Source organism: Streptomyces sp. NPDC020742 (genome assembly GCF_040641675.1).
Taxonomy (GTDB): Bacteria; Actinomycetota; Actinomycetes; order Streptomycetales; family Streptomycetaceae; genus Streptomyces.
Genome location: NZ_JBFAEA010000004.1, coordinates 356,482 through 446,886, shown reverse-complemented (window position 1 = coordinate 446,886; position 90,405 = coordinate 356,482). Strand labels below are relative to the sequence as shown.

The following is a 90,405-nucleotide window of genomic DNA, read 5'->3' as shown; positions in this document are numbered from 1 at the left end:
GCGACGCCGGCTTCCGCCCGGTGGAGCGCAACACCCGCTACGAGGCGATCCGCGAGTACCCCGGCCCCGACCCCGAGCGCCGCGAGTCCCCCCAGGCGATGCGCCTCTGAGTGCGTCCGCGCGGGCCGAGTAGGCCTACGGGCGGCGGCGGGGATCCGGGGGGAAGCGTGCGCTTCGACCTGGATCCCGCCGTCACGCCCGAACTCCACGACGGACTCTGCACGTTGTGGGCGGACGTCTCCCACGCGGGCGGCGCGGTCGGCTTCGTCCCGCCGGTGACCCGCGAGGACATTCGCCCCTTCCTGCTCGGCAAGCTGACGGCGCTGGTCGAGGGCCGCGAGCGGCTGCTGGTCGGCCGCGACGACGGTGGCCGGGTCCTGGCCACGGCCTACCTAGCACCCAGCACCCACCCCCTGATGCGGCACTGGATCTGGGTCTACACCGTGATGGTCCACCCCTCGCTCCAGGGCCGGGGCGTCGGCCGCCGGCTGATGGCCGCGGTCGACGCCGCCGCCCGCACTCTGGACGGCATCACCGCCCTCCGCCTGACCTGCCGCGGCGGCAGCGGCGCCCGCCGGTTCTACGAGGCCTGCGGCTACCAGGAGGTCGGCCGGGTGCCCGGCGCGATCAAGGTGGCCGAGGGCGACTTCCGCGACGAGATCATGATGTGGCGGCAGCTGGGCTGAGGCGCGGGCCGGCGCCGGCGGCCGGGGGCCCGGAAGATCGCCCCTGTCGCTGTGCTTGACTGGAAGGCGACCCTTTCGGCTGCCGTTGAGAAGAAGGTCCCGTCCGTGAGTAGCCACAAGTTCGCCACGCTCCGCTACACCGCCCTGCGCATCGGGCTGTTCGCCGCCTGCTTCGCGGTGGTGTGGGCGCTGGCCTACTTCCGCATCATCCCGCTCGCGGTGGGCGCGTCCAACACGGTCTGGATGCTGCTGCTCGCCATCGTGATCTCCGCGCCGCTCAGCTTTGTGCTGCTGCGCAAGCAGCGGGACGCGATGTCCGAGCAGATCGTCGCCAAGGTCGACCGGCAGCGCGAGCGGCTGGCGGCCAACGCCAGTCAGGAGGACGGCTCGCTCTGAGGCCGTCCGGGGAGGCCGGTGCGCGGCGGGCGTCGGCCCGCACACCGGCCCCGTAAGGGTGCAGACCCCCGTCCCGTAAGGGTGCAGACCTCTCTGTCCGACGCCTCACAGTCGCCGCAGGTGCCACAGGCGCCCGTTTTTGGAGTTGTGCTCCAAAGACGGGCGCCTTTCGCGTTGTCGGCGGCCACATCGTCCGCTCCGCGCCCACAGATCCCAAAGATTTTCTTTGGGTTCCTCAAAGTTCAAGTGTTAATGTGCTCGCCATGAAGACCGCAGCCGCGCCTCCGTCCCCCATGAGCGTTCCGCTCGTGGCGCGCCTGCACGTCGATCTTTGCCGCTGTCTGTCCGCGGCCTGTCGCTGCCGCTGACCGATCTCATCCAGCGGCCGGAGATCCTGTCGGAAAGCACGGACCTCCTGGCGCTCGTTCACGCCGACTTCATGTCTCATCTGTCCCCGGAGTGTGTCCGTTGTCCACGTCTGCCGAGACCCCCGAGTCCGCACAGACCCCCCAGGCCACCAAGGCCTCCCGTATACCCAAGGTCCCGTTCTGGGCCCAGATTCTCGCCGGCCTCGCCCTGGGCGTCCTGCTCGGCGGGATCGCCAAGAACGGCGACGTCGGCTGGCTGACCGCCACCCTCCAGCACCTCGGCGACCTCTTCGTCCAGCTGCTGAAGCTGGCCGTTGCCCCGCTGGTGTTCTTCGCGATCCTGGTGTCGATCACCAACCTGCGGCAGGTCAACAACGCCGCCCGGCTCGCCACCCGCACCCTGCTGTGGTTCATGGTCACCTCGCTGATCGCGGTCGCGATCGGCCTGGCCATCGGCCTGCTCACCCACCCCGGCGCGGGTACCGGCCTGACCCCCAAGGACGGCAAGCTCCCCGACCACGCGGGCTCCTGGATCGACTTCCTGACCGGCATCGTCCCCACCGACATCATCACGCCGTTCACCGAGCTCAACGTCCTGCAGATCGTCTTCATGGCGGCCGTCGCCGGTATCGCCGCCCTCCAGCTCGGCGAGAAGGCCGAACCGGTCCTGGCCCTCAGCCGCTCCGTGCTGGAGCTGCTGCAGAAGGCGCTGTGGTGGGTCATCCGGCTCGCCCCGATCGGCACTGTCGGCCTGATCGGCAACGCCATCGCCACCTACGGCTGGAACCTCATCGGCAAGTACGCGACCTTCACCGTCGACATCTACGTCGGCTGCGCGCTGGTCCTGTTCGGTGTCTACCCGCTGCTGCTGTCGACCGTCGCCAAGGTCAACCCGCTGCAGTTCTTCCGCGGCGCCTGGCCCGCCATCCAGCTGGCCTTCGTCTCCCGCTCGTCGGTCGGCACCATGCCGGTCACCCAGAAGGTCACCGAGCGGCTCGGTGTGCCGCGGGAGTACGCCTCCTTCGCGGTGCCGTTCGGCTCGACGACCAAGATGGACGGCTGCGCCTCGATCTACCCGGCGATCGCCGCGATCTTCATCGCCCAGATCTTCGACGTGCACCTCAGCGTCGCCGACTACGTCCTGATCGCCTTCGTCTCGGTGATCGGTTCGGCCGCCACGGCAGGTCTGACCGGCGCGACGGTCATGCTGACCCTGACCCTCTCCACGCTGGGCCTCCCGCTGGAGGGCGTGGGTCTGCTGATGGCCATCGACCCGATCCTGGACATGATGCGTACGGCCACCAACGTGGCGGGCCAGTCGGTCATCCCGATCCTGGTCTCCGCCAAGGAGCAGATCCTGGACCGCGAGGCCTACGCCAGCGCGAAGAGCATCAGCCTGGCAACGGCTGCTGACGACGCGGAGGAGGCGGAGGAGAAGGTGCTGGCAGCTGCCGCTGCCTGACGTCATACGCCGCGCGCGGCTGTGCCCCGGCCTTTCCGAGGGTGGGGCGCAGGTGCGCGGGCCGGGAAGCGGGAAGCAGGACCGCTTCCTCGGGCTCCCACGGGGCCCTTCTGCGCGCACCGGAAGCATTTGACGCTGAGCCCGCGAGGGAATCTGATAGACGGTAGGGCTCATCTGCGTTAGAGGTCTTTCCTGCTCGGCCTGGCCTCGTGGCTGTCTGGATCCTTCAGGACACGCTCCGAGTGAGAAAGCCGCTGATCATGACTGGACAAGCTCCTGAACAGGCCCTGGGCGCCCTTGCACACGGCGAGCACCCGGTCTTCGAGCAACTCGCGAGGATGACCATCGAAACGCTGCCGAATTCCGGCCTCGATGAGCGCACCTACCACCTCGTACGGCTGGCCGCGCTCATCGCGATGGACGCCGCGCCTGCCTCGTACCTGACCAACCTCACCGTGGCGAAAGAGGCCGGCCTGACCGTCGAAGACGCAAAGGCCGTCTGTGTGGCGATCGCGCCGATCGTCGGCAGCGCCCGGGTGGTCGACGCGGCCGGCAGCGTTCTCCGTGCGCTCGGCTTCGCCGAACTCGTCACCGAGATGGACGCGTGACGGCGCTGGTGGCCGGGGTCCTGGACCGCGAGGCCGCCGCCCGCGCCACCAGCATCCGCACCGGCAAGACCGAGGCCGTCGGCGGCACGGCCGCCGCACCGGAGACCGGACCGGAGACCGCATTGGAGACCGCACTGGTCCCGGCCGCGGCCGACGGCTGACCCGCGCACCCTGCCGCCCCGCGGCTGCGCCCCCTTCGCGGCCACGACGCGCGGCCACCGCAGGCGTCCCCGCCGCCGGGGCGTACCCCGGGCACGCCCCGGTCGGTACCGCACGGCTGGCGGGGCGCCGTGTTGGGGCCCGTGCCCCTTGCTGGTCAGCCCGCCGCGATCGCCCCCGTGTGGGCGAGGACCGCGTGGGCGAGTGGCTTCAGGACCGCCGGTGGCAGGGCGTGGCCCATGCCGGGGATCTCGACCACCCGGGCGCCGTTGACGCACTGGGCGAGGTGCTGGGGGTGCGGCGGCGGGAACACCGGCTCGGCGGGTGCGGAGATCACCAGCGTCGGTACCTCGTTCCGGGCGAGCTGCTCGGTGCGCAGTAGGCCGCTGTGGTCCGCCCGGCCGTGTGCGGTGCTCACGCGGTAGTGCCCGGTGTGCTCGATGACCCGCTCTTCGAGGGCGCGGAAGTGGTCCGCGTCGAAGGGGAGTTGGTCACCGGCGAGTACCCGCCAGTGTTCGATCCGGCGCTCCACCTCCGCCGCCCGGCCGTGATCCTCGATCGGGCGGGCCCACATCTCCAGGACCTCGGGCGCGATACCAGGGAGTTCGTCGACCGGGACGGTGCCGCCGTCGGGCCTGGTGTAGGGGGTGATGCTGAGGGCGCAGGTGCCCATGAGAGTGGCGCTGAGTGCGCGGTCGGGGTGGTCGGCGAGCACCAACTGGGACAGCATGCCGCCCAATGACAAGCCCACGATATGCGCCTGCCCTATGCCAAGCCCGTCCAGGACGGCGATCGCGTCCTCGGCGAGATCCGCGATCCGGTACGGCCGTTCCTCGAACGGCCAGGTGGAACGGCCGGTGTCGCGGTGGTCGTAGCGGATGACCCGGTGGTGCGCGGCCAGCATGTCGACGAACGGGTCGGGCCAGCCGACGCCGGTGGCCTGGGCGCCCATGATCAGCAGCAAGGGGGGTGCCGAGGCGGCACCGCGCTGCTCGGTCCACAGGCGGATGCCGGGGGCGGCGTCGATGTACTGCTGCACGGTCTGTCCTCCGGGGGCCGATGACGTGACGAGACGGTTCGTCTCGTCTGATGATGAGACGCATCGTCTCGTTTACGTAGGAGGGCTGTCAAGGAGTGACGGGGCGCGGGGGGCGAAGATCGTAAACTTACTTTGCAGTAAAGGGGCGGGATGGAGGGGTATTCAGGGTGGGAGCTGTGAAGAGCAAGCGGGTGCCACGCGCGGTCCGGGAGCAGCAGATGCTCGATGCCGCGGTGCTGACATTCGCGCGGCGCGGCTATCGGGCGGCCTCGATGGACGAGATCGCCGAGGCGGCCGGGGTCTCCAAGCCGCTGGTCTATCTGTATCTGCACTCGAAGGAAGAGCTGTTCAGCACGGTGATCCGGCGGGAGCGGGCGGCGCTGGTGGCGGCCGTGACGGCGGCCGTCGAGCCGGGGGAGGCGGCCGACCGGCAGCTGTGGAACGGCCTGACCGGCTTCTTCGCGCACACCGCGGAGAACCCGGAGGGCTGGGCCGTACTCCACCAGCAGGCCCGGACCCACGGCGAGCCCTTCGCCCTCGAAGTCGCCGCGATGCGGGCGGAGATCGTCGCCTTCGTCACCGAGCTGATCGGTATGGCCGCCAAGGAGGCCGGCTGTGCCGGGGAGTTGGCCGAGCGGGAGGTGGCGGGCCTGGCGCACGCCCTGGTCGGCGCGGCCGAGTCGCTCGCCGAATGGGCCAACATCCGTACCGACGAAGGGCCTTCGGGGCGGCCGGAGCACCCGGCGGCGAAGGACGCCGCGGCCACCATGATGAACTTCGCCTGGGCCGGGCTCGGCCGCCTGATGGACGGCGAACGCTGGACCCCCGGGGGGCTCACCGGCCGCCTTGCGCAGCGACGTGCCGAGCGGTTCGCGCACTGACGGACGGACCGGCTCGCGGATTGAGGGGCGGGCCGGCTCGCGGGTTGACGGGCGGGCCGGCGTGCGGGCTGAGGGGCCGCCGGTCCGTGCTTCGGTGCGCGGGGTGGCGTACCGGTCGACGTGCCAGCCCGCGCACCGGCCGGCGCACCGGCCCACGTACTGGCTGACCCGCAGGCCGGCTCGCCGACCCTCGGGGCCGGGGCTCCACGGCCCCAGCCCCGAGCGCGTCGCGGACCGCTGGTGCCCCGAAGCCCCGCCCCGGAATTGCCGTGATGAAGGGTGTGCGCGGGCATTGGCCGGCTGCCGGCCCTCGCGTACATTGACCCGGCAGTAAGGTTACTGCCGGGTCAATGTGCGGGGTCGACTCCGCGGCCGCGGCAGCCAGTTGGACCGCACGGACGCGGTGCCCCGCGGCGGCCGGCGGTCGTGACCGCACTCCACAGGAGAGCGAGGAGCCGCTCGTGTCCCAGCAGGAAAGTGCACCCACCGCCGCGCCCGACGGCAGCCCCGCCCCCACCCTCGTGGCGCCGCGGACGACCATCATCGACGGCGAGGTCCGAGAGGTCCGCGTCCCCCCGCTCGCCCCGCCCGTCGGCCACGGCTCCCTCGGCGACCTGCCGTTCACCAACGCCGCCGAAGCCCCCGCCGACGTCGTCCTCGCCCGCAAACAGCCCAGCGGTACCTGGCGCGACCTGACCACCGCCGAGTTCGCCGCCGAGGTGCGGGCCGTCGCCAAGGGGCTGATCGCGCACGGCCTCCGTCCCGGCGACCGGCTGGCGATCATGGCCCGTACGACCTACGAGTGGACCCTCGTCGACTTCGCCGCCTGGGCCGCCGGCCTGGTCACCGTCCCCCTCTACCCGACCTCCTCCGCCCACCAGGCACAGGCGATCCTGCACGACTCCGGCGCCCGCGCCTGCGTCGTCGAGAACGTCGAGGAGACCCGCCTGATCACCGGGGTGCGCGGTGCACTGCCCGCCCTGGACCACCTCTGGCAGTTCAACACCGGCGCGGTCTCCCAGCTCATCGCCGCCGGCCGTGGCCTCCCCGACGGGACGGTGGACGAACGCCGCGCCGCCGTCAGCCCGTACGACCTCGCCACCCTCATCTACACCTCGGGCACCACCGGCCACCCCAAGGGCTGCGCCCTCACCCACGCCAACTTCTTCGCCGAGGTCGACAACGCTGTCGCCCTGCTGCACCCCGTCTTCCGTTCGGTGAGCCAGGAACCCGCCTCCACCCTGCTGTTCCTGCCGCTCTCCCACGTCTTCGGCCGGATGGTCGCCGTCGGCTGCCTGCGCGCCCGGGTCCGCCTCGGCCACGCCCCCAGCATCCAGACCGACGACCTCCTCGCCGACCTCGCCGGCTTCCGGCCGACGTTCCTCCTGGCCATCCCCTATGTGCTGGAGAAGGTCTACAACACCGGCCGCGCCACCGCCGAGAAGATGGGCCGGGTCGCCTCCTTCGACCGCGCCGCCCGGATCGCCCGCTCCTACGGCGAGGCCGTCGAGGCGCAGGACCACGGCACCGGACCCGGCCCCGGCGTCACCCTCAAGGCCGCCCGCAAGCTCTACGACCCCCTGGTCTACCGCCGCATACGGGCCGCCCTCGGCGGCAAGGTCCGCCATGCGATCTGCGGCGGCTCCCCGCTCGGCCACCGCCTCGCCGCCTTCTACTCCGGCGCCGGCATCGAGATCTTCGAGGGCTACGGCCTGACCGAGAGCACCGCCGCCGCCACCCTCACCCCGCCGCTCCGCCCCCGCCTCGGCACCGTCGGCTGGCCGCTGCCCGGCACCGCCGTACGCATCGCCGACGACGGCGAGATCCTGCTCCGCGGCGGCCATGTCTTCGCCGGCTACTGGGACGCGACCCTGGGCGCCGCCCGCCCCGCCACCGACGCCCACGGCTGGCTGGCCACCGGCGACCTGGGCTCCCTCGACGACGACGGCTACCTGACGATCACCGGCCGCAAGAAGGAGATCATCGTGACGACGGGCGGCAAGAACGTCGCCCCGGCTCCCCTGGAGGACCGCCTCCGCTCCCACCCGCTCATCGGCCAGTGCATGGTCATCGGCGACAACCGCCCGTACATCACGGCACTGATCACCCTCGAACCCGACGGCCTCGCCCACTGGCGCCAGACGCACAAGAAGCAGGACCTGCCGCTGGCCGAGCTCGTCCACGACGAACGGCTCCGCGCCGATCTCCAGCGCGCCGTCGACGACGCCAACGCCCTGGTCTCCCGGGCCGAATCCATTCGCCGCTTCACGGTGCTCCCGGTGGACTTCACCGATCAAACCGGGCATCTCACGCCCTCTCTCAAGCTGCGACGGGCCGCCATCGCCAGAGATTTCGCCAAAGACATAGCAGCCCTTTACGAAAGGACGTGACATCCTCTGGAGCGACGGCCCCCGGCGCGTCACACTGGAACCCCGTGTCACCTCTGTGGGGGAGGTGGCACGGGGTTTGACGTGCGCGCTTCCACCGCCCGGTGGTCGCCCGCGTCGCCCCGGCCGCATGCGCCACCGGCCGCTTACGCTCCTGCGGCCTCCTGGGCCCCCGTGGTCCGCCGTGTCTCCGTGGGCTCCTGCGCCCCCGCGTTCTCCGGTGTCCCCGGGGGCGCATACGCCCCCGCGACCTCGCAGCAGACGGTCTTGCGCCCGGGCCCCCGCCGTACGCCCCGCCGCAGCGACACGGCGGCCAGCAGCGCCAGACCGCGCCCGCACTCCTCGCCCTCGGCCGCGCACACCCGTACCGGCAGTGCACCCGGTGCGGGATCGGTGACCTCCACCCGGGTGCGGCCCTCCCCGGTGCCCCGCACGCGGACGACGACCGGCGTGCCCTCCCCGAGGTGCCGGATCACATTGCCCACTATCTCGCTGACGCAGAGCTGGACGTCCGGACACGGCCCGCCGCCCAGGTACTCCCGCACCGCGCGCCGCAGCACCGGCACCTCCTTGGGCAGGGCCAGCAGCTCCGCTCTGAACAACACTCATCCCCGGGCTGCTGCAGACCGAGGCGTATGCGCGGGCGGTCATCCACGCCACGCATCCGCTCGACCTCCCCGAGGAGGTCGATGCCAAGGTCCGGGCCCGGATGCAGCGGGCGAAGCTCTTCGACGACCCGAAGAAGCCGGAGTGCTGGACCATCCTGCACGAGTCGCTCCTTCGCGGCCCGGACCCGCTGCTGCCACCTGTGCAGATGGCCGAACAGCTGGGCCGGATCGTGGCGTTGGCGCGCAGCCGCCGGGTCTGGCCACAGGTCCTGCCGTGGAACGCGCCGACCCGGCCCTTCATGGCTCTGGCCTTCAAATTCCTGGAGTTCGAGGCCGAGCCGTCGCTGATGTACACGGAGGGGCCGTACCACAGGCAGACGATCGACGATCCGGCCCTCGTGAAGCAGCACCGTAAGGCATACGATCGGCTTCCCGGCCGGTGCGTGGGGCCGCTTCCTCACCGCCGTGCAGGGCGACTCGCTCCGCTGAGCCCCGGCTAACGCGCCTCAGACCGGCAGCTTGCGCCGTCCAACTGCCGCGGGGGCCCGGCGCGTCAGCTGCGGGACGTTCTGCAGGGCGTGCTGGAACTGCTCGTGCTCAGCCTCCCGTTCCAGCCAGTCCTCCAGCGTCTGCCAGGCCGCCGCGTACCCCGCGGACAGTCGGCGGATCGCGGTCCTGGTCAGCCGTTCTACCCCGTCTGCGGCGCGCTCACGGAGGAGCTTTTGGTCCCCATCGATGGTTGAGGAGGCATGTGTCGTTGCCATGTCGTTGATCAAGGACGCCAGAGCCTGCTCGATTTTTTCGGGATCTGACTCGCCGTTCGTCGCGCTGGCGTCGTTCGGTACCAATGGGGGTGGGAACCCGGGGGAGGAGGCGGACGCCGGCTGGTAGTTGGCCTCGATGTGGCGAATGAGACCCACCCGGTCCTGCCATCTGTGCCTCTTCTCCTTACCGGATATTCCTTCAATGAACTTCCAGATCTTGCGCTCGATGCGAAGCCAGTTCGCCGCGCAATTGATATCGACGTCCGTCATCACCCTCCGCTGATTCCAAACCTGTTGCATCACTTTGGCGGTTTCTTCGAGGAGTCGGTAGTCGTACTCTCTCAGCTGCACGTTAGCCTGGAGTTCCACAGGGGCCTGCTCGGATGATTCAGCCCTCGGGTAGGCGGTCCGCACGAAATCTTTGAAGAGTTCCGCTGCCGGTGTCTCCCCTCGCTCTTCCGAAGTGGTGCCAGGTCGGGGTCTTCATGGACCAGCCATGTCTGCTCCACCACGGTGGCATTCTTGCGGGGAGTCAGCACTGCCTTCTCGAGATGATGAATGACGTGCTCGGCAAGGTCTCGTTGGTAGTTTTCATTATCCGGGCTGGCTTGCATTGCAACGGCGTAGGCGCATGCCATGTTGTAGTTGGTGAGCCAGTGACCACGCGACATCCACGTCGCGAACCGAAGCTTGCTCTCGAGCCGTTTGATGTTCAGCGCCTCCCAAGAGATCATGCGCCATGTTCCCCAGGTGGCTTTGGCGTGCCGTTCCCCCGGCAAGCGGCTTCGATTGAAATCGAAACTGGCCTGTGCCAGGCGCAACGGTGCCCACACGGCGCTGTTGACTCGGAAGGCTCCTCGGGCGACTGGGAGCCGCGGACCAAGCTCACTTTGATGGTAGGCGGCGGGCCAGAAGAGCCGTAGCAGACTCCACGGCCACATGAGCAAGTTGAGCCAGAAGCGGGCGCATGCATCATCCCGGGCAAGAAGTTTCGTCTCCTCCCAAGAAGCTCGTTGGAGAACTAGGCGAACCTTGGCCGGGTCTGTGCAGTCCCGCAACAGTTTCGTCAGCAAGTCCTTGCACACTTGTTTGTGCTGCCCGGTGCCAGTCAAGCGTGGGATGGTGGGCCAGTATCGCTCCACGAGGAGGAGCCTCAGGTCATCTCGTGTGTGTTCGGCGTGTGTCCCCTCGCCCTTGCACCACTGCTCCGCTGTCACTTCGGCGATGCCAAGAATGATCGAATTGCGGTATCGGATGCCCAGCAAATCGCGGAATCGGCGCGGACGCCAGAAATACCGAAGCAGGTGACTGTCTGTCCACAGGCGACCCGCATAGCTACGGACATCCTGTCCGTCCAGCGCGAGTGCCCTCTGGCAGGTATCGAGTGCATCGATGTGTAGCCCCATCTTCTCCTGTGTCTCCGCCAGTTCGGCGCGTAGATGGGGATTCTTGGGATCGAGCCGTACCGCGGTGAAGTACATTTCCAGCGCCTCGTGATGCCGTCCGGCGCGGCTCAGCTCGTTCGCCTGCTGGTACGCCTCGTAGAGCGCGGGGTCGAGCTCCCGCCCCCACCAGCGGCGCCAGGGCGGCAGCCTGCCTGCCCGAGTGACGGGCAGCAGCGTGCTGACCACCCAGCTGCCTGCTTTGCGGATGACGTCATCCCAATCGCTTGCCCACAGGGTGGTCGCGCGGGAGCCACCGAATAGGAAAGCGGTAACGGTGACCGTCAACCCGTACTGGTCGGACTCCGCATCGCGGAACTGGAGGACTCCGCCGACCCGATAGGCCAGCTTCGGGCGCAGTCGGCTGAGTATCCGCGGCAGCGCGCTACCCAGCTTCTTCGGATCTATCTCGACATCACCGAGCAGTTCCAGGAACGACTCGGGCGGCGCCTGGGCGGGGAGCGTCGTCGGTGGATACATGCTGCTGTCGGAGAGCCGCTGGCGCAGCTTGGCCGTGAGGTCGACAGCGGACGGCTTGGGCGTACCCGCCGATGTGGCGTCCTCCAACTGCTGCACGTCCACCGCTCCCGGCTTGTAAGCCAGCCAGGCCCGTGTCGCCCTCCACAACACGTACAGGAGCAGTCCCACCACCATGACGAGCACGCTTTGTGCCCTTGTCCAGCCCTTGTTGCTCGGTGAGGCCACTGCCCACCAGAGCGCGGCCCCCAAGCCGAGAAAGCCCACACCGCTCCACACCCACCAGGCCACAAAGCGGGGGGCCGGCAGGGGAGCCGTCAGGTTGCGGTCGTTTTCGGCTTGGCCATGGAACATGGCGGACCACCACGGGTGAGTGCGGGGAGCCCGGCCAGCCGGACTCGTGCCGCACCATCCACACTACTCAGGAAGGCAGTTGTAGACACGGCAACCAAATCGCCCTGCCGAACGCTGCGGGCCTCACCGCGGGGGCAGCGCCACCGTCGTCTGCATCTCGCACGCGTTGCACCAGAACGCCCAGCCGTTGGCGTCCACGGACCGCGAGCCGCACGCCAGACACGGATCGCCCACAAAGCTCGCGGCGACCCACGCACCGGCCGTCGCCGCCCGCCGCCCGGCGGCCGTGCACTCGTCCGCGTAGCAGGGGATGCACACCCCGCCCTGCCGGCCGGGCAGCTTCATCGACCGTATGCCGCAGGTGGAGCACGGCAGCCTGCCGACGTACTGCGCCTCCAGACCGACCGGCTTCCCGTTCCCGCTCAACGCCGCCACCTCGCCGCTGCCTCCTTCAGGCCAGGACCGTTCCGGTGCCGGCGCATCCGGAGCACTGCGTGGTCACCTTGTCGCCGGCCGGTGTCTCCCAGTCCACGGTCCCCCTGCCGCCGCAATCGGGGCAGGGCTTCTGCGGGGGCAAGTGCTCGCTCATTCTGCCCACGGTAGGGCGCCACATGTCGCGATGTGACCACTTTCCGTGATCGCTTCGATACGCACTCCGCACGCATGCTCGAAACCCGGATCCCTGCCTCCGCGCGGCCGGGCGCACGACGGCTCAGACCGCGACCTGGCCGAGCACCACCATGGCGACCAACAGCACGATCAGCACGCCCAGCCCGATGCCGCCCGCCCGCGCGCCACCCCGCGGCAGGAAGATGCCGGCCACCGTCGCCAGTGCCACGAGCGGAACCCCGTACTCCGCGAAGTCGAGCAGTGCATCTCCGAAGCGCATCGGGCCGCGCACACCGTCCTGACAGGAGGCGCAGGCGATGGCGAGCAGCGGTCCGACCACCCGCACGAAGGCGCCGGTAGCCAGCACCACCACGGCCAGGACTGTCAGCCCGGCCCGCTCTCCGGCAGTGCGCCGTCGGCGTCGCCGGGTGCGGTGGCGGTCGTGCGGCGCGGCGTCGGAGCCGGCAGCGGGGGCCGCAGCGGTGGTGGGGGCGGAAGTGGTCGTGGCGTCGGTGGCGGCGGTGGGGTTCTCCATGCCATGGACGCTAGGGAGCCCGCATCGCGGCCGGCATCCGCTTCCGTACTCAGGTCGGCACTCGGCCGGCACTCGGTCGGGCCCTGAGGGCGTACTTCCGGTGCCGGCTCTCGGCGCGCGCCGGCATGCGTGCATGCCGGGGTGAGTGCCTGCGGGCGGGCCGCGGAAGGTGGCGCTTTCCGGGTAAGCGTCGGGGATGGCTGCCGGCACATTGTCCGGAACCGGGCGACCAAGCGTCCGGCGGCAGCGCAGTCGTCGCAAGTCGTCCGTTCGCCGCCCGCGGAATTCCTCGCTCCGCTCCACGGTTCCTTGGTGGGCAATGCGGGCGGCGCCAAGAATTCACCCGATTGCCATTCCATTCGTGTCGCGCACATGCCGCGCGCAAAAGGCAGGAGCCCCGCTTCGCCATCGAGTGGCGGAGCAGGGCTCCTTGGGTACTGCAAAGAGTGACCAGGAATTATTCCGGGCCGGGCAACTTAGCTCGGGGTCACGTTCTCCGCCTGCGGACCCTTCGGGCCCTGCGTGACGTCGAAGGTCACCTGCTGGTTCTCCTCGAGGGAGCGGAAACCAGAGGCGTTGATCGCCGAGTAGTGGACGAAGACATCCGGGCCGCCGCCGTCCTGGGCGATGAAGCCGAAGCCCTTTTCAGCGTTGAACCACTTGACGGTTCCGGTAGCCATAAGCCCTCCTTGGGCCAAAGGGTTGCCCTGCTCCAGAACCTGCAAACAAGTCTGAAAACTACAAAAGCCTGCGGGTCACATGCTCCGCAGGCTCTGTACTGCAAGGGAAACCAAACTGCAACTTGCGCTGAGCCTAGCATGGTGGGCTCGTGACGGGGAAGAGCCAAAGATCACGTTTAACCGTCAGCACTAACGTCCGTACGCCGCCCCCGCCGCGCCGCCCCAAGAGCGGCAGGTCTAGCCTCCGCATGTGGACAATTCAACCTTCGGAGACGCACCCGCAGGAGCCGACGCTGACCACCGTCGCAGCCGGCCGCGAGTGGGCCACATCCAGTTCCTGAACTGCCTGCCCCTTTACTGGGGCCTGGCCCGGACGGGCACCCTGCTCGATCTTGACCTCAGCAAGGACACGCCCGAGAAGCTCAGCGAACAGCTGATCCGCGGCGAGCTCGACATCGCACCCGTCACCCTCGTGGAATTCCTCCGCGCCGCGGACGATCTGGTCGCCTTCCCCGACCTCGCGGTCGGCTGCGACGGGCCGGTGATGTCCTGCGTGATCGTCTCGCAGAAGCCGCTGGACCAACTGGACGGCGCCCGGGTCGCCCTCGGCTCGACGTCCCGGACGTCCGTACGGCTGGCGCAGCTGCTGCTCGCCGAGAAGATCGGAGTGCGGCCCGACTACTACACCTGCCCGCCGGACCTCGGTCTGATGATGCAGGAGGCCGAGGCGGCGGTGCTGATCGGCGACGCCGCGCTGCGCGCCAACCTGCACGACGGGCCGCGGCTGGGCCTGGAGGTGCACGACCTCGGGCAGATGTGGAAGGACTGGACGGGGCTGCCGTTCGTCTTCGCCGTATGGGCGGCCCGGCGTGACTATCTGGAGCGGGAGCCGCTCGTGGTGGAGAAGGTGCACGAGGCGTTCCTCGCCTCCCGCGACCTGTCGCTGGAGGAGGTCGCCAAGGTGGCCGAGCAGGCGGCGCGTTGGGAGACCTTCGACGAGCCGCTGCTGGAGCGCTACTTCACCACGCTGGACTTCCGCTTCGGCGCCGACCAGCTGCGCGGGGTCGCCGAGTTCGCCCGGCGGGTCGGGCCGACGACCGGCTTCCCGGCCGATGTGAAGGTGAGGCTGCTGGAGCCGTCCGCCCGCTAGGGCGCGGGCACCGGCACCGGCGCAGCCACGGCCACTGGCACCGGCGCAGACACGGCCACGGGCACCGGCACGGCGGCAGATACCGGCTCGGGGGTGGGCACGTGCGCGGGCAGGGGCGCGGGCAGGGGCACGGACATGGGCACGGGCATGGGGCTCTCCGGGCAGGGCGTGTGGTGCGGAATGCCGTGTGGTGCGGGTGGTCGTGTGGTGCAGGTGGCCGGGTAGTGCGGATGGTCGCGTTGCTCCCTGTTTGATGGGGAGAGCGGGGGGCGGGGGTTTCGGGGGCCCCGCATGACCTGGGCCCCCGCCGGGGCCGGGTCCTAAGCTGGGTGCGCCGTATCGAGGGGGAGGCGCCATGGAGCCGCTGGCTGCGGACGACCCACGCGTGCTGGGTGGATACCGGTTGCTGGGGCGGCTCGGCTCGGGTGGCATGGGCCGGGTCTACCTGGGGCGCAGCGCCGGCGGCCGGACCGTCGCCGTCAAGGCCGTCCATGCGCACTTCGCCGTCGACGACCAGTTCCGGGCCCGCTTCCGGCGTGAGATCGACTCGGCGCGGCGGGTGGGTGGCGCCTGGACCGCGCCGGTCCTGGACGCCGACCCGGACGCCGCCGTCCCGTGGGTCGCCACCGGCTATGTCGCCGGCCCCTCACTCGCCCAGGCCGTCGCCGCCACCGGGCCGCTGGCCGAGCACGCCGTGCGGGTACTGGGCGCCGGGCTGGCCGAGGCGCTGGCCGTGGTGCATGCGCGGGGGCTGGTGCACCGGGACGTCAAGCCCTCCAATGTGATGCTGACGCTCGACGGGCCGCTGCTGATCGACTTCGGCATCGCACGGGCCACGGACGGCACCGCCTCGCTCACCTCCACCGGCGTATCGGTGGGCTCGCCCGGCTACATGGCGCCCGAACAGATTCTGGGCAAGGGGGCCGAGGGCCCCGCCGATGTGTTCTCGCTCGGCGCGGTACTGGCCTTCGCGGCGACCGGCACCAGCCCGTTCCCCGGCGACTCGTCCGCCGCCCTGCTCTACAAGGTCGTGCACGAGGAGCCCGAACTGGACCCCCGGCTCGCCGGCGACCTGCGGGAGCTGGTGACGGCCTGCCTCGCCAAGAGCCCCGCGGACCGGCCCGCTCCGGAGACGCTGGCAGCCCGGCTCGCGGGGGAGGGGAGCGGGGGCGCCGCGGGGTTGGTACGGGCCGGCTGGCTACCCGGTCCGCTGGTCGAGCAGGTCAGCCGGCAGGCGGTGGAACTTCTCAACCTCGATGCGGCGGAGGGCGGGATCGGCTCCGGTTCTGAGTCCGTCTCCGACTCCGGCTCCGGCTCCGAGCCCGACTCTGGCTCCGAGCCCGACTCCGGCTCCGAGCCCGACTCCGAATCTGAGCCCGGGAGCGGCGTTGGGGCGGGGAGCGCGAGGGGGAACGGGGGCGGGGCTGGGGCCGGGGTTGCGGCTCCGGCTGCGGCCGCTGCGGGGGAGTGGCGCCGCGGCGGGGTGTTCGGGCCGCCGGATCCTTCGTACGGCGCTCCCGGTGGGGTGGCCTCCAGTGGGGCTTCCGGGGGAACCTCCGGGGGAGCGGCTTCCGTTGGGGCGGCGCCCGGTGAAGCGATGTCAGGGCTGGTGCCGTTCGACGCCCAGGTGCAGGGCCCGGTGACGGCAACGGGACGGTCGTCGGATACCAGTACGGGCCTGCCGGGGGCCATGGCGGGGCAGGGCTCGGCGACGGCCGGGCAGGGCCATGAGGCGGCGGGGCAGGGCCATGAGGCGGCGAGGCAGGGCCATGCGGCGGCGAGGCCGGGCGGGACGCCGCGGGCCACGTCCTGGCCGGTGGCCGGCGCGGCCGGGGGCGGTGCGGCCGGGGCCGGCACGACTGGGAGCGCCGGAACCGGAGGCGCCGGGTTCGAGGAGGGCGGGACCGGAGGCGGTGCGATCGGGAGTGGCGGTCTCGGGGGTGGCGGTCCCAGGGGCGGCGGTCCCGTGGGTGGTGATCCCGGGGGTGGTGGCGCCCATCCGCCGACCGCCACCGGGATCGCCGAGTTGCCCACCGGTGCGGCACCGCTGGCCGCCCCGTCGTCCGCTGCCCCCTCATCCGCCGCCACGTCTTCTGCCGACCCGTCCTCCGCCGCCCGGTCCTCCGCCGTCCCCGCGGAGCGGCGGATCGCGCTGACCGGTGCGGTCGGGGGCGGCAGCGGGGACCGGCCCCGACGGGTGAGCTGCAGCCTGGTGCTGTCGGTGGCCGGTGCGCTGGCCGCCGCGACCACCGCCGCGTTCGTCTTCCGCGTGCTGCCGGGCACGGGCGACGGCTTCGGCAGGGGAAAGGCCGACGCCCAGCCGCCGGCCGACCGTACGCCGTCGTCCCAGCCCTCCGACTCCGGCGGCCACGACGGCGCACCCACCGTCGCCAAGCCCTTCCTCGGCACCTGGACCGGCAGCATCACCACCTCCCACGGCATCCCCAACGGCACGATGACCAGCACCATTACCGCCGGCGGCAAGGGCGACTACGTCATCCACACCACCTACGACGCGGTGTTGGTCCAATGCGAGGCCAAGGCGAAGCTGGAGTCGGCCACGGAGCGTCGGCTGGTGCTCATGGAGCGCCCGGACGGAAAACAGGGGCCGGGCTGCACGGGCAACAAGTCCAGGGTGACCTTCACGCTCGACAAGGGCGGCCGGACCATCGCCTTCGCCTCGGACGACCCGGCGGGTGGCTCACCGAAGGCGACGCTGTCGAAGCGCTGAACGGAGCGCTGAACGGAGCGCTGAACGGAGCGCTGAACGAAGCGCTGATCGAAGCGCCGGAAGAAGCGCTGAACGGAGCGCCGGAAGAAGCGGCGGCGAGCCGGGCGGACGGCCGGAAGCAGCCGGGGCGGGGCAGCAGCCGGGGGGCGGCGGCCCGGCCGGCAGCGAGGCTGTCGGAGGGCTGACGTAGGCTGGTTCGGTCGTGATGCCCGCCTGCGAAAGGGACGCCCCGGTGACCGAGAACGCCGACCTCCAGTCCGTACTCGACCGCGCCGCGCAGGGCGGCCGCATCACGCCGGAGGAAGCGCTCGACCTGTACCGTTCCGCGCCGCTGCACGCGCTGGGCAGGGCCGCCGACGCCGTACGCCGCCGCCGCTACGCCGGCACCGAGCACATCGCGACGTACATCATCGAGCGCAACATCAACTACACCAATGTGTGCGTGACGGCCTGCAAGTTCTGCGCCTTCTACGCACCGCCGAAGGACACCGCCAAGGGCTGGACGCGTGACCTCGACGACATCCTGCGCCGCTGCGCGGAGACCGTCGAACTGGGCGGCACCCAGATCATGTTCCAGGGCGGTCACCACCCCGACTACGGCGTGGAGTACTACGAGAAGCACTTCGCGGCCATCAAGAAGGAATTCCCGCAGCTGGTCATCCACTCCCTCGGCGCGTCCGAGGTCGAGCACATGGCCCGGATCTCCCAGGTGTCGGTCGAGGAAGCGATCCAGCGGATCCACGCCGCCGGCCTCGACTCCTTCGCAGGCGCCGGCGCCGAACTCCTCCCGGAGCGGCCCCGTAAGGCCATCGCGCCGCTGAAGGAGTCCGGCGAGCGCTGGCTGGAGATCATGGAGATCGCCCACCGGCTGGGCGTGGAGTCGACCTCCACCATGCTGATGGGCACCGGCGAGACCAACGCCGAACGGATCGAGCACCTCCGCATGATCCGCGACGCCCAGGACCGCACGGGCGGCTTCCGCGCCTTCATCCCGTACACCTACCAGCCGGAGAACAACCACCTGAAGGGCCGGACGCAGGCCACGCTCTTCGAGTACCTCCGGATGATCGCCCTCGCCCGGATCTTCTTCGACAACATCGCCCACATCCAGGGCTCCTGGCTGACCACGGGCAAGGAGATCGGCCAGCTGTCGCTGCACTACGGCGCGGACGACCTCGGTTCGATCATGCTGGAGGAGAACGTGGTCTCCTCGGCCGGCGCCAAGCACCGCTCCAACCGCATGGAGATCATCGACCTGATCCGCAAGGCGGGCCGGGTCCCGGCGCAGCGCGCCACCACGTACGAGCACCTGGTCGTGCACGACGACCCGGCCAACGACCCGGTCGACGACAAGGTCGTCTCGCACTTCTCCTCGACGGCCATCGAGGGCGGCACGGCGCACCCGGAACTGAAGCTCATCGAGGCCAAGTAGGCCCCGGGTGCTGACCCTTCACCGCGCGCGGGGCGTCCGGCGGGAGCCCGGCGGGCCGCTGGACGCCGGTCATGCGGTGGTCGTCGATGGCGCCCGGCTCGCCGCCATCGGCCCGTACGAGGAACTGGCGGCGGAGTACGGTGCCCGGGCCCGGGTCCGGGAGTGGGACGGCGTGCTCACGCCCGGCCGCCATGAACCGGACGGCGCGGCGCTGTTGGAGGCCAGCTACCACCCCGACCCGCGCGAGGCCGACGAGCTCGGCAGCGAGCCGCTCACCGGCGAGGCGCTGGCCGGCATCGACATGACCGAGATCCGCTGGGGTGCCAGCGCGCGCCGCGGTCTGCAACGCCTGCTGGCTGCCGGGACGACCTCGCTGACCGGCCCTTTCAGCCGACCTGCGGTCCGTACGGCGGTGCGGCGCTCCGGGCTCGACGAGCTGCCGGCTCCGGGACCGGGGCTGGGCTCGGGGTCGGGGTCGGGGTCGGGGTCGGAGCCTGGGTCAGGGCAGGGGCCGGGGCAGGGGCCGGGGGCGGGGCCTGGGCCGGAGGCGGAGCCTGGGCCGGGTGCGCGTGCGCTGACCGTCGGCGGTACGGCCACCTTCGCCGTCTTCGCGGACGACGGCAGCGCGCTCGTGACCGTCCTTGCCGGCCGCCTCGTCCACCGGCGCCGTAACCCCTCCTCCGACTCCCTCGACTCCCTTGCCTCCCCCGACTCCTCGGATTCCTCCCCTCACGGAAAGTGATGGCGCGGGAACTGATTACTCTCCGTAATCGTTGCCGGAATGGAAGGAGGCGGGAAGAGGCGCGAGGAGGCGCGAGGAGGGGGACTCGCGGGAGGTGGCGAACTCGCGGAAAGCGGTGGTGGCCACCCTGGAACAGGAAAGCGGACTTTGGCGTCGCCGGAGGGGACGCGACGAGGCGCGAGCAGACGCGAGGCGGCGCGGGGAGGGGAGACGCGAGGAGGGGAGACTGCTCGAACGGCGGGCGGCGGGCGGCGGGCGGCGGGCGGCCGACGGCTGACGGTGGGTGGCGGGCGGCGGGTGTGCCCGGTGCGGGTGGTGACGGGGCACGGTGGACAATGGCCGGGTGACCCGAGCATCCCTGGACAAGCAGCCGCACGAAGTCGCCGCGATGTTCGACGACGTGGCGGCGCGGTACGACCTCACCAACGACGTGCTCTCCCTGGGGCAGGCACGACTGTGGCGCAAGGAAGTGGAACGCGCGGTGGCGGCCCGGCCCGCCGAGCGGGTGCTGGACCTCGCGGCCGGCACCGGGACGTCCTCCTTGCCGTTCGCCCGGACCGGTGCCCACGTCGTACCGTGCGACTTCTCCGTCGGCATGCTGCGGGAGGGGAAGAAGCGGCACCCGTGGCTGCCGTTCACCGCCGGTGACGGGACCCGGCTGCCGTTCGCGGACGGGGTCTTCGATGCCGTCACCATCTCCTTCGGGCTGCGCAACATCCAGGACACTGACGTCGCGTTGGCGGAGCTGTACCGGGTCACCAAGCCCGGTGGCCGGGTGGTGATCTGTGAGTTCAGTGAGCCGACTTGGGCGCCGTTCCGGACCGTCTACACCGAGTACCTGATGCGCGCGCTGCCGCCGGTCGCCCGCGCGGTCAGCAGCAACCCGGACGCCTACGTCTACCTCGCCGAGTCCATCCGCACCTGGCCCAACCAGCCTGAGCTTGCAGCCCGGTTGCAGGGCGTGGGCTGGACCAAGGTCGCCTGGCGCAATCTGACGGGCGGGATCGTGGCGCTGCACCGGGGGACGAAGCCGGTCGGTGGGTGAGCTCGCTGAGGCGTGAGCCGGTCGGTGGGTGAGCTCGCTGAGGCGCGAGCCGGCCGGGTGGGAGAGCTCCCTGAGACGTGAGCCGGCCGGTGGGTGAGCGAGTCGCTGCGTGGGTTGGCCGGTGGGTGCGTCGGCGGGTGCGTGAGCGAGCCAGTCGGTGACGGGAGCGTGAGCGAGCCAGTCGGTGACGGGTGCGTGAGCGAGTCAGTCGGTGAGCCGGCCGGTGGGTGAGCCAGCCAGTGGGTGAGTCGGCCGGTGGGTGTGTCCCCCCGGCCTTCCCCCGGCCAGGCCCGCAGCCCCACCTCCCCGGCCCACGACCGACCTCTCCCCCCCCCGGCCCACGGCCGATCTCCCCCGGCCCGCCCCCTTAGAGGCCCAGCCGGAAGAGCGGTTCAGAGGTCCCGTCAGAGATCCAGCCGGTAGCAGTGCCCCGTCCGTTGCCACATCGGGTTCGTCAGGGTCTCCACGTGCCGCATCCCCAGCCGCCGGGTCACCGCGATCGACCGCTCGTTACGGGCATCCACCAGCGACACGACCCGGCGGACCCCGGCCGCCCGTACCGCCTCCAGCGCCGCCGTCGCCGCGGCCGTGGCGTACCCCTTGCCCCAGTACGCCCGGCCCAGCCGCCAGCCGATCTCGATCTCGCCCGCCGGGCCCCAGTCCCAGGGCCACGGCTGGGCGCCGGTGAAGCCGATGACCGCGCCGTCCGCCGGGGCGAGCAGGGTGAACAGGCAGAAGCCGCGTTCCGCGTGGTGTTTGCGCTGCCGGGCGGTGAGCTCCTCGTACACCGAGAGTTCGGCGGGGGCGCCGCCGTGGAACTCCATCACGTCGGGGTCGTTGAAGACCCGGTGCCAGTGCACCGCGTCCTCGTCGGTGGGCACCCGCAGCTCGACTGCGGGCAACGAGGGGTGGGTGGGCGGCGTGTTCACAGACGTCATGGGACAACCCTTCAGGTTCTGATCACTGAGGCCCCCATAGACTGCACATGCCCAGTGCCGGTCGGCACCCAGATAGCCAGATATCGACTTCCGGGAGACCACGCCGTGACCGAGTCCGAGTCCGCGTCCGTGACCGCGTCCGTGACCACCGCCCCCTCGGAGTACCACGCGGATGTGATCGTCGTCGGCGCCGGGCCGGCGGGTTCGACCACCGCCTACCACCTCGCCAAGTCCGGTCTGGACGTGCTCCTTCTGGAGAAGACCGCGTTCCCGCGCGAGAAGGTCTGCGGGGACGGTCTGACGCCGCGCGCGGTCAAGCAGCTGGTGGCGATGGGCATCGACATCTCCGAAGAGGCGGGCTGGCTGCGCAACAAGGGCCTGCGGATCATCGGCGGCGGTTCCCGGCTCCAGTTGGATTGGCCGGATCTGGCCTCGTTCCCCGACTACGGACTGGTCCGCAAGCGCGACGACTTCGACGAGCAGCTGGCTCGGCAGGCGCAGAAGGCCGGCGCCCGGCTCTACGAGCGCTGCAACGTCGGCGCGCCGATCGTCAACGAACTGACCGGTCACATCACCGGCGTGCACGCCAAGCTCGGTGAGGAGAAGGCCCCGGTCACCTTCCACGCCCCGCTGGTGGTCGCCGCCGACGGCAACTCCACGCGGCTGTCGGTGGCGATGGGCCTGCACCGCCGTGAGGACCGCCCGATGGGCGTTGCGGTCCGTACGTACTTCACCTCGCCCCGGCACGACGACGACTACCTGGAGTCGTGGCTGGAGCTGTGGGACCGGCGCGGCGCCCAGGACCGGCTGCTGCCCGGCTACGGCTGGATCTTCGGCATGGGGGACGGGACCAGCAACGTCGGTCTGGGCGTGCTGAACACGTCCGCCTCCTTCAAGGAGCTGGACTGGCGGGAGATCCTCAAGGCGTGGTGCGCGTCGATGCCGGAGGACTGGGGCTACACGCCGGAGAACATGACCGGCCCGATCCGCGGTGCCGCGCTGCCGATGGCCTTCAACCGTCAGCCGCACTACACCAGGGGCCTGCTGCTGGTTGGTGACGCGGGCGGCCTGGTCAACCCGTTCAACGGTGAGGGCATCGCCTACGCCATGGAGTCCGGCGCGATCGCCGCCGAGGTCGTCGTGCAGGCGCATGCGCGTGCCACGTATGCCCAGCGTGAGCTGGCGCTGCGGCGCTACCCGAAGATCCTCAAGGACACCTACGGCGGCTACTACTCGATGGGCCGCGCCTTTGTGAAGCTGATCGGCAACCCCAAGGTCATGCAGATCGCCACCCAGCGGGGCCTGACGCATCCGCTGCTGATGCGTTTCACCCTCAAGATGCTCGCCAACCTCACCGACCCCACGGGCGGTGACGCCATGGACCGGATCATCAACGGGCTGAGCAAGGTCGCGCCGAAGGCGTGACGCCGCTGGCGGCGGTCCCGGCGGTCTCGCCATTTCCGGCAGTTCCGGCAGTGCCGGCGGTTCCAGTGGCTCGGGCGGTCCCGGCGACAGCGTCGGGACCGTTGCCGTACGACCGCCGTACGACCGGATCGCCAGACACGCTGGACCGTCATACACGCCGGAACGTCATACGCGCCGGACCGCCGGGCGGCGCATCTGCCGGTCTGCCCTGCTGCCGCTCCGCCCCTCTGCTCGTGCGTCTCCGCCCCTCTGCTCGTGCGGCGGAAAGAATGTCCGGCAGCCCCGTCACATTCTCCGGCCGGGATCCGTCAGTGCAGTGACGACGCGATGTCCTCACCAGAGCGCTCCCGGAGCGCTGGGACGAGATCCCCAAGGAGAGCAGTGATGGAAGCACGTATGAAGAACCCCGCCATGGTCCTGCCCGAGGCCATGCAGCCCCTTCTCGACGTGGTCAAGGCGACGCGGAAGGGCGGGGTTCCGGAGGAGACGCTGGAGCTGGTGCACCTGCGTGCCAGCCAGATCAACGGCTGCAGCTTCTGTGTCGACGGAGGCGTGAAGAACGCCCGCAAGACGGGTGTCAGCGACGACAAGCTGTTCGCTGTCGCGGCCTGGCGGGAGGCACCGTACTTCTCGGACGCCGAGCGTGCCGCGCTGGCCCTCACCGAGGCGGCCACCCGGCTCGCTGACAGCTCCGACCCGGTGCCGGACGCCGTCTGGGACGCCGCTGCCGACCACTTCGACGAGCAGCAGCTGGCGGCGCTCATCCTGACCATAGGCGTCACCAACCTGTTCAACCGGCTCAATGCGACCACCAAGCAGCCGGCGGGAGCGGGCTGGTAGCGGCCGGCGGCCGTGCGGCGCCTGCCCCGTCCCTCGTCGACGTCGCGGGCGCCGCATGACCTGAGGGGTAATTGAGGCATCGGCCGCCCGCGGCGAGTCTGGATCCCGTCACGCACACCCCGTGCCGGGCAGGACGTAACGGGAGGGATCGGGATGTTCTTCGAGACGCACGATGGAACGCGGCTGTTCTACGAGGACTACGGCCACGAGGGCTACGGTCACGAGGGCTACGGCCATGAGGACAACGGCCGCGAGGACAACGGCCACGAGGGCCACGGCCACGGCGAGACGCTGGTGTTCGTGGCGAGCGCGATGCTCAGCACCGACATGTGGGAGTACCAACTGCCGTTCTTCCTGGAGCGCGGCTACCGCTGTGTGGCCTTCGACCGGCGCGGCCACGGCCGCTCGGACCGTCCCTCGGACGGGTACGGCATCGACTCCACCGCCGATGACCTGGCCGTGCTGCTGGAGCACCTCGATCTGCGGGACGTCACGCTGATCGGACACTCGCTCGGCGGTGCGGAGATCGCGCGCTATCTGGTGCGGCACGGTGCGCGGCGGGTGGCCCGGGTCGCGTTCGTCGCGGCGATGTTGCCGTTCCTGACGCGCACGGACGACAACCCGCACGGCCTGCCGGCGGAGGCAGTGGCGGCGTCGGTCGCGCGGTTGCGGGCGGACCGGCCCCGGTGGCTGGCCGACCAGGCGCAGGCGTTCTTCGCCACGCACCTGGGAAACGACGTCTCGCCGGCGCTGGTCGCGCACACCATGGCGCAGTGCCTGGCGGCCGCACCGTGGGCGACGCTGCAGGCGCAGCGGGCGGCGCTGGAGACCGACCACCGGGCGGGGCTGCCGGAGATCACCGTTCCGGTGCTGGTGGTGCACGGCGCCGCCGACTTCTCCGCTCCGGTGGAGCTCACCGGCCGCCGCACCGCGGCGATGGTCCCCGGCGCGACGTACCGGGAGTATCCGACCGCCGGGCACGGCCTCTATGCCAGCCACCACGCCGAGCTGAACGCGGACCTGCTGGCTTTCATCAAGGGGTGAGCGTGGTGGCCGGGCGGTCGGGCGGGCTCAGTGCGCGGGCGTGGCGGGGAGCCGGCGGGCGGGGTCGGGGGCCGGGCGGTGGGCCGGTGCGGTCAGCCGGTCGGCGCCCGGCGGGACCGGTACGGCCGCGAAGATCGCGTTCTGCTGGGCCTGCAGCTCCTGTACCCGCTCGGGCGGGGTGCCGGGCAGCCGCTGCTCTTCGTAGAGCTTGTGGGTCTCCAGCTGGGCGGCCTTGCTGTGGGGGGTGTGGAACTGGATCTCGAAGAGCTGGTGCGAGCGGGGCGCGCGCCAGGCGGAGTTGATCGCCTTGTAGCCGGTGGTACGGCTCCAGGTGTTGGCCCAGCGGGTGGAGTCGTTGCCCCAGGAGGAGAGCAGCCCGGCAGCGGTGGTCACGCCCTGCGCGTACCGGTCGTCGGGCCACTGGAGGGTGAAGCGGACCGCGTCGTTGATCTGGCTCAGCGACTCCTCCACCGTCTGCCCCGGGGTCTGACGCATCCAGGTGGCGACCTTCCGCTTCAGTGAGTCGGGGGACTTCAGCCGCTGGTCGAAGCCGATGAGTTCGGCGTGGCTGATCAGGGCGGCGGTGCGTACCTGGGGGCTGATGGAGCGTTCCGCTCGGCGGGCGCGGGTGACGAAGGCGTCCACCTTCTTGTTGTCGGTGGCGTTCAGCGACAGCCCGTCGTGGTGCCAGCCGCCGTCGTGGCCGGTGCGGTCGGCGGCCGGGGCGGGCAGCGGTCCGGCCGCGGTCGCGGTGTGGACCGCGCCCATGCCGAGGGCGGTGGCCAGTGCGGCGGCCATGGCGGCGCGGCTGACCACGCCGTGGGTGGTGTGCTGGGTCTTCATCGGAGCGCTCGGTCCCTCTCTCAGCGGCTGCCGCACCGGCGCCTCGGGGGCGGCGGTACGGGACTTGGCGAGAGATCAACGGTGCATACCGGTCATCGGTCGCTCCCCGGACGGCGCCGGATCCGCCACCTGGCCGGATTACGACGCGGGACGGCGCGAATCGGGCGGCCCCGCGGGGACCCCATGCCGCAGAGGCACACTCGCGACACAAGCCACTCCACGGCACGACCCACTCCACCGCACAAGCCGCTCCGCCCCGCACAAGCCCGCTCCGCCCCGCGCCCCGCCCTACCGCACAGGCCGTGACACGGCACAAGGCCGTTCCTCCCGGGCGGCGGGAGGAACGGCCTTGTGGTGGCACACGAGGTGCGGCGGTCCTACAGGACGCGCACCGCACCGGTCGGCATGTCGTAGCTGAGCGGACGCTCGACGATGCCGGTGCTGGGGTTCTGGGCGCCGATGAACTTGCCGTCACCCACGTAGACGGCGACGTGGTAGGCGCTGCCCGCGCTGCCCCAGTAGAGGATGTCGCCGACCTGGAGGTTGTCCAGACCGACCTGGGTGCCGGTGGTGGACTGGTCCTGCGACACCCGCGGCAGGTCGATGCCGATCTGGTTGAAGGCGGCCTGGGTCAGACCGGAGCAGTCGTAGGAGGAGGGGCCGCTGGAGCCCATCACGTACGCCTTGCCGAGCTGCGCCTTGAGGAAGGAGATCAGGGTGGCGGTGGAGCCGGTGGCGGAGGAGGGCGCGGACAGCGTGCTGCGCTCGGAGGAGCGCGACGCCCGGGCCTGCGCGGCGTCCTTGGCCTTACGGGCCTCCTCGGCCTTCTTCTTGGCCTCGGCCTTGGCCTTCTTCACGGCCTCGGCCTTGTGCTTCTCGGCGGCCTTGGCGGCCTGGGAGAAGGCGTTGTCCTGCAGCGCCTGCCGCTCGTAGTTGAACGCGGCCTGCTCGGCGGCGTCGGCGCTCTGGGCAGCGCTGGTCGCCAGCGCCGTGGTGATGGTCGGCATCTCCTGGGTCTCGGAGACGGCCTTGTCCGCGGCGTTGGCCGGCACGGTCGCGCCAGTTACCGCGAGGGTGAGGAAGCCACCGGTCACACCCGCGCGCAGCGCCCGCGTCGAGGCGGAAGGGCGGCGGGGCTTCCGGTGGCTGGGTATGAGTGCGTTCGGGGACATGGCCCAACGGCTATCAGGAGCCACAGGTTGCTGCCAACAAAGGTGCAGTCCGCCACACTTGACGCGTACGCGACGAACAAAAGGGACTTTTGGCTTCGCGTCGCGACCGCGGAGCGCCGTCCGGATTTCGTGATCATGTTCCTGTGCACGGCTTTTACCGTCCAAGGGAGCCTCACGCGGCGCTTACCACTTCTCCACGCGCCACGCCAAGGCTTCCCGGGCGTCAAGGACTTAGTGCATGAAATCGCGTGGGATAGGTCACTCTTGAGTGTCCGTTATGTTCCCGTGATCTGACGCGGGTGACGCGCTCGTGAACGGAAGCACGTACCGATGATCACGGCCGGGTCACGGGAAGGTCACGCCGACTGCTGCCGCGCGTATAGCAGTTGAGGGTGCCAGGCGCCAATTTGCGCCGGACGTCTACCACTTGATATTGGCCAAACGACACTGACCAGCGGTAACACCGGTGAATGTCACGCCTGGTGATCACTCGCGCGCTTCGCGTATGAAGATCACCGCCCATCCGACTTCATGATCCTTCGCCAGGTGGTGAAGATCACAAAGGCGGGGTTGACTCCCGTGTCGCAGATCACAGACCAGCGGGCATAAGATGCAGGCGGCTCGGGCTTGTGAACTGCCTCACATGTGCACGATCTCCATGGGGCGATCAGAGGGCCGAGCGGACCGCCATCCAGTCATCGTCGACTGAAGGGAGCGGGGACGGTGAACGCTTATGCGCCCATCCTCGTACTGGGAGCCCTCGGGGCAGGCTTTGCGATCTTCTCCGTGGTCATGGCCGCCCTCGTCGGGCCCAAGCGCTACAACCGCGCCAAGCTCGAGGCGTACGAGTGCGGAATCGAGCCGACGCCAACGCCGTCCGGAGGCGGTCGCTTCCCGATCAAGTACTACCTGACGGCGATGCTCTTCATCGTCTTCGACATCGAGATCGTCTTCCTCTATCCCTGGGCGGTCACCTTCGACGCCCTGGGGCTTTTCGGGCTCGTCGAGATGCTCCTCTTCGCGCTCACCGTCTTCGTCGCCTACGCCTATGTCTGGCGTCGCGGCGGCCTGGAATGGGACTAGGGGCCACACATGGGACTTGAAGAGAAGCTGCCCAGCGGCTTTCTGCTGACCACTGTCGAGCAGGCCGCGGGATGGGTGCGCAAGTCATCGGTCTTCCCCGCGACCTTCGGGCTGGCCTGCTGCGCCATCGAGATGATGACGACCGGCGCCGGGCGCTACGACCTGGCCCGCTTCGGCATGGAGGTCTTCCGCGGCTCCCCGCGGCAGGCGGACCTGATGATCGTGGCCGGCCGGGTGAGCCAGAAGATGGCCCCCGTCCTGCGGCAGGTCTACGACCAGATGCCGAACCCGAAGTGGGTGATTTCCATGGGGGTTTGCGCCTCATCGGGCGGAATGTTCAATAACTATGCGATTGTCCAGGGCGTCGACCACATCGTCCCCGTCGACATCTACCTGCCGGGCTGTCCGCCGCGTCCCGAGATGCTGATGGACGCCATCCTCAAGCTCCACGACAAGATCCAGCACACCAAGCTCGGGGTCAATCAGCAGCAGGCCGCCCGCGAGGCCGAGGAAGCGGCGCTCAAGGCGCTCCCGCTGATCGAGATGAAGGGGCTGCTGCGGTGAGTGAGCAGAAGAACCCCGAGCGTTCCGGCGAGCCCGGCCCCGACGAGGCCGTCCCGGCGCAGCGCGACGACACCGGCGAGGTGATCGCCACCCGCCGCGGGATGTTCGGCGCCAACAACGGCGGCGACACCACCGGCTACGGCGGCCTGGTCCGGACCATCCGGCTGCCCGGTGCGTCCCAGCGGCCCTACGGGGGGCCGGGCGCCGAGGGGGGAGGCTTCGGCGACTTCGACGAGATCGCCGACGAGTTGGAGGGCGCCCTCGACGAACAGGGGCTGGTCCCCGAGCGGGTGATCGGCAAGACCGTCGTCGACCGCGGCGAGCTGACCTTCCACATCGAGCGGGAGTACCTGCCGGCCGTCGCCCGGATCCTGCGCGACGACCCGGCGCTGCGCTTCGAGCTGTGCACCGGCGTCAGCGGGGTGCACTTCCCCGGGGACAAGGGGCGCGAGCTGCACGCCGTCTACCACCTGCGCTCGATCACCCACAACCGGCTGATCCGGCTGGAGGTCTCCGCCCCGGACGCCGACCCGCACATCCCCTCGCTCGTGGGGGTCTACCCGACCAACGACTGGCACGAGCGCGAGACCTACGACTTCTTCGGTCTGGTCTTCGACGGCCACCCCGCACTGACCCGGATCATGATGCCCGACGACTGGCAGGGCTTCCCGCAGCGCAAGGACTACCCGCTCGGCGGCATCCCCGTCGAGTACAAGGGCGCCCAGATCCCGGCTCCCGACCAGCGGAGGTCGTACAGCTGATGACTACTGCACCGCACTCCCACTCGTCGAACGGGCACCGCACGTCGAGCGACTTCGACACGCAGGAGTCGCTGGCCCGCGACACCACCGAGGGGACGGTCTACAACGTCTCCGGCGGGGACTGGGACGAGATCGCCGCGGCCGCCGTCACCTCCGACGACGAGCGGATCATCGTCAACATGGGTCCGCAGCACCCCTCCACGCACGGTGTGCTGAGGCTGATCCTGGAGATCGACGGCGAGACCGTCACCGAGGCCCGCTGCGGCATCGGCTACCTCCACACCGGCATCGAGAAGAACCTCGAATACCGGACCTGGACGCAGGGGACCACCTTCGTCACGAGGATGGATTACCTCACCCCCTTCTTCAACGAAACGGCCTACTGCCTGGCCGTGGAGCAGCTGCTCGGCATCACCGACGACATCCCCGACCGGGCCTCGGTGATCCGCGTGATGCTGATGGAGCTCAACCGGCTCTCCTCGCACCTGGTGTGCATCGCCACCGGCGGGATGGAGCTGGGCGCCACCACGATCATGATCTACGGCTTCCGGGACCGTGAGCTGATCCTCGACCTCTACGAGCTGATCACCGGCCTGCGGATGAACCACGCCTACATCCGGCCCGGTGGTCTGGCCCAGGACCTGCCGCCGGGCGCCGTCGACCAGGTCCGCGCCTTCGTCAGGAAGATGCGTAAGAACCTCCCCGAGTACGACAAGCTCGCCACCGGCAACCCCGTCTTCAAGGGCCGCATGGAGGGCATCGGCTACCTGGACCTGGCCGGCTGTATGGCCACCGGCGCCACCGGCCCCATCCTCCGGGCCGCCGGGCTCCCGCACGACCTGCGCAAGACCCGGCCGTACTGCGGGTACCAGGACTACGAGTTCGACGTCCCGACCGCCGACACCTGCGACGCCTACGGCCGGTTCCTGATCCGGCTGGAGGAGATGCGGCAGTCGCTGCGGATCATCGACCAGTGCCTGGACCGGCTGGAGCCCGGCCCCGTGATGGTCGCGGACAAGAAGATCGCCTGGCCCGCGCAACTGGCCCTGGGCCCGGACGGTCTGGGCAACTCCCTCGACCACATCAAGAAGATCATGGGCACCTCGATGGAGGCCCTGATCCACCACTTCAAGCTGGTGACCGAGGGCTTCCGGGTGCCGCCCGGCCAGGCCTACGCGGCCGTCGAGTCCCCCAAGGGCGAACTCGGCGTGCATGTGGTCAGCGACGGCGGCACCCGCCCCTACCGGGTGCACTTCCGCGACCCGTCCTTCACCAACCTGCAGGCCATGGCGGCGATGTGCGAGGGCGGCCAGGTCGCCGACGTCATCGTCGCCGTCGCGTCCATCGACCCCGTGATGGGAGGCGTCGACCGGTGACCACTGTGTCTTCCCGGGGAGGAACCCCCGAACCCCCCACCGACCTGGGGATGCCCGCGCTGCCCGCCCCCGACTACCCGGCGGACGTACGCGCCCGGCTGGAGGCGGACGCCCGGGAGGTGATCGGCCGCTACCCGGGGGCCCGCTCGGCGCTGCTGCCGCTGCTGCATCTGGTCCAGGCCGAGGAGGGGCACATCACCCGTACCGGCATCCGCTTCTGCGCCGACCTGCTCGACCTCACCACCGCCGAGGTCACCGCCGTCTCGACCTTCTACTCCATGTACCGCCGCCGGCCCAGCGGCGACTACCAGGTCGGGGTGTGCACCAACACCCTGTGCGCGGTGATGGGCGGCGACGCGATCTTCGAGGAGCTCAAGGAGCACCTCGGCGTCGACAACGGGCAGACCACCGACGACGGCAAGGTCACCCTCGAACACATCGAGTGCAACGCGGCCTGCGACTTCGCCCCGGTCGTGATGGTCAACTGGGAGTTCTTCGACAACCAGACGCCCGCCTCGGCCCGGCGGCTCGTCGACGACCTGCGGGCCGGCCGCACCGTCGAACCCACCCGCGGCGCCCCGCTGTGCACGTTCAAGGAGACCGCGCGGATGCTCGCCGGCTTCCCCGACGAGCGGCCCGGCGCCGTCGAGGCCACCGGAGGCGCCGGCCCCGCCTCCCTGGTCGGGCTGCGCCTGGCCAAGGGGGAGGCCGTCCCCGGACGCGGCGCCGACCACGTCGTCGCCCCACGCAGCACCGCCGACGGCCCGGCCCCCGGACCGGCCGCCGAGCAGTCCCCGTCCGGGCGCCCCACCGGCCAGGCGCCCGAAGGACATCCGAGTTCGCACGACGCCCCGCAGCAGACCTCGGCCTCCGACGACCACCATCCGGCCGGGCCCACCGCAGAGGAGGGGGAGTGATGACCGTGGCAGCCGATTACGGGGGCGCCTCCCGGCCGCAGACCGGGGGAGAGGCGAGCCCCGAAAAGCTCCTCACCCCCGTCCTGTCCGCCTTCTGGGACCAGCCCGAATCCTGGACGCTGGAGACCTACCGCCGGCACGAGGGCTACGAGGGCCTGCGCAAGGCGCTCGCCATGCCCCCCGACGACGTGATCGCCTACGTCAAGGACTCCGGGCTGCGCGGCCGCGGCGGCGCGGGCTTCCCCACCGGAATGAAGTGGCAGTTCATCCCCCAGGGCGACGGCAAACCGCACTACCTCGTCGTCAACGCCGACGAATCGGAGCCCGGGACCTGCAAGGACATCCCGCTGCTCTTCGCCAACCCGCACTCGCTCATCGAGGGCATCGTGATCGCCTGCCATGCGATCCGGTCGAACCACGCCTTCATCTACCTGCGTGGTGAGGTCGTCCCCGTCCTGCGCCGGCTGCACGAGGCCGTGCGCGAGGCCTACGCGGCGGGCTTCCTCGGGAAGAACATCCTCGGGTCCGGACTCGACCTGGACGTGATCGTGCACGCCGGCGCCGGCGCGTACATCTGCGGTGAGGAAACCGCGCTGCTGGACTCCCTGGAGGGCCGTCGCGGACAGCCCCGGCTGCGTCCTCCCTTCCCCGCGGTGGCCGGCCTCTACGCCTGCCCCACTGTCGTCAACAACGTCGAATCCATCGCGTCGGTTCCCGCCCTCATCAACCGGGGCAAGGACTGGTTCCGGTCGATGGGCAGCGAGAAGTCCCCGGGCTTCACGCTGTACTCGCTCAGCGGCCACGTCGCCAACCCCGGCCAGTACGAGGCCCCGTTGGGCATCACCCTGCGCCAGCTGCTCGACATGAGCGGCGGGATGCGCCCCGGCCACCGGCTGAAGTTCTGGACCCCGGGCGGCTCCTCGACACCGATGTTCACCGACGAACACCTCGACGTCCCCCTCGACTACGAGGGCGTCGGCGCGGCCGGCTCGATGCTCGGCACCAAGGCGCTGCAGTGCTTCGACGAGACCACCTGCGTGGTGCGGGCGGTCACCCGCTGGACCGAGTTCTACGCCCACGAGTCGTGCGGCAAGTGCACGCCCTGCCGCGAAGGGACGTACTGGCTGGTGCAGTTGCTGCGGGACATCGAAGCAGGCCGCGGCCGGCCCGGCGACCTCGACAAGATCGACGACATCGCCGACAACATCAACGGCAAGTCCTTCTGCGCCCTCGGCGACGGCGCCGCCTCGCCGATCTTCTCCTCGCTGAAGTACTTCCGCGAGGAGTACGAGCAACACCTCTCCGGCCGGGGCTGCCCCTTCGACCCCGCCCGGTCGACCCTCTGGGCCGACAACGACGCCCACCTGGGGGTGCACGCATGACCGTCACGACCACGGGGCAGAACAACGGCTCCGCCGCGGTCCCCCCGGAGGACCTCGTCACCCTGACGATCGACGGCATCGAGATCTCCGTCCCCAAGGGAACGCTGGTCATCCGCGCCGCCGAGATGCTCGGCATCGAGATCCCGCGCTTCTGCGACCACCCGCTGCTGGACCCGGCGGGCGCCTGCCGGCAGTGCATCGTCGAGGTCGAGGGCCAGCGCAAGCCGATGGCCTCCTGCACCATCACCTGCACCGACGGCATGGTCGTCCGGTCGCAGCTCACCTCCCCGGTGGCCGAGAAGGCCCAGCGCGGGGTGATGGAGCTGCTGCTGATCAACCACCCGCTGGACTGCCCGGTCTGCGACAAGGGCGGCGAGTGCCCGCTGCAGAACCAGGCCATGCAGGTCGGCGACCCCGAGTCGCGCTTCGAGGGCAGGAAACGCACCTTCACCAAGCCGGTGCCGATCTCCACCCAGGTGCTGCTGGACCGCGAACGCTGCGTGCTGTGCGCCCGCTGCACCCGCTTCAGCAACCAGATCGCCGGCGACCCCATGATCGAGCTGGTCGAGCGGGGCGCCCTGCAGCAGGTCGGCACCGGCGAGGGCGACCCCTTCGAGTCGTACTTCTCCGGCAACACCATCCAGATCTGCCCGGTCGGCGCGCTCACCTCCGCCGCCTACCGCTTCCGCTCCCGCCCCTTCGACCTGGTCTCCTCGCCGTCGGTGTGCGAGCACTGCGCGGGCGGCTGCGCGACCCGCACCGACCACCGGCGCGGCAAGGTCATGCGCCGGCTCGCCGCCAACGACCCCGAGGTCAACGAGGAGTGGATCTGCGACAAGGGACGGTTCGCGTTCCGCTACGCCCAGCAGCGCGACCGGCTGGAGCACCCGCTGGTCCGCGACCGCGAGTCCGGTGAACTGGAGCCGGCGAGCTGGCCGGAGGCGCTGGCGGCAGCGGCCCGGGGGCTGGCCGCGGCGCACGGCCGCACCGGGGTGCTGACCGGCGGCCGGCTCACCGTCGAGGACGCCTACGCCTACGCCAAGTTCGCCCGGGTCGCGCTGGGCACCCACGACATCGACTGCCGGGCCCGGGTGCACAGCGCCGAGGAGGCCGAGTTCCTGGCCGCCCGGGTCGCCGGCCGCGGCGTGGACCTGGACGCCACGGGCGTCAGCTACACCACCCTGGAGCAGGCGCCGGCCGTCCTGTTGGCCGGCATCGAGGCCGAGGAGGAGGCACCGGGGATCTTCCTGCGGCTCCGCAAGGCGCACCGCAAGCACGGGCAGCGCACCTACGGGCTGGCCTCGCACGCCTCCCGCGGCCTGATCAAGGCCGGCGGGACGCTGCTGGCGGCGGCCCCCGGCACCGAGACCGAATGGCTGGACGCGCTGGCCGGCGGCGTCGGCCTACAGGGCGAGGGGCACACCGCGGCCGAGGCGCTGCGCGCGGACGGCGCGGTGATCGTCGTCGGTGAGCGGCTGGCGGCCGTGCCCGGGGCGCTGACCGCCGCGGTCCGCGCCGCCACCGCCACCGGGGCCCGCCTGGTGTGGATCCCGCGGCGGGCCGGCGAACGCGGCGCCGTCGAGGCGGGCGCGCTGCCAGGTCTGCTGCCCGGCGGCCGGCCGGTCACCGACCCCCGGGCCCGCGACGAGGTCGCCGCGGCCTGGGGCGTGGCCGCGCTGCCGCAACGCCACGGCCGGGACACCAGCGGGATCATCGAGGCCGCGGCGACCGGCGAACTCGGCGCGCTCCTGGTGGCCGGCGTCGAGGTCGCCGACCTCCCCGACCCGGCCCGGGCGCTGGCGGCCCTGGACGAGGTCGGGTTCCTGGTCAGCCTGGAGCTGCGGCCCTCGCAGGTCACCGACCGGGCCGATGTGGTGCTCCCGGTGGCGGCCGTCGTGGAGAAGTCCGGCACGTTCCTCAACTGGGAGGGCCGGGCCCGGCTGTTCGAGGCGGCGCTCAAACCGGACCAGATGACCCGCCGGCAGCTCCAGCCCGACTCCCGGGTGCTGAACATGCTCGCGGACGCCATGGACGTCCACCTGGGCCTGCCGGACATCCCCTCGGTACGCCGCGAGGTGGACCGGCTCGGCGGCTGGGACGGCCCGCGCGCCGGCGACCCCCTGGAGACGGGGCGCGGGCTGCCCCGCCCGGACACCGGGGAGGCCGTGCTCGCCGGGCACCGGCTCCTCCTGGACCAGGGTGCGCTCCAGGAAGGCGACGAGGCACTGGCCGGCACCCGGCACGCCGCCGTCGCCCGGGTGTCGCCGGCCACCGCCGAGGAGACCGGCGTCAAGGACGGCGACCTGCTGGCGGTCACCGGGCCGGCCGGCTCGGTCCGGCTGCCGCTGCAGGTCACGCCGATGCCCGACCGGGTGGTGTGGCTGCCGCTCAACTCGCGCGGCGGTGGTGTCGCCGCCGACACCGGGGCGCGCCCCGGTGAACTGGTGAAGATCTCCGCCGTTCCGGGCGCGCCGGAGCCGGCCGAGGAGGTGGACGCATGATGCAGCTCGGTCAACTGGCCACCGCGCACACCGCGCTGGCCCAGGAGGACCTGTCGATGTTCGGCCGCGACCCGTGGTGGCTGGTCCTCATCAAGGCGGTCTTCTGCTTCGCGTTCCTGATGCTGACGGTGCTGTTCTCCATCGTCTGGGAGCGCAAGGTCGTCGCGTGGATGCAGCTGCGCATCGGCCCCAACCGGCACGGGCCCTGGGGGATGCTCCAGTCGCTGGCCGACGGCATCAAGCTGATGCTGAAGGAGGACCTGATCGTCAAGCGGGCCGACAAGGCGGTCTACGTCCTCGCGCCGGTCGTCGCGGCCATCCCGGCCTTCATGGCGATCGCGGTGATCCCCTTCGGGCCGGCCGACAACGAGGTCTCCATCTTCGGCGTCCGCACCCCGATGCAGCTGACCGACCTGCCGATCGGCATCCTCTACGTCCTGGCCACCGCCTCCGTCGGCATCTACGGCATCGTGCTGGCGGGCTGGTCGTCCGGCTCGACCTACCCGCTGCTCGGCGGGCTCCGCTCGTGCGCGCAGATGATCTCGTACGAGATCGCGATGGGCGCCGCGTTCGCCTCGGTCTTCCTCTACTCCGGGTCGATGTCGACGTCGACGATCGTGGAGTCCCAGCAGAACCGCTGGTACGTGCTGCTGCTGCCGGTGTCCTTCCTGATCTACATCGCGACGATGGTCGGGGAGACCAACCGGGCGCCGTTCGACATGCCGGAGTCCGAGGGCGACCTGGTCGGCGGCTTCAACACCGAGTACTCCTCCATCAAGTTCGCGATGTTCATGCTCGCCGAGTACGTGAACATGGTGACGGTCTCGGCGGTCGCCACCACGCTCTTCCTGGGCGGCTGGCGGGCCCCGTACCCGATCTCCTCGTTCTGGGAGGGCGCCAACCACGGCTGGTGGCCGATGCTGTGGTTCACGATCAAGGTGCAGCTGCTGCTGTTCTTCTTCATCTGGCTGCGCGGCACCCTCCCGCGGGTGCGCTACGACCAGCTGATGAAGCTGGGCTGGAAGGTCCTCATCCCGGTCTCGCTGGTCTGGCTGCTGCTCGTCGCCACCGTCCGGGCGCTGAAGAACGAGGGCTACGACTTCTCGCAGATCGTGCTGTACGTCGCCGGTGGTGCGGTCGTGCTGCTCCTGCTCTCCCTCCTCGTGGACTTCTTCCGGCGCGGTGAGGCCGAGGAGGAGACCGACGGCGACGGGGCGGCCTTCGACCCCATGGCCGGCGGATTCCCCGTGCCGCCGCTGCCCGGGCAGAGCCTGCCGCCGGTGCCGCGCCGACGGCCGCGCCGGGACCGGGAGTTGATTGTCAGTGGCCGGGTGGACACTGTCAGTGACGGAAATGAGACCGACGGAAAGGGGGGCGACGGTGCCTGAGTTCCAGAACCCCGTGGCCGGCTTCGGCGTGACCTTCAAGGCCATGTTCAAGAAGCGGCTGACCGAGCAGTACCCGGAGGAGAAGAAGCCGACGGCGCCGCGCTTCCACGGCCGGCACCAGCTCAACCGCCATCCGGACGGGCTGGAGAAGTGCATCGGCTGCGAGCTGTGCGCCTGGGCCTGCCCCGCGGACGCCATCTACGTCGAGGGCGCGGACAACACCGACGAGGAGCGCTACTCCCCGGGCGAGCGGTACGGCCGCGTCTACCAGATCAACTATCTGCGCTGCATCCTGTGCGGCCTGTGCGTCGAGGCCTGCCCGACCCGCGCGCTCACCATGACCAACGAGTACGAACTCGCCGACCGGTCCCGCACCTCGCTCATCTACACCAAGGAGGAGCTGCTCGCGGGCCTGGAGGACCGGATGGTCGACACCCCGCACGCGATCTTCCCCGGGATGACGGAGAAGGACTACTACAACGGGCTGGTGACCGAGGCCGCGCCCGGCACGGTCCGCCAGGTCGCCGACTCCAAGGGCGAACACCCCAACGACGAGGGGGTGGGGGCGTGATGAGCCTCGCCGCAGCGGCCTCCACCGGCGAGGCCGTGCAGTTCTGGATCCTGGGCACCGTCGCCGTGCTCGGGGCGCTGTGCACCATCCTGATGAAGCGGGCCGTGCACAGCGCCCTCTCCCTCGCCGGCACCATGATCGTCCTGGCGGTGTTCTACCTCGCCAACGGCGCGTACTTCCTCGGCGTGGTGCAGATCGTGGTCTACACCGGCGCGATCATGATGCTGTTCCTCTTCGTCGTCATGCTGGTCGGCGTCACGGCCGCGGACTCCCTGAAGGAGACGCTCAAGGGGCAGCGCTGGCTGGCCGCCGGAATGGGCCTCGGCTTCGGCATCCTGCTGATCGCCGGCATCGCCAACGCCTCGCTCAAGGAGTTCAACGGCCTGGGCGAAGCCAACGCCGGCGGCAACGTCCAGGGCCTGGCCGCCCTCATCTTCACCAAGTACGTCTTCGCCTTCGAGATCACCGGCGCACTGCTGATCACCGCGGCGGTCGGCGCGATGGTGCTCACCCACCGGGAGCGCACCGCGCGCGCCCGGTCCCAGCGTGAGCAGTCCGAGGCGCGGATCCGCGAGGGCAAGCAGGTGCCGCCGCTGCCGGCGCCCGGCGTCTACGCCCGGCACAACGCCGTCGACATCCCCGGCCTGCTGCCCGACGGCACCCCGTCCGAGCTGACCGTCAGCCCCACCCTGCGGGAGCGCGGCCAGATCCGCGATGTCTCGGGCGAGTCGCTCGCCGAACTGAAGGCCCTGGAACGGCGGACCGAGGACTGGCTGGGGCGGGAGACCGCCGAGGAGCCCCGGCCGTCGTCGTCCGGCGGCCCGGCGCCGACCGAGCACAAGGAGGAGGCGAAGAAGTGAACCCGGTCAACTACCTCTATCTCGCCGCCCTGTTGTTCACCATCGGCGCGGCCGGCGTCCTGATCAGGCGGAACGCCATCGTGGTGTTCATGTGCATCGAGCTGATGCTCAACGCCTGCAATCTCGCCTTCGTCACCTTCTCGCGGATGCACGGCAATCTCGACGGCCAGATCATCGCCTTCTTCACGATGGTCGTCGCCGCGGCCGAGGTCGTGGTCGGCCTGGCGATCATCGTGTCGATCTTCCGCACCCGTCATACGGCCTCGGTCGACGACGCCAGCCTGATGAAGCTGTAAGGGGTCGCACAAAGTGGAGAACTTGATCGCGCTGCTCATCGCGGCACCGCTGGTCGGTGCGGCCCTGCTGTTGTGCGGCGGAAAACGCTTCGACCGCACCGGCCACTGGATCGGCACCCTCTTCGCGGTGGCGTCCTTCGCCCTCGGAGTGGTGCTCTTCGTCGACATGCTCGGCAAGAGCCCCGAACACCGCGCCCTGCACCAGTACCTGTACAGCTGGATCCCGGTGGGCGGCTTCCGCGCCGACGTCGCCTTCCAGCTCGACCAGCTGTCGATGACCTTCGTCCTGCTGATCACGGGTGTCGGGTCGCTGATCCACATCTACTCCATCGGCTACATGGAGCACGACGAGCGGCGCCGCCGCTTCTTCGGCTACCTCAACCTCTTCCTCGCGGCGATGCTGCTCCTCGTCCTCGCCGACAACTACCTGCTGCTGTACGTCGGCTGGGAGGGCGTCGGCCTCGCCTCGTACCTCCTGATCGGGTTCTGGCAGCACAAGCCCAGCGCGGCCACCGCCGCCAAGAAGGCGTTCCTGGTCAACCGCGTCGGCGACATGGGCCTGTCCATCGCGGTCATGCTGATGTTCACCACCTTCGGGACGTTCGCCTTCGGCCCGGTGCTCACCTCCACCGGCGACGCCTCCGAGGGCAGGCTGACCTTCCTCGGGCTGATGCTGCTGCTGGCCGCGTGCGGCAAGTCGGCCCAGGTGCCGCTGCAGTCCTGGCTCGGTGACGCCATGGAGGGCCCGACCCCGGTCTCCGCCCTGATCCACGCCGCCACCATGGTCACCGCCGGCGTCTACCTCATCACCCGCTCCGGAGCGATCTTCAACGCCGCACCGGACGCCCAACTGGCGGTCGTCGTGGTCGGCGCGGTCACCCTCCTCTTCGGTGCGATCGTCGGTTGCGCCAAGGACGACATCAAGAAGGCGCTGGCCGGCTCGACCATGTCGCAGATCGGCTACATGGTGCTGGCCGCCGGCCTCGGCCCGATCGGCTACGCCTTCGCGATCATGCACCTGGTCACCCACGGCTTCTTCAAGGCGGGCCTCTTCCTCGGCGCCGGCTCCGTGATGCACGGGATGAACGACGAGGTGGACATGCGCCGCTACGGCGGCCTGCGGAAGTACATGCCGGTCACCTTCCTCACCTTCGGCCTCGGCTACCTCGCCATCATCGGCTTCCCCGGCCTGTCCGGCTTCTTCTCCAAGGACAAGATCATCGAAGCGGCGTTCGCCAAGGGCGGCACCGAGGGCTGGATCCTCGGCGGCGCCGCCCTGCTCGGCGCCGCGATCACCGCGTTCTACATGACCCGCGTGATGCTGATGACCTTCTTCGGCGAGAAGCGCTGGGACCCGGAGACGACCCACCCGCACGAGTCGCCGAAGATCATGACGCTCCCGATGGTCGTGCTGGCCTTCGGATCGGTCTTCGCCGGCGGGCTGTTCAGCTTCAACGAATCCTTTGTGACCTGGCTGGAGCCGGTCACCTCGTTCGCCCACGGCCACTCCCCGGTCAGCGCCACCACCGTCACCGCCGCCACCCTCGTCGTCCTGCTCCTCGGCGTCGGCGTCGCCTGGGCGATGTACGGCCGCAAACCCGTCCCGGCACTCGCCCCGCGCGGCTCGCTGCTCACCCGCGCCGCCCGCCGCGACCTGCTGCAGGACGACTTCAACCACGTCGTCTTCGTCCGCGGCGGCGAACAGCTCACCACCACGCTCGTCCAACTCGACCGCTCCCTGGTGGACGGCGCGGTCAACGGCACAGCGGCCTCCATGGGCGGACTCTCCGGCCTGCTGCGCCAGTTGCAGAGCGGGTTCGTCCGCTCCTATGCGGTCCAGATGCTGGGCGGGGCCGCCGTTCTCGTCGCCGCGACCCTGCTGATGAGGGGTGTCTGAGCCATGTCGTTTCCCCTGTTGACGGCAACGGCCGTGGCCCCGGCGATCGGCGCGATCGCCACCGCCGCGCTGCCCGCCGCCAAGCGCACCGCGGCCAAATGGCTCGCGCTGCTCTTCTCCCTGATCACGCTCGCCCTGGCCCTGCTCATCGCCGCCCGGTTCGACCCCGGGGCCACCGGCCCCTTCCAGCTCACCGAATCACACACCTGGATCCCGGACTTCGGCGTCCGCTACGAACTCGGCGTGGACGGCATCGCGGTCGCCCTGATCGCGCTGACCACCCTGCTGATCCCCTTCATCATCCTGGCCGGCTGGCACGACGCCGACCCCCTGGAGGAGGAGACCCCCAACCGGCGCTGGCGGCCCACCCAGGGCTTCTTCGCGCTGATCCTCGCCGTCGAGGCCATGGTGGTGCTCTCCTTCGAGGCCACCGACGTCTTCCTCTTCTACATCTTCTTCGAAGCCATGCTGATCCCGATGTACTTCCTCATCGGCGGCTTCGGGGACCGGGCCGCGCAGGACGGCGAGGAGGAGGCCGCCGGCCGGCGCTCGTACGCCGCGGTGAAGTTCCTGCTCTACAACCTCGCCGGCGGCCTGATCATGCTCGCCGCGGTGATCGGGCTGTACGCCGTCACCGCTGACCAGCTCGGCACCGGCACCTTCTCGCTCCAGCAGATCGTCGAGGCCCGTGCCGCCGGCAAACTCGACCTCGCCACCGGCACCGAACGGCTGCTCTTCCTCGGCTTCTTCTTCGCCTTCGCGGTCAAGGCGCCGCTGTGGCCGCTGCACACCTGGCTGCCCGGCGCCATGGGCGAGTCGACTGCACCGGTCGCCGTACTGATCACCGCGGTGGTCGACAAGGTCGGCACCTTCGCGATGCTCCGCTTCTGCCTCCAGCTCTTCCCGGAGGCCAGCAGCTGGGCCACCCCCGTCATCCTCGTCCTCGCCCTGATCAGCATCGTCTACGGCGCGCTGCTCGCGGTCGCCCAACGGGACATCAAACGCCTGGTCGCCTACGCCTCGATCTCCCACTTCGGCTTCATCATCCTGGGCATCTTCGCCATGACGTCCCAGGGCCAGGGCGGCGCCACCCTCTACATGGTCAACCACGGCATCTCGACCGCCGCGCTGATGCTGGTGGCCGGCTTCCTGATCAGCCGCCGCGGCTCGCGGATGATCGCCGACTTCGGCGGCGTCCAGAAGGTCGCCCCGGTCCTCGCCGGCACCTTCCTCATCGGCGGTCTGGCCACCCTGTCACTGCCCGGCCTGGCGCCGTTCGTCAGCGAATTCCTCGTCCTGGTCGGCACCTTCACCCGCTACCCGGCGGTCGGCATCATCGCCACCCTCGGCATCGTGCTCGCCGCGCTCTACGTCCTGGTGCTCTACCAGCGGACGATGACCGGCCCGGTGAAGGCCGAGGTGCGGAGCATGCCCGACCTCAGGGTCCGGGAGCTGGTGGTGGTGGCGCCGCTGATCGCGCTGCTGCTCTTCCTCGGGGTGTACCCCAAGCCGCTCACCGACATCGTCAACCCGGCGGTCCAACACACCCTGTCCGTCGTCGACAAGAAGGACCCCAAGCCCACTGTGCAGGTGAACGCCGTGCCCGGTGAAGGCCGGCCCGGCCACGCCGCCAACGACCAAGACGGGGAGGCCGCGAAGTGAGTTCCGTGGCAAGTGTCCACAGCCTGTGGACGGTGGCGGCCGGCGCACCGGGCAAGATCCCGGGGCCGCACATCGAGTACGCCCAGCTCTCGCCGACGCTGATCGTCCTCGGCGCGGCCGTGCTCGGCATCCTCATCGAGGCGTGTGTGCCACGCCGCCACCGCTACTACTCCCAGCTGCTGCTGTCCCTGGTCGCGCTGGCCGCCGCGTTCGCCGCGGTGATCGGCCTGGCGGCCGGCGGCTTCGGCACGTCCAAGGCGCACATCGCCGCGATGGGCGCCATCGCCGTCGACGGCCCCGCGCTCTTCCTGCAGGGCACGATCCTGCTGGTGTCGCTGATCGCCGTCTTCACCTTCGCCGAACGGCGGCTCGACCCCGCGGCACACGGCAACCGTGTGGACTCCTTCGCCGCCCAGGCCGCCGCCGTACCCGGAAGCGCCGCCGAACAGGCCGCGGTCAAGGCCGGATTCACCACCACCGAGGTCTTCCCGATCGTGCTCTTCGCGGTCGGCGGGATGCTGGTGTTCCCGGCCGCCAACGACCTGCTGACGCTCTTCGTCGCCCTGGAGGTCTTCTCCCTCCCGCTGTACATCCTGTGCGCGCTCGCCCGCCGCCAGCGGCTGCTCTCCCAGGAGTCCGCGGTCAAGTACTTCCTCCTCGGTGCCTTCTCCTCCGCGTTCCTGCTGTTCGGTGTGGCGCTGCTGTACGGCTACGCCGGCACCGTGACGTACGCCGGGATCGCCGAGGTGGTCTCGGACGGTGCCAAGCAGATCGATCCGGCGCTGGCCGGCTCGATGGGCAATGACGCGCTGCTGCTGATCGGCGCGGCGCTGGTGCTGATGGGGCTGCTGTTCAAGGTCGGCGCGGTCCCGTTCCACATGTGGACCCCGGACGTCTACCAAGGGGCCCCCACCCCGGTCACCGGCTTCATGGCCGCCGCCACCAAGGTCGCCGCGTTCGGTGCGCTGCTGCGGCTGCTCTACGTCGTGCTGCCGGGGATGCGCTGGGACTGGCGGCCGGTGATGTGGGGCGTCGCCATCCTCACCATGCTGGGCGGCGCGATCATCGCCATCACCCAGACCGACATCAAGCGGCTGCTGGCCTACTCCTCCATCGCCCACGCCGGCTTCATCCTCGCCGGTGTGATCGCCACCAGCGAGGACGGCATCTCCTCGGTCCTCTTCTACCTGGGCGCCTACTCCTTTGTGACGCTCGGCGCGTTCGCCGTCATCACCCTGGTGCGGGACGCCGGCGGCGAAGCCACCCAGCTGTCCAAATGGGCCGGCCTCGGCCGACGTTCCCCCCTGGTGGCCGCGGTATTCGCGATCTTCCTGCTGGCCTTCGCGGGCATTCCGCTGACGTCCGGGTTCGCCGGGAAGTTCGCGGTCTTCAAGGCCGCCGCACAGAGCGGCGCCGGCTGGCTGGTGGTGATCGGTGTGCTCTCGTCCGCCATCGCCGCGTTCTTCTACATCCGGGTCATCGTCCTGATGTTCTTCAACGAGCCCAAGGTGGACGGCCCGACCGTCGCGGTGCCGAGCCCACTGACCACCACGGCCATCGCCATCGGCGTCACGGCCACCCTGGTGCTCGGCCTGGCGCCGCAGTACTTCCTCGAACTGGCCGGACAGGCCGGGACCTTCGTGCGCTGAACCGCCGGGCCACGGCGGGGACGACACCGTACGGCGCCCAACGGACCGAGCGGTGCGGAGCGGCACGGAGCAATACGGGCGGCGCGGTAGGCACAGCCGCGGCTCGGCACGGCGCAGCCGGCACGGCAGGGCGCGGTAGCCACGGCAGGGCATGGTGGTCACGGCCGGGAGACCGCAAGGCGCGGTAGGCGCCGCACGGACAGCGGCCGCTGCCGGGAACCCTCGGGGGGTTCCTGGCAGCGGCCGTCGCCGTCGTGTACGGCCGGCGGGTCAGCTCTTGGGCATACCGCTCGGCAGCTGCGGCATATCGGGAATCTTCACGCTGCCGTCGCTGGACTTGGTGTACTTCTCGGTCGGGCCGTTCTTCCAGTCGACGGTCAGGCTCTTGCCGTCGGCACCGGCCTTGAGGGTGCCCATGGTGCGGGTGGTGTCACCGTCGGTGCACTTGAGCGCGGCCATGGTCATCCCGGCCATCTCCTGGACCTTGCCCAGGCAGGCGGACTTGTGCCCATTGCTGAACGCGACGGTGCCCTTGGTGATCACCAGGATCAGCGGGCTGCTGTCCGAGCCACCCTTCCAGGCCCCCTCCACGGCACTCGGGCTCGCGGGCTTGTCGGCACCCCCCGGAGAAGACGGCGCGGCCTCCGGCGACTTGCTCGGCTTGCTGTCGTTGCCGTTGTCGCCGCTGCTTCCGCAACCGCTGAGCAGCATGGCGGCGATGGCCGCAGCCCCGGCGATCTGCGCTGCCTTGCGCACGTACGTCTCCTCCGTTGTGGGACAGGGAAACGTGAGGCTAGCAGCGCCCCGGCGGCCCTCCGATCCCTCGTACGGATTGCGGCACTGCCGGTACGGACTTGGTGTGAGGCTGTGACGCGGGGGTGGGCGGATGAGGCTGTGACGTGGGGGTGGGCGTGTGTGGCTGTGACGCCTGGGTGGGCGGAGGGGGAGTGGGTGGTGTGTGGAATGGGGAAGGGCGGGGGCGGGGTAGAGGGCGGCGGGGTAAAGGGCGCGTTTGTCTCTTCCGGGGCCCTCCCTCCCCCCCGCCCACCCCTCCCTCCCCGCCCCTCGCCCCCCGCAGGCACGCCCCGGCACGAGCGCACTGCCTGCCCAGGCGCGCCGCCCCCGCGCAGGCGCACCCCAGTACGGGTGTCACCCTCTGCACACGCCCAATCGGCACTCACGCCCTACCGTCACAGGCGCCCCAGCGGCACCGCCATCTCACCGGCCCATGTCCCACCGGCACTGACATCCCCAGGCACAGACGCCCCCGCCACCGCCCCCCGGCCACCGTCCCTCCCGGCATCGACACCCACCTCCGGCACCGACACCCCCCGGCACCGACACCCCCGGCACCCACGCCCTACCGCCACGGAGGGCATCAGTCCGTACGGCCCCAGCCCACCTCATCTGCCCTGCATGGCGTATCGGCCCCAGCCGCAATGCCGGTCAGGTGACGGCCGCCCCGTCGGACGGGCCGTGGAGGCGGTCATACCGGAGCCGATGCACGTCAGCCGCCACCTCCTGCCGCGCTCTTGTCGTGCTGTACGGCGCGGAACGCCGCGTTGGCCGTCCACTCCTCCTTGGCCAGGCGCCGCAGGTCGCGGCGAAGGGGACGGAAGCGGCCGCCCGGCAGGAGCTTTCTGTCCAGGTCTATCGCCGAGGCGTACGCCGCCAGCAGCCGGGCCCGCGGGTCGGGAAGCGGGGCCCGCCGGTCGGCGAGCGGTGCGTCGAGTGCTGCCTTGAACCGCGCGCGGGCCGGACCGGTCAGATCCGTCGCGCCCGCCGGGAAACGCTCGTAGGGGAAGAGACCCAGGGCACGACGCGGCTCCCTGCGCAGCGCGCCGCGCTCCTCCAGCCGGCGCAGGCAGAGTTCCTGTACGGGGCGGCCGGCCTGGCGCACCCAACGGTGAGCCCGGATCGCCCGGCCACCTTTGGCCGGGGCCGGGAGCGTCGCCAGGGCACCGTCGAGTATCGGATCGCCGAGCGGCAGCGGGTTGGCCACCGTGATCCGGTCGCTGCGGTCGACCGCGATCCGTCCGGTCGCCTCCAGTTCGGCCAGCGCCGCACCGGCCAGCCCGTACCGCAGGTACCCGGGGATGGTCAGGGGGCGGCCGCGGACCGGATCGTGGGCAAGGAGGAGCAGTTCCTCGGGCAGGGTGAGCGGAGCCTCGGTCATGGCGACTCGTGGCCCGGTACTGAGGGGGCGGGCAGGATGCGGCCGGTGACCTCGCCCAGACCGATCCGGACGCCGCCCGGTCCGGGCGCCCAGGCGGCGAGGGTCACCTCGTCACCGTCCTGGAGGTAGGGGCCCTTGCCCTGGGTGAGTTCCAGCAGGCAGCCGAGCTGGTCGGGTTCGGGCCCGGAAACCGTCCCCGAAGCGAAGAGATCGCCGGTGCGCAACGAGGCGCCGTTGACGGTCATATGGGCCAGCTGCTGGGCGGCCGTCCAATACATGGTGGAGAACGGTGGCCGGGAGACGACCTCACCGTTGATGCGCACCTCGATGCGGAGGTCGAAGCCGCCCGGCTCCTCGCCCGCGTCGTCGAGGTAGGGCAGCAGCGGGAAGTCCCGGGCGGGCGGCGGCGTGCGGGCCTCGTCGAGGGCGTCGAGCGGAGTGACCCAGGCGGAGACGGAGGTGGCGAAGGACTTGCCGAGGAACGGACCGAGCGGCAAGTACTCCCAGGCCTGGATATCGCGGGCGGACCAGTCGTTGACCAGACAGACGCCGAAGACGTGGTCGCGGAAGGAGCCCAGTCCCACCGGCTCATGGAGCGTGGACGGCGTGCCGACGACAAAGCCGACCTCGGCCTCGATGTCGAGGCGGACGGACGGGCCGAAGACGGGGACTTCGTCCGCAGGGGGCTTGCGCTGGCCGTTGGGCCGTACGACCGGGGTGCCGGTGGCGACGATGGTGCCCGCCCGTCCGTGGTAACCGATCGGCAGGTGCTTCCAGTTGGGCGGAAGCGCCGCGCCGTCCGGGCGGAAGATGCGGCCGACGTTGGTGGCGTGGTGCTCGCTGGAGTAGAAGTCGACGTAATCGGCGACCTCGAACGGGAGGTGCAGGGTCACCTCGTCCAGCGGGTGCAGCAGCGGCGCCACTTCGTCCCGGTGCGCGAGGTCGGTCACGGCGCTGTGGACGGCCGCGCGGATCTGCTTCCACACCGGGCGGCCGGCGGCGAGCAGGGGGTTGAGGGTCGGCCCGGCGAGCAGCTCGGCGTGCGGATGGATGGCGGCGGGCAGGGCGCTGGGCAGCGCGCTCAGGTCGAGGACATGGGCGCCGTAGCGGACGCCGATGCGGCGCTGGTCGGGCGCTTCGGTGGTGCTGAAGACGCCGTAGGGGAGGTTGTGCGGGCCGAAGGGATCGCCTTCCGCCAGCTCGAACGGGTTCTGCTCGGGCATGGACGGCTCCTCGCGTTCGTCGTCGCCGGTGGGTGGCCGGGCCGGACGGGACCTGGTGAAATCCCGGCCGGGCGGCTCTGTCGATCAGATTACGGCCGGGCGCCCCCTCGCGAAGTGGCCTGTGGATAACTCGCGCCACGCGGCCGGACTGCGCCAGGGAGCGCCGCGCGTTCACCCCACCGCTGTCGTCGGTCCGGCGGTGCGTTCAGCATCCGTCCGCAGGTTCTGGCAATGTCCGGAAACGCCTTACTGCACTGAGTAATTCGGGCCTGGCCTTCCTCCCTGGGCGGGGCGGACGGGGCCGTGCCGTATTGGTACGAGGTGGCCGGCGTGTGTCACAAAGGACATGACGGGACCGCCTCCCTCTCAACGCCTCCTCAACGGCGTCACCAACGGCGCTGGGGTCACGCACGCAATCGGCAGTGGTGGTGTCTCCTTAAAGCACGGGTATCACCAACGCAACTGGCGTCAGCACTGCCTGTGGTGTCACCGAGGCAAGTGGCGTCACCGGCACGGGCCCCTTCACTGGCGCGAGCGGCGTCACCGGCGCGAGCGGTTTCACCGAAGCGGGCGGTTTCCTCGCTGCGCGGGGCCGGCCTGATGCGCGGCGTTGGTCCCACTGGCGGCGCTGGTCCGATGCGCGGGCGCTGGCCGGCGCGCGGCAGCGGCCCGGTGTACGGCATGAGGGATGCGCGTGCCCGCACGCAGGTGGTGTGGCCCGCCGTGGTTGCCCGCCCGTGGCATTCCTGGGCGTGGCCCCGCCGGCTCGGCCCGCCCCTCGTACGGCTGGTACGGCTTCGGCCGGGCACGGCCCGTACGGGTGGCGGCACCGGCACCCGACACCTGCCCGGTTCCGTTCCCGCTCCCGCCCCTCCGCGCTGTCGCCCCCGCCCCGCTCTCGTCCCCTCCCGCTCCCATTCCCCGTCCCCTACCCCTCTCCCTGCCCCTTCCGCTCCCGCCCCGGGGCCCAACCGCTGCCCCGTTTGGTGGCGCGCGCCCCGGTGACCCGGACGGCGGGCAATCCGGCCCCGTACCGACGCTGGTCAGGCACGGGGCCGGTCCGGGAGGATGGTGGAGGATGGCGCAAGAAGGCGTGATCTGCGCGGGGATTCGGCCGACGTGCACCACTGTGGCTCCTGGTGCATGGGGCAAACAGAGTGCCTGATGAGCTGGGGTTCCGGGGGTCGGAAGCGCTCCGCGCGGTGATCCACACCATGCCGTCCCGGGGTCGCGGTACCTGCCCGGCGGTTCTGGGGGCAGGCGCTCACGGTGATCGAACTGCGACCGGATACGCTGGCCAATGGTGGAGACAGCGACAGATCGACATTCAGTTTGATCGTCAGCAGACAGGAGTACCCCTCGTGACCGTCGTCGGGCCCTTCGGGCTGAGCGTGCGGGACCAGGCTCTTGAGGCCGATGTCCAGGCCGGGTTGGCGGCTGTCGAGGAGGGCCTGCTGGAGGCCACCAAGAGCGACGTGCCGTTCATCACCGAAGCCGCGCAGCACCTCGTGCGCGCGGGCGGCAAGCGGTTCCGGCCGCTGCTGGTGATGCTGGCCGCCCAGTTCGGTGATCCGCACAGCCCGGGTGTGGTGCCCTCCGCCGTCGTCGTGGAGCTGACGCATCTGGCGACGCTCTACCACGACGACGTGATGGACGAGGCCGCCGTGCGCCGCGGTGTGGCCAGCGCCAACACCCGCTGGGGCAACTCGGTCGCGGTGCTCACTGGCGACTTCCTCTTCGCCCGTGCCTCGCACATCCTCGCCGACCTCGGGCCCGAGGCGGTCCGTATCCAGGCCGAGGCGTTCGAACGCCTGGTCACCGGCCAGATCCTGGAGACCGCGGGGCCGCGCGACGGCCATGACCCGATCGACCACTACCTGGACGTCCTCGCCGGCAAGACCGGCTCGCTGGTCGCCGTCGCCTGCCGCTTCGGCGCCATGATGTCGGGCGCCGAGGAGGCGACCGCGAACATCCTCACCCAGTACGGCGAGCGGCTGGGCACCGCCTTCCAGCTGGCCGACGACGTGCTGGACATCGCCAGCGACTCGCACGAGTCGGGCAAGACGCCCGGCACGGACCTGCGGGAGGGCATCGCGACCCTGCCCGTGCTGCGCCTGCGGGCCCGCGCCGAGAGCGACTCCGGCACCCCCGAGGACCGGGCGCTGTGCGAGCTGCTGGCCGGCGACCTCACCGACGACGCCCGGCACGCCGAGGCGCTGGCCGGGCTGCGCGCCCACCCGGCGCTCGAAGAGGCCCGCCGGGACACCGTGCGCTACGCGGAGGAGGCCCGGGCCGCACTGGCGCCGCTGCCCTCGTGCACGTCCAAGGCGGCCCTGGAGGGCCTGTGCGACGCGGTGGTCCACCGCGCCGGATGAAGCCGGGCGGAGAGCCGGGCGGGACGGTCCCCCAGGGGCGGCCCGCCGGTTCCCCTAGGGAGTGATCAGACTCCTGTGGTACGCACTCCGCCCTGTGGTGACCCGGCGTCATACCTCAGCAGTACGACGAGTTGAGCCCGCGGGCTGACGTGCGGCGCTGCGCGGTTTGGTGAGATGGAAGCACCACAGCGCGGCGGCGCCGGCCATGATGCGCCCAGGGGAGGGCGAGTGGACAGCACCGCATCCGCCGCAGACGACGGAGGTAGGCAGATGCCACGCAACGAACCGACACAGGGCACCGACGCATGGGACGAGGAGCGCCCCTCGAGGCGCCGTAAGGCGGTCCGGTACGCCGTGCCGGTCGCGGTGGCGGGGGTGGCAGCGGCCACGATCGGGCTGGTCCCGGCGTTCGCCGGCTCCGGTTCCCCGGACCTGCCGAAGATCTCGGCGCAGGACCTGATAGCCAAGATCGCCAAGTCGGACGTCCAGCAGCTCTCCGGCAACGTCCAGGTCACCGCTGACCTCGGCCTGCCGTCCCTGCCGGGCGGAGCGGCCGGCGGCTTCGGCGGCGGTGAGGACGGTGGCCACAAGGGCGGCAAGGGCGGCGACGGTGCGTCCGCCGAGCCCCAGAACAAGCTGATGGAGCTGGCCTCCGGCACCCACACGCTCCGCGTCGCCGCCGACGGCCCCGACAAGCAGCGGGTCTCGATCGTCGACAAGGCCTCCGAGTACAGCCTCGTCCACAACGGGAACGAGGTCTGGGCGTACGACTCCGGCAGCAACACCGCCCTGCACAGCACCGCCCCCAGCGACGGCCGGCACGGCGCCGGGCGCCACGAGCCCAAGGACCTTCCCAAGGACCTCAAGGACGCCACCCCGCAGGACCTGGCGAAGCAGGCCCTGAAGGCGGCCGGCGACACCACCTCGGTCACCGTCGACGGCACCGCCAAGGTCGCCGGGCGGGACGCCTACCAGCTGCTGATCAAGCCCAAGCAGAGCGCCTCGACGGTCGGCTCGATCAGGGTCGCGGTGGACGCCGCCAACGGCACCCCGCTGAAGTTCACCCTGACTCCCAAGAGCGGCGGCGCCGCCGTGATCGACGTCGGCTACACCAGCGTCGACTTCGGCAAGCCCGACGCGGACCTGTTCTCCTTCACCCCGCCCAAGGGTGCGAAGGTCGTCGACGGCAACGAGGCGCGGGCGAAGGCCGAGCGCGAACACGGCAAGTCCGGCAAGGACTTCGGGCCCGGCAAGGACGCCATGGACCCCAAGGGGGACCTGGGCGGACTGAACGTCATCGGCAAGGGCTGGACGTCCATCGCCACGCTCAAGGGGGCCGGTTCCGGCCTGCCGTCCGGCAAGGATCTGGCCGCCGCCGGCGACGCGGGCGCCTTCCTCGACAGCCTTGGGGAGAAGGCCAGCGGTTCCTTCGGCACCGGCCGGATCTTCAGCACCCGCCTGGTCAACGCCCTGATAACCGACCACGGCAAGGTTTACGTCGGTGCCGTCGACAAGCAGGCCCTGATCGAAGCGGCCAACGCCGCCAAGTAGGACGCGGCTCACGCCGCCACACCGGCTGGCGCAGCCACCCAGGGCCGCACCGCGCTCCCCTCCGGCGAGGGCGGCGCGGTGCGGCCCGCAGGCCATCCGTACGACGTTGGGGGGGAGCAGATGCCTCAGCCGCCCGCCGCGCGGCCCGATGGCCCGCGCCCGGAGGAGGGCCCGCGCCCGCCCGCGCCCCCTTACGCGCGCAAGCCCTCCCACCTGCCCGAGCACCCCGACGCGCCCCCGCTCGCCGCTGCGTCCGGTTCTGCCGCTGTGCCCGAGCAGCCCGACGTGCCTCCGTCCGCCGCTGCGTCCGGGTTTGCCGCTGTGCCCGAGCAGCCCGACGCGCCTCCGCCCGCCGACGCGCCCGGGCCTGCCGCCGTTCCCCTGCACCCCGATACGACCCCGTCCGCCGCCGTGTCCGAGTACCCCGACGCGCCCCCGCCCGCCGACGCGCCCGGGTCCGCCGCCGTGCCCGAGTGCCCCGACGCGCTCGCGTCCCGCACGCTGCGCCAGGTGCCCGCGCACCCGCCGGACGAGGGCCCCGCCATCGAGACACGGGGGCTGACCAAGGCGTACCGCGGTGGCCAGCTCGCCGTGGACGGGCTCGACCTGGTCGTCCCGCGCGGCAGCGTCTTCGGCTTCCTTGGCCCCAACGGCTCCGGCAAGACCACCACCATCCGCATGCTGATGGGCCTGATCGACGCGACCGCCGGCACCGCCCGGGTGCTCGGCCGGCCGATGCCCGCCGCGGGCCGCCAGGTGCTGCCCAAGGTCGGCGCCCTGATCGAGGGACCGGCCCTCTACGGCTTCCTCAGCGGCCGGGACAACCTCCGGCGCTTCGACGCCGCCGACCCCTGCGCCGACCCCCGCACCCGCGACGAGCGGGTCGGCCGGGCCCTCGCCAGGGTGGGCCTGGCCGCCGCGGCCGGCAAGAAGGCCCGCGCCTACTCCCTCGGGATGAAGCAACGACTGGGCCTGGCCGCGGCGCTGCTACAGCCGCGCGAACTGCTGGTCCTCGACGAGCCGACCAACGGCCTGGACCCGCAGGGCATGCGGGAGATCCGCACCCTGGTCCGCGGGCTGGCCGCGGACGGCACCACCGTCTTCCTCTCCTCCCACCTCCTCGACGAGATCGAGCAGGTCTGCAGCCACGTCGCGGTGATGTCCCGAGGCCGGCTGCTCACCCAGGGCACGGTCGCCGAGCTTGCCGCCACCGTCCTCGGCCCGCACGGCGCCGGCCGGCTCACGGTGACCACCCCGGATACTACGGAGGCCGTGCGGGTCCTCACGGAGCACGGCGTGACCGACCTTCAGCGCACCGATGACCGGGTGACCGGCGACCTGCCGGCCGCCCCAGACGGCCAGGCACCGCCCGAACTCGCGGACCTCAATGCGGCGCTGGTGCACGCCGGGGTACGCGTCCGGGCCTTCGGCACCGAACGGGCTTCCCTGGAGGACGTCTTCGTCCAGCTCACCGGGGAGGGCTTCGATGTCACGGAATGACGCGGTGCGCCGGCCCCGGGTGTGGTGGTCGCTGGGCCTGCTGCGCAGCGAGATCACCACGACCTTCCGGCGCTGGCGGACCCTGGCACTGCTGGCGGTGCTCGCCGGGATACCGGTCCTGGTCGGCATCGCCGTCAAGATCGAGACCGGCAGCGGACGCCCCGGGGACGGCGGTGGTGGCGGCGGCGAGGGTGGCCCGGCGTTCCTCTCGCAGGTCACCCACAACGGCCTCTTCCTGGTCTTCACCTCCCTGGCGGTGACCCTGCCGTTCTTCCTGCCGATGGCCGTCGGGGTGATCGCCGGCGACTCCCTGGCCGGCGAGGCGCACGACGGAACGCTGCGCTACCTGCTGGTCGCGCCCGCGGGCCGGACCCGTCTGCTGTTGGTCAAGTACGCCACCACGCTGACGTTCTGCCTGGTGGCCACGGTGACCGTGGCGCTCTCCGGGCTGGTGACCGGCGCGCTGCTCTTCCCCCTGGGCGAGGTCACCCTGCTGTCGGGGACCTCCATACCCCTGGCCGAGGGGCTGCTGCGGGCACTGGCCATCGCCGTGGCGGTGGCGCTGTCGCTGATCGGGGTGGCCGCCATCGGGCTGTTCATCTCCACCCTCACCACCAGCGGTATCGCCGCCATGGCGACCACCGTGGGCCTGCTGATCACCGTGCAGATCCTGGACACCATCCCGCAGCTGGCGGCCCTCCAGCCGTACCTCTTCCCGCACCACTGGCTGTCCTTCGCGGACCTCCTGCGCGCCCCCGTCTACTGGGACCAACTGGAGCGGAACCTGGGGCTCCAGGCGCTCTACGCGGTGGTGTTCGGCTCGGCTGCCTGGGCGCGGTTCACCACCCGCGACATCACGGCGTAGGGCCGGACGCCTCGGGCCCTGACGTCATGGCGTAGAGCCGGACGCGTCGGGCCGCAACATCACGGTGTGGGGCCGGACGCCTCGGGTGCTGCGGTCGGCGCAGCCGACTGCGCCGCCGTGTCCGCGGCCGCCGGGGCCGCCTCGTGCGCAGCCACCCGGCCCGAGACCGCTTCGCCCGAGACCGCCTCGCCCGAGACTGCTCCGCACGCGGCAACCGTGCCCGCAGCCGCCGCGTCCGTGGCGGCCCGCCCGGTGGCGGTCTCTTCTGCCGCTGCCTCGCGCGCCCGGGCCGTGGCCGTGGCCAGCGCCGCCCGCGCTCGCCGCGCAGTCCGCAGCGCGTCCCAGGTCAGCACCGCCAACGCGCCCCACACCAGGGCGAAGCCGGCCCAGCGCTCCGGCGGCATCGTCTCGTGGAAGACGGTGAGCCCCAGCAGGAACTGAAACGTCGGCGCCAGGTACTGCATCATCCCGATCACGGTCAGCGGCAGCCGCATCGCCGCGGCACCGAAGCAGATCAGCGGCACCGCGGTCGCGACACCGCAGCCCGACAGCAGCAGCGCCTGTCCCACCCCGCCGGTCAGGAAGCTGGACTCGCCGTGTGCCCCGAGGAAGACCAGATAGCCCAGCGCGGGCAGCAGCTGCATGGCCGTCTCGGCGCTGAAACCCTCGATGCCATCGAGCCCGACACGCTTCTTGACCAGCCCGTACGTCGCGAACGACAGCGCCAGTCCGAGCGCGATCCAGGGCACCTTCCCGTACGCGGCGGTCATCACGACCACGGCCAGCGCACCGACGCCCACCGCGACCCACTGCAGCACCCGCAGCCGCTCCCGCAGCACCAGTACGCCAAAGGCGATGCTGACCAGCGGGTTGATGAAGTAGCCGAGTGACGCCTCCAGCACATGCCCGGAGTTGACCGCCCAGATGTAGAGGAACCAGTTCGAGGAGATCACCACGGCGCAGACCAGGACCAGCCCCAGCTTCCGAGGCTCCCGCAGCAGCCGGCCCACCCACGCCCAGCGGCGCAGCACGGCCAGGATGATGACGGCGACCGGCAGCGACCACAGCATGCGGTGGGCCAGGATCTCGGACGGCGCGGCGGCGTCCAGCAGGTGCCAGTAGAGCGGCAGCAAGCCCCACATGGTGTAGGCGGCGATGCCGTAGGCGAGTCCGGTGCGCACATCGCTTCGAGACTGCAAGGGACCCTCCAGGTGCTGCTGCGCCGACCCTGAGAAGGTAGCGCCGGGCGCCCCGCCTGTCATGTGCGTACCGATATACGGTCATGACGGTGCCCGATGCCGCGGATGCCGGACACGGGCCGTCACGCACGCCGGACAGCGGACGTCATGGGGGTGGGGCGGGACCGCTACGGACGTCGGCCTGGGCGCAGGTGCACCCGGCTACCGGCAGGCCCACGCGGCTTAGGAAGGCCCACCCGGCCAGGAAGGCCCACGCGGCTTAGGAAGGCCCACCCGGCCAGGAAGGCAGTCGGCGCAGCGCCTCCGCGATCGACTCGGCGATCGGCGTGGTCGGGCGACCGAGGAGCCGGGAGAGATCGCCGGGCGTCGCCGCCAGCTCACCGCGTGCGACCCCGGCGTCCGCATCGGCGAGCAACTGCGCGCCCAGCGCCGGTACGCCGGCCTCGACCATCAGCGCCACATACCGCTCCTGCGGCAGGTCGGTGTATGGGATCCGCCGGCCGGTCTGCCGGGACACCTCGGCCGCGTACTCGGCCATCGTCCACGCGGTGTCGCCGCTCAGCTCGTACACCGCGTTCTCATGGCCGCTGCCGGTGAGCACCACGGCGGCCGCCTCGGCGTAGTCCCGGCGCGCGGCACTGGCCACCCGGCCCCCGCCGGCGCTGCCGACCACCGCCCCCGTCCGCAAGGTGGTGGCCAGCGCCCCGGTGTAGTTCTCGTGGTACCAGCCGTTGCGCAGCAGGCAGTACGGAACCCCGGACGCCAGCAGCGCCTGCTCGGTGGCGAGGTGCTCCTCGGCGAGGGAGAAGGTGGCGGTCGGCCCGCCGAGCACGCTGGTGTACGCCAGCAGGGCGACGCCCGCTTCCCGCGCGGCGTCGATCACGGCGCGGTGCTGGGTGAGCCGCTGCCCCGCCTCGTTCCCGGAGATGAACAGCACCCGGTCGCCGGCCGCGAAGACCCCGGAGAGGGTCTCGGGCCGGCCGTAGTCCGCAGCCTCGATCCGGACTCCGAGGGCCGCCAGATCGGCGGCCTTCGCCCGGTCCCGGGCGAGCGCGACGATGTCGCCCGGCGCGGTGCGCTTGAGCAGCTCCTCCACGACCAGCCGGCCGAGTGCCCCGGTGGCGCCGGTGACGACGATGTTCATGTCCTGCCCCCTGGCGGTTGGAGGCCGCCAGCATGGCACTCGTCACGGGCCCGCAGAAGGGAGGCGCCGCCGGTGATCGGCCGGTCACCGGCGGCCGGCTCGTCGTTCACCGGCCCGTCGCTCACCGGACCATCGGTCACCGGCCGCCGGCCACGACCGGTGACTCTCCGTCGTACGTCCTCCATGGCCGGCGGGTCGGCCGTCGGGCCGTCGGGCCGTTGGCCGACAGCCAACAGCCAACAGCCAACAGCCGACGACCGTCAGCCGAACGCCGCCGACGACCGTCAGCCGACGACCGTCCAGGTGTCGTTGCCGGTCAGCAGGGCGCCGAGGTCGCCCTTGCCCTTCTGCTCGATGGCGGAGTCCAGCTGATCGGCCATCAAGGTGTCGTAGACGGGCCGGTCGACACTGCGCAGCACGCCGATGGGGGTGTGGTGCAGGGTGTCGGCGTCGGCCAGCCGGGAGAGGGCGAAGGCGGTCGTGGGGGAGGGGTTGTGAGCGTCGTGCACCAGCACGCCGCCGGTGCCCTCCTCCCGGACGTCGATGACCTTGAGGTCACCGGTGGCCGGGTCCCGGACCACGCCCTTGGAGCCGAAGCCGTCGGGGGCGAGCGCGCCGAAGCGGATCGGCTGCCCGTGCTCCAGGCGGATGACGGCCTCCTGGGCCTGCTCCTTGTCCTTGAGGGCCTCGAAGGCGCCGTCGTTGAAGATGTTGCAGTTCTGGTAGATCTCCACCAGTGCCGTGCCCGGGTGCGCGGCGGCCTCCCGCAGCACGGACGTCAGGTGCTTGCGGTCGGAGTCGATCGTGCGCGCCACGAAGGACGCCTCGGCACCGAGCGCCAGCGAGACCGGGTTGAACGGCGCGTCCAGCGAGCCCATCGGCGTCGACTTGGTGATCTTGCCGACCTCGGAGGTGGGGCTGTACTGGCCCTTGGTCAGCCCGTAGATCCGGTTGTTGAACAGCAGGATCTTGAGGTTGACGTTGCGCCGCAGCGCGTGGATCAGGTGGTTGCCGCCGATGGACAGCGCATCGCCGTCGCCGGTGACCACCCAGACGGACAGGTCGCGCCGGGAGGAGGCCAGGCCGGTGGCGATGGCCGGGGCGCGGCCGTGGATGGAGTGCATCCCGTAGGTGTTCATGTAGTACGGGAAGCGGGAGGAGCAGCCGATGCCGGAAACGAAGACGATGTTCTCCTTCGCCAGGCCGAGCTCGGGCATGAAGCCCTGTACGGCGGCGAGGACGGCGTAGTCACCGCAGCCGGGGCACCAGCGCACTTCCTGATCGGACTTGAAGTCCTTCATGGACTGCTTGGCGTCGGCCTTGGGCACCAGGGAGAGCGCCTCGATCTGCGAGGACCTCTCCGAGATCGTCTCAGTCATTGATGGCCTCCTTAAAGACCTCCGCGAGCTGCTCGGCCTTGAACGGCATTCCGCTGACCTGGGTGTGCGAGCGCGCGTCCACCAGGTACCGGGCGCGCAGCAGAGTGGCGAGCTGTCCGAGGTTCATCTCCGGCACGATCACCTTGTCGTAACGCGCCAGGACCTCGCCGAGATTCCGCGGGAAGGGGTTGAGGTGGCGCAGATGGGCCTGCGCGATGCGCTCCCCCGCGCGCCGCACGCGCCGTACCGCGGCGGTGATCGGCCCGTACGTCGAACCCCAGCCGAGGACCAGGGTGTTCGCGTGCCGGCCGCTGTCGTCGGCGGGGTCGTCGACCTCGATGTCGGGGACCTCGACGCCGTCCACCTTCGCCTGGCGGGTGCGCACCATGAAGTCGTGGTTGGCGGGGTCGTAGGAGATGTTGCCGGTGCCGTCCTGCTTCTCGATGCCGCCGATGCGGTGCTCCAGGCCGGGCGTGCCGGGGATGGCCCAGGGGCGGGCGAGGGTCTGCTCGTCGCGCTTGTACGGCCAGAAGACCTCGGTGCCGTCGGCCAGCTGGTGGTTGGTCCCGGACGCGAACTGGACGCGCAGGTCGGGGAGTTCGGCGACGTCGGGGATCCGCCAGGGCTCGGAGCCGTTGGCCAGGTAGCCGTCGGAGAGCAGGAAGACCGGGGTGCGGTAGGTGAGCGCGATCCGGGCCGCGTCCAGCGCCGCGTCGAAGCAGTCGGCGGGCGTGCGGGGCGCCACGATCGGCACCGGCGCCTCGCCGTTGCGCCCGTACATCGCCTGCAGCAGATCGGCCTGCTCGGTCTTGGTCGGCAGACCCGTCGAGGGGCCGCCGCGCTGGATGTCCACGATCAGCAGCGGGAGTTCGAGACTGACCGCGAGGCCGATGGTCTCCGACTTCAGCGCCACACCCGGGCCGGACGTCGTGGTCACCGCCAGTGCGCCGCCGAACGCCGCACCGAGCGCCGCACCGATACCGGCGATCTCGTCCTCCGCCTGGAACGTCCGCACACCGAAGTTCTTGTGCTTGGACAGCTCGTGGAGGATGTCGGAGGCCGGGGTGATCGGGTACGAGCCCAAGTACAGCGGCAGATCGGCCTGCTGCGCGGCGGCGACCAGGCCGTAGGACAGCGCGAGGTTGCCGGAGATGTTGCGGTAGGTGCCGGTCGGGAAGGCCTTCGTCGCCGGCGCGACCTCGTAGGAGACCGCGAAGTCCTCCGTGGTCTCACCGAAGTTCCAGCCCGCCCGGAACGCGGCGACGTTCGCCTCCGCGATGTCCGGCTTCTTGGCGAACTTCGCACGCAGGAACTTCTCGGTGCCCTCGGTGGGCCGGTGGTACATCCACGACAGCAGACCCAGCGCGAACATGTTCTTGCTGCGCTCGGCCTCCTTGCGGGAGAGCCCGAAGTCCTTGAGCGCCTCGATCGTCAGCGTCGTCAGCGGCACCGGGTGCACGTGGTACGCCGCCAGCGAGCCGTCCTCCAGCGGGCTGGTGGCATAGCCGACCTTCGCCATCGGGCGCTTGGTGAACTCGTCGGTGTTGACGATGATCTCCGCGCCCCGCGGGACATCGGCGAGGTTCGCCTTCAGCGCGGCCGGGTTCATCGCCACCAGGACGTTCGGTGCGTCACCGGGCGTGAGGATGTCGTGGTCGGCGAAGTGCAGCTGGAAGCTGGACACGCCCGGCAACGTGCCGGCAGGCGCCCGGATCTCGGCGGGGAAGTTCGGCAGCGTCGACAGGTCGTTGCCGAACGACGCCGTCTCGGACGTGAACCGGTCTCCGGTGAGCTGCATCCCGTCACCGGAGTCACCGGCAAACCGGATGATCACCCGGTCCAGGCGTCGGACTTCTTTGCCGTCGCCGCCCTTACCGGCGCGCTGTTCCCCGACAAGCGCTGCGTCGGTCTGCTCGGCTGGGCTACTGACCTGGCTGGTCACTGCTTCGGACCTCCCTCGAGGGGTGCGGCGTCCCCGCCTGAGGCAGGGCTCGGGACGTGTCGTACCGACCGGTTGTCCCATAACCATCGTACGTGGGTAAGGGTGCCCTTCCCTGGGCCGGTCACATGGTGGACGCCCAGGTGAGACGCCGATTTGGTGTGTTTAGTCATGAAATCATCGCCCCCGTGGCCCCTTGTTCATGACGCTCCGGGCTCCTTCATTGGTTCTATGCCTAAAGTCCCGGACCGCCGGCGAAAACGCCCCCGACCGGCCGTCTGACAGGGTGTCAGACGGTCAGGAATTGAGATAGGTGAGTACCGCAAGCACTCTGCGGTGATCCCCGTCACTCTGTGCCAGCCCCAGCTTCAGGAAGATGTTGCTGACGTGCTTCTCGACCGCGCCGTCGCTGACCACCAGCTGACGGGCGACGGCGGAGTTCGTCCGGCCCTCGGCCATCAGCCCCAGCACCTCCCGCTCCCGTGGCGTCAGGCGCGCCAGCACGTCCTGCTGACGACTGCGGCCCAGCAGCTGCGCCACCACCTCCGGGTCCAGCGCCGTACCGCCCTGTGCGACCCGCACCACCGCGTCGACGAACTCCCGCACCTCGGCCACCCGGTCCTTGAGCAGGTAGCCGATGCCCCGACTGGAGCCCGCCAGCAGCTCCGTGGCGTACTGCTCCTCGACGTACTGCGAGAGCACCAGGACGCCCAGGCCCGGGTGGTCACGGCGCAGCCGGATCGCGGCCCGTACGCCCTCGTCGGTGTGCGTCGGCGGCATCCGTACGTCCGCCACCACCACATCCGGCAGCGCGCCCTCGTCGGCCAGCTCCCCGATCACCTTGATCAGCGCCTCGGCGTCCCCCACACCGGCCACGACCTCGTGCCCGAGGTCGGTGAGCAGCCGGGTCAGCCCCTCCCGGAGCAGCACCGAATCCTCGGCGATGACCACCCGCACCCTGTTCCCCACGACTCCGGTCCCCCCATGCCTCGACACATCCACCCCGCCCCTTGGGGCCACCTCCGGGCAGCCACCGTTCCCGCCTCAGCATTCCAGCATTCGGACGAAGGGGGGTGGGATGAGGACGAGGTGGGGTGCGAGGGAAGGCCGGGGTGGGTGCGGGGGAGCGTCGGGTGGGGCTGGTGAGCCGGTGAGCCGGTGAGCTGGTGAGCCGGCGGGGCGGCGGCCGGCGGGGCCCGGCGCGCCGGGTGGAGCCGGCGGGTGCGGGGCCCGGTGAGGTCGGTGCGGGGCGGGGCGCGGGCCCCGGTGCGGCAGCCCGCTCCGCCTCGTCGCGGCTACGGCCCGGTGGCCGCTGCTCAGCCCCGCCGGCAGCTACGAGCCCAGGGGCCGTCTCAGCCCCGCCAGGGCAACTCGGCGGTGACCGTGGTCGGGCCGCCCGTGGGGGAGTCGACCATCAGCAGGCCGTCGACGGACCCGAGGCGTTCGGCGAGGCCGGCCAGTCCGGTGCCGGCGTCGGTGTGGGCGCCGCCCCGGCCGTCGTCCCTCACCAGCACCATCAGTCGGTCGGCGGTGCACCAGACGTCCAGCGTCGCGCTGCCCGCCTGGGAGTGCTTGGAGACGTTCTGCAGCAGCTCGGAGGCGGTGAAGTAGGCGATGCCCTCGATCGCTGCGGCCGGCCGGCGGTCCAGATCCACGGTCACCGTCACCGGCACCGTGCAGCGCGCGGCCAGTGCCGAGAGGGCCGGCCCGAGTCCCCGGTCGGTGAGGATCGCCGGATGGATGCCCCGGGCGAGGTCCCGTAGCTCCTGGAGCGCGATCTTCACCTCGCCGTGCGCCTCGCCGACCATCTTCGCGGCGGCCTGCGGGTCCTCCGCCAGCTTCTCCTTGGCCAGGCCCAGATCCATGGCGAGCGAGACCAGCCGGGCCTGTGCGCCGTCGTGCAGGTCGCGCTCGATGCGCCGCAGATCGGCGGCCGCGGTGTCCACCACCACCCCGCGGTCCGACTCCAGCTGCGATACCCGGGTGGCGAGCAGAGACGGGCCCAGCAGGCCGCGGACCATGACCCGGTTCACCTGCGTCAGCCCGTGCACCAGCCACGACCCGGCCAGCACCAGCAGCAGCCCCACCCCGCTGGCGAACCCGATCTCCGCCGGTGTGTCCAGGTAGAAGCCGGCACCGTTGCCGTAGTCCCCCAGCTGGATTCCCGGCTGATCCAGATACGCGGGGAACGTCCATCGCCACAGCGGGTAGGTCAGCAGCATCCAGCCGACCGACCAGAACGCCAGCGACACGACGAAGGAGAAGACCGCCCACGGGAAGTGCAGCAGGGCGTAGAGGAGGTGCCGCCAGGACACCCCGCTCTTGAGCACCGCACCGACCCACGGCATCAGCCCCGGCTTGGTGCGCCGCGCCGGCTCGGGATCGGCCACCCGCATCCCCAGCAGGCCGCGGGCCCGCGCCCGCTCCACCGCGCCCAGCGCCCGGCAGCCGGCCAGACCGCCCGCCAGCACCGGGATGCCCAGGAACGTCACCAGGAGGCCGGCGCTGAGCGAGAGCACCGTTATCGCGTAGGCGAACATCACGGTGGAGATCGGGAGGCTCAGGGCGAGGTGGAGGAACTCCCGCCAGGCGCGCCCGGAGAGCGGGGCGCGCAGCGCCGCGGGCATGCGTGAGCCGCGGGGCTGTGCTGCGTACGCGGTATCCATCGTCTCGTCGTCCGTTCTGCCGAGTGCGGTCCCGCCGGGGTCGGCGCCGCTGACCGGTCCGCAGGGCCCCACCCGGGCCCTGCGGCTCTTCCACTACGACCAGCCTCCGCGCGCCGAGTCCCCGGCACCATGAGGGAAAGCGCAGTCCTTCCCGGGGGTTTTCCCCACCCCCGGACCTGCGGTTCACCACAAACGGCAGGTCAACGGCGTCCGGCGGGTCGACGGCGTCCGGCGGGTCAGCGGTGCCTCCGCCCGGCCCCAGGCTGCTGGCCCGGCACCGGCCGCTGGGGCCGCTGCCACGGTCTCGGCCGCCGCCCCGCCCGCTCCCCTCGCCCCGGCCGCCGACCGGCGGCCCGGCCCACCGCACCGTCCGCCCCGTCCCGCGCCCGCCACGGCAGCTCGGCCGTCACCCGCGTGGGCCCGCCGACCGGCGAATCCAGTACGAACAGCCCGTCCACCGACCCCAGCCGCTCGGCGAGCCCCGCCATCCCACTGCCGCCGTCCAGCCGTGCACCGCCCTTCCCGTCGTCGACCACCTGGATCAGCAGCCGGCCCCCGGCCCGCCACACCTCCACCGACGCCTGCCGTGCCGCGCTGTGCTTGGCGACGTTCTGCAGCAGCTCGGAGACGGTGAAGTAGACGATGCCCTCGATGGCGGGCGCGGGCCGGTCGTCCAGATCCACCGACGCCGTCGCGGGCACCGTGCAGCGTCCGGCCAGCGACGCCAGGGCGGGCCCCAGTCCGCGGTCGGTGAGGATCGCCGGATGGATGCCCCGGGCGAGGTCCCGCAGCTCCTGCAGCGCCAGCTTCACCTCGCCGTGCGCCTCGTCCACCATCGCCGCCACGCTCTCGTCGGCCCGGCCCGCCAGCAGCTTCTCCTTCGCCAGGCCGAGGCCCATGGCCAGCGCCACCAGCCGGGCCTGTGCGCCGTCGTGCAGGTCGCGCTCGATGCGCCGCAGATCGGCGGCCGCGGTGTCGGTGACCGTCACCCGGTCCGACTCCAGCTCCGCGATCCGCCGCTCCAGCTCGTCGGACGGCGACAGCAGCCCGCGCACCATGGCCCGGTCGGCGTTCGCCAGCCAGCGCGCCACCCAGGGAAGCACCGGCCACCCCACGAACAGCGAGACCAGGACGACCACGAAGGTCAGCAGCGCCCAGGGCAGCCGGACGACGGTGAACAGGGCGTGCCGCCAGGCCACCGGATCCTTCAGACACGTCCACAGCCACGGGAAGAACCCGCGGTCCCGGTGCCGCAGCGGGCTCGGCTCCTCGACCCGTACCCCCAGCAGCGCCCGCGCCCGGGCCCGCTCCAGCTTCCCGTACTGCCGGTGCACCGTCAGCCCCGTGGCCAGCAGGGGCAGCCCGACCACCGTGACCGACAGCCCGATGCCCAGCGCCAGCCACACCACCAGCACCACGAACGCGGCCGCGCCCAACGGCAGGTTGGTGAGCAGATACCCGATCTCCCGCCAGGTCGCACCGCTGAAGGGCGCCCTGGGCGGCGGTGGTGAGGTGCCGTCAGGGGTGTCGTCCTGGGCGCCCTCTGCGGCGAGGGGCCGGAAACTCTCCGTCATACGGCCAGCCTGCCCGGCGGCCTGCCCGCCCGCCATGGGGTAACTGGGGCGAGGGGGGAGGAGATTGCTCTGCCTTCCGGTGCGGAGGAAGGGGGGCTCTGCCTTCCCGCCCGCGGTCCGCCGCACCCCTGCTGGCGGCGGTGGGGGACTCGTACGATAGCGATCCGAGGGGGATCGAGAGGGGCGGGGACGATGGCACGGGACCACGGGGGCCGGTTGCCTGCGCCGGCTTCCGTGCGTGCGTCGACGCAGGCTGCGGGACGTGCTGATGTCCGGGGACAGCGGTGGTGGGACGCGCTGACGTCCGGCGACAACGGTTGGGGGACGCGCTGATGTCCCGGGGCAGCGGGTGGCGGGACGCGTTGACGGCCGGGGGGCGGCGGACGCGGCGGGGCCCGGATGAGAGTCTTGGCAAGATCTTCGGGAGCATCGCTCCGGCGGCCCTGGCGCCCGCCGGCGGCGTGGCACGGTCCTTCCTCGCGGGCACGGTGCGGGGCGGTTCGTCGGCTCCCGGGGTGAGTCCGGCCGGCAACAACACGGGGACCGCTTCGACATGGTGAGTGCGAGCACGGGGATCGAGCCGGGGGGCGCTTCGCGCAGCTCCCTGAGCCGGGTGACCCCGGTCGGCGAGCGGGGCGGGTCGAACTGATCGTGAGGGAACGCGAGATGCCGGCGACCCCCGTCGTGCCCGACGGTACGGACGGATCCGCCGACGCCCTGGACGCCCGTGGCTGGCACTGGGACGAGCGGAGCCGGACCTGGACGGCCGGTGCGGCGAGCGTGCTGCTGGCGCTGGTCGCCGGGGTGACGGCGGCGCGGTGGTACGGCCCGGGCAGTGCCGCGGTGTGGCTCGGGGCCGTCGGTGCGCTCGTCGCGGCGGCTGGTGCCGGTTGCGGCCGGTGCGGCCGGCGTGCGCTGGGGACGGCGCTGCTCCTGGTGGGCGGCGCGCTCGGGGCACTGGCCTGGTGGGAGGCCGCCGCCGATGGCGCCGTACGGCTGGCGGCCGTCGGCCTGACCGTCGCGGCGGTGCTGGCGCTGCTGGGGATCTGCACGGAGCTCGGGCGGCGCGGAGTCGTCGGTGCCGCCACGGTCACGCTGGCGGTCGGGGCGTGGGAGGCGGGCCTGGCACTGACCAGCGCGGCGCGCACCGGAGTTGCGCTCGGCGTGCTCTCGGTGGTCGGGCTGGGCGCTCTGCCGCGGCTGGCGCTGACGGCCGCCGGACTCACCCGGCTCGACGACCGGCGATCCGGTGGTACGCCGGTGAGCCGGCATCAGGTGGCGGCCGCGCTCGGCGCGACCCACCGCGGTCTGGTGCCGGCCACCGTCGCCACGGCGGCCTCCGCGGGAGCCGCGGGTGTGCTCGCCGCCTCCGGGGGAGACGGCTGGTCGGCCGCCGCCGCGGCGCTGTTGTGCGTGGTGTTGCTGTCGCGGGCGCGCGCCTATCCTCTGGCGGTCGAGGTCATCGCCCTGCTGACGGCCGGCGGCGTCGTCGGGGTGTGCCTGGTGGTGCAGTGGGCGACGCGTGCGGGGAACCCGTCGGGTGCGCTCACCGTGTTGTGTCTGCTGGCGGCGCTGCCGCTCGGGGTGCTCGCGGTGCGGGTCCCGGAGCACCTCCGCGTCCGCCTGCGCCGGCTGACGAACCTCGTCGAGTCGGTCGGTGTGGTGGCGCTGATCCCGGTGGCCCTGGGGGCCCTCGGGGTCTACGGCCCGCTGCTGCACACGTTCTGAGCCGGAAGGACGGCAACGGGGCCATGGCAACGGAAGGTTCGACCGGAACGGGCGGGCGGATGCACGGGGAACGGCAGGGCGGCGATCCGCTGCGCGATCTCGGCGGTGGGGCGGCGGCCCCGGGCGGGTACCCGGGGACACCGGCCGACGGCCCTCCCGTGCCCGCGCCCGCGCCCGCCGGTGCAGGCGGGGACGCCGTCGCCGCGCCCTCCGAGGCCAGCGTCTGGGACACGCCGGTGACCGTACGGGCACGGCCCGAGTCGTCGCCCGCACCGGGCGTGGCAGCGGCGTCCCCCGCACCGGCGTCCCCCGCACCGGGCGTGGCCGTGGCGGGCACCGCACCCCCTGTCGCGCCGGTTCCGGGAGGTCAGGTGCCCCCTCCGCCGCCTGCCGCACCGCCGCCGTACGCGCCGGAGGGCGTCGTTTTGCGGAAGGACGCGCCCGGCACCGTCACCGCGCCCGGCACCGTCGCCGCGCCCGGCCCCATGCCGCCCACCGCGCCGGCCGTGCAGCCCCCCGTCTCCCTGCATCCCCCCGTGTCCACGCATCCCCCCGTCTCCGACGCCGGGCCCACGACGCCGCACGGCCCGGCGCCGGCGGGGCACACCGGTGCCGCCGGGCCGGAGCCTGCCCCGGTGCACACCGGTGTCGCCGGGTCGGAGTCTGCCCCGGTGCACACCGGTGCGGCCGGGCCGGAGCCCGCCCCGGTGCACACGCCCATGCCGCTGCGCAGGTACCCCGCCGTCACCCCGGTCTCCGTACCGCTGCTGCCGCCGGAACTGGACGCCCTGCGGTCCAGGCCGCGCCACGGGGAGTCCATGGCGCAGCGCGCGGGGCGGGCCGTGCGGCGGGCGATCGCGTCGTCGCCGGCGGCGGAGACCACCGCGCTCACCGAGACCGCCCACGCCATCCAGCAGCCCGCGACCACGGGCCGGCAGATCGCCGTGACGAGCATCCGCGGCGGCGCGGGCAAGTCGACCGTGGCCGCACTGCTGGCGCTCACCTACGCCCACTACCGGGCCGATCCGGTGCTGGCCCTGGAAGCCGATCCGGCGCTCGGCACGCTCCCGCACCGCCTCGGCGCGACCGAGGTGCGCTGGTCCGGAACCGACCTGGCGCAGATAGTCGATCCGTCGATGCTGATCACGGACCTGACGGGCTACCTGATCCCGTTCCCGGGCGGCGGCTGGCTGCTGCCGGGCAGCCAGGGCGCCATCGGCACGAGGCTGGACGTCGACACCTACCGCATCGTGCTGACCTCCCTGCGCCGGTACTTCGCGACCACCGTGGTGGATTGCGAGACCCTGCCCGCCGAAGTGGCGCGCACGGCCCTGGTGACGACCCAGGCCCGGATCCTGGTCTCCCCGGCCACCCCCGAGGGCGTGGCCGCCACCCGCTCCGTCCTGGACTGGGTCGGCGGGGTCCACCCGCGCATGCTGCCGACGACGGTGGTGGTCCTCAGCCACGCCGCCCCCGACACCGGGCTCGACGTCCGCAGGGCCTGTGAACACCTGGCGGTCGGCGGCGCGGCGGTGCTCCCCCTCCCGTATGACCGGCACCTCGCCGCGGGCGGGGCCATCCGCACGGAGCTGCTCGGCGCGCGCACCCTGCGGGCCACCGCGCGGATCGCCGCCGAGGTGATGAACCGCGCCGTTGCCCGCAGGCCGGGCCGGCAGCGTGCCGAGGCCCAGCAGAACCCGGCGCCCGCCGGCGGTCCCGGCGGCCCAGGCGATTTCGGCGGTCCCGGCGGTCCCGGCGGTCCCGGTGGTCCTGGCGGTCCCGCCGGTCCTGGTGGCCCCGGTGGTCCCGGTGGTCCGCACCCGCACCCCGGCCCGCACCCTGGCCCGCACCCTGGCCCGTACCCCGGCCCGCACGCCGGTCCACATCCGCACCCCGGCCCGGTCGCTCCGCCTGCCGCCGCGCCATACGGCGCCCCCGCCGGCCCCTCCGCCCCCGCCGGCCCCTCCAGCCCCTCCGCCCCCGCCGGCCCCTACGGTGGTCCGCCCCAGTGACTGCTCGCCCGGCGCACCGTCCCGCCCGCACGAAGGACGGCGCAGCGGCCCCGGAGCGGTCGATCACGGTGCCGCGCCCGCCCGGCAAGGGCGGCTCACGGCCCACGCGGCACCGCCCGGATCGTCCGCTTGCTGAGACACCTCCTGAGACGACCGGACCGGCCGTCTACGCTGCCTGCCGCCCAGGTAGGGCGAAGTGGGGACAAGCTCACCGTCGGCGACGACGCGGCTTCTCGGGGCGGCCCGGCCAGGGCCTAGACTCCCGTCCGTACAGATCGTCGAAAGTCGTTGAACAAGCGCAGTCAGGGAGCGAGGGGCGGACGTGCCGGACGTGACCGCAGGCACCACCGTCGCCGCGGACTACTTCCAGGGCTATTCGGCCGTCGGGATCATCGCCGTGATCGGTGTGCTCTTCGTCGCCGTGGCCTTCGGTGCCGGGCGGCTGCTGCGGCCTGTCGTGCCGACGCCGGAGAAGCTGCTGACGTACGAGTGCGGAGTGGACCCGGTCGGTGAGGGCTGGGCGCACACCCAGGTCCGCTACTACGTCTACGCCTTCCTCTACGTCATCTTCGCCGTCGACTCGATCTTCCTGTTCCCCTGGGCGACGATCTTCGCTGCCCCCGGCTTCGGCGGGGTGACGCTGGTGGAGATGTTCATCTTCCTCGGCTTCCTCACCGTCGGCCTGCTCTACGCATGGAAGAAGGGCGTCCTGCAATGGACGTGACCCCCGCCGCCCCCGGCCCCGCGGCCGGTGGTGCCGCACCGGAGTTCCTGCCGGAGCCGCGCCGCCTGGGCACGCTGGCCCGGCTCGCGCCCGAACCGATGAAGGTGGTCCTCAACTGGGGCCGCCGCTACAGCCTCTGGGTCTTCAACTTCGGCCTGGCCTGCTGTGCCATCGAGTTCATCGCCGCCTCCATGGCCCGCCATGACTTCATCCGGCTCGGCGTGATCCCGTTCGCGCCCGGCCCCCGCCAGGCCGACCTGATGGTCGTCTCCGGCACCGTCACCGACAAGATGGCGCCCGCGGTCAAGCGGCTCTACGAGCAGATGCCCGAGCCCAAGTACGTCATCTCCTTCGGCGCCTGCTCCAACTGCGGTGGCCCGTACTGGGACTCGTACTCGGTGACCAAGGGCGTCGACCAGATCATCCCGGTCGATGTGTACGTACCGGGCTGCCCGCCGCGCCCCGAGGCGCTGCTGCAGGGCATCCTCAAGCTCCAGGAGAAGATCGCCCGCGAGTCGCTGGGGGAGCGCTACGCCAAGGGCGGCGCCGGCCGGCCGTCGGCGGCCGCGCTGCGCAGCGGCCTGGTGGCGCCGCCCGCGCCGAAGGCGGCCGAGCGGCCCGGGACCGCGGGGGAGGAGCCCCGATGAGCGAGCAGCCCGAGCAGCCCCAGCAGCCGGAGCGGGCAGCACCGGCCGAGCAGGCGGACCAGGCCGAACAGACCGACCAGGCCGAACAGACCACAGCGGTCGAGGAGCAGCCGGCCGCCGAGCCGGTGGTCGGGTGGCTGCCGGGGCCGGCCGGCGAGCTGTTCGGGGCCGGCGCCACGGCGGAGCTGGCGTACGACCTGCTGACCGTCGACGTACCGGCGGACGGCTGGCTCGGCGCGCTGACCGCCGCCCGCGACGACCTCGGCTGCAGTTACTTCGACTGGCTCAGCGCCGTCGACGAGCCCGGCACCGGCTTCCGGATCTGTGCGCACCTCGCCGATGTGGCCCACCCGGGGAGCGTTCGCCGGCTGGTGGTCCGCACGACGGTCCCGCACGAGGCCGCCGCGCTGCCCACCGCCGTGGGCGTGTACGCGGGCGCGGCCTGGCACGAGCGCGAGACCCACGAGATGTTCGGCGTCGACTTCACCGGGCACCCGCACCTCGTTCCGCTGCTGCTCCCCGAGAGCTTCGAGGGACACCCGCTGCGCAAGGACTTCGTGCTGGCGGCCCGGGTCGCCAAGGCGTGGCCCGGCGCCAAGGAGCCGGGTGAGCCTGCGGCGGGTGCCGCGCACGGCGGGCCCAAGCGGCGCCAGATGCTGCCGCCGGGCGTCCCGGACCCCAATGAGTGGGGGCCGTTGAAGGGGCAGCTGCCGCCGGCACCGGCGCGGCCGGCGCGGGGTGCGCGGGCGGCGGGCGGTGCCCGGGCGGCCGGTGCCGCGGCGGGCGAGCGCCCGGCCCGGCGCACCCGGAGCGTGAGCGCGGGGTCGGCGAGCCAGCAGGCCGCCGCCGCGGCGGAAGCGGCGGGGACCGCGGAGACCCCGGCGGCCCCGGAGACTCCGGCCGCCCCGGCGCGGAGTGAGCGGCCGGAGCGCCCGGCCCGCCGTACGCGCTCGGCGAGCCAGGGCTCGGCCAGCCAGCAGCGTCCGGCGGAAGAGGCGGCCGAGGCAGCACAGACAGCACGGGCGGCACAGAAGGCACGGGCGGCGCAGGCAGCAGACGCCGCAGCCGCGGCAGACGGCGCCGCGCCGGCCGCGGACACGGCCGAGGAAGGCCGGGCGGCTCAGCAGGGCCGGGCAGCGCAGCAGGACCAGGCGGCGCAGGCGGCCCGGGCAGCTGAGGGAGCCCCGGCGGCGCCGCGGCAGCCGGGCGCCCCGCGCTCCTCGGACGCGCCCTGGCACCACGCGCGCCCGGCCTTCGACGAGCCGGCGGAGCAGGGCGCACCGGAGCCGAAGCGCGCACCGGAGTCGAAGCCGGAGCCGGAGTCGAAGAGCGCACCGGAGCCGAAGCGCGCACCGGAGTCGAAGCCGGAGCCGGAGTCGAAGAGCGCACCGGAGCCGGAGGCCGAGGGGCCGGCACCCGGCCCCCGTCCCGAACCGGCCGAGGAATCACGGCCCGAGCAGCCCGAGCGGCCGGACCACTCTGACCAGCCCGACCACCCCGACGACCCGGCAGGAGGCGACACCCCATGAGCGACGCCGTCGACCTGGTGCTGCGCCTCCTCGCCGTCTTCGTGGTGTTCCTGGTGTTCCCCCTGGTCATCGGGCAGACCGAGCACAAGGTGATGGCCCATATGCAGGGTCGCCTCGGTCCCATGTACGCGGGCGGGTTCCACGGCTGGGCCCAGCTGGTCGCCGACGGGGTGAAGTTCGCGCAGAAGGAGGACATCGTCCCGGCCGGTGCCGACCGGCGGATCTTCCAGCTCGCGCCCGCCGTCGCGCTGCTGCCCTACCTCCTGGTCCTGGTCGCCATCCCGATAGGGCCGCACAACGCGGTCGGCCAGGCGCTGGACGCGGGCATCTTCTTCGTCCTCGCCGTGATGGGCGTCGGGGTGCTCGGCTCGCTGATGGCCGGCTGGGCCTCGGCGAACAAGTTCTCGCTGCTCGGCGCCCTGCGGACGGCCGCCCAGCTGCTCGCGTACGAGCTGCCGATGCTGCTCGCCGCGGCGTCGGTCGCGATGGCGGCCGGCACCCTGTCGCTGCCCGGCATCGTCGGGGCCTTCCACTGGTGGTGGGTGCCCTGGCAGATCGTCGGCGGCGTGGTCTTCTTCACCGCGGGGCTCGCCGAGCTGCAGCGGCCGCCGTTCGACATGCCGATCGCCGACTCGGAGATCATCTTCGGTGCGTACACCGAGTACACCGGGCTGCGCTTCGCGCTCTTCCTGCTCGCCGAGTACGCCGGCATCGTCGTCCTCTGCGCGCTGACCTCGGTCCTCTTCCTGGGCGGCTGGCACGGCCCGTTCGGCGCCGACGGCCTGGGCTGGCTGTGGACCCTGCTGAAGACCGTGCTGCTCGCCTTCGTCGTCATCTGGCTGCGGGTCACCTACCCGCGGCTGCGCGAGGACCAGCTGCAGAAGCTGGCCTGGACGGTCCTCATCCCGCTCGCCCTCGCCCAGATCGCCCTCACCGGCGTCATCAAGGTGGTGATCTCGTCATGAGCTTCCCCGGTTCCGGCCTCGCCAAGGGTCTGGCCGTCACCCTGCGGACGATGACGAAGCGTTCGGTCACCGCGCAGTACCCCGACGCCCAGCCCGACCTCGCGCCCCGTACGCGCGGCGTCATCGGGCTCTTCGAGGAGAACTGCACGGTCTGCATGCTGTGCGCCCGCGAGTGCCCGGACTGGTGCATCTACATCGACTCCCACAAGGAGACGGTGCCGCCGGCCGCGCCCGGAGGCCGGGAGCGCAGCCGCAATGTGCTGGACCGCTTCGCCATCGACTTCGCGCTGTGCATGTACTGCGGCATCTGCATCGAGGTCTGCCCCTTCGACGCGCTCTTCTGGTCACCGGAGTTCGAGTACGCCGAGACCGACATCCGCGAACTGACCCACGAGCGCGACAAGCTCCGGGAGTGGATGTGGACGGTGCCCGAGCCACCGGCGCTCGACCCGGCGGCCGAGGAGCCCAAGGAGGTCGGCGCCGCCCGTAAGGCCGCGGACAAGCTGGCCGCCCAGGAGCTCGCCGCCAAGGAGGCGGCCCAGGCCCCGGCGGACGCCGGTGACCTGGAACGACCCGACACCCCCGGGGAGGGAACGTGACGCTCGCCGCCGCCGCAGGCCACGGCTTCCTCTCGCCCACCGGTGTCGAGATCGCCTTCCTCCTCGTGGGCATCGCCACGCTCGGCGCCGCCGTCATCACCGTCACCACCCGGCAGTTGGTGCACGCCGCCCTCTGGCTGGTCATCGCGCTCGGCGGGATCGCGGTCGAATACCTGCTCCTGACGGCCGAGTTCATCGCCTGGGTACAGGTGCTGATCTACGTCGGTTCCGTCGTGGTGCTGCTGCTCTTCGGACTGATGCTGACCAAGGCGCCCATCGGACGCTCCCCGGACGCCGACTCCGGCAACCGCTGGGCCGCCCTCGTGGTGGCCCTGGCCTCGGCCGGCGCCCTGGTCTGGGTCGTCGTCGACGCCTTCCGGGCCACCTGGATCGACCTCGACGGCGCCGTCCAGGGCTCCACCGAGGTCACTGGACGCAGCCTCTTCCAGTACTGGGTGCTGCCCTTCGAGGCGCTGTCCGTACTGCTGCTGGCCGCGCTGGTCGGGGCGATCGTGCTGTCCCGCAGGGGCGGTGCGGGCAAGGCCCCGGTGGCGGCGCTGCCGGATGCCGCCGCCCGTGCCGCCACCACCCCCGCCCCGAGAGAGGAGCAGCGCTGATGCACCTCGCCTACCCGGCCGTCCTCGCCGTCCTGCTCTTCTGCACCGGGCTGTACGGCGTGCTCGCCCGCCGCAACGCGATCCTGGTGCTGATGTCCGTCGAGCTGATGCTCAACGCCGTCAACCTCAACCTCGTCGCCTTCGACGTCTGGCTGCGCAGCACCCTGCACGCCGGCCAGGCGCTCACCCTCTTCACCATCACCATCGCCGCCGCCGAGATCGGCATCGGCCTGGCGATCGTGCTGCTCGTCTACCGCAACCGCGGCAGCTCCGACATCGACCGGCTCCGCGACCTCGCCGAGCGGCCGGACGGGGCGGACGCCACGGAGACGGGCCCGCAGCCCGACACCCCGGCGGAGGCCACCGCGTGACGCTCACGACCACCGCCGTACTCGTTCCCCTCCTGCCGTTCCTCGGTGCCGCCGCCGGCCTCCTGCTGGGACGGCGCGCGCCCGGCTTCGTCCGGCCGCTGGCCGTGCTGCCGACGCTGGCCGCGGCGGCGCTGACCGTTCTCGTCGCGATCGGCCAGGGCGGCGGACCGGCCACCGACGTCGCCACCCGGCTCACCCCGACCGGCTCCATCCCCATCGACCTGGGCCTGCACATCGACGGCTTCGCCGCGCTGATCGCCGTCCTGGTCGGCCTGGTGGCGAGCTGTGTGCAGCTGTACTCCACCGCCTATCTGCGCGACGACCCGCGCTACCCCTCGTACGCCGCGCTGGTCTCGCTCTTCACCTCGGCGATGCTGCTGGTCGTCTACACCGGCGACCTGATGGTGCTGCTGGTCGGCTGGGAAGTCATGGGCATCTGCTCGTACTTCCTCGTCGGCCACTACTGGGAGACCGAGACCGCCCGCGCCGCCTCGCTCAAGGCCTTCCTGGTCACCAAGCTCGGTGATGTGCCCTTCCTCTTCGGCATCTTCGCGCTGGCCGTCGAGACCGGCACCTTCCGCATCACCGGCATCCTCGGCTCGGTCGCCAACGGCGGGCTGGACCACCCCACGCTGATCGCGCTGCTGCTGCTGGGCGGGGTCGCGGGCAAGTCCGCGCAGTTCCCCCTGCACACCTGGCTCCCGGACGCGATGGCCGGCCCCACGCCGGTCTCCGCGCTGATCCACGCCGCCACCATGGTGGCCGCCGGTGTCTATGTGGTGGCCCGTCTCCTCCCGGTCTTCGCGGCCTCCGCCGCCGCGCTGGTGGTGCTCGCCGTGATGGCCGCGGTCACCATGGTCGGCTCGGGGCTCGCCGCCCTGGCCCAGGACGACATCAAGCGCGTCCTGGCCTATTCGACGGTCGGCCAGCTCGGCTACATGCTGGGCGCGCTGGCCGTCGGCGACCGCGGCGCCGCCGTCTTCCACCTCCTGACCCACGGTGCGTTCAAGGCCCTCCTCTTCCTCGGCGCGGGCGTGATCATCCACGCCGCGGGCACCAACTCGCTGGCCGCCATGTCCCGGATGACCGGCCTGGCCCGGCGCATCCCGGACGCCTATTGGACCGTCACCGTCGCGCTGTTCGCGCTCGCCGCGATCCCGCCGTTCGCCGGCTTCTTCTCCAAGGAGGCCGTCCTGGGCGCCGCCGAGCACGCCGCCACCGGCGGAGCGCACGGCATCCCCGGCGCGGCCGGCTGGACCGTGCTGGTCTCCGGACTGCTCACCGCCCTCCTCACCGCGGCCTACGCCACCCGGCTGTGGCTGCTGGCCTTCCGGGGCCGCGGTGTGGAGGCCCCCGACCACGGCCCGCAGCCGGTGGTGATGAACGCCGTGCTCTGGGTGCTGTTCGTGCCCTCCCTCGCGCTCGGGCTCGCCGCCCCCTACCTGCCCGGCTGGTTCGACGGGCGCTCGCTCGCCCCGACCCTGACCACCTCCGTCCTGGGTACCGGTATCGCCCTGGTGGGCGGCCTGGTCACCTACGCCGCCTGGCGCCACACCGCGCCCCGCGCCGCCCGCACCCCGATCGGCGCGGTCGTCGTCGACCCGGACGCCGGCCCCGGCATCGCCGAGGAGACGGCCATGGCCACGCACGCCCCGGTCTACGGGAACATCGCCGGCGCGGCCGACCCCGCCGACCCCGGCCGCCTCCTGCTCGGCCCGCTGCACCGCCACGCGGCCGTCGGCTTCCACCTCGACGCCGTCTACTCGGCGCTGTTCGTCCGCCCGGTGCGCGGCGCCGCCACGCTCGTCCGCTTCCTGGACCGCGAGGTCATCGACGCCTACGTCCGCGCCGCGGGCGCCGCCCCCGGCTGGCTGGGCGCCGCCGTCCGCCGCGCCCAGACCGGCAATGTGCAGACCTACCTCGGCGCGCTGCTCGCGGGCTCGCTCGTGCTGGCCGTCGCCGCCGTCCTCGTCGCTACGGGCACCGGAGCCTGACGTGCAGCCAACCCCCGGGGCCCGCCCCCCGTACGCCCAGCCGACAGCCCTCGTGGCCTGCCTCGCCGGAGCCGAACCCCTGAGGAGGGCCTGACCCGTGCACCACACCACCCTGCAGCTCCTCCTCGTGGCTGTCGTCGCCCTTCCCCTGGTCGGCGCGCTGGCCGCACTGCTGCCCGCCCCGCCCGGCCTGAAGGGCAAGAGCCCCGACCAGGCCGTGCTGCGCCACGGCGTGACCGTCACCGGCGCGGTGCTCGCCGCGGCCATCGCGCTGGCCGTCGGCTTCGACCACGACGATCCGGCCCGTATGCAGGCCACCACCGACATCAGCTGGATCCCGGCGCTGCACATCCGCATCCACCTCGGCGTCGACGGCATCTCGCTCCCCCTCGTCGTGATGACCGCGCTGCTGACCTTCCTCTGCGCGCTCTACTCCTACTTCCACCCACCCGTCGCCCACCGCGACCCTTCGCAGGAAGCGTTTCGCGCTGCTCGTCACCATGGGGGCCCGTCTCCCAAGGCATTCGTGGCCCTGCTGCTCGTCCTGGAGGCCGGCACCCTCGCCACCTTCGCCGTCCTGGACCTGATGCTCTTCTTCCTCGCCTTCGAGATGGTCCTCATCCCGATGTACTTCCTGATCGCCCGCTGGGGCGGCGCCGGGAGGCAGGCGGCGGCCTGGAAGTTCATCCTCTACACGCTGCTCGGCTCCGTCGTGATGCTGCTCGGCCTCCTCCTCATCGGCGTGAAAACCGGCACGTTCGACATGGTGGCACTCGCCACTGACAACGGCCCGCAGGCCCAGCTCAGCCATACCGTTCAGCTGCTGGCGGTCCTCGCGATCGGCATCGGACTGGCCGTCAAGTCGCCGCTGTGGCCGCTGCACAGCTGGCTGCCCGACGCGCACACCGCCGCCCCCACCGTCGGCTCGGTCCTGCTCGCCGGCGTCCTGCTGAAGATGGGCACCTACGGCTTCGTGCGGATCGCGCTGCCCATCACCCCCGAGGGCATGCACACCATCGCGCCCTACCTGGCCGCGCTGGCCGCCGTCGGCATCATCTACGGCTCGCTGGCCTGCCTCGCGCTGGTCCGCAAGGGCGCCCGGGGCGACCTCAAACGGCTGATCGCCTACAGCTCCGTCGGCCACATGGGCTTCGTCCTGCTCGGCATCGCCAGCGCGACCCCCACCGGCGTCAACGGCGCGCTGTTCGCCAACATCGCCCACGGTCTGATCACCGGCCTGCTGTTCTTCCTGGTCGGCGCCCTCAAGGACCGCACCGGGACCACCGACCTCGACGCCCTGGCCGGCAGCACCGGCGCCGCCCTCTACGGCAAGGCCCCCCGCTTCGGCGGCCTGCTCGCCTTCGCGGCGGTCGCCTCGCTGGGCCTGCCCGGGCTGGCCGGCTTCTGGGGCGAGATGCTCGCCATGTTCGGGGCGTTCCAGCCGGCCGCCGGTCTGAGCCGCCCCGCCTTCTGGACGTTCATGGTGCTGGCCGGTCTGGGCACCCTGCTCACCGCCGCCTACCTGCTGCTGGTGGTCCGCCGCGTCTGCATGGGCGGCACTCCCCACCTCGCCCCGACCGCCCCGCTCGGCGCGGACGGCGACCCGGATCCGGACGCCCCCGAGGCGCCCGTCACCGCCCCCGCCCTCCCCGACCTGGCGCGCTACGAGTACGCGGCCTGGGGTCCCCTCGCCGCCCTCACCGTCCTCGCCGGACTGTGGCCCGCGGCCCTCCTCGGCCTCACCGACCCGGCCGTCCAGCAGCTCCTCGGAGGCGGTAAGTGATGAGCTCGGTCCCCTCGCTGGTCCAGTCCGTCGACTGGGTCGCCGTCGCGCCGCCCACCCTCACCGCGGCCGTCGCCCTGGTGGTGCTGGTCGCCGACCTCTTCCTCCCGGCGGCCCGCAAGCCGCTGCTGGGCTGGATCGCCACGGCCGGCCTGGCGCTCGCCGTGCTCTCCCTGCTGCCCCTGGTGGGCGGCGGCCGGGAGACCTTCTGCCTCCCCGGGCGCGCGGCGCTGTGCAGTTACGCGGCCGACCCGTTCGCCCTGGTCATCCAGTTCCTGGTGCTCGGCGGCGCGCTGCTGACCGCCCTGCTGTCCATCGACGCCGTACGGGACCAGGACCTGCCCGCCGGCGAGTACTGGTTCCTGCTGCTGTCCTCGGCCGCCGGTGCCGCCCTGCTGCCCGCCTCCCGGGACCTCGCCACCCTCGTCATCGCCCTGGAGGTGGCGTCGCTGCCCGCGTTCGCCCTCGTCGGGCTGCGGCGCGGCGACCGGCTCTCCTCCGAGGCGGCGCTGAAGTTCTTCCTGTCCTCGGTGGCCGCCACCGCCGTGATGCTGCTCGGCGTGAGCTTCGTGTACGCGGCCACCGGCAGCCTGCACCTCTCCCGGATCGCGCACACCCTCACGGCGCTGCCCGATCCGCGGCTGGCCACGCTGGCCGGCGCCGGTGTCGCGCTCACCCTGGTCGGCTTCGCCTTCAAGACCGCGGCCGCCCCCTTCCACTTCTGGGTGCCCGACACCTACGTCGGCGCGCCGCTGCCGATCGCCGGCTACCTCTCCGTGATCGGCAAGGCCGTCGGCTTCTCCGGCCTGATCCTCGTCACGGTCCAGGGCTTCCCCTCGTACGCCGGCATCTGGGGCCCGGCGCTGGCCGTGCTCGCCGCGCTCACCATGACCGTCGGCAACGTCGCCGCCCTCCGACAGGACCCGCACCGCGCACACAGCGCGGTGCGCCTGCTCGCCTGGTCCTCCGTGGGCCAGGCCGGCTACCTCCTGGTCCCCATCGCCGCCGCCGGATACGTCCACGACCCCGGGCGCGCCATCGGCTCCACCGTCGCCTACGCCCTGATGTACGCCGTGGTGAACCTCGGAGCGTTCGCCGTCGCCGCCCTGGTGGCCCGCACCCGCCCCGCCAACCGGATCGCCGACTACCGGGGCCTGTACGCCCGGCGCCCCCTGGTGGCGCTCGCCATGGGCTTCTTCCTGCTGTGCCTGGCGGGTCTGCCGCCGGGCGTCATCGGCCTGTTCGCCAAGGTCACGGTGTTCGCCGCGGCCGTCGATGCGGGCCTGGCCTGGCTGGCCGTGGTCATGGCGATCAACGTCGTGATCGCGCTCTACTACTACCTCCAGTGGACCGCGGTGCTCTTCCGGGGCGCCGAAGAGGCCGAGGGGGCCGAGGAGGCCGAGGGGGCCGAGGAGGCCGGGGGGACCGCGGGCGCCGAACAGGCGCCGGCGGACCGCGCACCGGCCCGCGCCCGGATCCCCGCCCCGCTCGGCGCGGCCATCGCCCTCGCCACGGTCCTGGGCGTTGTCCTCTCCGGAGCCCCGCAGCTCGTCCTGCGCTTCGCCTCCGGCGCCCTGCTCTAGGGAACTCAGGGGAGCTCGGAGCTCACAGGGCGCTCCAGGGGGTGTCTCCCGCGGGCGCGGCACCCGGCGGTCGCCGCGCCCCGACAGGCCGCGCCACCCCGGCCCACCCGTACGGCGGTACGCCCCGACGGGCCCCGGCGGGGCGTACCGCCCGCCCGGTACCGGCCGCGTACCGGCGGGGAACCAGGCCCGTTCATCTCGCGTTGACCAGTGAGTAAGGGTCCACTGGAGCGTGGATCAACGCAGCACAGGGTTCCCCTGCCGCACCGCTTGGAGGGCGTACCGTGCACCGCCGGCACAACGGGCTCAGGACCGCCGTACTCCTCGGGGGGCTGTCCGCCCTCATCATCCTCATCGGCAGCTTCTTCGGCCGTACGGGCCTGATCATCGCCGTCCTGGTCGCCCTGGGCACCAACGCCTACGCGTACTGGAACAGCGACAAGCTCGCCCTGCGGGCCATGCGGGCCCGCCCGGTCAGCGAGTTCGAGGCGCCGCAGCTCTACCGGATGGTGCGTGAGCTCTCGACGGCCGCCCGCCAGCCCATGCCCCGGCTGTACATCTCCCCGACCCAGGCGCCCAACGCCTTCGCCACCGGCCGCAACCCCCGCCACGCCGCGGTCTGTTGCACCGACGGCATCCTCCAGCTCCTGGACGAACGCGAACTGCGCGGGGTCATCGGCCATGAGCTCAGCCACGTCTACAACCGCGACATCCTGATCTCCTCCGTGGCGGGCGCCCTGGCCTCGGTCGTGATGTTCCTCGTCAACTTCGCCTGGCTGATCCCGATAGGCAGGAGCGACGACGACGAGGGCCCCGGCCTCCTCGGCCTGTTGCTGATCGCGATCCTGGGGCCGATCGCCGCCTCGCTGATCCAGCTCGCCGTCAGTCGCTCCCGCGAGTACGAGGCGGACGCCTCGGGCGCCCGCCTCACCGGTGACCCGCTCGCCCTGGCCTCCGCGCTGCGCAAGCTGGAGACGGGCACCCAGCAGCTCCCGCTGCCGCCCGAGCCGCGCCTGGAGACCGCCGGCCACATGATGATCGCCAACCCCTTCCGCGCGGGCGAGGGGATGTCCCGGATGTTCTCCACCCACCCCCCGATGCGGGAGCGGATCGCCCGCCTGGAGCGGATGGCGGGCCACCCCCACCCGTGATCGCGGCGCGGCACGGGAGCGGTGGCCGCCCGGTGCCGGGCGTCGCATCATGAATGCAACGTTTCACCGGGCCCAGTGCGTCTACCACGGCAGATCCCGATTCATCCCCTGCCGTGCCCGTGGAAGGCTGTCGATCATGAAAACCCTCCTTAACGTCCTCTGGCTGATCCTCAGCGGTTTCTGGCTGGCGATCGGCTATGTCGTCGCGGGCGTCATCTGCTGCATCCTGATCATCACGATCCCCTTCGGCATCGCGTCCTTCCGGATCGCCGGTTACGCCCTGTGGCCCTTCGGCCGGACGACGGTCCAGCGGCACGACGCCGGCGTCGGCTCGGCGATCGGCAACGTCATCTGGATCATCTTCGCGGGCTGGTGGCTGGCCCTGGGGCACATCGTCACCGGTATCGCCCTGTGCGTGACGATCATCGGCATCCCCTTCGGCATCGCCAACTTCAAGATGATCCCGATCTCCCTGGTCCCCCTGGGCCGCGACATCGTTCCCACCGACGAGCCGTTCGCCGCCCGCTGACGCCGGTACGCCCGCGGCGCCGCAGGGGCGCCGCCCCTGCGCATCACACCCGTACGAGCCCCCGTGGGGTCACGAACCGCCGGAACCCGAGCGGCTCGACCCCCGGGAGGCCGTCGATGAACGCCATGACCCGTCCGCCGGCCCGGAGCCGGGAGTCGACCGTGCGCTGATGGGCCTCCGGTGCTGTCCACTCGCTGTAGTTGACGACCCGGGTGCCGTCCTCGCTGAGGTGGAAGTGCGAGGCGATCCCACCCTCGCCCGGCTGCTCCTCGCCGAGCAGCCCGAGCAGCCCGTCGACGAACTCCCGCGCCGCGTCGTGCCCGGCCGTACGGAAGGCCACGCGCACCACACAGCCCGGGGCCTCCGGCTCCCCCTGGGGCAGCATGCTGCGGTACAGCCGGTAACGGGTGGGCCCGGTGTCGCCGACATCCCCCAGTGCCTGCGGTGCCGCCGCGATCCGGCCGCTCAGCCCGGTGGCATCGGTCCCGACGCACTCCCGGTGCGCCGCCTCGCTCGTCCACTGCGCGTAATCGAGCACACTGCGCCCGTCCGTCCCGGCGAACAGCACCCGGGACAGGAACCCGGCCGGCAGCGGCGTCCCTGCCCACGCCCGGGCGACACCGTCCAGGACGGCTCGCTGCCCCTCGGGGCTGCCCGCGTCCCACTCGCTGATCAGCACGGTCCCGGCATCCGGCCGCCGCACCACGGGGAACACATCCGCCCGGAACCCGCCGGCGCCGCTGTCGTACACCTCTGAAGAAACGTCGGAAGAAGTCATGCCCCGACCCTGCAACCTCACCTTTACTTGAGGTCAAGTACCCGAGGTACCCGAGGCGCCCGAGGTCAGGAGCGCACGGAACACGCGCCCCACCCGGAAACGCCGGTGGGGCGGCACGCCACAGCGCGCCGCCCCATCCCAGGCACCCGGGATCCGGGCCTACCGGTAGTTGACGAACTGGAGGGCGAAGTCCAGGTCCTTGCCCTTCAGCAGCTGCTGCACGGCCTGCAGGTCGTCCCGGCTCTTCGAGCTGACCCGCAGCTCATCGCCCTGCACCTGCGCCTTGACGCCCTTCGGGCCCTCATCGCGGATGATCTTGGCGACCTTCTTCGCGTTCTCCTGCGAGATCCCCTCCTCGAGGGAGGCGAAGATCTTGTACTCCTTGCCCGAGGCCTGCGGCTCGCCGGCGTCCAGCGCCTTCAGCGAGATCCCGCGCTTGACCAGCTTGGACTGGAAGATGTCGAGCACGGCCTTGACCCGCTCCTCGGCGTTGGCCCGCATCTCGATCTTCTCGCCCGACCACGCGATCGACGCGTCCACGCCCTTGAAGTCGTAGCGCGTGGAGATCTCCTTGGCGGCCTGGTTGAGGGCGTTGTCGACCTCCTGCCGCTCTACCTTCGAGACGATGTCGAAACTGGAGTCGGCCATGTTGAGTTGGCTCCTCGTACGTAGATCCGTCACGGGTGCGGACCGTCCCGGCCCGCCTGCCAAGCCTAGCCACCTGGCCACGCTCCAGCGCTCCCGAATCGAGTGGCGAAGCACCCCCACCGATCAGGTATGGTTTACGTCGTTGCCACCGAGCACCGCCGAAAAGCGGGACTCACGGCAGCAAACCCTGGCGGTGTGCCCGAGCGGCCAAAGGGAGCAGACTGTAAATCTGCCGGCTTCGCCTTCCCAGGTTCGAATCCTGGCGCCGCCACCCTTGGGAAACCCCCTGTGGACTACGGTTACGTAGTTCACAGGGGGTTTCTTCGTGATCGGCCGTGATCTTCCGATCGGAATCGACGCTGGGTGACGTATCTCGCCGTGTTCCGCCTGAACCTCGCCGCTGGCGAGAGATTCCGAACCAGATGCGGACCCAAAATTCCCGGGTCCTTGTCCTGTGCCGGGGCGAGAACGTGAGTGATCTCCGGGCGGGCCTCGGCTACGGTCCGCCGATGGACGACATACACCCCTCGTGCGCGACGTCTTCCCTGATCTTGTGGCGGAGATGACGGCTCTGCTGGAGCAAGAGGGCGAACGTGACCTGGCCGTCTGCGCGCAGGACCTCCGCCTCCTCGAGCCGTGCCCCTGTCCGGACGACTACTGCCAGAGCTTTCGCACGGCGCCCCACCCACAGGGAGAGCCGTACGGCCCCGGACACCGCTGTGTGGCGCTCTCACCGTCAGACGGCATGCTGATACTCGATGTTGTGCCCACTCCGGCTCTTCCCCCGGGGCGGCGAGGGCACGGCCGCCCCCTCATGGTTTGCGGATGCGAGCGACGCCCTCCGCCGTGCCAACGGGTGCCCGTCGGCCTGATGCGCGAAGGACCGGACGGCCTCGCCACCGTTCCCCCCTCACGACCTCTGTTGCGAGTTGAGGGAAAGCGAAGAGGGCGGCAGTAGTGGCACTCGCCTGCGCGTTAACATCTGCGATCTTGACCGGATGCGGTGCCGACGCCGAGACCGAGGAGTCGACGACCGACCTCGCCACGGCCGTCAGGGGCCTACCGGCGGCCATGGAGAAGGAGGCCGCGGTTCGTCGCCGGGGCGGCCGAACCGACCGGGAAACAGCGAGTCGCACCGTCCGCCCGGCGGCAGAACGGATGGACTCCGAAGCGTCCCGCCTGCACGTCACACCGTGGCACCCGCTCGATCACCACTGACGTCGAAGCGGGGGCCGGCCGCGCCGCCAAGAACCTTTCCCTCGCCCTGAGGTGACGGTGGGCCACGATGGCGCGACGGGCGTCAGCCGCCCACCACCGCCCGTACCGCGTCGGTCACCGGTACCCCGCCGCTGATCAGCTCCAGCGAGCGGCCGATGCTGCCCGGCTCGTCGAGCAGGGCCAGGAGGGTGGCTGCCACGTCGTCGCGGGGCACCGCGCTCCGGCCGGTGGCGTCGGCCAGGTGCACCAGGCCGGTCCCCGGGTCGTCGGTCAGCCGGCCCGGCCGCAGGATCGTCCAGTCCAGCCCGGCGCGGGCGCGTACGTCCGCGTCCGCGGCGCCCTTCGCCCGGAGGTACGCGGCGAAGACCGGATCGGTGCCCTCCGGGGGCTCGCGGTCCGCGCCCATCGACGAGACGACCAGGAACCGGCGCACGCCCGCCGCCTCGGCCGCGTCCGCGAACAGTGCCGCCGCGCCGCGGTCCACGGTGTCCTTGCGCTCGATGCCGCTACCCGGCCCGGCACCCGCGGCGAAGACCGCCGCATCGGCCCCGGCCAGGTGCCGGGCGACATCCTCCACCGACGCCGACTCCAGGTCGCAGACCACCGGTTCGGCACCCGCGGCCAGCAGGTCGCCGGCCTGCTCCGGCCGGCGGATGATGCCCGCGACCTCGTCCCCGCGCCCGGCGAGCAGCCGCTCCAGCCGCAGTGCGATCTGACCATGTCCACCTGCGATGACAATGCGCATGATCCCGACCGTACGCCGAAGGGACTGCGGGGAGCGCGGGACCGGCCGGGAGGGGCGCGTTCTCGCTGCCGTCCGCGCCGGGGCCGGGCCTCAGCGCTGTGACTGCCGCGGCAGCTCCAGCGCCACCTCGGCCGCCGAGTCGCAGTACTCGCGCACCGCGCTGGTACGGGCCACCACCCGTCCGCGGTGGATCACGATCCGGCTGTACGCGAGCGAGAGCACCCCGGCGAGCCGCTCGCCGCGCACGGCCAGCAGCTCCGCTGGGAAGCCCGCCTCGACCCGCACCTCCGGCAGCCCCAGCGTGGTCCGGGCCGCCGCGCTCACCGTCTCGTACGCCGCCTCCGGGGTGGTCTCACCCAGGGAGGCCAGGAGGTACGCGGCCTCCAACGGGTCACCGCGCCCCACCGGGTTCGCCACGTCCCGCAGCGCCCCGCTGCCGGCCGCCACCCGTACCCCGGCGGCCCGCAGCAGCCGGACCGGCGCCGGGCGCGACACCCGCGAGCCGTGCCGCTCCAGGCCGGTGCAGTCGCCCTGGGGCAGGCAGACGACGGCGACATCGGCGGCGGCCAACTGCTCGGCGACCCGGCCCGCCACGCTGCGCGGCATCCGCGCCATCCCGGCGCAGGGGCCGAGGGCCACCCCCGGCCGCAGCCCGCCGGACATCGCCGCGAAGCGGGCCAGCCGGGCCGGGTCGTCGCCGTCGGTGTGCAGGTCCACCGGGCAGCCGTGCTCCCCGGCCAGTTCCAGCACCGTCTCGACGTACCCGGCCGGGTCGGGGTCCAGGTCCGGGCAGCCGCCGATGACCGAGGCGCCCATCTTCATCGCGTCCCGCAGCATCGCCAGGCCGTCCGCGCCCGCTACCCCGGTCAGCACCCGCGGCACCGCGACCGTCGCCAGATCGGCCAGCCCGCGCAGCGACCGGCGGGCCTGCAGCACCGCCTCCAGGGACCGCAGCCCCTGGACGTCGCCGATCCGCACATGGCTGCGGGAGGCGGTGGCGCCGTGCCCCAGCTGGAGCAGCGCCGCCTCGGTCGTCCGCCGCTGGACGTCCTCGGGCGAGCCGGAGGCGGGCCCGTCGGCGTCGGCGGTCAGCGCGGTGTCGCAGTGGGCGTGCGGCTCGGCGGGGGCGGGCAGCAGCAGATAGCCGGCCAGGTCGACCCGGGCGCCCTGGGGGGCGAGGCTGCCGGCCGTCCCCACGGCCTCGATGCGCCCGCCGCCGAGCCGTACGTCCACGGTGCGGCCGTCGACGAGCCGGGCGCCGCACAGGACCAGCGCGCCGGTGTCCGCCCTGGTGTGCCGGCCGGGGTCGCCCGGCGCTCCCGGCTGGGGCTGCGGCTGCGGCGAACTGCTGTCGGACATCGCGCTCCTCGAAGGCCCGGGCGTACAAGATCACGCAACGTGGATCCGAGATTAGGGCGCCGCCGGGGGAGCTTCGCGCAGGCGCGGAATAGTCGTACCGGTGTGGTGCGGGGGGCCGTTGGGGCGTGGCACGGATACGGATTTCACGTTTGGCGGCGGGCCGTGTAATGTCTTCATCGCTCGCCCCAATAGCTCAGTCGGCAGAGCGTCTCCATGGTAAGGAGAAGGTCTACGGTTCGATTCCGTATTGGGGCTCTGATGTGTGAGGTACCCGCCTTCGGGCGGGAACCACTCGCATCGAAGCGGTGTAGCTCAGTCGGTAGAGCAAGCGGCTCATAATCGCTGTGTCACCGGTTCAAGTCCGGTCACCGCTACTGACAGTAGCCGATTGTGGGGTCGGTCCTTCGATCGGCTACTCTTTTCTGCGTTCATCCGTCCATCCGTCCGTCAAGGAGCACTCCAGTGGCTGCCACCGACGTCCGCCCGAAGATCACGCTGGCCTGCGTGGAGTGCAAGGAGCGGAACTACATCACCAAGAAGAACCGGCGCAACAACCCGGACCGTCTTGAGATGAAGAAGCACTGCCCGCGCTGCAACTCGCACACCGCGCACCGCGAGACGCGATAACACAGGCTCGTCCGTGAGGCCGTCCCCAGTCCATGGGGGCGGCCTCACGGCGTTATCACCATCAGTACACGGAGGTTGCGAGCCCATGGCGCTCGATCAGTCCTTTGTCGGCCGTACGTACCCGGCCACCGAGCCGTACGAGGTCGGCCGGGAAAAGATTCGCGAATTCGCCGAGGCGATCGGTGACCCCAACCCCGCTTACACCGACGCCGAAGCAGCCAAGGCACTCGGTCACCCCGAGGTGATCGCACCGCCGACTTTTGTGTTCGCGATCACTTTCAAGGCGGCCGGACAGGTCATCGAGGATCCGCAACTGGGCCTGGATTACAGCCGGGTGGTGCACGGTGACCAGAAGTTCGTCTACACCCGGCCGGTGCGCAGCGGAGACCGGCTCGCCGTCACCTCCACCATCGAAGCGATCAAGACGATGGCGGGCAACGACATCATCGACATCCGGGGCGAGGTGCACGACGCGGCGGGCGAGCACGTCGTGACCGCGTTCACCAAGCTGGTGGCCCGCCGCGCCGAGGAGGCCTGACATGACCGCGAAGATCTCTTACGACGATGTCGAGGTCGGCACCGAGCTCCCGGCGCAGACCTTCCCCGTGAACCGCGCCACACTCGTGCGGTATGCGGGCGCCTCCGGTGACTTCAACCCCATCCACTGGAACGAGCGGTTCGCCAAGGAGGTCGGGCTGCCGGACGTGATCGCGCACGGCATGTTCACCATGGCCGAGGCGATCCGGGTGGTTACCGACTGGGCCGGCGACCCCGGCGCGGTCGCCGAGTACGGCGTGCGCTTCACCAAGCCCGTCGTGGTCCCCGACGACGACAACGGCGCGCTGATCGAGGTCAGCGCCAAGGTCGCGGCCAAGCTCGACGACGACGCCCGCACCGTCCGGGTGGACCTCACCGCGATGAGCGCCGGCCAGAAGGTGCTGGGCATGTCCCGCGCCGTGGTGCGGCTGGCCTGAACCGCCCCCCTGCGGACCGACGGAGGGGGCGGCCGGACCGGAGCGCCGGACTGCCCCCGTACTCTTGGGCGCGTGCAGGAACGCCACACGGAACACGACGCCCCCCTCGCCCCGCTGACCACCTTCCGGCTCGGCGGCCCGGCGACCCGCCTGACCACGGCCACCACGGACGACGAGGTGGTCGCCGCCGTCCGCGCGGCCGATGACGCCGGGACGCCCCTGCTGATCATCGGCGGCGGCAGCAACCTCGTCATCGGCGACAAGGGCTTCGACGGCACCGCCCTACGCATCGCCACCCGCGGTTGCACGCTCGACGGCACGGCGCTGGAGCTGGCCGCGGGCGAGAACTGGTCCGACGCGGTGGCCCGCACGGTCGAGGCCGGGCTGGCCGGCATCGAGTGCCTGGCCGGCATCCCCGGCTCGGCCGGTGCCACCCCCATCCAGAACGTGGGCGCGTACGGCCAAGAGGTCTCCAGCACGATCACCGAGGTCGTCGCCTACGACCGCCGGGCCGGCGAGACCGTCACGCTCTCCGGCGAGGAGTGCGGCTTCGGCTACCGCCACAGCCGTTTCAAAGCGCGCCCGGACCGCTTCGTGGTGCTGCGGGTGCGCTACGCCCTGGAGGACGCCGGCGGGCTCTCCGCGCCCCTGAAGTACGCCGAGACCGCCCGCGCGCTCGGCGTGGAGCCCGGGGACCGGGTCCCGGCGGCCGTCGCCCGGGAGACCGTCCTGGCGCTGCGTGCGGGCAAGGGCATGGTCCTGGACCCCGACGACCACGACACCTGGTCGGCCGGCTCCTTCTTCACCAACCCGATCCTCACCGAGGCCGATTACACCGCCTTCCTGGAGCGCGTCCGCGACCGCCTGGGCCCCGACACCGCCCCGCCCGCCTTCCCGGCCGGCGACGGGCTGGTGAAGACCTCCGCGGCCTGGCTCATCGACCGGGCCGGCTTCACCAAGGGCTACGGCACGGGCCCGGCCCGCATCTCCACCAAGCACACCCTCGCGCTCACCAACCGGGGCGGGGCGACCACTGAGGACCTGCTCGCGCTGGCCCGTGAGGTCCGGGACGGTGTCCGCGCGGCCTTCGGCGTCACCCTCGTCAACGAGCCGGTGACGGTCGGCGTCAGCCTCTGAAGCCTCTGACCGGGGGCGTCATCCGGCCAGCCAGGCGTCGATCTCCGCCAGCAGCCGCTGCTGCTCGTCCTGCGGGGCGCGGGAGCCGCGGACCGACTGGCGGGCCAGCTCGGCCAGTTCGGCGTCCGTGAAGTCGTGTGCGGTGCGCGCGATCTCGTACTGCGCGGCCAGCCGGGCGCCGAACAGCAGCGGGTCGTCCGCACCCAGCGCCATCGGCACCCCGGCCTCGAAGAGCGTCCGCAGCGGGACGTCCTCCGGCTTCTCGTAGACCCCCAGCGCCACGTTCGACGCCGGGCAGACCTCGCAGGTCACCCCGCGCGCGGCCAGCCGGCGCAGCAGCACGGGGTCCTCCGCGGCCCGTACGCCGTGCCCCACCCGTCCCGCGTGCAGATCGTCCAGGCAGTCCCGGACGCTGGCCGGCCCCGACAGCTCACCGCCGTGCGGCGCGGACAGCAGCCCGCCCTCCCGGGCGATGGCGAAGGCGCGGTCGAAGTCCCGCGCGAAACCTCGGCGTTCGTCGTTGGAGAGCCCGAAGCCGACCACCCCCCGGTCCGCATAGCGCACCGCCAGGCGGGCCAGCGTCCGGGCGTCCAACGGGTGCTTCATCCGGTTCGCCGCGACCAGGACGCGGATGCCCAGGCCGGTGTCGCGCGAGGCGCGCTGCACCGCGTCCAGGATGATCTCCAGCGCCGGGATCAGACCGCCCAGCCGCGGTGCGTACGAGGTCGGATCGACCTGGATCTCCAGCCAGCGCGACCCGTCCCGGACGTCCTCCTCCGCGGCCTCGTGCACCAGCCGCTGGATGTCCTCGGGCTCGCGCAGGCAGGAGCGGGCGATGTCGTACAGCCGCTGGAAGCGGAACCAGCCGCGCTCGTCCGTGGCCCGCAGTCTGGGCGGCTCCCCGCTGCGCAGTGCCTCCGGCAGATGGACGCCGTACTTGTCGGCGAGGTCTAGCAGGGTCGCGGACCGCATCGAACCGGTGAAGTGCAGGTGCAGATGGGCCTTGGGCAGCCGGCGCAGATCCCGGGCGGCGGCTCCCTCGTGGGCACGAGTGCTCTCCATCCGAGGATCTTGCCGCATCGGGCGGCACGCCGGTAGGGCCTTTCCCGAAGGGGTGTCCGGAAGAACGGGCGAGCGGGCGGCCGGACCCTCGTCCGGCCGCCCGCTCCGCTCACCTACGGAGATCCGGAGGTGCCTACTTGGCCTCCGCCAGCAGCTTCTGCAGCCGGGACACGCCCTCGACCAGGTCCTCGTCGCCGAGCGCGTAGGAAAGCCGCAGGTAGCCGGGGGTGCCGAAGGCCTCGCCCGGGACGACGGCGACCTCCGCCTCCTCCAGGATCAGCTCGGCCAGCTCCACGCTGCTCTGCGGGCGCTTGCCGCGGATCTCCTTGCCCAGGAGCCCCTTCACCGACGGGTAGGCGTAGAACGCGCCCTCCGGCTCCGGGCAGAGCACGCCGTCGATCTCGTTGAGCATCCGCACGATGGTCCGGCGGCGCCGGTCGAAGGAGACCTTCATCTCCTCGACGGCCTCCAGGTCGCCGGAGACGGCGGCGATGGCCGCGACCTGCGCGACGTTGGAGACGTTGGAGGTGGCGTGCGACTGCAGGTTCGCGGCGGCCTTGATGACGTCCTTGGGGCCGATCGCCCAGCCCACCCGCCAACCGGTCATCGCGTAGGTCTTGGCCACGCCGTTGACGATGATGCACTTGTCGCGCAGCTCGGGCACGACCACCGGCAGCGAGGAGAACTCCGCGTCGCCGTAGACCAGGTGCTCGTAGATCTCGTCGGTCAGCACCCACAGGCCGTGCTCGGCGGCCCAGCGGCCGACCGCCTCGACCTGCTCGCGGGTGTAGACCGCACCGGTCGGGTTCGACGGGGAGACGAACAGCAGCACCTTCGTGCGCTCCGTGCGGGCCGCCTCCAGCTGCTCGACCGACACGCGGTAGCCGGTGGTCTCGTCGGCCACCACCTCGACCGGCACACCGCCGGCCAGCCGGATCGACTCGGGGTAGGTGGTCCAGTACGGCGCGGGGACGATGACCTCGTCGCCCGGGTCCAGGATGGCGGCGAACGCCTCGTAGATGGCCTGCTTGCCGCCGTTCGTCACCAGGACGTTCGCGGCCTCGATCTCGTAACCGGAGTCACGCAGCGTCTTCGCGGCGATCGCGGTCTTCAGCTCGGGGAGGCCGCCGGCCGGGGTGTAGCGGTGGTACTTCGGGTTGCGGCAGGCCTCGACCGCCGCCTCGACGATGTAGTCGGGCGTGGGGAAGTCGGGCTCACCGGCGCCGAAGCCGATCACCGGGCGTCCGGCAGCCTTGAGAGCCTTCGCCTTGGCGTCGACGGCGAGGGTCGCGGACTCGGAGATCGAACCGACGCGGGCCGAGACCCGGCGGTCGGTGGGGGACGATGCGGAAGGGGTTGCAGCGCTCATATATGCATCGTTGCAGACCCCTCACGGGCCCGACACACGGGTTTGCGGGGCATCACCGGGACAATCGTGTTCGACGCCCGGCCCGGAACCACGTACACTCGCTGACCGTTGGCTCCCAACAGGCCGCCGCGGCTCACGCACTTAGTGCACTCGGTCGCATGCGGTAGGTTGGGGGAACCACAAAGGGTCGTAGCTCAATTGGTAGAGCACTGGTCTCCAAAACCAGCGGTTGGGGGTTCAAGTCCCTCCGGCCCTGCTACACGCACTCTCACCGTAGTGCGTGCAGGCGTACGTATGCACCGCCGTGCGGCTCCACCGGGCGCGGCACGGCCACGACCCGGATTCAGGTGAGGACGAGTGACGGACGCCCTGGGCTCCATCGACATGCCTGAGCGCGGTCGTTCCGAGGACGAGGCCGCGGGGTCCGAGAAGAAGCCCCGTCGTGGCGGCAAGCGCGGCAAGAAGGGCCCCTTCGCACGCCTCGCGCTCTTCTACCGCCAGATCGTCGCTGAGCTCCGCAAGGTCGTCTGGCCCACGCGTGGCCAGCTGTCGACGTACACCAGTGTGGTGATCGTCTTCGTTGTCATCATCATCGGTCTCGTAACCGTGATTGACTTGGGAATCAACCGAGTCGTCGGGTACGTCTTCGGCTGATCCCGCGGAGGGCGCCTGCGCGGGCGCCCCTTTCGCATGTTCAACCCCTTGAAGCCAGGAAGAAGCAGCCACCGTGTCTGACCCGAACCTGAACGACGCCGCCGAATCCGTCGAGGCGGCAGAGGCTGACGTTGACGCGGCTGCCTCTGCCGAGGTCGAGGGCGACGACACCTCCGTTGACATCGTCGAGAACGCCGACCACGTCGACGAGGACGATGAGCTCGACGCCGAGGACGCTGCCGCCGGCGAGCCCGCCGAAGAGGCCGCGGTGCACGTCGAGGAGGAGG

81 protein-coding genes and 4 tRNA genes (1 of these 85 only partly in view) are annotated in these 90,405 nt (G+C 71.6%); 58 read left to right on the top strand and 27 right to left on the bottom strand.

Annotated elements, in window-relative coordinates; genetic code table 11:
• The first annotated feature begins 167 nt into the window (after positions 1-167).
• The 5 genes from AB0G84_RS11450 (at position 168) to AB0G84_RS11430 (ending at position 3,681) form a co-directional block, all read left to right on the top strand.
• Positions 168-686, top strand: coding sequence for a GNAT family N-acetyltransferase (locus AB0G84_RS11450; RefSeq protein WP_361318549.1), 519 nt, complete (start codon positions 168-170; stop codon positions 684-686).
• 105 nt (positions 687-791) lie between these two features.
• Positions 792-1,082, top strand: a complete 291-nt coding sequence (locus AB0G84_RS11445) for a DUF4229 domain-containing protein (protein ID WP_361318547.1) — start codon at positions 792-794, stop codon at positions 1,080-1,082.
• A gap of 468 nt (positions 1,083-1,550) precedes the next feature.
• A complete protein-coding gene (locus tag AB0G84_RS11440) occupies positions 1,551-2,912 on the top strand; it encodes a dicarboxylate/amino acid:cation symporter (RefSeq protein ID WP_361318545.1) in 1,362 nt (453 codons plus the stop codon).
• Between the two features lie 260 nt (positions 2,913-3,172).
• Positions 3,173-3,520, top strand: coding sequence for a carboxymuconolactone decarboxylase family protein (locus tag AB0G84_RS11435; protein WP_361318543.1), 348 nt, complete (start codon positions 3,173-3,175; stop codon positions 3,518-3,520).
• Positions 3,517-3,681 (top strand): hypothetical protein, encoded by a 165-nt coding sequence (locus AB0G84_RS11430; protein WP_361318541.1) that lies wholly within the window; start codon positions 3,517-3,519, stop codon positions 3,679-3,681. Before AB0G84_RS11435 ends, AB0G84_RS11430 begins: the two co-directional genes overlap by 4 nt.
• 155 nt (positions 3,682-3,836) lie before the next feature.
• Here AB0G84_RS11430 and AB0G84_RS11425 read toward each other — a convergent pair whose 3' ends face one another.
• The gene (locus AB0G84_RS11425; RefSeq protein WP_361318539.1) at positions 3,837-4,718 is read right to left on the bottom strand and encodes an alpha/beta fold hydrolase; all 882 of its coding nucleotides are present in this window, start codon (positions 4,716-4,718) and stop codon (positions 3,837-3,839) included.
• A 167-nt stretch (positions 4,719-4,885) separates the two neighbouring features.
• Here AB0G84_RS11425 and AB0G84_RS11420 point away from each other — a divergent pair, with 167 nt between their 5' ends.
• Together AB0G84_RS11420 and AB0G84_RS11415 are read left to right on the top strand one after the other, a co-directional pair.
• Entirely contained in the window at positions 4,886-5,599 is a 714-nt protein-coding gene (locus AB0G84_RS11420) for a TetR/AcrR family transcriptional regulator (RefSeq protein ID WP_361318537.1), read from the top strand.
• A 539-nt stretch (positions 5,600-6,138) separates the two neighbouring features.
• Positions 6,139-7,989, top strand: a complete 1,851-nt coding sequence (locus tag AB0G84_RS11415; RefSeq protein WP_361318599.1) for an AMP-dependent synthetase/ligase — start codon at positions 6,139-6,141, stop codon at positions 7,987-7,989.
• Positions 7,990-8,132: 143 nt separating this feature from the next.
• On the opposite strand, the gene AB0G84_RS11410 is transcribed toward AB0G84_RS11415, so the two are convergent.
• Positions 8,133-8,588 (bottom strand): ATP-binding protein, encoded by a 456-nt coding sequence (locus AB0G84_RS11410; RefSeq protein ID WP_361318535.1) that lies wholly within the window; start codon positions 8,586-8,588, stop codon positions 8,133-8,135.
• 5 nt (positions 8,589-8,593) lie between these two features.
• On the opposite strand from AB0G84_RS11410, the gene AB0G84_RS11405 reads away from it, so the two are divergent.
• Positions 8,594-9,094: a DUF5753 domain-containing protein gene (locus AB0G84_RS11405; protein ID WP_361318597.1), complete on the top strand. Its 501-nt coding sequence runs from the start codon at positions 8,594-8,596 to the stop codon at positions 9,092-9,094.
• A gap of 6 nt (positions 9,095-9,100) precedes the next feature.
• Here the strand turns inward: AB0G84_RS11405 and AB0G84_RS11400 are convergent, their stop codons facing one another.
• The 6 genes from AB0G84_RS11400 to AB0G84_RS11375 form a co-directional block, all read right to left on the bottom strand.
• Positions 9,101-9,727 carry a hypothetical protein gene (locus tag AB0G84_RS11400; protein WP_361318533.1) on the bottom strand — a complete coding sequence of 209 codons (627 nt, stop codon included), beginning with the start codon at positions 9,725-9,727 and terminating at the stop codon, positions 9,101-9,103.
• On the bottom strand, positions 9,700-11,631 hold the full coding sequence (locus AB0G84_RS11395; protein WP_361318531.1) for a tetratricopeptide repeat protein: 1,932 nt from the start codon (positions 11,629-11,631) through the stop codon (positions 9,700-9,702). Before AB0G84_RS11395 ends, AB0G84_RS11400 begins: the two co-directional genes overlap by 28 nt.
• Positions 11,632-11,754: 123 nt before the next feature.
• On the bottom strand, positions 11,755-12,066 hold the full coding sequence (locus tag AB0G84_RS11390) for a hypothetical protein (RefSeq protein WP_361318529.1): 312 nt from the start codon (positions 12,064-12,066) through the stop codon (positions 11,755-11,757).
• A 16-nt stretch (positions 12,067-12,082) separates the two neighbouring features.
• Positions 12,083-12,220, bottom strand: coding sequence for a hypothetical protein (locus AB0G84_RS11385; RefSeq protein ID WP_361318527.1), 138 nt, complete (start codon positions 12,218-12,220; stop codon positions 12,083-12,085).
• Positions 12,221-12,343: 123 nt separating this feature from the next.
• Positions 12,344-12,775, bottom strand: coding sequence for a hypothetical protein (locus tag AB0G84_RS11380; RefSeq protein WP_361318525.1), 432 nt, complete (start codon positions 12,773-12,775; stop codon positions 12,344-12,346).
• Between the two features lie 476 nt (positions 12,776-13,251).
• Positions 13,252-13,455, bottom strand: coding sequence for a cold-shock protein (locus AB0G84_RS11375; RefSeq protein ID WP_261956986.1), 204 nt, complete (start codon positions 13,453-13,455; stop codon positions 13,252-13,254).
• Between the two features lie 250 nt (positions 13,456-13,705).
• Here AB0G84_RS11375 and AB0G84_RS11370 point away from each other — a divergent pair, with 250 nt between their 5' ends.
• From AB0G84_RS11370 to AB0G84_RS11350, 5 genes are all read left to right on the top strand, one after another.
• Positions 13,706-14,605: a menaquinone biosynthesis protein gene (locus tag AB0G84_RS11370; protein ID WP_361318523.1), complete on the top strand. Its 900-nt coding sequence runs from the start codon at positions 13,706-13,708 to the stop codon at positions 14,603-14,605.
• A 355-nt stretch (positions 14,606-14,960) separates the two neighbouring features.
• A complete protein-coding gene (locus AB0G84_RS11365; protein WP_361318521.1) occupies positions 14,961-17,336 on the top strand; it encodes a serine/threonine-protein kinase in 2,376 nt (791 codons plus the stop codon).
• Positions 17,337-17,568: 232 nt separating this feature from the next.
• Positions 17,569-18,768, top strand: coding sequence for a cyclic dehypoxanthinyl futalosine synthase (mqnC, locus tag AB0G84_RS11360; RefSeq protein ID WP_361318519.1), 1,200 nt, complete (start codon positions 17,569-17,571; stop codon positions 18,766-18,768).
• 7 nt (positions 18,769-18,775) lie between these two features.
• On the top strand, positions 18,776-19,510 hold the full coding sequence (locus tag AB0G84_RS11355; RefSeq protein ID WP_361318517.1) for a hypothetical protein: 735 nt from the start codon (positions 18,776-18,778) through the stop codon (positions 19,508-19,510).
• Positions 19,511-19,853: 343 nt separating this feature from the next.
• Positions 19,854-20,555 (top strand): demethylmenaquinone methyltransferase, encoded by a 702-nt coding sequence (locus tag AB0G84_RS11350; protein WP_361318515.1) that lies wholly within the window; start codon positions 19,854-19,856, stop codon positions 20,553-20,555.
• 404 nt (positions 20,556-20,959) lie between these two features.
• Here AB0G84_RS11350 and AB0G84_RS11345 read toward each other — a convergent pair whose 3' ends face one another.
• Positions 20,960-21,493: a GNAT family N-acetyltransferase gene (locus AB0G84_RS11345; protein WP_361318513.1), complete on the bottom strand. Its 534-nt coding sequence runs from the start codon at positions 21,491-21,493 to the stop codon at positions 20,960-20,962.
• 141 nt (positions 21,494-21,634) lie between these two features.
• Here AB0G84_RS11345 and AB0G84_RS11340 point away from each other — a divergent pair, with 141 nt between their 5' ends.
• From AB0G84_RS11340 to AB0G84_RS11330, 3 genes are all read left to right on the top strand, one after another.
• Positions 21,635-22,918, top strand: coding sequence for a geranylgeranyl reductase family protein (locus AB0G84_RS11340; RefSeq protein ID WP_361318595.1), 1,284 nt, complete (start codon positions 21,635-21,637; stop codon positions 22,916-22,918).
• Positions 22,919-23,302: 384 nt separating this feature from the next.
• Positions 23,303-23,758, top strand: a complete 456-nt coding sequence (locus AB0G84_RS11335) for a carboxymuconolactone decarboxylase family protein (RefSeq protein WP_361318511.1) — start codon at positions 23,303-23,305, stop codon at positions 23,756-23,758.
• Positions 23,759-23,911: 153 nt separating this feature from the next.
• Positions 23,912-24,802, top strand: coding sequence for an alpha/beta fold hydrolase (locus AB0G84_RS11330; protein ID WP_361318509.1), 891 nt, complete (start codon positions 23,912-23,914; stop codon positions 24,800-24,802).
• Positions 24,803-24,829: 27 nt separating this feature from the next.
• Here the strand turns inward: AB0G84_RS11330 and AB0G84_RS11325 are convergent, their stop codons facing one another.
• Both AB0G84_RS11325 and AB0G84_RS11320 read right to left on the bottom strand, forming a co-directional pair.
• Positions 24,830-25,645, bottom strand: coding sequence for an ATP nucleotide 3'-pyrophosphokinase (locus AB0G84_RS11325; RefSeq protein WP_361318507.1), 816 nt, complete (start codon positions 25,643-25,645; stop codon positions 24,830-24,832).
• Positions 25,646-26,022: 377 nt separating this feature from the next.
• Complete coding sequence (locus AB0G84_RS11320; protein WP_361318505.1) at positions 26,023-26,817, bottom strand: C40 family peptidase; 795 nt, start codon at positions 26,815-26,817, stop codon at positions 26,023-26,025.
• A 723-nt stretch (positions 26,818-27,540) separates the two neighbouring features.
• Here AB0G84_RS11320 and AB0G84_RS11315 point away from each other — a divergent pair.
• The 14 genes from AB0G84_RS11315 to nuoN are packed head-to-tail and all read left to right on the top strand — an operon-like array spanning position 27,541 to position 43,724.
• Positions 27,541-27,900 (top strand): NADH-quinone oxidoreductase subunit A, encoded by a 360-nt coding sequence (locus AB0G84_RS11315; protein ID WP_361318503.1) that lies wholly within the window; start codon positions 27,541-27,543, stop codon positions 27,898-27,900.
• A 9-nt stretch (positions 27,901-27,909) separates the two neighbouring features.
• Positions 27,910-28,464 carry an NADH-quinone oxidoreductase subunit B gene (locus tag AB0G84_RS11310; protein ID WP_030416193.1) on the top strand — a complete coding sequence of 185 codons (555 nt, stop codon included), beginning with the start codon at positions 27,910-27,912 and terminating at the stop codon, positions 28,462-28,464.
• Positions 28,461-29,225: an NADH-quinone oxidoreductase subunit C gene (locus AB0G84_RS11305; protein ID WP_361318501.1), complete on the top strand. Its 765-nt coding sequence runs from the start codon at positions 28,461-28,463 to the stop codon at positions 29,223-29,225. The genes AB0G84_RS11310 and AB0G84_RS11305 overlap by 4 nt, the downstream gene beginning before the upstream one ends.
• Entirely contained in the window at positions 29,225-30,601 is a 1,377-nt protein-coding gene (locus tag AB0G84_RS11300; RefSeq protein ID WP_361318499.1) for an NADH-quinone oxidoreductase subunit D, read from the top strand. The genes AB0G84_RS11305 and AB0G84_RS11300 overlap by 1 nt, the downstream gene beginning before the upstream one ends.
• A gap of 50 nt (positions 30,602-30,651) precedes the next feature.
• Complete coding sequence (gene nuoE, locus AB0G84_RS11295) at positions 30,652-31,518, top strand: NADH-quinone oxidoreductase subunit NuoE (RefSeq protein ID WP_361318593.1); 867 nt, start codon at positions 30,652-30,654, stop codon at positions 31,516-31,518.
• Positions 31,518-32,900: an NADH-quinone oxidoreductase subunit NuoF gene (gene nuoF, locus AB0G84_RS11290; protein WP_361318497.1), complete on the top strand. Its 1,383-nt coding sequence runs from the start codon at positions 31,518-31,520 to the stop codon at positions 32,898-32,900. The genes nuoE and nuoF overlap by 1 nt, the downstream gene beginning before the upstream one ends.
• Positions 32,897-35,401, top strand: a complete 2,505-nt coding sequence (locus AB0G84_RS11285) for an NADH-quinone oxidoreductase subunit G (RefSeq protein ID WP_361318495.1) — start codon at positions 32,897-32,899, stop codon at positions 35,399-35,401. The genes nuoF and AB0G84_RS11285 overlap by 4 nt, the downstream gene beginning before the upstream one ends.
• The gene (gene nuoH / locus AB0G84_RS11280; protein ID WP_361318591.1) at positions 35,401-36,789 is read left to right on the top strand and encodes an NADH-quinone oxidoreductase subunit NuoH; all 1,389 of its coding nucleotides are present in this window, start codon (positions 35,401-35,403) and stop codon (positions 36,787-36,789) included. Before AB0G84_RS11285 ends, nuoH begins: the two co-directional genes overlap by 1 nt.
• Positions 36,782-37,360: an NADH-quinone oxidoreductase subunit NuoI gene (gene nuoI, locus AB0G84_RS11275; protein ID WP_361318493.1), complete on the top strand. Its 579-nt coding sequence runs from the start codon at positions 36,782-36,784 to the stop codon at positions 37,358-37,360. The genes nuoH and nuoI overlap by 8 nt, the downstream gene beginning before the upstream one ends.
• Positions 37,357-38,220, top strand: coding sequence for an NADH-quinone oxidoreductase subunit J (locus AB0G84_RS11270; protein WP_361318491.1), 864 nt, complete (start codon positions 37,357-37,359; stop codon positions 38,218-38,220). The genes nuoI and AB0G84_RS11270 overlap by 4 nt, the downstream gene beginning before the upstream one ends.
• Positions 38,217-38,516: an NADH-quinone oxidoreductase subunit NuoK gene (gene nuoK / locus AB0G84_RS11265; RefSeq protein ID WP_006604821.1), complete on the top strand. Its 300-nt coding sequence runs from the start codon at positions 38,217-38,219 to the stop codon at positions 38,514-38,516. The genes AB0G84_RS11270 and nuoK (AB0G84_RS11265) overlap by 4 nt, the downstream gene beginning before the upstream one ends.
• A 13-nt stretch (positions 38,517-38,529) precedes the next feature.
• Positions 38,530-40,413, top strand: a complete 1,884-nt coding sequence (gene nuoL / locus AB0G84_RS11260) for an NADH-quinone oxidoreductase subunit L (protein ID WP_361318488.1) — start codon at positions 38,530-38,532, stop codon at positions 40,411-40,413.
• A gap of 3 nt (positions 40,414-40,416) precedes the next feature.
• Entirely contained in the window at positions 40,417-42,075 is a 1,659-nt protein-coding gene (locus AB0G84_RS11255) for an NADH-quinone oxidoreductase subunit M (protein WP_361318486.1), read from the top strand.
• On the top strand, positions 42,072-43,724 hold the full coding sequence (gene nuoN, locus AB0G84_RS11250) for an NADH-quinone oxidoreductase subunit NuoN (RefSeq protein ID WP_361318484.1): 1,653 nt from the start codon (positions 42,072-42,074) through the stop codon (positions 43,722-43,724). The genes AB0G84_RS11255 and nuoN overlap by 4 nt, the downstream gene beginning before the upstream one ends.
• Before the next feature lie 270 nt (positions 43,725-43,994).
• Here nuoN and AB0G84_RS11245 read toward each other — a convergent pair whose 3' ends face one another.
• The 3 genes from AB0G84_RS11245 to fahA form a co-directional block, all read right to left on the bottom strand.
• Positions 43,995-44,480, bottom strand: a complete 486-nt coding sequence (locus AB0G84_RS11245; RefSeq protein ID WP_361318482.1) for a hypothetical protein — start codon at positions 44,478-44,480, stop codon at positions 43,995-43,997.
• Between the two features lie 751 nt (positions 44,481-45,231).
• On the bottom strand, positions 45,232-45,900 hold the full coding sequence (locus tag AB0G84_RS11240) for a GPP34 family phosphoprotein (protein ID WP_361318480.1): 669 nt from the start codon (positions 45,898-45,900) through the stop codon (positions 45,232-45,234).
• Positions 45,897-47,123: a fumarylacetoacetase gene (fahA, locus tag AB0G84_RS11235; RefSeq protein ID WP_361318478.1), complete on the bottom strand. Its 1,227-nt coding sequence runs from the start codon at positions 47,121-47,123 to the stop codon at positions 45,897-45,899. Before fahA ends, AB0G84_RS11240 begins: the two co-directional genes overlap by 4 nt.
• A 1,361-nt stretch (positions 47,124-48,484) precedes the next feature.
• Between fahA and AB0G84_RS11230 the strand changes: the two genes are divergently transcribed.
• From AB0G84_RS11230 to AB0G84_RS11215, 4 genes are all read left to right on the top strand, one after another.
• On the top strand, positions 48,485-49,498 hold the full coding sequence (locus tag AB0G84_RS11230; RefSeq protein WP_361318476.1) for a polyprenyl synthetase family protein: 1,014 nt from the start codon (positions 48,485-48,487) through the stop codon (positions 49,496-49,498).
• Between the two features lie 270 nt (positions 49,499-49,768).
• A complete protein-coding gene (locus AB0G84_RS11225) occupies positions 49,769-51,049 on the top strand; it encodes a DUF2092 domain-containing protein (RefSeq protein WP_361318474.1) in 1,281 nt (426 codons plus the stop codon).
• 501 nt (positions 51,050-51,550) lie between these two features.
• Positions 51,551-52,549 (top strand): ABC transporter ATP-binding protein, encoded by a 999-nt coding sequence (locus tag AB0G84_RS11220; RefSeq protein ID WP_361318589.1) that lies wholly within the window; start codon positions 51,551-51,553, stop codon positions 52,547-52,549.
• On the top strand, positions 52,536-53,414 hold the full coding sequence (locus AB0G84_RS11215; protein WP_361318472.1) for an ABC transporter permease: 879 nt from the start codon (positions 52,536-52,538) through the stop codon (positions 53,412-53,414). The genes AB0G84_RS11220 and AB0G84_RS11215 overlap by 14 nt, the downstream gene beginning before the upstream one ends.
• A 59-nt stretch (positions 53,415-53,473) precedes the next feature.
• Here the strand turns inward: AB0G84_RS11215 and rarD are convergent, their stop codons facing one another.
• The 7 genes from rarD to AB0G84_RS11180 all read right to left on the bottom strand — a co-directional run bounded on the left by rarD (position 53,474) and on the right by AB0G84_RS11180 (position 63,315).
• On the bottom strand, positions 53,474-54,613 hold the full coding sequence (gene rarD / locus AB0G84_RS11210; RefSeq protein WP_361318470.1) for an EamA family transporter RarD: 1,140 nt from the start codon (positions 54,611-54,613) through the stop codon (positions 53,474-53,476).
• Between the two features lie 259 nt (positions 54,614-54,872).
• The gene (locus AB0G84_RS11205) at positions 54,873-55,757 is read right to left on the bottom strand and encodes an SDR family oxidoreductase (protein ID WP_361318468.1); all 885 of its coding nucleotides are present in this window, start codon (positions 55,755-55,757) and stop codon (positions 54,873-54,875) included.
• Positions 55,758-56,041: 284 nt separating this feature from the next.
• Entirely contained in the window at positions 56,042-57,136 is a 1,095-nt protein-coding gene (locus AB0G84_RS11200) for a 2-oxoacid:ferredoxin oxidoreductase subunit beta (protein WP_361318466.1), read from the bottom strand.
• Complete coding sequence (locus AB0G84_RS11195; RefSeq protein ID WP_361318464.1) at positions 57,129-59,078, bottom strand: 2-oxoacid:acceptor oxidoreductase subunit alpha; 1,950 nt, start codon at positions 59,076-59,078, stop codon at positions 57,129-57,131. The genes AB0G84_RS11200 and AB0G84_RS11195 overlap by 8 nt, the downstream gene beginning before the upstream one ends.
• A gap of 294 nt (positions 59,079-59,372) precedes the next feature.
• Positions 59,373-60,032: a response regulator transcription factor gene (locus AB0G84_RS11190; RefSeq protein ID WP_361318587.1), complete on the bottom strand. Its 660-nt coding sequence runs from the start codon at positions 60,030-60,032 to the stop codon at positions 59,373-59,375.
• Positions 60,033-60,427: 395 nt separating this feature from the next.
• The gene (locus AB0G84_RS11185) at positions 60,428-61,741 is read right to left on the bottom strand and encodes a sensor domain-containing protein (RefSeq protein ID WP_361318462.1); all 1,314 of its coding nucleotides are present in this window, start codon (positions 61,739-61,741) and stop codon (positions 60,428-60,430) included.
• 236 nt (positions 61,742-61,977) lie between these two features.
• A complete protein-coding gene (locus AB0G84_RS11180) occupies positions 61,978-63,315 on the bottom strand; it encodes a sensor domain-containing protein (protein WP_361318460.1) in 1,338 nt (445 codons plus the stop codon).
• Between the two features lie 666 nt (positions 63,316-63,981).
• Between AB0G84_RS11180 and AB0G84_RS11175 the strand changes: the two genes are divergently transcribed.
• From AB0G84_RS11175 to AB0G84_RS11110, 14 genes are all read left to right on the top strand, one after another.
• A complete protein-coding gene (locus tag AB0G84_RS11175; protein WP_361318458.1) occupies positions 63,982-65,043 on the top strand; it encodes a secretion protein snm4 in 1,062 nt (353 codons plus the stop codon).
• Positions 65,044-65,066: 23 nt separating this feature from the next.
• Positions 65,067-67,055 carry a hypothetical protein gene (locus AB0G84_RS11170; protein WP_361318456.1) on the top strand — a complete coding sequence of 663 codons (1,989 nt, stop codon included), beginning with the start codon at positions 65,067-65,069 and terminating at the stop codon, positions 67,053-67,055.
• Positions 67,056-67,377: 322 nt separating this feature from the next.
• Positions 67,378-67,779, top strand: a complete 402-nt coding sequence (locus AB0G84_RS11165) for an NADH-quinone oxidoreductase subunit A (protein WP_361318454.1) — start codon at positions 67,378-67,380, stop codon at positions 67,777-67,779.
• Positions 67,770-68,426, top strand: coding sequence for an NADH-quinone oxidoreductase subunit B family protein (locus AB0G84_RS11160; RefSeq protein ID WP_361318452.1), 657 nt, complete (start codon positions 67,770-67,772; stop codon positions 68,424-68,426). Before AB0G84_RS11165 ends, AB0G84_RS11160 begins: the two co-directional genes overlap by 10 nt.
• Complete coding sequence (locus AB0G84_RS11155; RefSeq protein ID WP_361318450.1) at positions 68,423-69,955, top strand: NADH-quinone oxidoreductase subunit C; 1,533 nt, start codon at positions 68,423-68,425, stop codon at positions 69,953-69,955. The genes AB0G84_RS11160 and AB0G84_RS11155 overlap by 4 nt, the downstream gene beginning before the upstream one ends.
• Positions 69,952-70,920, top strand: coding sequence for a complex I subunit 1 family protein (locus tag AB0G84_RS11150; protein ID WP_361318448.1), 969 nt, complete (start codon positions 69,952-69,954; stop codon positions 70,918-70,920). The genes AB0G84_RS11155 and AB0G84_RS11150 overlap by 4 nt, the downstream gene beginning before the upstream one ends.
• Positions 70,917-71,519 carry an NADH-quinone oxidoreductase subunit I gene (locus AB0G84_RS11145; RefSeq protein WP_361318446.1) on the top strand — a complete coding sequence of 201 codons (603 nt, stop codon included), beginning with the start codon at positions 70,917-70,919 and terminating at the stop codon, positions 71,517-71,519. The genes AB0G84_RS11150 and AB0G84_RS11145 overlap by 4 nt, the downstream gene beginning before the upstream one ends.
• Positions 71,516-72,136: an NADH-quinone oxidoreductase subunit J gene (locus AB0G84_RS11140; RefSeq protein WP_361318444.1), complete on the top strand. Its 621-nt coding sequence runs from the start codon at positions 71,516-71,518 to the stop codon at positions 72,134-72,136. Before AB0G84_RS11145 ends, AB0G84_RS11140 begins: the two co-directional genes overlap by 4 nt.
• A complete protein-coding gene (gene nuoK / locus AB0G84_RS11135; RefSeq protein WP_361318442.1) occupies positions 72,136-72,507 on the top strand; it encodes an NADH-quinone oxidoreductase subunit NuoK in 372 nt (123 codons plus the stop codon). Before AB0G84_RS11140 ends, nuoK (AB0G84_RS11135) begins: the two co-directional genes overlap by 1 nt.
• The gene (locus tag AB0G84_RS11130) at positions 72,504-74,501 is read left to right on the top strand and encodes an NADH-quinone oxidoreductase subunit L (RefSeq protein WP_361318440.1); all 1,998 of its coding nucleotides are present in this window, start codon (positions 72,504-72,506) and stop codon (positions 74,499-74,501) included. The genes nuoK (AB0G84_RS11135) and AB0G84_RS11130 overlap by 4 nt, the downstream gene beginning before the upstream one ends.
• Positions 74,502-74,598: 97 nt before the next feature.
• Positions 74,599-76,284, top strand: a complete 1,686-nt coding sequence (locus AB0G84_RS11125; protein ID WP_361318438.1) for an NADH-quinone oxidoreductase subunit M — start codon at positions 74,599-74,601, stop codon at positions 76,282-76,284.
• Positions 76,284-77,867, top strand: a complete 1,584-nt coding sequence (locus AB0G84_RS11120) for an NADH-quinone oxidoreductase subunit N (protein WP_361318436.1) — start codon at positions 76,284-76,286, stop codon at positions 77,865-77,867. Before AB0G84_RS11125 ends, AB0G84_RS11120 begins: the two co-directional genes overlap by 1 nt.
• 284 nt (positions 77,868-78,151) lie before the next feature.
• Entirely contained in the window at positions 78,152-79,018 is an 867-nt protein-coding gene (gene htpX, locus AB0G84_RS11115; protein ID WP_361318434.1) for a zinc metalloprotease HtpX, read from the top strand.
• Between the two features lie 136 nt (positions 79,019-79,154).
• Positions 79,155-79,547 carry a YccF domain-containing protein gene (locus tag AB0G84_RS11110; RefSeq protein WP_361318432.1) on the top strand — a complete coding sequence of 131 codons (393 nt, stop codon included), beginning with the start codon at positions 79,155-79,157 and terminating at the stop codon, positions 79,545-79,547.
• 43 nt (positions 79,548-79,590) lie between these two features.
• Here AB0G84_RS11110 and AB0G84_RS11105 read toward each other — a convergent pair whose 3' ends face one another.
• Both AB0G84_RS11105 and AB0G84_RS11100 read right to left on the bottom strand, forming a co-directional pair.
• Entirely contained in the window at positions 79,591-80,325 is a 735-nt protein-coding gene (locus AB0G84_RS11105; RefSeq protein WP_361318430.1) for an antibiotic biosynthesis monooxygenase, read from the bottom strand.
• A 159-nt stretch (positions 80,326-80,484) separates the two neighbouring features.
• Complete coding sequence (locus AB0G84_RS11100) at positions 80,485-80,973, bottom strand: YajQ family cyclic di-GMP-binding protein (RefSeq protein ID WP_361318428.1); 489 nt, start codon at positions 80,971-80,973, stop codon at positions 80,485-80,487.
• 189 nt (positions 80,974-81,162) lie between these two features.
• Between AB0G84_RS11100 and AB0G84_RS11095 the strand changes: the two genes are divergently transcribed.
• Positions 81,163-81,244, top strand: a tRNA-Tyr gene (locus AB0G84_RS11095).
• Between the two features lie 1,029 nt (positions 81,245-82,273).
• On the opposite strand, the gene AB0G84_RS11090 is transcribed toward AB0G84_RS11095, so the two are convergent.
• Complete coding sequence (locus AB0G84_RS11090; protein ID WP_361318426.1) at positions 82,274-82,936, bottom strand: NAD(P)H-binding protein; 663 nt, start codon at positions 82,934-82,936, stop codon at positions 82,274-82,276.
• Between the two features lie 90 nt (positions 82,937-83,026).
• Positions 83,027-84,295 (bottom strand): amidohydrolase family protein, encoded by a 1,269-nt coding sequence (locus AB0G84_RS11085; protein WP_361318424.1) that lies wholly within the window; start codon positions 84,293-84,295, stop codon positions 83,027-83,029.
• Between the two features lie 182 nt (positions 84,296-84,477).
• Between AB0G84_RS11085 and AB0G84_RS11080 the strand changes: the two genes are divergently transcribed.
• The 6 genes from AB0G84_RS11080 (at position 84,478) to AB0G84_RS11055 (ending at position 87,033) form a co-directional block, all read left to right on the top strand.
• Positions 84,478-84,550 (top strand) — tRNA-Thr (locus AB0G84_RS11080).
• A 46-nt stretch (positions 84,551-84,596) separates the two neighbouring features.
• Positions 84,597-84,669: transfer RNA gene (locus AB0G84_RS11075), tRNA-Met, on the top strand.
• A gap of 88 nt (positions 84,670-84,757) precedes the next feature.
• A complete protein-coding gene (gene rpmG / locus AB0G84_RS11070) occupies positions 84,758-84,922 on the top strand; it encodes a 50S ribosomal protein L33 (protein WP_003956487.1) in 165 nt (54 codons plus the stop codon).
• 85 nt (positions 84,923-85,007) lie between these two features.
• Entirely contained in the window at positions 85,008-85,460 is a 453-nt protein-coding gene (locus AB0G84_RS11065) for a MaoC family dehydratase N-terminal domain-containing protein (protein WP_361318422.1), read from the top strand.
• A gap of 1 nt (position 85,461) precedes the next feature.
• A complete protein-coding gene (locus AB0G84_RS11060) occupies positions 85,462-85,896 on the top strand; it encodes a MaoC family dehydratase (protein ID WP_361318420.1) in 435 nt (144 codons plus the stop codon).
• 72 nt (positions 85,897-85,968) lie between these two features.
• Positions 85,969-87,033 carry a UDP-N-acetylmuramate dehydrogenase gene (locus AB0G84_RS11055; protein ID WP_361318418.1) on the top strand — a complete coding sequence of 355 codons (1,065 nt, stop codon included), beginning with the start codon at positions 85,969-85,971 and terminating at the stop codon, positions 87,031-87,033.
• Positions 87,034-87,051: 18 nt separating this feature from the next.
• Here the strand turns inward: AB0G84_RS11055 and AB0G84_RS11050 are convergent, their stop codons facing one another.
• Positions 87,052-88,095, bottom strand: coding sequence for an adenosine deaminase (locus AB0G84_RS11050; RefSeq protein WP_361318416.1), 1,044 nt, complete (start codon positions 88,093-88,095; stop codon positions 87,052-87,054).
• Positions 88,096-88,228: 133 nt separating this feature from the next.
• On the bottom strand, positions 88,229-89,464 hold the full coding sequence (locus tag AB0G84_RS11045) for a pyridoxal phosphate-dependent aminotransferase (protein ID WP_361318414.1): 1,236 nt from the start codon (positions 89,462-89,464) through the stop codon (positions 88,229-88,231).
• 183 nt (positions 89,465-89,647) lie between these two features.
• Between AB0G84_RS11045 and AB0G84_RS11040 the strand changes: the two genes are divergently transcribed.
• The 3 genes from AB0G84_RS11040 to nusG form a co-directional block, all read left to right on the top strand.
• Positions 89,648-89,720 (top strand) — tRNA-Trp (locus tag AB0G84_RS11040).
• Positions 89,721-89,821: 101 nt separating this feature from the next.
• Positions 89,822-90,118 (top strand): preprotein translocase subunit SecE, encoded by a 297-nt coding sequence (gene secE, locus AB0G84_RS11035; RefSeq protein WP_361318412.1) that lies wholly within the window; start codon positions 89,822-89,824, stop codon positions 90,116-90,118.
• A 73-nt stretch (positions 90,119-90,191) separates the two neighbouring features.
• Positions 90,192-90,405: the beginning of a transcription termination/antitermination protein NusG gene (nusG, locus tag AB0G84_RS11030; RefSeq protein WP_361318410.1), read on the top strand. Its footprint extends 671 nt past the window's final position; 214 of the gene's 885 nt are visible here — the first part of the coding sequence; it begins with the start codon at positions 90,192-90,194; its stop codon lies beyond the right edge, outside the window.

Bases quoted from the DNA above. Each gene is read 5' to 3' on its own strand.
- AB0G84_RS11435 (WP_361318543.1), top strand. From the start codon at position 3,173: ATGACTGGACAAGCTCCTGAACAGGCCCTGGGCGCCCTTGCACACGGC.
- AB0G84_RS11395 (WP_361318531.1), bottom strand. From the start codon at position 11,631: ATGTTCCATGGCCAAGCCGAAAACGACCGCAACCTGACGGCTCCCCTG.
- AB0G84_RS11385 (WP_361318527.1), bottom strand. From the start codon at position 12,220: ATGAGCGAGCACTTGCCCCCGCAGAAGCCCTGCCCCGATTGCGGCGGC.
- AB0G84_RS11380 (WP_361318525.1), bottom strand. From the start codon at position 12,775: ATGGAGAACCCCACCGCCGCCACCGACGCCACGACCACTTCCGCCCCC.
- AB0G84_RS11375 (WP_261956986.1), bottom strand. From the start codon at position 13,455: ATGGCTACCGGAACCGTCAAGTGGTTCAACGCTGAAAAGGGCTTCGGC.
- AB0G84_RS11365 (WP_361318521.1), top strand. From the start codon at position 14,961: ATGGAGCCGCTGGCTGCGGACGACCCACGCGTGCTGGGTGGATACCGG.
- AB0G84_RS11345 (WP_361318513.1), bottom strand. From the start codon at position 21,493: ATGACGTCTGTGAACACGCCGCCCACCCACCCCTCGTTGCCCGCAGTC.
- AB0G84_RS11335 (WP_361318511.1), top strand. From the start codon at position 23,303: ATGGAAGCACGTATGAAGAACCCCGCCATGGTCCTGCCCGAGGCCATG.
- AB0G84_RS11330 (WP_361318509.1), top strand. From the start codon at position 23,912: ATGTTCTTCGAGACGCACGATGGAACGCGGCTGTTCTACGAGGACTAC.
- AB0G84_RS11325 (WP_361318507.1), bottom strand. From the start codon at position 25,645: ATGAAGACCCAGCACACCACCCACGGCGTGGTCAGCCGCGCCGCCATG.
- AB0G84_RS11320 (WP_361318505.1), bottom strand. From the start codon at position 26,817: ATGTCCCCGAACGCACTCATACCCAGCCACCGGAAGCCCCGCCGCCCT.
- AB0G84_RS11310 (WP_030416193.1), top strand. From the start codon at position 27,910: ATGGGACTTGAAGAGAAGCTGCCCAGCGGCTTTCTGCTGACCACTGTC.
- AB0G84_RS11300 (WP_361318499.1), top strand. From the start codon at position 29,225: ATGACTACTGCACCGCACTCCCACTCGTCGAACGGGCACCGCACGTCG.
- nuoE (WP_361318593.1), top strand. From the start codon at position 30,652: ATGCCCGCGCTGCCCGCCCCCGACTACCCGGCGGACGTACGCGCCCGG.
- nuoF (WP_361318497.1), top strand. From the start codon at position 31,518: ATGACCGTGGCAGCCGATTACGGGGGCGCCTCCCGGCCGCAGACCGGG.
- AB0G84_RS11285 (WP_361318495.1), top strand. From the start codon at position 32,897: ATGACCGTCACGACCACGGGGCAGAACAACGGCTCCGCCGCGGTCCCC.
- nuoH (WP_361318591.1), top strand. From the start codon at position 35,401: ATGCAGCTCGGTCAACTGGCCACCGCGCACACCGCGCTGGCCCAGGAG.
- AB0G84_RS11255 (WP_361318486.1), top strand. From the start codon at position 40,417: ATGTCGTTTCCCCTGTTGACGGCAACGGCCGTGGCCCCGGCGATCGGC.
- AB0G84_RS11240 (WP_361318480.1), bottom strand. From the start codon at position 45,900: ATGACCGAGGCTCCGCTCACCCTGCCCGAGGAACTGCTCCTCCTTGCC.
- fahA (WP_361318478.1), bottom strand. From the start codon at position 47,123: ATGCCCGAGCAGAACCCGTTCGAGCTGGCGGAAGGCGATCCCTTCGGC.
- AB0G84_RS11225 (WP_361318474.1), top strand. From the start codon at position 49,769: ATGCCACGCAACGAACCGACACAGGGCACCGACGCATGGGACGAGGAG.
- AB0G84_RS11215 (WP_361318472.1), top strand. From the start codon at position 52,536: ATGTCACGGAATGACGCGGTGCGCCGGCCCCGGGTGTGGTGGTCGCTG.
- AB0G84_RS11205 (WP_361318468.1), bottom strand. From the start codon at position 55,757: ATGAACATCGTCGTCACCGGCGCCACCGGGGCACTCGGCCGGCTGGTC.
- AB0G84_RS11200 (WP_361318466.1), bottom strand. From the start codon at position 57,136: ATGACTGAGACGATCTCGGAGAGGTCCTCGCAGATCGAGGCGCTCTCC.
- AB0G84_RS11185 (WP_361318462.1), bottom strand. From the start codon at position 61,741: ATGGATACCGCGTACGCAGCACAGCCCCGCGGCTCACGCATGCCCGCG.
- AB0G84_RS11180 (WP_361318460.1), bottom strand. From the start codon at position 63,315: ATGACGGAGAGTTTCCGGCCCCTCGCCGCAGAGGGCGCCCAGGACGAC.
- AB0G84_RS11175 (WP_361318458.1), top strand. From the start codon at position 63,982: ATGCCGGCGACCCCCGTCGTGCCCGACGGTACGGACGGATCCGCCGAC.
- AB0G84_RS11170 (WP_361318456.1), top strand. From the start codon at position 65,067: ATGGCAACGGAAGGTTCGACCGGAACGGGCGGGCGGATGCACGGGGAA.
- AB0G84_RS11160 (WP_361318452.1), top strand. From the start codon at position 67,770: ATGGACGTGACCCCCGCCGCCCCCGGCCCCGCGGCCGGTGGTGCCGCA.
- AB0G84_RS11155 (WP_361318450.1), top strand. From the start codon at position 68,423: ATGAGCGAGCAGCCCGAGCAGCCCCAGCAGCCGGAGCGGGCAGCACCG.
- AB0G84_RS11150 (WP_361318448.1), top strand. From the start codon at position 69,952: ATGAGCGACGCCGTCGACCTGGTGCTGCGCCTCCTCGCCGTCTTCGTG.
- AB0G84_RS11145 (WP_361318446.1), top strand. From the start codon at position 70,917: ATGAGCTTCCCCGGTTCCGGCCTCGCCAAGGGTCTGGCCGTCACCCTG.
- nuoK (WP_361318442.1), top strand. From the start codon at position 72,136: ATGCACCTCGCCTACCCGGCCGTCCTCGCCGTCCTGCTCTTCTGCACC.
- AB0G84_RS11120 (WP_361318436.1), top strand. From the start codon at position 76,284: ATGAGCTCGGTCCCCTCGCTGGTCCAGTCCGTCGACTGGGTCGCCGTC.
- AB0G84_RS11110 (WP_361318432.1), top strand. From the start codon at position 79,155: ATGAAAACCCTCCTTAACGTCCTCTGGCTGATCCTCAGCGGTTTCTGG.
- AB0G84_RS11105 (WP_361318430.1), bottom strand. From the start codon at position 80,325: ATGACTTCTTCCGACGTTTCTTCAGAGGTGTACGACAGCGGCGCCGGC.
- AB0G84_RS11100 (WP_361318428.1), bottom strand. From the start codon at position 80,973: ATGGCCGACTCCAGTTTCGACATCGTCTCGAAGGTAGAGCGGCAGGAG.
- AB0G84_RS11090 (WP_361318426.1), bottom strand. From the start codon at position 82,936: ATGCGCATTGTCATCGCAGGTGGACATGGTCAGATCGCACTGCGGCTG.
- AB0G84_RS11085 (WP_361318424.1), bottom strand. From the start codon at position 84,295: ATGTCCGACAGCAGTTCGCCGCAGCCGCAGCCCCAGCCGGGAGCGCCG.
- AB0G84_RS11065 (WP_361318422.1), top strand. From the start codon at position 85,008: ATGGCGCTCGATCAGTCCTTTGTCGGCCGTACGTACCCGGCCACCGAG.
- AB0G84_RS11060 (WP_361318420.1), top strand. From the start codon at position 85,462: ATGACCGCGAAGATCTCTTACGACGATGTCGAGGTCGGCACCGAGCTC.
- AB0G84_RS11050 (WP_361318416.1), bottom strand. From the start codon at position 88,095: ATGGAGAGCACTCGTGCCCACGAGGGAGCCGCCGCCCGGGATCTGCGC.
- AB0G84_RS11045 (WP_361318414.1), bottom strand. From the start codon at position 89,464: ATGAGCGCTGCAACCCCTTCCGCATCGTCCCCCACCGACCGCCGGGTC.